A 115,343-nucleotide genomic window follows, 5' to 3' on the forward strand; every position below is an offset into this window, starting at 1 on the left:
CCGCCCCCTCACCGTGAATGGTGTCGGTGAGTTTGCGCAGACCCGGGACCGCCTCCGGGCGCATCCACAACTGCCACCCATCGGTCCGCCCACCCGGGGACACCGCGCAATAGGCCACGGTCGTCATCCCGACCCCACCGGCCGCCGGCAACCGGTGATACCGGATCAGATCTTCGGTGACCAACGCATCCGGGGTCGCCGCCTCGAACGTCGCCGCCTTGATCACCCGGTTCCGCAACGTGATCGGACCGAGCTTGGCCGGCTGGAAGGGATCTGGCGCCATACTTTCAGTAGCCCTTTCGGTAAGTCTTGATACAGCAACGTCTTTCGGCTCGCCTGTCGTGGCGTCTTCCACGAGTCACCTTCAGCACAGCGGTCATCGGCACCCTCCTGGATTAGTGATCCAGTGGTACACTAATTGCCGGTTGACGTCAATGCCACCGCCTCTGCTCGGGTGCTGTGATGATGGACCCGTGAGCAATCAGTCAGGCCCCGGTCGGCCGCGGGACGCGAGCATCGACGATCGCGTCCTCGCGGCGACCAGGGACCTCCTGTCCGAGGGCGGGTTCCAGCAACTGAGCATGCGGCTCGTCGCGCAACGCTCCGGAGTTACCCGGGCCAGCCTGACCCGGCGCTGGCCATCGAAGGCCGCGTTGGTCATCGACGCGGTGATGGGCACGACACCCGACCTGACGCCGTTTGCCGGTACCGATGTCTACGGCTGGATCGATTTCGTGGTCCGGGGCAGCCGTGCGCTGTTCAACCGCCCGGACATGAAAGCTGCGGCGCCTGACCTGTCCCTGGCCCTGCTCGAAGACAAAGAGCAGGGGCGATCGCTGTGGAATCGGTTCACGGGGCCGGCGGTCGACCTGTTCGCCGACGACGTCGGCGCACAGACCGCCGAGGAACGGCGCAGTGCGGAGTTGGACGCGCGCGCAGTGCTGATCATGGCCGCGGGTGCCGCCATGTACGTGTCCACCATCGCCGCCGACGACGATTCCGCCGAACTCGAAGAACGGATCGTCGAACTTCTCATAACCGGATACCGGGCGGCGTCAGCAAACCGCGCGGCAACCGACCGACGGTCGTAGAACAGACGACAGGCCGCACCCTGTACGGGCACGGCCTGTCGCTTGATGCAGGACTGCTGGGTCAGCGGCCGGGCTGGGCCGGGCCAGGCTGACCGGGCTGACCAGGCTGACCGGGGCCTTGCTGACCGGGACCCTGCCCACCGGGGCCGCCGGGGCCCTGCCAACCGGGACCATTGGGGCCTTGCCAGCCCGGACCGCCCGGGAACATCGGGTGCCACATACCGCCCCCGCCACCACCGCCGCGCGGACCGTGGTGACCCTCGCGGAATTCAGAGGTGTCCTGGCCACGGTGGTGCTTGTGCCAGCCGTGGTGGCCGCCGCCGGAATGCGCGCCGAGGATGAAACCGGAGAAGAAGATCGTCGCGACGATGAACACGATGCCGGCGACGATGCCGACCCAAGCCAGCACCTTGTTGAGCTTGCTGGGCTTGTGTTCGGCGGGCGGCGCGGTCACCGCGGTGACCGTTGCTACGGGCGGGAACGAGTCCGTCGGGGTATCCGGCGTCTCGGGCGTTTCTTTAGGCGTTTCGTCACTCATGTCATCGATGATCCGTCCGTCAACCACTGCCGTGGCTAGGTTGCGCGTAAGAATCAGCTATGAGGCGCGCGGCGCGGTAGCGTGGCTGGTGTAGCGGAGCTTCGGCCGGGCTTTGGGGGCCGGCCGACGCTCCGATATCAGAACGCGGCAGAAAAGGTGCGATGTCCAGAACCACCCTGCGCGCCGCGGCCCTCGCCTGCGGCACCGCGGTGCTGCTGACCCTCGCGCCGGGGTGTGCGAAGAATTCCGTCACGCTCACCGGACCGGCTCCGACGGCTGCCTCACATGCGCCCGCCACGACCACCCAGAGCAAGTCCGGGCTGCGAGTCTGCGAGCTTTCGTCGCTGCCGGCGGAAGCCGGCACCACCATCAACCTCATCCACCGCGGCGGGCCGTTCCCTTATTCGCGGGACGGCATCGTGTTCGGGAACTTCGAGCGCCGGTTGCCGAACCAGCAGCGCGGCTACTACCACGAGTACACGGTGCCCACGCCGGGCGCGAAGACCCGGGGCACGCGGCGGGTCATCACCGGCGGTCAGCCACCGACCAACCCACCGGAGTTCTACTACACCGGCGATCACTACGAGACGTTCTGCCAGATCGGAGGAGCGTGAAGACCTTCACCGTTCGGGGTGCGCGGATCCATTCCCGCGCAGACCTTTTCACCGAACTCGGCCATGCCGTGGGCGGCCCCGGCGGCTACTTCGGCAGCAATCTGGACGCACTGGCCGACTGCCTCGGCGGTGGCTTCGGGACGCCGGACGAGCCTTTCCGCTTTGTCCTGACAGACAGCTCGAAAGCCAAGAAGGCCTTGGACTCTCATACCTGGACCGGGCTGCTCGAGGTGTTCGACAGCGCCGGGATCGACCTGGTTCTGCGCTGACAGCGCCTACGGCTTGGCCGGATTCACCGCGAACTGGATGACGCGGTACGGCGCGGTGTCGCGCGGCGTGGTGTTCCACTGGCTGACGAGGATGCGCAGTTCGTCGAGCGTCGAGCCCGGCGAGATGTAGCCGCCGTACGGCTGCGCCAGCTGATTGTCGTACGGGTCAGGCAGTTCGTCGGCCTGCTCCGGCCACCCGCCTGCGACGACGACGGTGGTCACGGGTGCGGTGCCGAGTGCTGTCGGCGTATTCGCGACGCGGACCTCCATGTTGCCGGTACTGCTGTTGAAGTACGACAGCACCGTCTTGCCGTCGACCTGCTTCATGCTCATCTCACCGATCAGGTCGCCCCACAACGGAGTTGGGGGTTTTCCCCAGCCCGCGGCGGCAGACCAGCCCTGCCAACTGGACCGGTCCGTGAACGACTGCGGCGTCGCCCGGTAGAGAAAAGCCGGGCTGCTGCGGTCAAAGTTGTTGGCGACGAGGTACACCCAGCCGCGCGGTGAGTCGGCGGTGGGCACCGGGTCGTAATAGCCCGTGATCTGACTCTGCGCTCCCCCGGCGTAGCCGGCCGGCCGCACCGACCCCGGCACGGTCGGCCACGCTGTGCGCGCCGGGTCGGCCTTGACCAGTCGCGAACTCGCCGGCCGCAGGTCGCGCGTGGTGGTGATCATGAGGTAGTTCTCCCGGTTGATGCTCACCACACCGGCCGGAAGTTGGGACGTCCCAGGCGTTTTGGGGTCGGCCAGCAGCGGCTTGTCGACGCCCATGACGCCGCGGTACCGAAGACCATCCGGCGAGTTGACGGAGTCGGTTTCGACGTGCAGCGCGACGGGTGCGTACCAACCGCCGAATCCGACGCCCTGCCCCGCGAAGCTGTCACCGCAGATCTGCAGGATGCCGCTCGGGAACTCCATGAATTCACAGAGATCGGTTGCACCGATGCCGTAATCGGCTGTCGGCGTACCGGTTCCGGCCACGGGACCGATGCGCGTCACCTCGCCGGGCGCGAGCGGTTTGAGCACCGGCGTGGGCACCGGCGCAGGGGGATCCGCCAGCGCTGCCGGCGCCGCGACAATCAGGGCCGAAAACAACGAAATGGCTGCTGCCACCCGGGTGTCAGCAACCATTTCGTCGATGTGACGGATATCTACTTGGCGGCGAGCAGTTCGGCGATCTGAACAGTGTTGAGCGCCGCGCCCTTTCGCAGGTTGTCGCCCGAGACGAACAGCGCGAGGCCACGACCGTCCGGCACACCCGGGTCCTGGCGGATGCGGCCCACCAGCGAGTCGTCGGCACCGGCGGCGGCCAGCGGCGTCGGCACGTCGACCAGCGACACCCCGGCTGCGCCGGCCAGCAGCTCACGCGCCCGCTCGACCGAAAGCGGCTGGGCGAACTCGGCGTTGATCGACAGCGAGTGTCCGGTGAACACCGGAACCCGCACGCAGGTGCCGCTCACCAAGAGCTCCGGGATACCCAGAATCTTGCGGCTCTCGTTGCGCAGCTTCTGGTCCTCGTCGGTCTCACCTGAGCCGTCGTCGACGAGCGACCCGGCCAGCGGGATGACGTTGAAAGCAATGGGCGCAACGTATTTCACCGGCGCCGGGAACTCCAGTGCGGATCCGTCGTGCACCAGCTGCTCGGCACCGGAGATCACGGCGCGGGCCTGCGAGGCCAATTCGTCGACCCCGGCGAGCCCCGAGCCGGACACCGCCTGGTAGCTCGACACGATGAGGCGGGTCAGGCCGGCCTCCTCGTGCAAGGGCTTCAGCACCGGCATGGCGGCCATGGTGGTGCAGTTCGGGTTGGCGATGATGCCCTTGGCAAGCTGCTTGCCACGGACGTCACGGTCGAAGTTGACCTCCGAAACCACCAGCGGCACATCGGGATCCTTGCGCCACGCCGACGAGTTGTCGACGACGATGGCGCCGGCCGCGGCGAAGCGCGGGGCCTGCACACGCGACATGGTCGCACCGGCGGAGAACAGGGCGATGTCCAGACCCGACGGGTCTGCGGTCTCGCTGTTCTCGACCTCGATCTCCTGGCCGCGGAACGTCAGCTTCTTACCCTCGGACCGCGCCGAGGCGAAGAACCGCACGGAGCTCGCCGGGAAGTCGCGCTCCTCGAGGAGCTTGCGCATGACCTGGCCGACCTGGCCGGTCGCACCTACGACACCGATTGCAACCATGTCTAGCGCCCCGTCCCGCCGTACACGACAGCGGCCTCTTCGCTGGCGAAGCCGAAGGCCTCGTGCAGCGCGGCGACGGCGGTGTCCAGCTCAGTGTCCTTGACCAGCACCGAGATTCGAATCTCGGAGGTGGAGATCAGGTCGATGTTGACGCCGACCTCGGCCAGCGTCTCGCAGAACTTGGCGGTGACGCCGGGGTGGCTGCGCATACCTGCGCCGACCAGCGACACCTTGCCGATGTGATCGTCGTACAGCACCTGCAAGAAACCGATCTCGTCCTTGAGCGAGGTCAGCTTCTCGACGGCGCCCGGGCCGTTCTCGCGCGAACAGGTGAAGGTGATGTCGGTCTTGCCGTCCTCCACCTTCGAGATGTTCTGCAGCACCATGTCGATGTTCACGTCGGCATCAGCGACCGCGCGGAACACCTTGGCGGCGTAGCCCGGGACGTCGGGCACGCCGACGACGGTGACCTTCGCCTCGCTGCGGTCGTGGGCAACTCCGGTGAGGATGGCGTCTTCCATGGGGATGTCCTCGATCGATCCTTTGACGATGGTGCCGGCCTTGTTGGAATACGAGGACCGAACATGAATCGGAACGTTGTAGCGGCGCGCGTATTCCACGCAGCGCAGCATCAACACTTTGGCTCCGCAGGCCGCCATTTCGAGCATCTCCTCGAAAGAGACGGTGTCCAGGTGGCGGGCGTTGGGCACGATGCGCGGGTCGGCGGTGAAGATGCCGTCCACGTCGGTGTAGATCTCGCAGACGTCGGCCTTCAGTGCGGCGGCCAACGCCACGGCGGTGGTGTCCGAGCCGCCGCGGCCCAGTGTGGTGACGTCCTTGCTGTCCTGGCTGACGCCCTGGAAGCCGGCGACCAGCACGATCATCCCCTCGTCGAGGGCATCGCGCAGGCGGCCCGGGGTGACGTCGATGATCTTGGCGTTGCCGTGCGTACCGGTGGTGATGACGCCGGCCTGCGAACCGGTGAACGACCGGGCCTGCGCGCCGAGGGACTCGATGGCCATGGCGACCAGCGCGTTCGAGATGCGCTCACCCGCGGTGAGCAGCATGTCCATCTCACGGGCCGGTGGCGCCGGGGATACCTGGCGGGCCAGATCCAGCAGATCATCGGTGGTGTCGCCCATGGCCGAGACCACGACGACGACGTCATTGCCGGCCTTCTTGGTTTCGACGATCCGCTCGGCGACTCGACGGATTCGCTCGGCGTCCGACACCGAGGATCCGCCGTACTTCTGGACGACGAGCGCCACTGTTCGGGTTTCCTTCTCTGAATTGGCAGCAAGCATTCGCATCAATGCTGCTCCAAGGATAAGGGAGGGACGAACTCGTTTTTGTTGCCCGGTCGCCTGCCGGACCTGCAACGCGCGAGACGTTCGTCACTCTCGCCCGGTTCAGAAGATGTCGGTCAGCTTCCGCTGTGCCGGGCAGGCATCGCTCAGCGCCTTCATCTGCTCCGTGATCTGGGCGTTGATCGCCGACAGCTGGTAGGCCTCGGTCGGCGCCGGGGCGCCGGGCGCCCGGCCCTGGGCGGCGATCCGGTAGGCGTCCAGCGCCGAGGCGAACTGTGAGGCCAGCGTCGCCAGTTGCACCGCGTTGGCCGCGACCTTGTCGCCGGTGACCTTCTGCGCCCGCTCGGCCATGCCGTCGGCCCAGGCCCGGTAGGCGGTCTCCTCGGCGATGGTCGGGACACCGCCCGAGTTCTTGTCGATCTTCGACTCGATCTGCACGGCCTGCGCCTTGTTGTAGTCGAGCATGTCGCGCACCGGCTTGCACTGCGGCGTCGGTCCGCGGAACTGGGTCTGCCACACCACGATGCCGATGACGACGGCGAGCGAGACCGCGATGCCGATCTTCCAGCTGCGGTCCAGGCTCAACAACCATCTCGTCAACACGGTCGAACTGTATCGGCACAGGCAGCGCCGTGCCCATCACACCTGGCCAGGAACTTGGCAAGGGACGGCGTGACCGGGTTTTGGTGAACTACTGGACGGGAGTAAACTGGTCAGTGATGTATAGCGCGCGGGTGCTCCTCCTCGGACGCCGCGACGGGGTCTGATCCGACCGGCCTCCCGTCGCGGGTGTTTGAGATGTGCCGGTCCTGACCTTCTAGGTCCCATCCAGACAGACCGGAGCAAATCACCGTGACCACTTACTCTCCCGATTCTTCTGCCGACTCCTTCTCGTCGGTACGCGCCATCACCACCCCGTCCGGACCGCGCCGTGAGGGCCAGCCCTCGTGGAACACGCAGCGCAATTCGTCGATGCCGGTCAGCCGGTACCGCAGCTTCGCCGACGAGGTGGAGAACGTCGCCCTGCCCGACCGCACGTGGCCCGACAAGGTCGCCACCGTCGCGCCCGGTTGGTGCGCCGTCGACCTGCGTGACGGCAACCAGGCCCTGATCGACCCGATGAGCCCGGAGCGCAAGCGCCGGATGTTCGACCTGCTGGTCCGTATGGGCTACAAGGAGATCGAGGTCGGTTTCCCGTCGGCCAGCCAGACCGACTTCGACTTCGTCCGCGAGATCATCGAGCAGGGCGCCATCCCCGAAGACGTCACCATTCAGGTGCTGACGCAGTGCCGCCCCGAGCTGATCGAGCGCACCTTCGAGGCCTGCAACGGTGCCCCGCGCGTGATCGTGCACTTCTACAACTCGACGTCGATCCTGCAGCGCCGCGTGGTGTTCCGCGCGGACCGCGAGGCCGTCAAGAAGATCGCCACCGACGGCGCCACGCTGTGTGTCGAGGAGGCCAAGAAGTACCCGGGCACGCTGTGGCGGTTCGAGTACTCGCCCGAGTCGTACACCGGGACCGAGCTGGAGTACGCCGTCGAGGTGTGCAACGCGGTCGCCGAAATCGTGCAGCCCACCCCGGACTGGCCGCTGATCGTCAACCTGCCGGCGACCGTCGAGATGGCGACCCCGAACGTCTACGCCGACTCCATCGAGTGGATGAACCGGCACCTGGCGCCGCGGGACTCGATCATCCTGAGCCTGCATCCGCACAACGACCGCGGCGAGGGCGTCGCGGCCGCGGAGCTGGGTTACCTGGCCGGGGCGGACCGCATTGAAGGCTGCCTGTTCGGCAATGGTGAGCGCACCGGCAACGTCTGTCTGGTGACGCTGGGCCTGAACCTGTTCAGCCGTGGTGTCGATCCGCAGATCGACTTCTCCAACATCGACGAGATCCGTCGCACCGTGGAGTACTGCAACCAGCTGCCCGTCGCCGAGCGCCACCCCTACGGCGGTGACCTGGTCTACACGGCGTTCTCCGGCAGCCACCAGGACGCCATCAACAAGGGCCTGGACCAGATGAAGGTGGACGCGGATGCGGCCGACGCCGACGTCGACGACATCCTGTGGCAGGTCCCGTACCTGCCGATCGACCCGAAGGACGTCGGGCGCACGTACGAGGCCGTCATCCGCGTGAACTCGCAGTCCGGCAAGGGCGGCGTCGCCTACATCATGAAGGCCGACCACGGGCTGGTCCTGCCGCGCCGGCTGCAGATGGAGTTCAGCCAGGCCATCCAGAAGATCACCGACGGTGAGGGCGGCGAGGTCTCCCCGAAAGAGATGTGGGACGTCTTCAACGAGGAGTACCTGTCGCCCATCACCCCGCTGGAGCGCATGCGGCAGCGGGTCGACGCGGCCGAAGAGGATGGCGGCACCGACACCATCACCGCGATCGTCAAGATCGACGGTGAGGAGCGCGAGATCGTCGGGGCCGGTAACGGCCCGCTGGCGGCGTTCACCGACGCTCTGGGCGCCGTCGGCTTCCACGTGAACGTGCTGGACTACTCCGAACACGCCATGTCGGCCGGTGAGGAAGCGCAGGCCGCGGCCTACGTCGAGGCATCGATCGGCGGCAAGACCGTGTGGGGCGTCGGCATCGCGCCGTCGATCACCACGGCGTCGCTGCGGGCAGTCGTCTCGGCGGTGAACCGGGCCGCACGCGGCTAGCCGAAGACCGTCAGCTCGGCGCTCCCGGGTCCTCCGACACCCGGAGGACCCGGGCGCACCAGCTGACCGCTTGCTCCGCAAAGTCTTGTGCGGTAACGGTTTTCGCGTTGTCGAGGAGACGCTCATTGATCAGGGTGGCCACGCCGCCGACGCAGAAGAGCGCCGCGTCGAAGGTCTCCTGATCAGCGTCGCGGTCGGGCTGCAGCAGAGCCAGAATCGCGGCGGCGACCCGGTGTTGCGCGATTCGGATGTGCTCGGCCACCGACTCGATGTGCCGGGCGTCGGTCAAAAAGATCCGTACGGCCAGCGGGTCACTCTCGGCGTGTTCGATGAACCCCGCCAGGCCGAGCGTCAGCCGTGTCTGGACCGTCGCCGTCTCGGGCGCGCTCCCGCCGGCCAGCATCGCAGCGAACGGGCCCTCCAGCACATCGTCGATCACCGCGCCGATGAGTGCACCGAGCCCGGCGAACTGCTCGTAGAAGTAGCGGTCGGTCAATTTGGCGCGCGCGGCGATGGCCCGAACGCTCAACGCCGACATCCCACCTTCGCGCCACAGTTCCTCGGCCGCGTCGAGCAGCAGCCGGCGCCGATCGGCGCGCCGCTGCTCCGCTGACCTGCCGGAATACTTGCGCTGCGGCGCAGTGCCCGCACTGGTGCCCGATCCGTCATCAGCCATCTGGCGCAACCCCTCCCTCCGACTGCCACATGATGTCAAAATCCGGGGAGGAAGACGGAGTCCCGTTTCAAACGCGGTCTTCTGGCAATATTACCGACGAGTAGGGTTCAGGGTTCATCTACATAGTGGAGTGGAACATGGCAGCACAGCTCGCCGAGCAGGTCACCGTACTGGCCGCGGCCGGAACTGAAGGTGGTGGCGCTGCCCTCGACCAGGTCATCGGGATGTCCGTGGCAACGGGCATCATCACCGCAGGGCTGCTGTGGATCGGCTATCTGCACCGGCAACGCCGCATCACCTGGCTGAAAGACCTCGCTGACAAGGCCGGCCGCAAGATGAACCGGCCCAGCTGGGTGGCCCTGCCCTCGCTGCTGTTCATCTCGACGATCATCTGCGCGATGTTCGGCTTCATCTGGGACGTCAGCCTGCACATCGGCAAGGGCCGCGACGCCGGCCCGCTGGCCAACCCGGCGCACTACTTCATCCTGGTCGGCCTGTTCCTGCTGTTCATCGCCGGCTCGCTGTCGATCATCCTGCCGTACGACAAGCCCGGTCCGGCCGCCATCAAGATCACCAAAACCTGGTACGCGCCCGTCGGCGGCGTCCTGATGGCCGGTTGCGGCCTGTACGCCCTGATCGGATTTCCACTGGACGACATCTGGCACCGCATCTTCGGCCAGGACGTCACGCTCTGGGGCCCGACCCATTTGATGCTCATCGGCGGCGCCGGCCTGTCCCTGGTCGCAACGCTGCTCCTGGAGCGCGAGGGCGACATCGCGATGGGCGCCGACGCCCCCGCCGCCCGCAACAAGGTCCTGCCGTACCTCGCCTTCGGCGGTCTGGTGATCGGCCTGTCGGTGTTCCCGGTCGAATACGACTTCGGTGTCGAGCAGTTCCGGCTGGTGCTGCACCCGATGCTGATCGCCGCCGCGGCGGCCATGTCACTGGTGGCCACGCGACTAACGCTGGGCCGCTACTCGACCTTCGGCGCCATCGCCTTCGCGTTGTTCATCCGCGGGCTCGTCGCGCTGGCCGTCGGCCCGATTCTGGGCTCCCCGTACAGCTGGTGTGCGCTCTACCTGGGTTCCGCGATCGTCGTCGAACTGATCGGCCTGACTCCCCTCGTCAACCGCCCCATCCTGTTCGGCGCAGTGGCGGGTCTGGGCGTGGGCACCGTCGGCATGTGGCTGGAATCGTTCTGGGTCGACGCCATGTTCCGCACGCCGTGGCCCAGCAGCATGTGGGGTGAGGCGCTGACGATGTCGACGCCGGTCGCCATCGGCATGGGCATGTGCGGCGCACTGCTGGCCATCGTCCTGGCCGGTCAGCGCCTGCCCGCACGTCCCATCGGTATCGGCATCGTGGTGGCCACGGTCCTGGTGATCGGCGGCGCCGTCGCCAACGGCCTGAACGTCACCGTGCCGGAGCACGCCCGCGCGCAGATCGCCCTCACCGACGCGCCCAGCCCGGCCGGAGAACGCCTGGTGAACGCCGACATCCAGATCACGCCGACCAACCTCGTCAGCGACGACCCCGAGTGGGTGACGCTGATGGCGTGGCAGGGCAAGCTCGCGAATGATCGCGGCCTGGTGGTCGATCACCTGAAGCAGGTCGGCCCCGGCCACTACCGGTCCACCCGGCCGATCCCGGTCTGGGGAACGTGGAAGACGGTGTTGCGCGTGCAGGATGGCCGCACCATGGCCGCAGTCCCGGTGTACCTGCCGGCCGACCCGGGCATCGGTGCCGAGGAGACTCCGGCGATCTCGACGACCCGTGACTTCATGGAAGAGATCAAGGTTCTGCAGCGCGAACGCAACCTCGACGTGCCGACGTGGCTGTACCCGGCGGCCTCCCTGATCGTGCTGGTGTGCTCGCTGATCCTGATCGCGTTGCTGAGTTGGGGTGCGGGACGGATCAATTCACGCGAACAGTTCAGCGCCACCGAGACCAGGGAACCCGTCGGACAGCCGTGACCTATCTGGCCGATCACTCGCTATTGTTGGCATTGCCGGCGTTTGCCCCTGCGTTCGTCGTGGCCGGGGTGGTGGCCTGGGTGGCCATGAAGGACCGGCGGGCGCACGACGGCTCCACCTCCGACGGTGACGAAACCGATTCGGAGACACCAGGTTCGACCGATGAGGATGGTTCGACGTGACCTTTGTGAAGACCTTCGCCGTGGCCGGCGTCGTGGCGCTGGCCCTGGCCGGCTGCGGCAAGAACGAGTCGGCGCCGGGTAGCTCGTCGAGCGCCACCGCAACGGGCACAACACAACTGAGCAACCCACAGGCGCCACCGGCGCGCGTCTACATCGATGTGACCATCGCGGGTGGCACCGCGACGCCGCTCAACCAGCAGGTGCAGGCCAAGCTCGGCGAGCCGATCATCCTGCGGGTCAACAGCGACGCCGCCGACCAGCTGCACGTGCACTCGAACCCCGAGCACACCTTCAACGTCAAGCCGGAGAAGGATCAGCAGTTCCAGTTCACGGTGGACGTGCCGGGCCAGGTCGACGTCGAACTGCACCACCTGGACAAGACCGTCGCCACCATCACGGTGCAGTGACCTCAGCGGTTCTGGCACACGGGCTGGGCGGGTCCAGTGATCTTCCGATCCCGCTGACCTACGCGCTGATCGGCGCGGCGTGGGCGTTGACCTTCACCTTCGCCGTGGTCGCTCTGGCCTGGCGTAAACCGCGGTTCGATCCGCAGACGCCCGGCCGGGCATTGCCGCGCTGGGTGACGACGGCGGTGGACGCGCCCGTCACCCGGTGGACGGTCGGGCTGCTGGCCCTGGCGTTCGCGGGTTGGGTCGCGGTGGCGTCGACCACCGGGCCCGCAGGGTCCGGCAACCCGCTGCCAGGCGTGTTCTATGTGCTGCTCTGGGTCGGAATCGTTGCGCTGTCAGTGCTTTTCGGTCCGGTCTGGCGGGTGCTGTCGCCGGTGCGAACCATCTCCCGGCTGCTGCGACTGGGCCGCGATGCGTATCCCGCGCGGCTCGGCTACTGGCCCGCGGCGGCCGGGTTGTTCGCGTTCGTCTGGCTCGAGCTGGCCAGCCCCGACCCGGGTTCCGTTGGCGCTGTGCGCATCTGGCTGTTGATCTACCTCGGCGTGACGCTGGCCGGCGCCGCGGTGTGCGGCACCCGCTGGTGCTCGCATGCCGACCCGTTCGAGGTCTACAGCGTCGTGGCTTCGCGGTGCGCACCGGTGCGGCGCAACGCCGATGGCCAGATCGCCGTCGGCAATCCGTTCAATCACCTGCCCACGTTGCCGATCAGACCCGCCACGGTGACGGTGCTGGCCGTTCTGCTCGGCTCGACAGCCTTCGACAGTTTCTCGGCGACACCCGCGTGGCGCGGCTTCGTGCAGGCGCACGCCGACGGCACCTGGCAGGCCACCGGACTGAAAACCGTTGGGCTGGCGGTGTTTGTCACGACCGTCGCGCTGTCGTTCAGCCTTGCCGCCCGCGCCACCGGCGGGGTGGACCGCGCACGCCGCCGACAACTGCCCGGATTGCTGGCGCACTCCCTCATTCCCATCGTCATCGGCTACGTGTTCGCGCACTACCTGACCTATCTCGTCGAGAAGGGCCAGCAGACCGTCTACCTGCTGCTCGGCCGGCATGACGCGCACGTCTATTACGTGCTGTCCATGCATCCTGCCGTGCTGGCCACGACGAAGGTGCTGTTCGTGGTGGCCGGGCACATCGCCGGCGTCGTCGCCGCACACGATTGCGCGCTCCGCGTGCTGCCCAAGCGGCATCAGCTCACCGGACAACTGGCGATGATGCTCGTGATGGTCGGCTACACGTTCACCGGGTTGTACCTGCTCTTCGGCGGATAGCGCGCCGGCCCTTGACATCGCCGGGCTGTGGATCAAAACTGAGGACACACGTCCTCAGATGGAGGTTGCATGACAGCCACAGTGCCCGCGGAACCGACGCTCAAGCAATTGCACGGCCGCGCATTCGCGTCCCTGTACGACGAAATGGACTACCAGGTCGCGCACATCGACGGCGCCCTGCCGCCCGAGCTGACCGGCACGTTGTTCCGCATCGGCCCCGGCAAGTTCGAGGTCGGCGACACCGTGCTCAAGACCATGTTCGACGCAGACGGCATGGTGTCGCGGTTCATCCTCGACGGCCGGGGCGTCCGGTTCACCAACCGGTATGTCCGCACCAAGCAGTACCGCGGCGGGGACGTCATGAGCCAGCGCGGCATCACCACCAACGCCCCGACCCTGCGCGGCAATCTCCTCCCGCCGGCCAATACCGGCAACACCAACATGGCGACCATCTGCGGCGACCTCCTGGCCATGTGGGAGGGCGGCCCACCGTACAAGATCGACCCCGACTCGCTGGACACATTGGGCTACAAGCGTTTTGACGGTGACCGGCTCGGCTATCTCGGCTCCTTCTCCGCCCATCCCAAGTGGGATCCGCACACCGGGGACGTCTACAACTTCGGCCTCGACTTGCTGCCCACGCCGCGGCTGCGGTGCTTCAGGGTCGACCGGGCCGGCCGCAGCCACCAGATCAGCTCGCTGAAGTTGTGGGACATGGTGTGGAACCACGACTTCGCACTCACCGAGAACCACATGGTGTTCGTCCTGGATCCGTTGCGGCCCAACATCCCCACGCTGTTGCGTACCCGATCACTGGCGAAAGCCCTGGAATACCAGACCCGCAACGGATCGACGCGGTTCGCTCTGGTGCCGCGCGACGGGTCCAAGCCCCGCATCATCGAGCATGAGGCACTGACCCACATCCACGTCACCAACGCCTTCGAAGACGGCTCCGACACCGTGGTGGAGTTCTTCCGCTTCGAAGACTCGGACATCTTCGGCAAGCTCGGCAAGGCCTGGCAGGACCCGGCCGAACCCACCGATCCCCGTGCGCACCTGACCATCGATGAGTGGCCCCGCGGGCACCTGTCGCGATTCCGGATCAGCAAGTCCGGCCGGATCGCCGAGACGGTGTTATCAGCCACGGCGCCAATGGAATTCCCACAGTACGACTGGCGTCGTTCGACGCTGGAGCACAACGTCACGTACGCCTGCAAGGCCACCGAGGACGTGGGCCACTACAACGCGGTGACGCGGATCGATCACCGCACGGGTATCCAGAGCACTTTCGATTTCGGTCTGGCCCAGACCGGAGAACCATTGTTCGTGCCCCGCTCCCGCACCGCCGCCGAGGATGACGGCTGGCTACTGGTGCTCAATCACGATCTGCGGAGCCATCGTTCACAACTGGTGATCTTCGATGCCCGCACCATCGAGGACGGACCGTTGGCCACCGCACATCTCGACCACCATCTGCCGATCGGGTTCCACGGCACATTCACCCGGCGTATCGCCGGCTGACGCCCACTGCCGGCGCTGGGCAGCCGCGCACCGCGCCGCGCTCTGGACGGGCGCTGCGACGCCGGATCAGCTTGCGGAACTGTCTGTTTCACCGTCTTCGCCCTCGGGTGGGTAGAGCGTCGGGTGGTGGTACTGATTGGTCCTGGGTTGGCCGACGTCCAGGAGCGGTGGTGGAGTCCAGTGGGTGCGGCCGTTTTTCATGGTGGTGCTCCAGCCGCCGGTGTCGGCGAGAACGTTGTCGCAGCCACACGCCAGGGTCATTGTGTTGACGTTGGTGAGACCGCCGTCGCGCCAATTGTCGATGTGATGGACCTGCGAGCGCGAGGCGGGAGCGGTGCAATTGGGCTTGGTGCAGCCATGATCGCGGCCGAACAGCGCGAAGCGTTGAGCAACGGTGGCGGTGCGCCGGGCCCGGCCCATGTACAGGGGTTGTTCATTGTGCTGGTCGAACACCCCGAGGTAGTGGTCGGCACCGTTGGTGGCGGCCATCTGCAGCAGATCCTTGATGGGCAGCTTGCTGCCGGTGTGGGTGAGTGCGGTCCCGGTGCGCTGCTCCAGTTCGGTGACGGTGCAGGTGGCGACGACGCTGACCGGGACGCCGTTGTGCTCACCGAGTGTTCCGGAGGACAGCAGCATCTGGAACAGCGTTGTGCAGGCGTCGTGGCGGCGCTGGGCCGGGGTGCGGGTGTCAGCGGCGATCTGCTCGGCTGACGGGGTTCCGGAGATGCAGGGCTGCGGGTCAGCCGGATTGCACACGCCGGGGGCGGCGTACTTGTCCAGCAGGGCGTCGAGGTAGGCGCGGGCTTCGGGGGTCAGGGTGCCCTGCAGATCCGACATCCCGTCCGGTCGTTGTTTCGACACGGTGACACCGCGTTTGCGGGCACGTTCGGCATCATCGGGTAGCGGTCCGTCTTGGTCGAGCAGGTAGAGCAGGGCCTCGGCGGCGGCGCGCAGTTCTTCCGGGGTTTGGTGCCGGGCACCGGCGACCAGGGATTGTTCGAACTGCCGACTGGTGGTGGGGTCGACCCAGCCGGGGAGTTTGTTGATGAACTGGCCGATCACTTTGACGTGTTCGGGGTTGATCGCACCCTCGGCCTGGGCGGCGGCGGCGAACTCCCACACGGGCGACAGCGCCCCTCCGGTCAACCCGGTGCGGGGCGCCAAATGCAGGGCGTCGCGGACCCGACGGTTGGCTTCGGTGGTGTCGATGTGCAATCGGATGCGCAGCACCTCAGCCCAGTTTTTCGCCCCCAGCTCCCGAGCCGTGGCCTGGGACTGTGCCGCGGTAAGAATCCGGTGATCGACGGCCTCGGCCGCGCATTTGAGGGTTTCGCGGCGCGACTGCAACTCCAACAATGTCGGCACGTCCAGGCCGGTGTAGTCCAGGGCTGCGAGCCGGGCCTGCGCCGCCTCGTAGGCGGCGTAGGCCTCCTCGACAGCGGCCGGATCGGCGAATCCCATATATCGAACACTAGTTCGAATCACCGACAAATGGCCGTGACAAGTGTGTCATGTCGCAGGACATAGGTGACAGTTCTGCATCAGGACATCGGTGACAGTTTGGGTGGTCTTGGTGGTGACACTTGGGTCCGCAGGCTCAGGTGGTGGCTGTTCATGAACCGATCGATCCTCGTGTCCGTCTGGCGATCGCACAGTGGCCCGATGACGCGCCTCGTGGGGCGGTCTCGACGTTCTGTGCCGAGCATGGAATCTCGCGGAAGTCGTTCTACGCGTTGCGTAACCGCGCCAAGACTGACGGCTCGGCCGCGGTGCTCGAACCGCGGACCCGACGGCCGAAGTCGAGCCCGTCGACGTTGCGCGATGAGGTCAAGGAACAGGCCGTCGGAGTGCGTGCTGCCCTGGAGTCCTGCGGGTTGGACCATGGGCCGGTCAGCGTGCACGAGAAGATGCACGCGATGGGCCTGGCGCAGGTCCCGTCCACGGCGTCATTGGCCCGCATCTTCCGCGAAGCGGGCGTGGCGCGTCGGGAGCCGAAGAAAAAGCCCCGCTCGGCGTGGCGACGGTTCGTCTACCCGGCCCCGAACGCCTGCTGGCAACTCGATGGCACCGAGTACGTCCTGGCCCGCGGACGCAAATGTGTGATCTTCCAGCTCATCGATGATCACTCCCGCTACGCGGTCGCCTCGCACGTGGCGTGGGGCGAGACCACTGAGGCAGCGATCGCCGTCTTTGACAAGGCCGTCGCCGCTCACGGGGTGCCCCAACGACTGCTGTCGGACAACGGACTCGCGCTCAATCCTTCGCGCCGCGGATTGACCGGAAGATTCGTTAATCATGTTGGGACCCTGGGAGTCCAGGCCATCACCGGCAAGCCCTACAAACCGACCACCCAAGGCAAAAACGAACGCTTCCATCAGACCTTGTTCCGCTACCTGGATAAACAGCCTCTCGCCGAGACCCTTGCCGAACTACAGGCCCAGGTCGACGAGTTCGACCGCATCTACAACACCGAGCGCCCACATCAGGGGCTTCCCGGGCGCATCACCCCGCTGACCGCGTGGGAAGCGACCGCCAAAGCCGACCCGCCCCGACCCCAGCCCGACCCGCCTCTGCTGATCCAGGCCGCCGTCAAACAGCTCCAGCCCCCACCAGAGCTACCCGCGACCACCAGCATCCGGACGCTGACCACCGCCGGCACATTCATGCTCGGCGGGGTCATCTACAAAGTCGGCGGCCGACACGGCCTGCACGAGGTCTTGGTCGCCACCGACGGCGACAAGATCATCGTGGCTGACCTCGACGGCGAAATCCTCATCGAGCACACCCGGCCCGCACCCGGAGTGACCTACGTCGGCAACGGAAAACCCCGCGGCTCACACCCCAAACCAGACGAAACGTCACCGATGTCCTGATACATCAACTGTCACCGATGTCCTGATACAGAACTGTCACCGAAGTCCTGATACATCACATGGCCGTGACAAGTGGGGCGCTAGTTATCTACCGTGACCAGCGCAAACAAAGTGACCAAAGATTTTCAGCAGAGACCGCTAAAACAACATGAACTGGTCGCCGGCCGGCGTCCGGTCGACGAACTCCTCGACGTCCGAGCCGCCGACCACGTGGCCCAGCAGCGTCATGAATTCGGCGTCCGAGACCAACGGGACGCCGAGCTCCCTGGCCTGGTAACCCTTCCCCTGGGCGGGCGCCGGGTCGTTGCAGATGACCAGCGAGGTGTGGACATCGACGCTGTCGGAGTAGGACAGCCCGACATGCACGATGCGCTCGATCACTTCTTCGTGCGTGCGCTGCATCTCACCCGACAGCGCCACCCGCATGCCCTGCACCAACGGCTGGCCCGGGACGAACCGGCCGGGGTTGGCGTAGGCACCCGGCAGCCGCGACGCCAGGACTTTCAGCGGTCGGAGTTCGTCGTGCGTGATGGCGCCGCTCGGCCAGCGCTTGCGGCCTACGTTGCGGATGGGCAGCCAGCGCCGGTGCTCGCGCGCCGCGGCCAGTGCCGGTTTGAGGATCTGGGCCAGCACCATAGCGTCGTCGAGGGCATCGTGCGGACGAATCTGCGTCGCGCCGTAGTGCGTCGCGAGCGTCTCCAGCCGCAGGTTCTCGGTGCCCAGGTTGAGCCGGCGGGTCAGCTCGACGGTGCACATGACGCTGTCGACGGGCAGCACCGCGCCGACGCGCTCGCACTCGGCGGCCAGGAAGGCGTAGTCGAAACCGGCGTTGTGGGCGACCAGCGTGCGGCCCGACAGCACGGCGGCCAGGTCGCCGACGACCTCACCGAAGGTCGGTTGGCCCGCCAGCATCTCGGGGGTCAGCCCGTGCACGTGGGTAGGGCCGGGATCGACGCCGGGATTCAGCAGGCTGCTGAACGAGTGCTCCACATTGCCGTCGTCTCCGAGGGCCAGTGCCGCCACGCTGATGACGCGCGCATGGCCGGGATCGAAGCCCGATGTCTCTACGTCGACGACAGCCCAACCCGCCCCGGCCTCAGTGGCCGGTCGGCCCCAGCCGAGGTTGGTTTCGTCCACGTGGCAAGAATGGCACGCGCCTCCGACAAGTCCGGCCAGATCCCGGCGGTCCCCGCAGCGTGTCGCCGATCGAACGTGAATCAGACCCGGACGCGCAGACCGTCTGCGACCGTGGCCAGGTATGCCGCGACCAATCGGTCGATTTCTTCCGGGCCGGACCGCAGCGCTCCCGGACGCCACGACAAGGCCAGCAGGCCGTTGAAGGTCGCCCAGAACACGGTCGCGAGGTCATCGGGGTCGAGAGCAGGATTCACCAGCCCGGCCTCGATACCTGAGCGCAGCACGGCCGCGAGTTTCGCGTTCTGAGTACGGGTCAACTCCGCGATGCGGTCGACCGCGTCCGGGACGTCCGGCGGTTCGACGAGGATCTGGAATTCGTGCGGACGTTCGCGGGCAAAGCGGGCATACGCGTTGGCCGCCAGCATAATTCGCTCTTCCACCGTCCCGTCTGCCGCGTATGCCGCGTCCATGTAGGCCCGGTTCTCCTCCATCGCCCGCTCGGCGACTGCGGTGAGCAACGCGGCCCGCCCGCCCACGCGGTTGTAGACGGTCTGCAGTGCGACGTCCGCACGCTCGGCGACGGCCTCGAGATTCAGCCCGTGTACACCTTCGGTCGCGATGATCTCGCGGGCAGCGGCGACGACGGAGCGCCGGTTGACCTCGGCCCGTCGCTGCGTTCTGGTCATCCCGGGATCGGCCACGCCCAGAGTGTAACCGGTACCACTTTTAGAAGTACTTACAATTTTGGATTCACTTACATATTCTCGCTCCATGACCCGCACCGATGTGACTTTCCCGTCGGGCGACGCCACCTGCGCCGCCTGGCTGTACACGCCCACAACCCCCGCCCCCGGAAACCGGCCGATCATCGTGATGGCCCACGGTCTCGGCGGCGTCAAAGAAATGCGCCTCGACGCCTTTGCCGAGCGCTTCACCGCCGCCGGGTACGCCTGCCTCGTCTTCGACTACCGGCACTTCGGTGCCAGCTCGGGCGAGCCGCGCCAACTGCTCGACATCGACCGGCAGCTCGAAGACTGGCGCAGCGCCGTCGCGTACGCCCGCACCCTCGGCGGCGTCGATCCCGACCGCGTCGTGGTCTGGGGAACCTCGTTCGGCGGCGGGCACGTGATCGTCACCGCCGCGCAGGACAAGCGGCTTGCCGCGGCGATCGCGCAGTGTCCGTTCACCGACGGCCTCGCGTCGTCGTTCGCCATCCCGCCGTTGACGTCGGCCAAGGTCACTGCCCGCGCGTTGCGGGATCAGATCGGCGCCCTCCTCGGCCACCAACCGGTCATGGTCCCGACGTACGGGCCGCCTGGGTCGACGGCACTGATGACCTCACCCGACTCGGTCGCCGGGATCCAGAACCTCTTGCCGCCGGATGCCGACATCGAACGCGACGTCGCCGCGCGCTTCGCCCTGCAGATCGTGCGTCACTTCCCCGGCCGCCGGGCCCGCAACGTCACCTGCCCGATCTTTTTCGCCATCTGCGAGCAGGACGCCGTCGCCCCGCCAGGGCCCACCCAGAAGTACGCCGCGCAGGCACCCCGGGGCGAGATCAAGCTCTACGACACCGGTCATTTCGACATCTACGTCGGCGAGGAGTTCGAACGCAACGTCACCGACCAGCTCGACTTCCTGTCCCGCCACGTTCCGGCGGCCGCATCGTGACGCGGTATCACCTCGCCGGCCGCACCGTGGTCCTCACCGGTTCGACCGGAGGCCTCGGCTCCGCCGTCGCGCGGCAACTCCGGGCGCGCGGCGCCAACCTCGCCCTGCTCGACCTCGACGGTGACCTGGCGCAGCGACAAGCCGCGGAGCTGGGGCCGGACACTGTCGCCCGTGGCTGGGCCGCGGACGTGCGCGACCTCGGCAGCCTGCAGTCGGCGGTCGACGCCGCGGCCGCACACTTCGGCCGAGTCGACGTCGTGGTCGCCAACGCGGGCATCGCGTCCATGGCGCCGCTGGAAACCCTGGAGCCGGAAGTGTTCGAGCGCGTGATCGACATCAACCTCAGCGGGGTGTGGCGCACCTTCCGGGCTGCGGTCCCACACGTCAAGAAGCAGAGAGGCCATCTGCTCGCGGTGTCTTCGATGGCCGCCTTCGTCCACTCGCCGCTCAATGGTCCGTATGTCGCCAGCAAGGCGGGCGTCTGGGCACTGTGCGACGCCACCCGGCTCGAACTGCGCCACTACGGAGTGACCGTCGGCAGCGTCCACCCGACGTTCTTCAAGACGCCGATGATGGACGACGTCCACGACGACCCGGCCGGCCACACGCTGTGGGGCGGCAACAAATCTGGATTGTGGAAGATGATCCCCCTCGACGAGGTGGTCGAGGCTATCGTCACGGGCATCGAACACCGCGCCCCCTTCATCGTCGCGCCGAGACGTAACTCGGTCGTCGCCCGCGTGCCCGGCTTGGTCCGCCCGCTGGTCGACCGCATCGGATTCCCCGGCCGCACGATCCCTGACGCCATCACGCTGGCAGGAAAGGCCTGAAACCATGACCACGATCGACCCGAACGCACCGGTCCTCGTCACAGGAGCCAGCGGGTATATCGGCAGCTGGATCGTCCGCTACCTACTGGAAGCCGGACATACGGTGCACGGCACGGTACGCAACCCGCAGAAGCCGAAAGGCCTGGAGCACCTGCACAAGCTGTCGGCCGACCATCCCGGCAGGCTCAAGCTCTTCAAGGCCGACCTGCTCGACATCGGCAGCTTCGACGAGGCGATGGCCGGCTGTGAACTCGTCATGCACACCGCGTCGCCGTTCCTACTGCAGGGCGTGACGGACGCGCAGGAGTCGCTCGTGCGCCCCGCGCTGGAAGGCACCCGCAACGTACTGGATTCGGTGAACCGCACCGAGAGCGTCAAGCGCGTGGTGCTGACCAGCAGCGTGGTGGCCATCTACGGTGACGCCCGCGAATCTCGCGACGTCCCCGGCGGCGTCTTCACCGAGGACCAGTGGAACACCACGAGCAGCGTCGATCACCAGCCGTACTCGTATTCCAAGACCGTGGCCGAGCAGGAGGCCTGGCGCTATCAGAAGGCGCAGGACCGCTGGGACCTGGTCACCATCCATCCCGGTCTGGTGCTCGGCCCGTCCCTGACGAGCGCCAGCGACTCGGCGAGCCTGGCCACCATGAAGCAGTTCGCCGACGGCACCATGCTGACCGGTGCACCGGAACTGACGTCGGGCATCGTGGACGTGCGCGACGTCGCCGACGCCCACGTGCGCGCCGGTTACACGCCCGACGCACACGACCGCTACCTGGTCAACGCCGCCTCGCTGAGCTTGCTGGAGATCGGCCAGATCCTGCGCGAGAAGTTCGGCGTGCTGTATCCATTCCCGTGGCTGAACGTGCCCAAGGTGGCCGTCAAGGTCGTCGCGCCGGTCATCGGGCTGACGCGCGAGTTCGTCGACACCAACGTGGGATACCCGCTGGTCTTCGACGCCAGCCGCAGCCAGAGCGAGCTCGGACTGGTGTATCGGCCCATCGAGCAGACTGTCACCGACCACTTCCAGCAGATGCTCGACGACGGCATCGTGCGCAAGCGGCCGAGTATCCGGCTCCCGTAAGTGGGCACGCTCACACGTGTCGTCACATTTGCGGCGGCCCTCCTAGACTTCCGGGGATGATCACCGCACGAGGACGCGTCGCGCTGGGCGCGGGCGCCGCCGCCCGTTGGGCGTCGCGCGTGACGGGCCGCGGTGCCGGCGCCATGATCGGCGGTCTCGTCGCCATGAAGCTGGACCCGTCGATCCTGGGGCAGCTGGGCTCCGGACGACGATCTGTCGTCGTCACCGGCACCAACGGCAAGTCCACGACGACGCGGATGACGGCTGCCGCGCTGGCGACCCTCGGGCCGGTGGCATCCAACAGTGAAGGCGCCAACATGGACGCCGGGCTGATCGCCGCACTGGCCGGCTCGCGCAAGGCAACGCTCGCCGCGCTCGAGGTCGACGAGATGCACGTGCCGCACGTCTCCGACGCGGTCGACCCTTCGGTGATCGTGTTGCTCAACCTGTCCCGCGACCAGCTGGACCGGGTCGGCGAGATCAACCACATCGAGCGGACGCTGCGCGCCGGGCTGGCTCGCCATCCGAAGGCAGTGGTGGTGGCCAACTGCGACGACGTACTCGTGACGTCGGCCGCGTACGACAGCCCCAACGTCGTCTGGGTGGCCGCCGGCGGCGGCTGGTCGGGCGACTCCGTGAGCTGTCCGCGCAGCGGCGAGGTGATCGTCCGCGACGGCGGGCACTGGCATTCGACCGGCACCGACTTTTCCCGGCCCACGCCGCAGTGGTGGTACGACGAGACGAATATCTATGGGCCGGAAGGCTTTACCGCCCCCATGACGCTGTCGTTGCCCGGTACGGTGAACCGCGGCAACGCGACACAGGCCGTGGCCGCGGCGGTGGCGCTGGGCGCCCCGCCCGCCGCTGCGGTGGCCGCGGTATGCACCGTCGACGAGGTCGCGGGCCGTTACCGGACCCTGCAGGTCGGCGAACACTCCGTGCGCATGCTGCTGGCCAAGAACCCGGCGGGCTGGCAAGAGGCGCTGTCGATGGTCTCCAATGATGTTGCGGGAGCGGTCATCTCCGTGAACGGTCAGGTGCCCGACGGCGAGGATCTGTCGTGGCTCTGGGACGTGAACTTCGAGCATTTCGTGGATTTCCCGGCGCCCATCGTGTCGGCCGGCGAGCGCGGCACCGATCTCGCGGTGCGCCTCGGCTACGCGGGCGTCGACCACACCCTGGTGCACGACACTTTGGCCGCCATCAAGTCCTGTCCGCCCGGGCACGTCGAGGTCATCGCGAACTACACGGCGTTCCTGCAGCTCAACCGGGAGCTTGCATGACCGTCCAGATCGGCCTGGTCCTGCCCGATGTCATGGGCACCTACGGTGACAGCGGCAACGCCGTCGTCCTGCGACAGCGCTTGCGCCTCAGGGGAATTGACGCCGAGATCGTCGAGATCACCCTGGATGACCCGGTGCCCGATTCGCTGGACCTCTACACCCTCGGCGGGGCCGAGGACTACGCGCAGCGGCTGGCGACCCGCCACCTGCTGCAGTACCCCGGCCTGCAGCGCGCGGCCGAACGCGGTGCCCCGGTACTGGCCATCTGCGCCGCCATCCAGGTGCTCGGGCACTGGTACGAAACCTCTTCGGGCGAGCGCGTCGACGGCGTCGGCCTGCTGGATGTGACGACCTCGCCGCAGCCTGAACGCACCATCGGTGAGGTGACGTCGGTTCCCGTCATCGACGGCCTCACCCAGAAACTGACCGGTTTCGAAAACCACCGCGGCGGAACCGATCTCGGCCCGCTCGCCAAGCCGTTGGCACGCGTCGAGAAGGGGGCCGGCAACCGCGCGGGCTCCGGCTACGACGGCGTCGTACAGGGCAGCGTGGTCGCGACCTACCTGCACGGTCCGTGCCTGGCCCGGAACCCCGAGTTGGCCGACCATCTACTGTCTCAGGTCGTCGGCGATCTGCCGCCCCTGGAACTGCCCGAGGTCGACCTGCTGCGCACCGAGCGTCTCGCCGCGCCGCGCCGCGCGTGATGATCTCCTGCGGGTCATTTGCTGTGAACTGACTGTCAACGTGTGCAGACACGGTTTCGCCGTTCGGACGGCCGGGTAGAAACGAGCCACCACTGTCCGGCTAGAGAGGCGCGCCCCATGCTTGACTTCTTCTGTCCCTCGTGCGGCGATTTCACCTTCGACACGGTCACCTGCTCCCGGTGCGACTGGTCGGCGGATCAGGAGCTGGCACAATCCGCGTGAAAGATGCTGCTGCAGTGCCGCTTTCACATCGCGATCCGGCACCGCGCGACGGACGGCCAGGTTGGTTAGGCAAACCTTCTGCCCCAGGCAAATTCGCCCGCCGCGGTGAAATTTCCGCGAGTTCACCATGCGCTGCCCACGGTCGTGGAGGATCATGAACCGCACGGTTCGTCGCGTCGCGCGAGCCTGCGGCACGTTGGGTATTGGCGTCTTCGAATAGGAACGGCCATATGACTGAGTGCTTCCTTGCCGGTGAAGAAATTCACCAGCTCAATCGGGACCTGCGGATACTCATTGCAACAAACGGCACCCTCACCCGGATTCTCGGTGTCGTCACTGGAGAAGACATCGTCGTGCACATTGTCGAGCAGCAGATTCACGAGCGCGAAATCGTGTCGAACCAGCTGCCCGACAGCCGAATTCTGCAACGTCGTGTCCTGCTCACCGGCGGCGTGTCGGGGCGTCGCTTCGTCGGGGCGGAGTCACTCATCGGCATCGATCTGCTTCCTCCGACAATCGCGGCAGACCTGACGAGCACCAATGCGCCCATCGGCGAGATCATGGCCGCCAGCCGCCTCGAGACGTTCAAGGAGCCGGCCGACATCTGGGTGGCGGAATCACCCGATTGGCTCACCGCCGCAACGGATCAGGCCCCGCAACCGCGGACCGTCAGCCGGCGGTACCGCATCATCATCGAAGGGCAGCCCGTCATCGTCATCACCGAGTACTTCCTCGATTTCGAGACGACGGCCCCATGACGCTGCCGAATGGAAACCTGGCAGAGCTGTTGGCCAAGCGGGCCGCGGAAGCAGGCTGGCGGGACCGACCCGCCTACCGCGGGCCGCACCCCGTCACCCACGGTCAAATCCACGACGGCGCAGCATGTTTGGGAACCGTGTTGCGGCGCCGGGGCCTGTCCGCCGGCGATCGGGTCCTGTTGTGCCTTCCGGATTCGCCCGAACTCGTACAGCTGATGCTGGCATGCCTCGGCCGTGGCATCGTGGTCTTCCTGGCCAACCCCGAGCTCAACCGCCGCGACCACAGTTTCGCCGAAAACGACACCGAGCCCGCGCTTGTCATCACGACCGGCGCACTCCGCGACCGGTTTGGGGAGGCCACCGTCGCCGACGCCGCAGAGCTGGTTGCCGAAGCCGCCCATGCCGAGCCGGCCGGCTATGCGCAGCTGGCCGCCGACGCTCCTGCCTACGCCACCTATACATCCGGCACGACGGGTGCGCCGAAAGCCGCCATCCACCGGCACTCCGACGTGTGGGCCTACGTCGAAGCGATGTGCGACCGGGCGTTGCAGCTCACTGCCCAGGACACCGGACTGTGCAGCGCGCCCATGTATTTCGCGTACGGGCTGGGTAACTCCGTCTGGTTCCCGCTTGCCACAGGCAGCTCCGCGGTCATCGTCAAACGACCAGTAACCGCCGAAGCGACAGCGGAGCTGAGTGCGACCTTCGGCGCTTCGGTGCTCTACGGCGTGCCAACGCTTTTCGCGCGCATTGCCGAAGCCTGCTCCCCCGACTCGTTCCGTGCGCTTCGCTGCGTGGTCTCGGCGGGCGAGGCTCTCGACGTCCGGCTCGCCGAGCGGATGACGGATTTCTTCGGCGGCATCCCGATACTCGACGGAATCGGTTCAACCGAGGTCGGGCAGACGTTCGTGTCGAACACCGTCGAGGAGTGGCGACCCGGGACCATAGGAAAAGTTCTGCCGCCCTACGAAATTCGTGTCACCACGCCGCAGGGCACGACGGCGGGTCCCGGCGTTGCGGGAAACCTCTGGGTCCGCGGCCCGTCGATATCGCCGGGGTATTGGCGTCGCCCGGCCGACCTGCGAGATGGCGACTGGCTCGACACGCGGGACAGGGTGTCCGTCGACAGCGACGGCTGGGTGACCTACCACTGCCGCGTGGACGACACCGAGATCATCGGCGGCGTCAACGTCAATCCGCGGGACATCGAGCGCCTCCTCACCGAGGACGAGAGAGTCGCCCACGCGGCCGTCGTCGCGGTGACGGAGTCACCCGGCGTCTCGGCGCTGCAGGCATTCCTGGTCCCGGCCGAGCACACGGTCATCGACGAGTCTGTCATGCGAGACCTTCACCAGCGCTTGATTTTTCAGCTGTCCGCCGTCCAGGTGCCGCACCGATTCACCGTGGTCGAGCAGCTCCCACGCACTCCGACCGGCAAGCTCGTCCGTGCTGCGCTTCGCGCCGAAAGCCCGGCGCCGCCGATCTGGGACCGCCCCGCCGAGCCGCCACCGGAGACACCCGAGACGCCGGAGCCCACGCGCGAACGGACCCCGAACAATGTGACGCTCAGCGGGCGGCTCGCCGTCCTGCGGCAGGAACAGCACCGCCTCGTGGCGGACACGGTGTGCGCCGAGGTCGCGAAGATGCTGGGGCTGGCCGACCCACACTCACTGAACCGGGAACTCGCGTTCTCGGAGCTCGGCTTCGATTCGAAGATGACGGTCGAACTCCGCAATCGGCTGACAGCGGTTACCGGACTGCACCTTTCGGACACCGTCGGCTGGGATTACGGCTCCATCGCACAACTGGCCCGACATGTGGAAGCTCAACTGTCTTCCGGCAACAGCACGACCACACCGGCCCCGTCCACGGCGGTTGACGAGCCGATCGCCATCGTCGGCATGGGCTGCCGGTTCCCCGGCGGGGTGGATACGCCGCAAGCGCTGTGGGAGATGGTCGCGGGCGCCCGGGATGTGGTGTCGGAGTTCCCCACCGACCGCGGTTGGGATGTTCGCGGCTTGTTCGACCCGGATCCCGATGCGGCAGGCAAGACCTATACCCGCTGGGGTGGCTTTCTCGCGGATGTGGCCGGCTTCGACGCCGGCTTCTTCGGCATCGGGCCAAGCGAGGCACGGACGATGGACCCGCAACAGCGGTTGCTGCTCGAATGCTCGTGGGAAGCCTTGGAACAGGCCGGGATTGACCCGGTCTCGTTGCAGGGTTCCGCCACCGGGGTGTTCACCGGAATCTTCGCACAGCGCTACGGCGCCGCCGGCACTGACCGGCTGGAAGGCTATGGGCTGACGGGGTCGGCGTTGAGCGTGGCCTCGGGCCGCGTGGCATATGTGTTGGGGCTACAGGGACCCGCGGTGTCGGTGGATACCGCATGCTCGTCGTCGTTGGTGTCCCTGCACTGGGCCGTGCAGTCGCTGCGCTCGGGCGAGTGCGATCTGGCCCTGGCCGGCGGCGTGACGGTGATGACGTCGCCGGAAACCTTCATCGGGTTCAGCAGGCAGCGGGGTCTGGCCCCTGATGGGCGGTGCAAGGCTTTCGCGGGTGCCGCCGACGGGACGGCATGGGGTGAGGGTGCCGGCGTCCTGGCGCTGGAGCGGTTGTCGGATGCCCAGCGATCGGGGCATCCGGTGCTGGCGGTCGTGCGCGGCAGCGCCGTCAACCAGGACGGCGCCTCCAATGGCCTGACCGCGCCCAACGGGCCGTCCCAGCAGCGGGTGATCCGGTCCGCCCTGGCCGCCGCAAGGCTGACGGCGGCCGACGTGGATGTGGTCGAGGGCCACGGGACGGGCACCACGTTGGGCGATCCCATTGAAGCACAAGCACTTTTGGCCGCCTACGGACAGGAGCGGCCGGCCGACCGGCCGTTGTGGATGGGTTCGATCAAGTCGAACATGGGTCATACCCAGGCCGCGGCCGGGGTGGCTGGGGTGATCAAGATGGTGCAGGCGATGCGCCACGGCGTGATGCCGGCGACGCTGCACGTCGACGCCCCCTCCCCGCGCGTCGATTGGGACCGCGGTGCCGTGTCGGTGCTGACGGAGGCCCGGCCCTGGCCAGTCGAGGGGCGCCCACGCCGGGCGGCCGTGTCGTCGTTCGGGATCAGCGGCACCAACGCCCATGTGGTCTTGGAGCAGGGCCCGCAGGACGAACCGGAAAGCGCCCAGCCGGCGAACCCGAACGGCCCGCTGCCGTGGGTCATTTCGGCCAAAACAGGTGAGGCGCTGACCGCACAGGCCGCCCGGTTGTCGGCACACCTGCGCGCCCATCCACGGCTCGAGCCTGTCGACGTGGGATACACGCTGGCACGGCGCTCGACGTTCGAGCACCGTGCGGTGGTGCTGGGCAGCGATCGTCAGACGCTCACCGAGGCACTGGCCGCCTTGGCCGACGGCGAGCCGGACGCGGCAGCCGTGACCGGCCGCGCGGGCCAGGTGGGAAAGTCGGTGGTCGTGTTTCCCGGGCAGGGCTCGCAATGCCTCGGGATGGGCAGGCAGCTGTATGACCGACTGCCGTTGTTCGCCAGGGCTTTTGACGACGTGGCCGACGAGCTTGACCGGCATCTGCGGTTGCCGCTGCGTGAGGTTCTGTGGGGCTCCGACAGCGGTCTGCTCGACAGCACCGAATTCGCGCAGCCGGCGCTGTTCGCGGTGGAAGTGTCGTTGTTCGCGGTGCTGCGCAGCTGGGGCATGACCCCGGACTTCGTGATGGGCCATTCGGTTGGCGAGTTCTCGGCGGCGTACGTCGCGGGCGTGCTCACGCTGCCCGACGCCGCGCTGCTGGTTGCCGCCAGGGGACGCCTGATGCAGGCGCTGCCGCCGGGGGGTGCGATGACCGCGGTGAGTGCCGCCGAAGACACAATGACGCCGCTGCTGGCCGAGGGCGCGGTCATCGCGGCGATCAATGCGCCGGAGTCGGTGGTGCTTTCGGGGCCGCAGAGCGCTGTGCACTCGACCGCTGACCGGCTGGCCGCCCACGGCCACCGGGTACACCCGCTGGCGGTCTCGCATGCCTTCCACTCACCGCTGATGGAGCCGATGCTCGACGAGTTCGCGCAGATCGCAGCTCGGGTCGAGCCGCGGCGGCCCCAGATTCCGCTGATCTCGAACGTGACGGCCCAATCAGTGGACGTAGACGGCGATTTCGGCTCGGCGCGGTACTGGGTCGAGCACATTCGGCGCCCTGTGCGTTTCGCCGACAGCATCCAGACCCTGCAGACACATGGCGCGACCCACTTCATCGAGGTCGGCCCGGGTAGCGGGCTGACAGCCTCCATCGAACAGTCACTGCCGGCGGCCGATCCCGTCACGGTGGCGCTGCTGGGTAAAGGCCGGCCGGAGGTGGCGGCACTGCTGCAGGGGGCGGCTCGGTTGTTCACCACCGGTATGCCGGTGGAGTGGCCGGCGGTGTTCGCCGGATCGGGTGGCCGCCGGATCGAGTTGCCCACGTACGCCTTTCAGCGACGGCGCTTCTGGACGATGCCGACCGCAGCCGGGCCCGACGGCACCGCGGCCCTGGGTCTGAATGCCACACATCATCCGCTGTTGAGCGCAGTGGTCGAGCGGCCCGATTCCGGCGGGGTGGTCTTGACCGGGCGGCTGTCGCCGGCAGATCAACCGTGGCTCGCCGATCACCAGGTCGGTGGCGTGATGTTGTTTCCCGGGACCGGGTTCGTGGAATTGGCGCTCCGCGCCGGCGCGGAGGTGGGTTGCGGCGCCATCGAGGAATTGGTGCTGGCCGCGCCCCTGGTCCTGGACGAGGAGGCCGCGACCCAACTTCAGGTGGTGGTGAGCGCCGCCGCGGAGTCGGGCAGCCGGTCCGTCTCGGTGTACTCACGGAAAGATGAGCCCGAAGCCGAGTGGCTGGTGCACGCCGAGGGCACGCTGACGCCCACCGCCGCAGCGCATTCCGGAGATCTGACGCAGTGGCCGCCGCCCGGTGCGGAAAGCGTGGACCTGTCCGGCGCCTATGCGCGGCTGGCCGACCGCAGCTACGAGTACGGGCCGGCATTCCAGGGTCTGGTCGCGCTCTGGCGCCGCGGTCCGGAGCTCTTCGCCGAGGTGGCGGCGCCCGACGAGGCCGGTGTGGTCGACACGATGGGCATCCATCCGGCTGTGCTGGATGCGGTGCTGCATGCCGCAGGCCTCGCCATCGACACCGCCCAGACGATGTTGCCGTTCTGCTGGCGGGGGGTGGCCCTGCATGCCGGCGGCGCAGCGCGGGTGCGGGCCCGCATCACCGTGCTGGGGCACGACGAGCTGTCGGTGGACGTCGTCGACAACGCCGGTTCGCCGGTGCTGACGGTGCGCTCGCTGACCACCCGTCCGATCACCAACGACGGTGCCGGTCACGGTCCGCTGGAAGTGGTGTGGACGCCGATAACGCTGCACCACAACGCAATCGACCACGATCAGGTGGTCGTCTGGGAATGCGCATCGGCGGATGACGACGTGGTGGGTGCGGTGCACGAGGCCACCCGCGCCGCCCTCGAGGTGTTGCAGGACTGGCTGACCGAGGATCGGGCGGGCCCGCTGGTGGTGTCGACCCGCGGCGCGGTGGGATTGCCCGGCGAGGACGTCCGCGATCTGGCGGCCGCGGCGGTGTGGGGTCTGGTGCGCTCGGCGCAGGCCGAAAACCCCGGCCGGATCCTGCTTCTCGACACGGATGGCACGCTGGACGCGGCGGCGCTGGCCGATACCGGCGAGCCGCAACTGGTGGTGCGAGCCGGCAAGGCGTACGCCGCCCGGCTGGCCTCGGCCCCAGCGCTTTTGGCTCCGCCGGCGGGTGCGTGGCGGTTGGCCGTCGGCGGTGACGGAACGCTGGAGAATCTCGTCATCCGGGGCTGCCCCGAGGTGGAGGCACCGCTGCAGACCGGTCAGGTGCGGGTGGCGGTGACGGCGGTCGGGGTCAACTTCCGCGACGTGATGGCGGCACTCGGCATGTATCCCGGTCAGGCTCCGGTGCTGGGCGCCGAGGGCGCCGGTGTGGTGGTCGAGACCGGCCCGGACGTAACAGGGCTGGCAGTCGGTGATGCCGTGATGGGTCTGCTGGCCGGCACGGGCCCGCTCGCGGTGGCCGACCAGCAGTTGCTGACCACGGTGCCGGAGGGCTGGTCGCTCGAGCAGGCAGCGGGCGTGTCGGTGGCATTCCTGACGGCCCTGTACGCGTTGTCGGATCTGGCCGGGCTCTGCGCCGGGGAATCGGTGCTGGTGCACGCCGGTACCGGCGGGGTGGGCATGGCGGCGGTGCAGCTGGCCCGCCACCTGGGGGCGGACGTCTTCGTCACCGCCAGCCCCGGCAAGTGGAGCACGTTGCGCGCCATGGGTTTTGACGACGACCACATCGGCGATTCCCGAACCCTCGACTTCGAGGGCAAATTCCTGGCCGTCACCGAGGGCCGCGGCGTCGACGTCGTGCTCGACTCGCTGGCCGGTGAGTTCGTGGACGCGTCGCTCAGGTTGCTGGCCCGCGGTGGTCGCTTCATCGAGATGGGCAAGACCGACATTCGCGACGCCGAGTCCGTCGCCGCCCGGTATCCCGGTGTTCGGTATCAGGCCTTCGATCTCTCCGAGGCCGCACCGCAACGGATGCAGGCGATGCTGTGCGAGTTGACCAAGCTCTTCGAAACCGAGCGGCTTCAGCCACTGCCCGTCACCACATGGGACGTCCGCTGCGCCGTGGAGGCCTACCGGTTCATCAGCCAGGCGCGCCACATCGGCAAGGTGGTGCTGACGATGCCGACGGCGCTGCGCGATCGGCTGTCCGACGGCACGCTGTTGATCACCGGCGCCACCGGAATGGTCGGCGCGGAACTGGCCCGCCACCTGGTGAGCGCGTACAGCGTGCGGCACCTGGTGCTGGCCAGCCGGCGTGGGGACCGCGCCGAAGGGGCGGCCGCGCTGGCCGCCGAACTGGAAAGTGCCGGCGCCCGCGTGGAATTGGTGGCCTGCGACGTGGCCGACCCGGACGCTGTCACGACGATGGTGGCGCAATTGGCGCAGCGCTGCCCGCCGCTGCGCGGAGTGATCCACGCCGCCGGGGTGCTCGACGACGCGGTGCTCGGCTCGCTGACCCCCGAGCGGCTGGCAACAGTGTTGCGCGCCAAAGTCGACGCGGCCTGGAACCTGCATGAGGCCACCCGTGATCTGGATTTGTCGATGTTCGTGTTGTGTTCGTCGATCGCCGCCACGATGGGCTCACCGGGCCAGGGCAATTACGCGGCCGCCAACGCTTTCCTGGACGGTTTCGCCGCCTACCGCAGAGCCATGGGCCTGCCCGGCACGTCCCTCGTGTGGGGCCTGTGGGAACAGTCCAGTGGGATGACGGCACATCTGAGCGACCGCGACCTGGCGAGGATCGGCAGCAGCGGGCTGGTGCCGATGACGCCTGAGCAGGCACTGAAACTGTTCGACGACGCCTTGACGATCGGCCACCCCGTCACGGTGGCCGCCCGCCTGGACCGGGCAGCACTGAACACCAAGGCCCGCAACGGAAATCTGCCGGCGTTGTTCAGCGGGCTCATCCGCAGCCCCCGGCGACGCGACCCCGTCAGCCCCACCGGGTCGACGTCGGCACTGACCCAGCGGCTCACCGGATTGGCGCGCGACGAGCAACATGCGCTGCTGGCCGAGACGGTGTGTGCGCAAGCGGCGGCGGTTCTGGGCCATCCCACGCCCGACGACATCGACCGCGATGCCACATTCGAGGATCTCGGCTTCGACTCCCTGACCGCTGTCGAACTGCGCAACCGCCTCAAAACCGTTACCGGCCTGGCTCTGCCACCCACTCTGATCTTCGACCACCCCAGCCCCGGCGCGCTCGCCACCCACCTGGCCGGCTCGCTCACCGACGCCACTGCGCCCGCGGTAACTCCCGTCGACTCGCGTGCCGGAGAACCGGTGGACGACAGGCTGGCCTACCTGGACCAGGCCGCGTTCCTGGCGCTGCGCGCGAGCCACGGCACGAGACTGCAGATGACCTGGATCTACGACCGGGCCGTCAATATCGAGGCGTTGCAGCGGTTTCACCACAACCTCGGACACGGACTGCTGGGCCGCAGGATCGAGCGGTCGTCAGTGCCGTTCGCGCGCGATCGCTGGGTCCTGTCTCCGTCGGCACCGGACATCGACTTCGCCGTGACGGCCCGGCCGCGCGCCGACGTGAGCGCCTGGTCCGACGAACGCGCACGTCTGCCCCTCGATCCCGAGTTGGGTCCGGGCTGGCATCTCGGAGTGCTCCCTCTCGAGGGCGGCGCCACCGCGGTGACCCTCGTGGCGTCGCACCTGATCGTCGACGCCATCGCCTTCGGGCAGGCGGTCGCCGACGCTGTCGAGGGCAGGACGCATAACCTGGGCTATCTGCCCCCGATGTCACGCCCCCGGCGCCGCGCGCTGCGTGAGGACCTGCGGCAGACGGTCCAGGATCTGCCCGACATGGCGCACGCCGTGGCCGCGGTGGCTCGCATGGCGCGGCGCGAACGGGGTGAGCTCCGACCGCCGCCCAAGGCAGCACCCGCGCCGCGACGCAGGGCCGACGCCGATCAGACGGTCGACGTACCCGGTCTCACCGCACAGGTCGACCTGGACGAATGGGATAAGCGCGCGAAACGCCTTGGTGGGGGCAGTAACTCGCTCATGGCCGGCATCGCTTGCCGGCTCGCGGTGGTGGCGGGGCGCGTGCAGGACGACGGCACCGTCACCCTGCGTTTCGTGCTGTCGCGGCGCACCGAGGGCGACACCCGCGCCAATGCGCTGACGAGCGCCGACGTCGTGGTCGACCCCACGCACGTGGCCAAGGACCTCAGCGAGATCCGCGCCAAGATCACGCGCGCCACCCTCGAGACCATCGAGAACCCCGACGACGAGGCCCTGGCACCGACAGCGCTGGCGGCGATAACGCCGAAGTGGGCGGTCAGGAAGTTCGGCGCGCTGGCGGCTGGTGGCGCCATCCTCCCGGTCACCTGCTCCAATGTCGGCGACGCGCCGCCGGCGGTGAACCGGCCCGACGGCACCGACGCCGCTTACCTGTCCATGCGGTCGATCGAACCCGACATCACGAAGGGGCTGCTCGAGGCCATGGGCGGCCAGCTGTTCCTGTCCTCGAGCCGGGTGGCAGGGAAGATGTCGATCCGGCTGTCCGCCTATCTGCCGGGCCACCCCAATACCCGAGAAGCATTGCGCGACATGGTGTCACGCACCCTCACCGAATTCGGGATCGACGCGCAGATCGACTACTGACCGGCCGCCTCGGCCCGTTCCCGGGCCGCGCGCGCCACCGGCGAGTACTCCAGGTAGTCCAGCGCCATCTGCGTGGACGCCTCCGCGCTCGGGTGATAACCGGGCCGGATGTAGCGCAGTGGCACCGTGACCATGAGGAGCCACGGACCCGGCACCCGGTACTCCCGGGAGGCCCGCAACCAGTCCCGCAAGCGCGGCTTGGCCGTGATGGTCGGGTCTTTTTCCATCAGATAGCGAATTCCCCGGTACCACGTGAACAGGAACCCGGGCGCGGTGAGCAGCATGGTCACCGCCCGCATGACGTAGTTGCCGCACAGGTGCTGGTAGATGTCGAACACCAGCGCACGGTGTTCGATTTCCTCGGCGCCGTGCCAGCGGAGCAGATCGAGCATGGTCGGATCGGCGCCGGCGTAGTCGAGGCCACGGTTCTGGATGGTCCACTGTCCCAATGCCGCATTGAACGGTTCCAGCGCCGCGGCGACCGCGAGGCGCTGGTACAGCGACCACCGCTGCAGCACCCGTGGCAGTCGCGACTGCTTGTCGCCCACCGCGGGCAGTTCCTCATGCATGGTGCCGGTGAACGGCGTGCTGTCGATGCCCTGCTCGGCCAGATGCGCAAGCACCATCTGGTGCGCCTGGGCGTGCCAGCCCTCCTGCTGCACAAACGGCTTGATCGCGGCTTTCATCTCCGGGTCGTCGACCAGCGGTTCGGCCTCATTGACGACCTGGATGAACCAGCGCTCGCCTGCCGGCAGCATCAGATGCAGCACGTTCAGCATGTGGGTGGAGAACGGATCTCCGGGCACCCAGTGCAGCGGCGTGTCCGACCAGTCGAAGCGGACCTTTCGGCGATGGGTCGGATATCCGTCGTGGTGGACCTCGTGATCAGTCATCCAGACTCTTTTCCCAGTTGGAGCCGGTTCAACCCTACGCCAACAACCCCGTGCCCTGCGCGACGAACGCCAGTCCGACGAGCGTCACGATCGCCACCACGATCTGCTGCCGGTACCCGCCGACCCAGTCGTGCACTTTCCGCAGTGCCGCTTGGGTTTTCGACGGCGTGATGACGTTGCAGAGCAACACCACCTCGACGACGGCGAGGCTCACCACGATGAATACCAGCGCGACGCCGATCTGTGTCCCGATCGCGGCGCCCGACGCCAAGATCGTCGTCAGGGCGAACAGCACAAGCGACGGGTTCGGACCGGCCCAGAAGCCGATCACTGCCGCGACCCACAGCGCCCCGCTCTCCCAGGCTCTTTGCGCGCGCCCCAGCAATCCACCGCGTGGCGGCGCGTCGGGGTCGCGCTGCAACAACTTCGAGATGGGTGAGACGTCCGGATCCGGTGCGCGCCGGCGCATCACCATCCGCACCGCCGTCACCGCCGCGATGACCAGCAGCAGCACACCGACGAACACCTGCAGGTGCCGCATCGTCGCACTCGCGGTGGTGCGCGGGTTGGCCAGATCGTGCACCCACGCCAGGTCGGTGAAGTGCAGCGCAAGCAGCGGAAGCATCAGCAGCATGATGCTCGCGGTCACGCAGCCGACCCAGTACACCAGCAGGTTCTGCGCCGGGCGCGGGCGGGAGATCAGCAACAGGTTGACGCCGAGGCGCACCGGATCGAACGCGATCGGCAGTGCCAGCACCGCCACAGAACCCCACATTGCCGCCAACTTACCCGGCCCCGCGGGATCGCTAGGAAGGCCGCAGCACCGGGATGAGTGCGTCGATCACCGAACTGTCCTCAATGGTGGACGGGACGACGAAGTCGACGCCTTCGGCGATCTGCCGCATGGTCTTTCGCAGGATCTTGCCCGACCGGGTCTTGGGCAGCGCGCCGACGACGGTGACGTCGCGGAAGGTGGCGACCGCGCCGATCTGGTCGCGGACCATCGCGGCGAGTTCCTGCTGCAGCACTCCGTGGTCCATGTCCTGGCCCGACTTGAGTACGACGTAGCCGCTGGGGCGCTGCCCCTTGAGGTCGTCGTGGATACCGATGACGGCACACTCGGCGACAGCCCGGTGACCGGCGATCACGGCTTCGATACTTCCGGTCGAAAGCCGGTGCCCCGCAACGTTGATCACGTCGTCGGTGCGGCCCAGCACCGTCAGGTAACCGTCGTCGTCGACGTAGCCGAAGTCACCCGTCAGGTAGTGGCCGGGGAACGCGGACAGGTACGACTGCACGAAGCCCTTGTCGTTCTGCCACAACCCGGCGAGGGTGCCGGGTGGCAGTGGCAGCTTGATGACGATGTTGCCTTCGACGCCGGCCGCGACCTGGTTTCCGGAGGCGTCGACGATGCCGACGCGGTAGCCGGGCACCGGCACGGTCGGTGATCCGGCCTTGATGGGCATGGGTTCGAGCCCGCGCAGGTTCGCGCAGATGGCCCAGCCGGTTTCGGTCTGCCACCAGTGGTCGATGACGGGGCAGTGCAACTTCTCCGATGCCCATTCGTAGGTGTCGGGGTCCAGGCGCTCACCGGCGACGAACAGCGTGCGTAGCGTCGAAATGTCATGGCCCGCAAGCATCGACGCATCGGGATCGGCTTTCCGGATGGCGCGCAGCGCAGTCGGCGCGGTGAACAGCGCTTCGACGCCGTGCTGTTCGATGACCCGCCAGAACGCGCCGGCGTCGGGGGTGCCGACGGGCTTGCCTTCGTAGAGCACCGTGGTGGCGCCGGCGATCAGCGGCCCGTAGACGATGTAGGAGCTGCCGACGACCCACCCGATGTCGGAGGCGGTCCACATCACCTGGCCGGCGCTGATGTCGTAGACGTTCTTCATGGACCAGGCCAGCGCGACGGCGTGCCCACCGTTGTCGCGCACGACGCCTTTGGGCCGCCCGGTCGTGCCGGAGGTGTAGAGGATGTAAAGGGGGTCGGTGGCGGCCACCGGCACCGGAGCGACGGGCTCGGCGCCGGCCACCAGTTCGTCCCAGTCGAGGTAGCCCGGGTAGTCGGTGGCGTCGCCGGCGATCTCACCGCGGTTCTTGACGATCACCGTGGCCGGCGCGGCAGCGGTCAGCGCCAGCGCCTTGGCGACGGCAGGCAGGTATTCGACGGTGCGCCCTGGTTCCAGACCGCCGGAGGCGGTCAGCAGCGCCACGGGCTGCGCGTCGTCGATGCGGGCCGCGAGCTCATTGGCGGCGAAGCCGCCGAAGACGACCGAATGCACGGCGCCGATGCGCGCGCAGGCCAGCATCGCGATGACGGCCTCGGGGATCATCGGCATATAGATCACGACGCGGTCGCCCTTGGTGACGCCTTGTGCCGCAAGCACTCCGGCGAACCGGGACACCCGGTCGAGCAGTTCGGCGTAGGTGAAGGACTGTTGTACGCCGACCATCGCCGAGTCGTAGATCAGCGCGGTGCGGTCCCCGTTGCCGGCCTCGACGTGCCGGTCCAGGGCGTTGTAACAGGTGTTGAGCTGCCCGTCGGGAAACCAGCGGTAATGCGGCGCCGCGGACTCGTCGAGTGCCCGGGTCGGTGCGACGGTCCAGTCGATGGCCGCGGCGGCGGCCAGCCAGAAGTCGTCGGGCTGCTCGGCCGCGGCCTCGAACGCCTCGCGATAGGCGCTCACCCGAGCTCCTTGACGACACCGGAGAACACCGTCATGAACCAGTCCAGGTCCGACATCGAGAAGACAAGAGGAGGGCGCACTTTGAGGATGTTGCCATGTCCGCCGCAGACAGAGATCAGAACGCGGTTTTCCCGCATCATGTCCACGACACGCTGCGCCTGGGCCCGGTCGTGCTGCTTGGTCGCCGGATCGGTGACGATCTCGATTCCGGTGTAGAGACCAGCGCCACGGATGTCGCCGAGGAACGGATACTCCGCAGCCAAGGTACGGAGTTCGGATCGCCATTGATCGCCCACGGCGACGGCGTGTTCGGCGAGCCCGTCCCCCTGGATGACGTCGAGGACCGCCTGCGCGGCCGCCATCGACACCGGGTTTCCGCCAAAGGTGTTGAAGTACGGGGTTTCCCGCGCGAAGGCATCGAGAATCTCCGGACGCGCGGCCATCGCCGCAACGGGAATGCCGTTGCCCATGGGCTTGCCCATCGTCACCAGGTCCGGCACGACGCCGTGCCGCTGGAAGCCCCACATCGCCTCGCCGGTCCGCGAGAAGCCGGGCTGCACCTCGTCGGCGATGAACACGCCGCCCGCGCGGTGAACCACCTCGACAGTGGGCCCCAGCACCGACGGATCGACGTAGATGCCATCGGAGGAGAAGATCGAATCCAGCAGCAGCGCACTGAATTTGTGGCCGTGCCGTTCGAGGTCGGCGATCGCCGAGCTGACCTGCTCGGCGAACCAGCGCCCCAGGTCGGCCGGATCGATGCGATACGAGTCCGGAGCCGGCACCGTGCGGACGTTGGTGCCCAGCGGCACACCGACGCCCAGCGAGGGCGACATCGCCGAGATCAGCGCGCTGTTCCCGTGGTACGCCTCCTCGGTGACGATCACCCCGGTGCCGCCGCTGTACTGCTCGGCGACCCGGACGGCCAGATCGTTGGCCTCTGATCCCGTGCAGGTGTACATGATCGACGAGATCTCGGCCGGGAACGTGGCGAGCAGCTGCTCGGAGTAGTCGAGGATGCCGCCGTGCAGATAACGCGTGTGGGTGTTCAGCTCCGACATCTGGCGCGTCACGGCCTCGACGACCCGCGGGTTGCAGTGCCCGACGCTGGCGACGTTGTTGTAGGCGTCGAGGTACTTGTTGCCGTCGGCGTCGTAGAGGTGCGCTCCGGAACCTTTGACCAGATGGACCGGCCGGTTGTAGAACAGCCGGTACGACGGACCCAGCGTCGATCGCCGCTTCTCGACCATGGCATCGGTGGTGGGGTCGAGTTCTCCCCCGCCGGTGTAGCTGTTGGAGTCCATGATTGTGGAGAAAGCCATGTTCGTTGTCCTTGCGATAGAAAGCGATCGGCGTTAGATGACGACGCGCCGGCCAATGCTGGATGGACGCCTCCGGCGTCAACGTTCTTCGTCGAGCACGACGCGCCCCAATCGGTCGTAGCGCTGCGGGGACTTGGCCCGAAGCACCAGGGCGACCACGATTCCCGCGATGGCGGTGCCACCGACCACCCAGGGAATCGACTCGAAGACGATGTCGTCCTTGGCCGTACCCGCCGCGAACGAGGCGTTCTTGATCAGCAGGTAGATGACGTACAGCATGCCGATGCCGCCGAGCCCGGGGGCGACCAAGGTGCGGAACCAGTGGGCGGTCTCCGGATGTTGCTTGCGCACATGGAAATACGAGACGACGGAGAACGCGGCCAGGGCCTGCACGATGAGAATGGCCGCGGTGCCCAGAAGTGCGATCAGGCCGTACAGATCACCGTAGGGATCGCGGCCGGTACCCGCGAACCACAGCACGATCACCAGGGCGACAGCGCTCTGGACGAAACCGGCGATATGCGGCGAGCCGTGGGTACTGTGCGACCGGCCGACCGTTTTGGCGGTGCCGGGCAGGACGTCTTCGCGGCCGATCGCGTAGATGTAGCGGGCTGCGCAGTTGTGGAAGGCCATGCCGCAGGCATACGAACCCGTGGTCAGCAGAATCTGGAACAACGTCACGGCCCAGCCGCCGAGGTGGTCCCGCACGGGGCCGAAGAAGATCTCCCCCGCGGTGTTCGTATTCTGCGCCAGGGCAATCGATTTCGCGGGACCGGTGCCCACGATCGCCAGCCACGACACCACGACGTAGAAGGCGCCGATGCCCAGCACCGACGACATGATGGCGATGGGGATGATCTTCTTCGGGTTCTTGGACTCTTCGCCGTACATGGCACTGGATTCGAATCCGACCCACGACCAGAACGCGAAGAACAGGCCGACGCCGGCCGAGCCCACGGCCACCATGGTGCCGCCACCGTTCAGATTCGGGACGACCGCGTCGAGTCCTTTCAGCCCGTTGATCGGGTTGAGCGATCCGAGCGACCAGCCCTCCGGGCCGCCGCCGGTGACGACGACCGAGCCGGCCATCAACGTCAGCATGATGATCTCGGTGATCAGCAGCACGCCAAGCACTTTCGCGGCCAGATTGACGTCGAAGTAGGTCAGCACGGCGTTGACCAGGATCATGGTCACCGCGAACACCACCCACGGCACGTGCACGTTGAACAGCGACACGAACAGATCTCTGGAGAAGAACGAGAAGATGCCGACCAGCGCGGCCTCGAACACCATGTAGGCCATCGCGGTGAGGAACCCGGCAGACAGTCCGACAATCCGGCCGAGACCGTGGGAGATGTAGCCGTAGAACGCTCCCGTTGCGGTGATGTGCCGAGACATCGCCGCGTAGCCGACGGCGAACAGTCCCAGCACGACGGTGGCGATGAGGTAGCCCGCCGGAGCGGCGGCGCCATTGCCGGCCCCGACCGCGATCGGGACGTTGCCGACCATCGCGGTGATCGGGGCCGCGGTGGCCACCGCCATGAACAGCACGCCGATCAAGCCGACGGCGTTGGGTTTGAGCCGCTGCACTCCGGGGCCGGTGTCCGGCGCGGCAGTCAGCGGGGCGGTTCGTGGGTAATCGTCGATCTCACTCATGCGTGCCAACCGATCCGATCTGATGGGAGACGGGCCCGGCCCCACACTGGGCCGGTTCTTGAATTATTTGGTCTGCTCTATCGAGCGGCAATGCAGCTATCCAGTGGACCAATGGACCCCCACGCCATCGGCACAGGGCTATTGGTACCAGACCGCCTCGTCGTGGTCAATACCCGTACTACCTGCACACTTCCTGTGGACAGGTCCAGGACCGTCGCACATTTCCGTCCCGTAAACCCATCGTTACCAGTTTTCGGTTTTGGTTCACTTTCAACCCAAAGTGCGGTACAACTGACCAGACCAAATAGTGACCGTGCCCACACCGCCAGTTCAGGAGAGCCACAATGAACGACATGGCCGCCACCGACTACGAACGCTTCGCGCACGCTGCGCTCCCCCACTACGGGCTCGATTCGGCAACCGTCACGCTGCTGAGCTACTCGGAGAACGGCACCTTCCTGGTGGAATCAGAGACCGGGCGTCAGGTCCTGCGCGTACACCGGCCGGGCTACCACTCGCTGGCCGCCATCGAATCCGAGCTCGACTGGATGGAAAGCCTCCGCCGCGACTCCGCCATCACGACGCCGCAGGTGATTCCCGCACCCGACGGACGTCGCGTGGTGGAGGCCCGCATCGGCGACGAGAGCCGTCTCGTCGACCTGTTCACCTTCGTGGAAGGCACCATCGCCGAGGACGATGCCTCCGACATCAGCTTCAGCGAACTGGGCGCCATCACCGCGACGCTGCACGAACACGTCCAGCGCTGGGAGCGGCCGGAGTCCTTCACCCGGTTCCGGTGGGATCTCGACGCAATGCTGGGTCCGGATGGCCGGTGGGGTGACTGGCGTGACGCCCCGGCGCTCAGCGCCGCGGACGCCGCCGTCATCGCCGAGGCCGAACGTAAGGTCATCCACCGCCTCACCAATTACGGCATGGGTCCCGAGCGCTTCGGGCTGGTGCATGCCGATCTACGGATGTCGAACCTGATGGTGCACCAGGGCAAGATCACCGTCATCGACTTCGACGACAGCGGCTGGTCGTGGTACCTCGCCGACCTCGGCGCTGTGGTGTCGTTCGTCGAGGACACCCCCGACGCCGCGCGGATCATCGACGAATGGCTCGCCGGCTACCGCACCGTCCGCGACCTCCCCGCCGCCGACCTCGTCGAGATCCCCACGTTCGTCATGCTGCGCCGCCTGATGCTCACGGCCTGGATCGGCAGCCACCCTGAATCCGGACCGGCACAGACCCTGGGCCACCGATATGCCGCCGGCACAGCACAATTGGCACAGGCCTACCTCACCGACCCGTCGTGGTTCCGGATCGATGTTCCCGCCGCCGCTCCGACACTCACCCACTGACAGGACACGCGCACCATGTTCGATCTCACCAACAAGAACGTCATCGTCACCGGCGCCACCAAGGGCATCGGCTACGGCATCGCCGCGGTGTTCGCCACCGCGGGCGCCAATGTCGCCGTCGCCGCGCGCTCCCTGCACGACCTCGACACCGCGGTCGCCGGCCTCGACGGCCTCGGGTCCGGCAAGATCATCGGCGTCTCGGTCGACGTCGCCGATCCCAAGTCCTGCCAGGCGATGGCCGCGGCCGCCGTGGATGCCTTCGGCGGCATCGACGTGCTGTGCGCAAACGCCGGCATCTTCCCCGAGGCACCGCTGGCCACCATGACGCCCGACGATCTCGCCACCGTGCTCGACGTCAACGTCAAGGGCACCGTCTACAGCGTGCAGGCCTGTCTCGACGCGCTCACCCGCAGCGGCGCCGGACGCGTCATCCTCACCTCATCGATCACCGGTCCCGTGACGGGCTTCCCCGGCTGGTCGCACTACGGCGCGTCCAAGGCCGCGCAGCTGGGTTTCATGCGCACCGCCGCAATCGAACTCGCCCCGAAGCGGATCACCGTCAATGCCATCCTGCCCGGCAACATCCTCACCGAGGGACTGCAGGAGATGGGCGAGGAGTACATCGCCGGCATGGCCCGCGCCATCCCCGCCGGGACGTTGGGCACTCCGGAAGACATCGGTCACCTCGCCGCATTCCTCGCCAGCGACGAGGCCCGCTACCTCACCGGCCAGTCCATCGTCGTCGACGGTGGGCAAATTCTGCCGGAATCCCTGGACGCGCTCACCGGCTGAGAGGAGGTCGGTACGGTGAACGACATGGACGAGTCCGAGGGCGGCCCGGTAGCCGAGGATGTGCGGCGCCGCATCGTCAGCATGCTCGATGCCGGCACCCTGCGGCCGGGTGACCGCCTGGGCTCCGAACGCGAGATGGCCGAGCAGTTCGCCGTCTCCCGCGCGACGCTGCGCAGCGCCCTGGTGCCGCTGAGCCGCGCCGGGATCCTGGAACGACGAAGCGGCCGCGCGGGCGGCACGTTCATCAAGACCGTGCTCGTGGAACGCAACGTCGCCGAACTTTCGGGCCTGCCGAATCGCTTGAAGCAGGGCGGTCATTCCACGACCCGCAGCCGGGTGCTGTCGACGGCCCTGCGCGGCGCCACGGCCATCGAGGCGCAACGCCTGGGAGTCGAGCCCGACACCGAACTCGTCGTCGTGCAGCGCCTGCGCTACGCCGACGGTTTCCCGCTGTCGGTCGACTGCGCGCACTTCCCCGCCGATCGGGTGCCGGACCTGCTGGAGCAACCGCTCGGCGGGTCGCTGTACGACATCCTGGCTGTCCGCTACGGCCTGCGGCCGGTGACGTCGGTCGAGAGCATCGAGGTCGTCAGCGCCAACCCCCGCGAGGCGGCCTGGCTCGAAATCCCCACCCGCACTCCCCTGTTGGCGATGACAAGGGTGGCCTCGGACGCCGACGGTCAGCCGTTCGAGTACTCCGAGGACCTGTTCCGCGCGGATCGCGTCCGGTTGGTCGCCAAGACCACCGCGGTGGCCGAACGCGAAACTCTCGGCACCGACGGCCGCGTCGAACTCACCGTCACGGCGTAGCTTCAGGCGAAGAGGTCCACCGCTGCGGCAATACGAGCGGCGGCATCACCGATGATCGCGTCCCCATGGCCGAATCCGGCGATGCGGGCGCCGGTCGCGGCGAGGGTGCTCGCAGCGCGCACCGCCGCGGGCCGGTCGGTGTTGAAGACGCCCACTGCCACTTGACCATTCACCTCCGCGACGGCGTCGCCGGTGAGCACGGCATCGTCGGCAGGCAGATACAGGGCGATGCTGCCCGGGGTGTGCCCCGGCACGGCGATGACGCGGGCGCCGCCACCGAAGTCGAGCACGTCGCCGTCGGCCACCGTGCGGTCGACGCGGCAGGCAGGACCGTGCGGCGCGGTATCGAAATCCGGCCTCAGGGTCCGCTCGGCGTCGGTCAGGATTGGTAGCGGCCCGGCATCGTCACCCCGGATGTACGACGAATCGTGCTCGCCGGCAATCACTTCAGCGTCCGACCCGTCGGCGATCTCGGCGGCGGCGCCGCAGTGGTCCTCGTGAAAGTGCGTCAGCACAATACGTTTCACGTCGGCGGGCCGGCGATCCAGCGCGGTGAGGGCGTCAGCGATCAGCGTGGCACTGTCGGCCCAGCCGGTGTCGATGAGCGTCACGCCGTCGGTGTCGAGGCGGAGGTAGCAGTTGAGCAGGTGTGCCCGCTCACCAGGGATCCGCAGGCGGTACAACGAGGGTGTCAGCGCGAGCAGGTCGGCCATGTCCCCACGCTAGCTCAGGGCGGGCGCTGGGTTCCGCTTGGATCGCGACGGCCACCAGTTGTACTTGCCGACCAGCACGGCCAGCGCCGGCACGGTGACGGTGCGGACGATCAGGGTGTCGATCAGCAGGCCGACACCGATGATGAAGCCGCCCTGCACCATCGAGCCGATGCTGCTGAACAGCATCGCGAACATCGGTGCGGCGAAGATCATTCCGGCCGAGGTGATCACACTACCGGTACTCCGCACGGTGCGGATGACACCCGAGCGGATGCCGTTCGGGGACTCGTCACGAATCCGCGAGATCAGCAGCATGTTGTAGTCCGCGCCGACCGCCACCAGCACGATGAAGGCCATGCCCGGGGTGCTCGCCGCCATCGGTTGGCCGCCGAGGATCTGCAGCACGATGACCCCGATACCGAGCGACGACAGGCACGAGAGGATCACGGTGCCAACGAGATACAGCGGCGCCACGACTGCCCGCAGCAGCAGTACCAGGATCAGGAACACCACGATGACGGTCATCAGCACGATGTATCGCAGGTCCTGGTTGAAGTAGTCGCGCAGTTCCGCGTAATAGGGCGTCATGCCCGACATCGCGATCTTCGCGTCCGCCAGCGACGTATTCACCTGCGCGCCTTGTGCGGCGGCGAGGATCGCCTTGACCTGGTCCATGGCCTTGGTGTCGTAGGGGTTCAGCTTGGACTCGACCAGGTACCGCGCCGAATGTCCGTCGGGCGACATGAAAACCCGTGCCAGGTCTTTGAATTTGTCGTTGTCCAGGATTTCCGGGGAGATGTAGAAGCCCGCCGCGCCCGGCTCGGATGCGTGCAGTTTCATCGCCAGCAGGAACGCCGAGGCGTGCGAAAGCCCTTCGCCGAGTTGCTTGGTCTGGTCGTCGAGGACGCGCAGCCCTTCGGCGATCTTTCGGCTGCCCTCGGCCAGCGCGTTGGCGCCTTCCTGCAGGGCGGCCATGTTCTGCTTCATCCCACCTGAACTACCGCCCGCACCACCCCCGCCTGCCCCACCAAGGGAGCGAAGGGCTTTGGCCGCCGAGTCCAACGAGGGCTGCATCTTGTGCAGGCCGTCGGACAGCCGCTGCAGCTGGTCGCGCTGCCCCGTGCAATCCGGGTCCGCATCGCAGCCGGGATTGTCCTTCCGCTGCTGCAGCAGCGCATCGGCCATGGCGACCATGTCCTGGAAGTTCTGGGTGCCGGACCGCGGCGGGATGTTCGGCACATCACCGGAATTGCGTACGGCATCCATCTGCCGCTGCGCGTCCTGGAACTCTTGCGAGCTCTCCAGCTGGTCCTTGATGTTCGCCATGCTCTTGTTCAGGTTGTCGAGCACGCCCATCGTCTTGGTCAGCTGGGTACGCACGGTCGCCAGGCTGTCGGCGAGCTTGCCGGCCCCGCCGACCAGGGCCTGCCGTTGGTCGACGCTGCCATTGATCTTGTTGGTGGCCTCGGCGAGTTTGTTGCCGATCTCGCCGGCCTGAAAACTCAGCGTGGCCTGTTCCAGCGGGGCGCCGGTGGGTCGGGTGACACCGCGGACGGCGGCGATGTCGGGCAACTGCGCGACGCGCTGCGCCATCTGCTCGAGGTCGGCGAGTCCCTTGGTGGTGCGCAGGTCATGCGGCGACTGGACGAAAAGATATTGCGGTGCAGTCACACTCGCCGGGAAGTGTCGTTCGATGGCGGCCATGCCGATGTTGCTCTCCGCGGAGGCCGGCAGTGCGGTGCGGGCGTCGTAGCTGGTGTGCAGCCAACCGACCCCGGCGGCCAGCGCGATCAGTACCACCAGGCTGCCGACGAGGTGGACCACGGGGCGCCGCACGATGTTGATACCGGACCGGTGCCAGAAGCGGCTGGTCAGTTCCTTGCGAGGACGGGCCCAGCCGCGCCGCCCGACGAGCGTCAAGATCGCCGGCAGCAACGTGATCGACGAGAAGAACGCCACGGCGATCGTGACCGCGAGCGCCGGACCGGTGGTCGAGAACACCTTGAGCGTCGTGAAACTCATGCCCAGGAACGTCACCGCGACGGTGGCCGCGGACGCCGCGATGACCTTGCCGATGGCGGTCAGCGCGCGTGCCACGGCTTCGTCGGAATCCACGCCCTGCCTGAGGTATTCGTGGTAGCGACTGATCAGGAAGACGGCGTAGTCCACGCCTGCGCCGATCATCATGGCGCTCATGAAGACGACGGTCTGTTGCGAGATGGGCAGACCCCACGTCGCCAGGGCCGCGACACCCTGCGTAGCGGCGGCCTGCGAGACCGTGATGGTCGCGAGCGGCACCAGGATCGTGACGATGTTGCGGTACACCACAAAGAGAATCAGCAGGACCATGGCGATCGTCGCGGTCTCGATGACCCGCAGATCGCGCAACCCGAGTTGTTCCCGTTCGGCGACGGTGGCGGTCAAGCCGGTCATGTGGACCGTCAGCGTCGAGCCGGAGACGGTGTGGTCGACGATGCCGACGACGCGCTTGTACGCCTCACTCGATTCCGGGGAACCGAGCTCACCCCGGATACCCACCGGGATGAACCAGGCCTTGTTGTCCTTGCTGGCCAACACCTCTCGCATCGGCGGCGCAGAGATGAAGTCCTGCACCATCACCACGTCGGCGGTGTCGCGGTGCAGGCTGTCGACCAGGGTGCGGTAGACGTCTTCGTCGGCTTTGGTCAGTCCGCTCTCGTCGGTGAGGACCACCAGCGCGATGTTCTGGATACCGGGTTCGTGGAACGCGGTCGTCATGTCCCGCGTCGCCGCCATCACCGCCGAGTTGCTCGGCAGCAACTCCTGGTTTCGGTCGCTCGCCAGCTTCATGAGTGGCGGCACGGCCACCGACAGCGCCACCACGAGCAGCAGCCAGGCGCCGATCACCGCCCACGGACGGCGCAGCACAAGCCGCGCCAGCAGCTCGAAAGCGCCGGCGAACACACCCCCGCCCGACCGAACTTTCACGTTGCCTCACCGCCCAGATACCTGCCGTACTCGGCAAGCGCTTCGACGGTCAGCATCTCATGGTGCGCGCGCTCCACGGCATGCACCGTGACGGCGCCGGCCACATGCGGCCGCCAGCTCTGCGTGAGGAAGGCGCCACGATCAGCGTCGCCCCGGGCAGCCGCGACCACCACGACATCACCGGAGAACAGGGCCGCCTCGTGTTCGCCGTACAGCGCGACGTTGGTGTCGAAGTTGCGTACCAACAGGTCCATCAGCCCGTCGTCCACGACGCCGGCCAGCTGGTCCCGGTCGACCGACTGATTCGCAACGCGCAGGCTCGGCTCGGCGTCGAGCAGCACCAACCGCGCGACAGCGGCGCCGCGCCGCTGCAGCTCGACGGCGACCGCGTGCGCGACCACACCGCCGAACGACCAGCCGAGCAGGTGGTACGGCCCCGACGGCTGCTCGGACTGAATCCGGTCCGCATATGTCGCGGCCATCTCGCTCAGCGATCCCGGCGTGTCTGTGGCCGGTTGCTGAATGCCGATGATCGGACCGTCGACGTGCTCGGCCAGCACCTGGTACGGCCAGCTGACGCCGCTGACGGCGGGCAGGCAGAACAGTGGGACGCCCGTACCGGTCTTCAGTACCTGCACCGGGGCGATGTCCGGTGCGGCCGCACCGGCCGTCGCCAATCGCGCGCCGAGCGCCTGCACTGTGGGCGCCTCGAACACCGTCGTCACCGACAGCTCGATGCCGAGGTCCGCGCGGACGGCTGCGACGAGGCGCATGGCCGAGATGCTGTCGCCGCCGAGGCCGAAGAACGACTCGTCCACTCCGACCCGTTCGACGCCGAGGACCCGGCCGTAGGCAGCGGCCAGCGCCGCCTCGGTGGCCGAGCGCGGAGCCCGGTAGGCGCCGGCCCGGTATTCAGGTGCCGGCAGGGCGCGGACGTCGAGCTTGCCGTTGACCGTGACCGGCAGCGCGGGCAGCGCGACGATGGCGGCCGGGACCGCGTGGGCCGGCAGCAGGTCGGCCAGCTGGTCGCGCAGCGTCGCGGGATCGGCGGTGCCGGTGATGTAGCCGACCAGGCGCTCCTCGCGGGCGATCACCGCCGCCTGGTCGACGCCGTCGAGGCGCGCCAAAACCGTTTGCACTTCCCCGAGTTCGATGCGGAAACCGCGAATCTTGACCTGCTCGTCGGCCCGGCCGACGTAGTGCAGGCGGCCGTCGTCATCCCACCGCACCAGGTCTCCGGTGCGGTACATGCGCTCCCCCGCGCCCCGGTACGGGCAGGCCACGAACCGGTCCGCGGTCAGCCCCGTCCGGCCGGCGTAGCCGACGCTCACGCCGTCACCCGCGACGTACAGCTCTCCGACGACGCCGGCGGGCACCGGCCGCAACCAGCCGTCCAGTACGAACAGCGCCGTACCGGGCACCGGTGTGCCGATCGGCACCGGACCTGTTGCCGCCGTGAGCGGTTCGGTCATCGCCGCGTACACCGTGGTCTCGGTGGGGCCATAGGCGTTGACCATGGTGTGCCCGCACGACGTCCAGCGGTCGACCAGGTCGGCAGGGCATGCCTCGCCGCCGACCAGCAGCGCCAGCGGTGCCAGCTGCTCGGGCACCAATACGGCTGCCGCGGAGGGCGTCTGAGTGAGCACGTTGACGTGTTCGGTTGCGAGCAATCGCTGGAACTGGTCCGCGTTGGCGGTCACCGACTCCGGCACGATCACCAGACGGCCGCCATGCAGCAGCGCGGCCCACAACTCCCACACCGAGAAGTCGAACGCGTACGAGTGGCACTGCGTCCATACCGGGTCGGCGGGCAGGCCTACGAGCGGCGTCCCGAACTGGCGGGCGACGTTGCGGTGTGCCACCGCCACGGCCTTGGGCGTTCCGGTGGTGCCGGAGGTGTAGATCAGGTAGGCAACGCTGTCCGGGTCGGGGTGCGGAAGCCTTGTGGCGGGACGGTTTTCGTCGGCGCCGACGACGACCGGGCCGCGGAAGCCGCCGAGCCGGCCGGCCAGGTCCTCGGTGGTGACCGCGACAATCGGGGCGGCATCGGACAGCAGGAAGGCGAGCCGCTCCGCCGGCAGTGCCGGATCGATCGGCAGGTACGCCGCCCCGGTCTTGAGGATCGCGAGGATCGCCACGACCGCGTCGAGGGACCGGGGGAACAGCACCGCCACGGTCTGTCCCGGACCGGCGCCGTCATCGATCAGTCGGTGCGCCAACCGGTTCGAGGCCTCGTCTAGGTCGCGGTAGGTCAGCTCGCGACCCAATCCGGTGAGCGCGGTGACCGCCGGTGTCCGGTCGACCTGGGCGGCGAACAGCGCCGGGATCGATGCCGGTCCGCCAGCCCTGGCGGCGCGGTTGCCGATCTGGTCCAGCTGCGATCGCTCTTCGGCAACAAGCAGATTCACTGCCGCGAGCCGCCCGTTGGGCGCGGTGATCATCGCGACGAGCACGCGTTCGAACCGCTCGACGAGCCGGTCGATGTCGGCCGCGCCGAAGACCTCGGTGTCGTACTCGAGCCGCAGGCCCAGTTCGTCGCCCGGCATCGCCTGCACTGTCAACGGATAGTGGTTCTGCTCATGGCTGCTGAACTCGGTGATGGTCAGGTCCCCGACGCCGCCGGACGCGGCGGCGCCCAGCGGGTAGTTCTCGTAGGCGAACAGCGTGTCGAAGAGCCTGTCCTGACCGGTGATTCGATGCATCTCGGCAAGCGAGAGGTGCTGGTGATCGAGCGTACGGTTGTGCGCATCCTGCATCTGGTCGAGCAGTTCCGCCACGGTGGTGACGGCGGTCGCGGTGGCCCGCACCGGCACGGTGTTGATCATCAGACCGACCATCGCATCGGCGCCGGGGACGTCGGTCGGACGGCCGGAGACGGCGGTACCGAACACCACATCGTGGCGGCCCGTCAGCTGCATGAGCAACTGCGCGTAGGCGCTCTGCAGGACGACGTTCACGGTGGTGTGGTGCGCCCGCGCCAGCTCGCCGACGGCGTGCGTGGTTTCAGCTGACAGCGCAACGGATTTCAGCCCGCGACCACCGGTCCCGGGTCGTGGTGAGACCAGTGTCGGCGTGTCGACGCCGGCCAGCACCTCCGCCCACGCGGTGCGTGCGGCATCGAGATCGCGCTCGGCCAACCACGTGACGAAGCGGCGGTACGGGACCGCGGCGGACAACCGGTACCCGTGATAGCCGGCGAAGATCTCGCGCAGCAGGATCGGTAGTGACCAGCCGTCCATCACGACGTGATGGTTGGTGAGCACCAGCCGGTGCCGGTGTTCCCCGGTGCGAACCAACGCCACCCGGAACGCCGGCTGGTCGGTGAGGTCGGACACCGCGGCACGTTCCACCGCGCAGATGCGCGTGACCTCGTCGTCCGCGGCGTCCAGCACCTGCCAGGCGACTTCGGGCGCCGCCGGGATGACCTGTACATCGAGTCCGGCGTGGAAGCGGGCCGCGATGTTCGGGTGCCGCTCGACCACCGTCTGCACGGCGTCCCGCAGCCGCGCCGTGTCGAGCGGGCCGGCGAGGGTCAGATCCAGTTGCACCGCATACAGATCGGCGTCGACGCCCGCCTGCGCGGCGTGGAAGAGCAGACCCTGCTGCAGCGGCGTCATCGGCAGGATGTCGGCGACGGGGTGCTCCCGCTCCAGGTCGTCGATCTGCTGCTGGTCCAGGCGCGCCGGCGCGATGTCCGACGGGGTCAGGCCGCCGCCGCCGGAGCGGACCAGGGTGCAGATACCGGTGAGCGCGTCGAACCACAGGCGGCTGAGCCGCTGAACCTGGTTGTCGTCGAGCGCTGACGGTGCCCACGTCCAGTTGGCGTGCAGCTGCGGGCCGGCGTCGGTGTCGACAGTGCCGGCGTTGAGCTCGACGGTGTGCATCAGCGGCATGGGTACCGCGGTCGCCAGGCCGGTGACCTCGGTTGCCGCCGTGCCGTCCCGGCCCACCTGCCACAGTTCGTCGGACAGTTCGGAACCGCCGCCGAGTCGGCCCAGATAGTTGAAACCGATTGCCGGGTCCGGTGTATCGAGGTCGACATCGTCGTTCAGGTAGCGCAGCAACCCGAAGGTCAGGCCCTCCGGCAGTGCGCGCAGTTGCTCCTTGGCGTCCTTGATCACCGCGCCCAGGGCGGCGTCTCCGGATGTCACCTGCGTCCACGAGAGATCGCCGACCGTGACGGCCACGGGGTACTTGGTGGTGAACCAGCCGACGGTGCGCGACAGATCGAGATGCTCGGCGATTTCGTCGTGCCGACCGTGGCCTTCCACGTCGATGCCGATCGGCGTGCCACCGGTGCCCGTGAATTCGGCCACCGCCAAGGCGAATCCGATCAGCAGCATGTCATTGATGCCGGCATGGAACGCCGCCGGCGCCTCGCGCAGCAGCGTCTGCACGGTGTCGACATCGTCCAGCGTGACCGACAACTGTCCCGCGGTGGCGAAGGTATCCCGCTCCGGCTCCACGGCGGGCAACAACGCCGGGGTGGCTGCCACCTGCCGCCAGTGCTCCGCCTGCGCAACCACCTCGGGCGCCGCGGCGTATTCGGCGAGTACCTGCGACCAGCGCTGGAACGACGTGCCGCTCGCCGGTAGTTCAGCGGGCTGCCCGGCGCGGGACTGCAGCCACGCGACGTTCAAGTCCTCCAACAGGATCCGCCATGACACGCCATCCACGGCCAGGTGGTGGATGATCAGCACCAGTTGCCGCACCGGGGCCACCCACAGCGCGCTGAGCAGCATGCCGGCCGCTGGATTCAACCGCGACCGCGCCGCGACCACCGCAGCTTCGGTCAGCTCGTCGACCGTGTGCAGGCACTCCCTGGCGATCGCGCCGGAGGCGGGCACCTGCGGCGACCAACTCGCATCGACCTGCAGCCGCAGCATCGGGTGGCGGTCCACCAAGGCCTGCAACAGCATTGCCACATCGGTCTCGGTGACGCCTGCCGGGGCCTGCACCACCATGGTCTGGTTGAACTGATCGGTCGGGCCGTCCACACCCTGCAGCCACCGCATGATCGGGGTGGCGACCACCGGGCCGACACCCTCGTCGATGACGTCGCTTGTGTCGCTGACGGTTCCGACCACGAGTGCCAGGCGGGCCACCGTCTGCTCGACGAAGACGTCACGCGGCCGGCAGCTCAAACCGGCCGCCCGTGCCCGGGCCACCACCTGCATCGACATGATGCTGTCGCCGCCCAGTTCGAAGAACGAATCGTCGACGCCGACCCGCTCAACGCCGAGCACGTCGGCGTATACCGCGGCCAGCGTCTCTTCTACCGGGGTGGCCGGCGCACGGTACTGATCGGCGCTGCCGTAGGTCGGGGCGGGCAATGCCCGGCGATCCAGCTTGCCGTTGGGCGTCAACGGCAGCGTCGCCATTGCCACCACGGCGGCCGGAACCATGTACGCGGGAAGATGTTTCGCCACCGCGGTCCGCGCCTCGGCCGGGTCCGCCGTGCCGGTGATGTAACCGACGAGTCGCTTGTCACCCGGGCGGTCTTCGCGCACGATCACCGCTGCCTGCCGGACTCCGGCGAGACCGGCCAATGCCGTTTGCACGTCGCCCAATTCGATGCGGTAGCCGCGGATCTTGACCTGCTCGTCGGCGCGGCCCAGGTACTGCAGCTGGCCATCGCCGCCCCACCGCACCAGGTCGCCGGTGCGGTACATCCGTTGTCCCGGCGCGCCGAACGGGCATGCCACGAAGCGCGACGCCGTCAGACCACCACGGCGCACGTATCCGGCTGCGACGCCGGAACCTGCGACGTATAGCTCGCCGACGACACCGATCGGCACCGGGCGCAGCCGCTCGTCCAGGACAAAGGACGCCGCGCCCGACACCGGCGTGCCGATCGGCACCGCGGGCGATCCTGAGGTGAGGGGTGCGCTGACTGCCGCGTAGATGGTGGCCTCGGTCGGGCCGTAGGCGTTGAGCATCACCCGGCCCGCTTCGGTGCGGTCGGACGTCCAGCGGTCGACGAGTTCGGACGGGCAGGCCTCGCCCGCCACCACCAGTGACGTCGACTCCAGGCCATCCGGCGACAACATCATTGCCGCGGAGGGGGTTTGGGTCAGCATCGTGACACCCTCGGCCACCAGCAGTTCGTGCAGTTCTTCCGGCGATCGAGCCACCGTCTCGGACACCACGACGAGGCGTCCGCCGTGCAGCAGGGCCCCGAAGATTTCCCACACCGAGACGTCGAAGGCCAGTGAGTGCCACCCAGACCAGACCTGGGCCGTCGGCAGTTGCGCGTCCAGCCGCCCCAGCAACCCGACGACGTTGCGGTGCGTGATGGCAACGCCCTTGGGGACTCCGGTGGTGCCAGAGGTGTAGATCAGGTACGCGACATCACCCGCATCGGGCGCCGGAGGTGTTGTGGCGGGCCAAGTTTCGACATCGGCGTCGGTCATGTCGATGACCGGCCGCTCGAATCCGCCCAACCGCTCGACCAGATCCCCAGTGGTGACCGCGGCGACCGGCCTGGCGTCCTCGAGCATGAACTCGATGCGCGCCGCCGGCAACGCCGGGTCGATAGGCAGGTACGCCGCCCCGGCCTTGAGCACCGCCAGGATCGCCACGATCGCTTCGGCCGAGCGGTGGAACAGCAATGCCACGGTCTGCCCGGGACCGGCGCCCTCGCCGATCAGCCGGTGCGCCAACTGATTTGCCGCCGCATCCAGTTCCGCGTAGGTCAGGGTCCGGTCTTGCCAGGTGAGCGCCCCCGCATCCGGGGTCCGGGCGACCTGAGCCGCGAACAACTCCGGGATGGAGCCGGCACCGGCGGCCGGAGCGGTCAGCACCGCGCGGTGTCCGAGTTCGTCGAGGCGGGCCTGTTCGGCGTCGTCGACCAGACTCACCGACGACAGCGACCGGTGTGGTTCCGCGGTCATCGCTGTCAGCAGCAGCTCCATCCGGTTGACCAGTGCGGCAACGGTTTCGGCGTCGAACACGTCGGTGCGGAATTCGACCTCACCGCCGATGCCGGCGGGCGCACCTGTCGCGGTCCAGCGTTCGGACAGCGAGAACGTCAGGTCCATCCGGGCGGACTGGGTCCCCAACGGGATCGATGTGACGTCGACGCCCTTCAGCCCGGAACCAGCTGCGGGGTCGGTCAGTCCGGTGAAGTTCTGCCAGGACAGCATCACCTGCACCAGCGGATGGTGGGTGAGACTGCGAGCGGGGTTGAGCCGCTCGACCAACAGCTCGAACGGCACGTCCTGGTGCTCGAAGGCCTCCAGGCTGCGACCGCGGACCTGGTTCAGCAAGTCGGAGAATGTCGGGTCGCCCGAGCCCGTCACGTCGGCGCGCAACACGAGGGTGTTGACGAAGAAGCCGACGAGATCGTCGAGCGCGGGATCGCGTCGTCCGGCGATCGGGAAGCCCACAGCGACATCGGTATTCGCGCTGACCTTGGCGAGCAACGCCAGCAGCGCCGCCTGCACGACCATGAAGGTCGTCGCATTGTGTTCCCGCGCCAGCCGGGCCACCCGCTCCTGCAGGTCGGCAGGCCATTGCACGGCGACGGTCGCACCGGCCATGTCGGCGACCAGTGGGTACGGCCGGTCGGTGGGCAGCTGGACGCGCTCGGGCAGGCCCGCCAGCGCGTCCTCCCAGTACGCCAGCTGGGCGGCCACGCGGCTGCCACCGTCGTCCAGCCGGCCGAATTGTGCACGCTGCCAGAGTGTGTAGTCGATGTACTGCACCGGCAGCGGCGCCCAGTCGGGTGCCTGGCCGGCGCACCGGCCGGCGTAGGCCAGACCCAGATCGGCGACCAGCGGCCGCAGCGACCAACCGTCGGCGGCGATGTGATGCACCACGGCCACCAGGACGTGCTCGTCGTCATCAACACGGAACAGGCGCGCCCGCAACGGGATATCGGTGGCCAGATCGAAGGTGGTGCGCGCGGCGGCCTCGAGGGCATCGTGCAGTCGGCCGGCCGACCACTCGGTCGCGTCGACGACATCCCAACCGAAATCGGCTTGCGCCGCGGGGATCACCACCTGCTGCGGGGTGCCGTCAGGTGCGGTGAGCAGTGTGCGCAGGATCTCGTGCCGACCGACCACGTCGGCCAGGGCGGCGCCGAGAGCACCGACATCCAGGCCGCCGTCGATCCGCAGGGCCGTCGCCATGTTGTAGACCGGTGAGGGTCCCTGCACCTGGTCGACCAGCCAGAGTCGGTTCTGCGCGAACGACAACGGCACCACGTCCGGCCGCTCGGCCACCGTCAGCGGTTGCAGGCCGCGCCCGCCCGCGACGATGCGCGGCACCAGCTGGGCGACGGTGGGCGCCTCGAATACCGCGCGGACCGGAAGGTCCACGTCCAGTGCGGAGTTGATCGCCGCAACGAGCCGCATCGTCGACAGCGAGTCACCGCCGAGGTCGAAGAACGAGTCATCGACACCGACGCGCTCGATGCCGAGCACCTGCGCGAAGACGTCGGCCAGGATCTCCTCGGTCAGGCTGCCGGGCGCCCGGTACACGCCCGCAACGTATTCCGGCTCCGGAAGCGCACGGGTGTCGAGCTTGCCGTTGACCGTGACGGGAAGTTCCGGCAGGCCGACGACCGCCGCCGGGACCATGTAGCCGGGCAGGCGCTGCGCGAGCGCGGCCCGCACCTCGGTCGGATCGACGGCACCGACGATGTAGCCCACGAGACGCTTGCTGCCGGCCTGGTCCTCGCGAGTGATCACGACCGCCTGGTCGACACCGGCCACGGCAGCCAGAGCCGAACGCACTTCACCCAATTCGATGCGATGGCCGCGAATCTTGACCTGCTCGTCGGCGCGGCCGAGGTAGCGGAGCTGGCCGTCGGGCCCCCAGCTCGCCAGGTCGCCGGTCCGGTACATCCGGGTTCCCGGCGCACCGAACGGGCAGGCCATGAAACGTGTTGCGGTCAAATCGGATCGGCCCCAGTAACCGAGGCCGACACCGCGGCCCGCCACATACAGTTCGCCGATCGCGCCCGGCCGTACCGGGCGCAACCACTGGTCGAGCACGAACAGCGCGGCGCCCGGAACCGGCGAACCGATCGGCGGCACACCGGAACCCGCCAGCAGTGGCGTGCTCTTGGACACCCACATGGTCGTCTCGGTCGGACCGTAGACGTTGAGCATCACGCGCCCCGGCGCCCACCGGTCCACCAGTTCCGGCGGGCATGCCTCGGCGCCGATCAGCAGTGCCATCGACTCGAGGCCTTCCGGCGACAGCACGCTGACCGCCGACGGCGTCTGCGCGAGCACCGTGACCCCCTGACGAACGAGCAAGGCGTGGAACTCATCTGCCGACCGGACCACCGCGTCGGGCACGACCACGAGGCGCCCACCGTGCAGCAGGGCAGCCCAGATCTCCCACACCGAGAAGTCGAACGAGTACGAGTGGAACTGCGCCCACACCTGATCCGGACCGAGCGGGAAACCGAGGTCCAGCCCGGCGAACAACTGCGTCACGTTGCGGTGCGTGACGGCGACGCCCTTGGGCTGCCCGGTGGTGCCGGAGGTGTAGATGACATGCGCGACGTCGTCGGGGAGGGGTTCCGGAAGTGCTGTCGCACTGACGTTTTCCTGTTCCGACAGGGTGATGACGTCCAGCACCGGCGTACCCAGTCCGGACATCTCGCCGATCAGTTCCGCGGTGGTGAGCACCGCCACCGGCACTGCGTCCGCGACCATGAACTCGACGCGTTCCGCGGGCAGCGCGGGGTCGATCGGCAGGTACGCGGCCCCGGTCTTGAGCACCGCGAGAATCGCCACGACCGCGTGGGCGGAGCGCGGGAACACCAGCGCCACGGTCTGTCCCGGTCCGGCTCCCCGAGCCGCCAACGCGTGTGCGATCCGGTCAGCGGTCTCGTCGAGTTCGCGGTAGGTCCATGAGGACGCCTGGTAGGTCAGCGCGGTCGCGTCGGGGGTCCGCGCCACCTGCGCGGCGAAGCAGCTCGGAATGGTCTCCCCGGCAGCAGGTTCCGTCAGGACGGCGCGTCCGCTCCACCGGTCCACCGTGGCCTGCTCGTCCGGCTCGAGGGCGCCGATCGCCGACAGCGGCCGGTGCGGGTCGCCGGTCATGGCCGTCAGTACGGTCTGCAGCCGCTCGATCATCGCCTCGATGTCAGGCGCGGCGAACACTGTCGTGTCGTACTCGACGCGGACGGTCAGCTGCCTGCCGGGTTGTGCCTGCACGGTCAGCGGATAGTGCGTGGACTCATGTGTCGCGACATCGGTGACGGCCAGCTCGGCATCGCTCGACAGCGCCGCGGTATCGACCGGGTAGTTCTCGAACGCGAACAACGTGTCGAACAGCTGGTCCTGTCCGGTGAGACGATGAATCTCGCCCAGCGCCAAGTGCTGATGATCGAGGGTGTCGTTGTGGCCACCCTGCAGCTGATCGAGCAGTTCCGCCGCCGTGGTGGTCGCGGTGATGTCGGCGCGCACCGGAACGGTGTTGATGAAGAGGCCGACCATGGATTCGACACCCGCCACCTCCGCCGGCCGGCCCGACACCGTGGTGCCGAACACGACGTCGTGCCGTCCCGTCAGCCAGGACAGCACTTGGGCGTACGCGGCCTGCAGCACGGTGTTGACCGTGGTGTGCCGGGACCGGGCCAAGTCACCCACCGCCGTGGCGATTTCCGTGGGGAGCGTGACGGTCTCGACGCGTCGCGGTCCCGATTCCGTGCGGCCGGCGGGCCCCACCAAGGTGGGCGTATCGAGGCCGCGGAGCAGTTCACCCCAGGCGGCGATGGCCGCGTCGTGATCCCGGTCGGCCAGCCAGCTGACGTAGTTGCGGTACGGCGTGGCCGGTGGCAGCCGGTGGCCGTGATAGCCGGCGAAGATCTCCGCCAACAGGATCGGCATCGACCAGCCGTCGAGGACGATGTGGTGGTTCGTCAGCACGAACCGGTAGCGGTCGGGTGCGACCCGGATCAGCGCTGCGCGGAAGACCGGACCGCCGATGAGGTCGCACACCGCGGCACGCTCGGCCGCGCGGATGTCCGCCAGCCGCGCGTCGCTATCGGAGTCGGCGTCGAGTTCCAGGTAACGCCAAGCAGTTACGGGATCGGCGGGGATCACCTGGACCGGCTGGCCGAACCTCGGGAAGTTCGCCACCAGATGTGGATGGCGGGCGACCACGGCACGCACGGCGTCATGCAGTCGGTCGACATCGAGCCGGCCGCTGACGCCGATGTCCAGCTGGCCGGCGTACAGGTCGTCGCCGCCCTGGGATGTGGTGGCGTGGAAGAGCAGGCCCTCCTGCACCGGGGTGAGTGGCAGCACGTCGGCGACAGCTTGGCGGCGCTCCAGCTCATCGAGCTGCTGCCGGCTGAGACGGGCGGGCGCGATGTCGGAGGGAGTCAGTCCTCCGCCACCGTCGGATACGTGGGCGCAGATACCGGACAGGGCCTCGAACCACAGTCGGCTCAGGCGGGTCACCTGTTCCCGGTCGAGTGCCGACGGCGCCCAGGTCCAATTGGCTTGCAGCCGTGGGCCATCCGGTGTTTCGACGGCAGCGGCGCCCAGTTCCAGGGTGTGCATCAACGGCATGGGGATCGCCATCGCGCTGGTGGGCGTGGTGTCCGCGATGCGCCAGAGCTCTTCGGAGAGTGCGGCGGTACCACCCTGGCGCCCTAGGTAGTTGAAGCCGACGGCCGGATCAGGCGCGGTCACAACGGAATCCGGGCTGGTATCTGGGCTCGGGTACCGCAATAGCCCGTACGTCAGTGGGTCCGGCAGCGCGCGGAGCTGCTCCTTGGCATCTTTGATGACGCCGCCCAGCGCGGCGTCGCCTGCGGTCACCTGCGCCCAGGTGATGTCCCCGAACGCGATCGACACCGGGGACTTGGTGGTGAACCAGCCGACGGTCCGGGTCAGGTCGACGTCGGGACCGAGTTCTTCGTGGCGCCCGTGTCCCTCGACGTCGATGCCGATCGGCGTGCCATGTGCAGTGGCGAATTCCGCCAGTGCCAAGGCGAATCCGATCACCAGGATGTCGTTGATCCCGGCGTGGAACGCCGTGGGGACGGTGCTCAGCAGCATCGCGGTGGTGTCGGGGTCCAGTTCGGCGGCGAGCTGGCCCGCGGTCGCAAAGGTGTCGACGGTGGGTTGCACGGCGGGCAACAGGGCCGGCGTCTGCGCGACGCGCTGCCAGGTCGCGGCGTGAGCGGCGACGTCCGAGTCCTGGGCATGCTCGGCGAGCAGTTCCGCCCAACGCCGGAACGAGGTGCCGCCCGCAGGCAACGCCACGGGCTGCCCGGCCCGGTGCTGCATCCAGGCGATGTTCAGGTCTTCCAGCAGGATTCGCCACGACACCGCGTCGACGGCCAGGTGGTGGACGAGCACCGGGAGTTGCCGGGTGTCCGCCACCCACAGCGCGCTGAGCATCGAACCGGCAGCGGGATTCAGCCGCGCACGGGCCGCCGCCAGCGCCTCGTCGGTCCAGGTGTCCACGGTGTGCAAGCAGCCGTGGGCAGCCACGGTGCCCGGATCGGCCGTGGTCAGCGACCACCCGCCGGCACCGTCGTCCTCGACGCGCATGCGCAGGGTGGCATGGTGATCCAGCAAGGCCTGCAACAGCGTTGCCGCGTCGGCGGCGGTCGCGTGCGCCGGGGCCTGCATCACGACTGTCTGGTTGAACTGGTCGGTCGGACCGTCGACGCTGCGCAGCCACTCGATGATCGGGGTGGCCGGCAGCGATCCGACGCCCGAATCGATTGCCCCGTCGGAGTTCTCGGCGACTTCGACCACCCGGGCCAGCCGGGCGACGGTCTGCTCGACGAAGAGGTCCTTGGTGCGGCAGGTCAGGCCCGCCGCTCGCGCGCGGGTGACGACCTGCATCGACGAAATGCTGTCGCCGCCAAGGTCGAAGAACGAGTCATCCACACCGACCCGCTCGACACCGAGCACCGCGGCGTAGATGCCTGCGAGGATTTCCTCGATCGGGTTGGCGGGCGCCCGGTAGTCGCCCGCGGCATACTCGGGCACCGGCAGAGCGCGGATATCGAGCTTGCCGTTCGCAGTCAGCGGCAGCTCCGGAACCACGATCACCGCGGCCGGAATCATGTACGCCGGCAACCGATCTGCCAGCGCGGCGCGGACAGCCGCCGGGTCGGCCGAGCCGGTGACGTAGCCGACCAGCCGCTTGTCACCGGGGCGGTCTTCGCGGGCGATCACCGCGGCCTGTTCCACGCCGTCGAGGTCTGCCAACGCGGCTTGGATATCTCCCAGCTCGATGCGATAGCCACGGATCTTGACCTGGTCGTCAGCTCGGCCCAGGTAATCCAGCTGCCCGTCGGCGCGCCAGCGCACCAGATCACCGGTGCGGTACATCCGGGCGCCGGGGCCGCCGAACGGGCAGGCCACAAAGCGCGCGGCGGTCAGCCCACCGCGACGTAGGTATCCGGCCGCGACGCCACCGCCGGCGAGGTACAGCTCGCCCACGACACCGATGGGCACCGGACGCAGATGACCGTCCAGTACGAACGTCGACCCGTTCGGTACCGGCGAGCCGATCGGCACCGTCGGCTGCCCCGGCGTGAGCGGTGCGCTGATCGCGGCGTAGATGGTGGCCTCGGTCGGGCCGTAGGCGTTGATCATGACGCGGCTCGACCCCCAGCGGTCGACGAGCTCGGTCGGACACGCCTCGCCCGCCACCACCAGCGTGACATTGTCCAGGCCGTCGGCCGAAAGCGCGCCTGCCGCAGACGGTGTCAGGCTCAGCACGGTGACCCGCTCGGCCGCCACCAGGGCGTGGAGGTCCTCTGGCGCCCGCGCCACCGACTCGGGTACGACGACCAGCCGCCCGCCGTTGAGCAGCGCACCGAAGATCTCCCACACCGACACGTCGAAGGCCAGCGAGTGCCACTGGCTCCAGACGCCCACGGTCGGCAGGCCCGAGTCTGCGGCGCCGATCAACTGCGTCACGTTACGGTGCATCACCGCAACGCCTTTGGGGACGCCGGTGGTGCCGGAGGTGTAGATCAGGTAGGCGATGTCGTCTGCGGCTGGCCCCGCCGGTGTCGTGTCGGGCCGGGCGGCCACGGTCGGGTCGTCCACGTCGATGACCGTGACGTCGAGACCGGAGACGCGGTCCGCCAGGTCATGCGACGTGATCACCGCGACCGGGGTCGCATCCGCGAGCACGAATTCGACGCGGGACGCCGGCAGCGCCGGATCGAGCGGCAGATAGGCCGCCCCGGTCTTGAGCACCGCCAGGATCGCCACAATCGCCTCCGCAGACCGCGGAAGCAGAAGTGCCACAGTCTGTCCCGGCCTGGCACCGTGGGTGGCAAGCAGGTGCGCAAACTGGCCGGCCCGCCGATCGAGTTCCCGGTAGGTCAGGGTGTGGCCCGCGCAGCTGAGGGCGTCCGCGTCGGGATTTCGCGCGACCACCGCGGCGAACAGTTCTGGGATCGAGACGTCGTCCGCCGGCCGGGCCAACGCCGCCCGGTTGCCGAGATCGTCGATCCGTGTGCGCTCGGCGTCGTCGAGCATCTCGACCCGGGAGACCGGCGCGGTCGGATCGGCGCTGACGGCGGTCAGTACACGCCGCAACCGGTCGACCAGTGCCTCGATGGTGGCGGCGTCGAAAACATCGGTGCGATATTCGACGGTGCCCGCGATGCCGGCGGGTGCGCCGTCGTCGGTCCAGCGCTCACCGAGCGAGAACGTCAGGTCCATGCGGGCGGTCTGGGTGTCGACCGGGACCGGGGTCACCTCCAGGTCGCCGAGGGTCAGCCCGGCGCCACGTCCCTGTTGCCCGGGCAGGTTCTGCCAGGCCAGCAGTATCTGCACCAACGGGTGGTGCGTCAGGCTCCGCGTGGGGTTGAGCCGCTCGACCAGCACCTCGAACGGCACGTCCTGGTTCTCGTAGGCCGCGAGACTGCGCTGCTGCACCTGCGCCAGCAGGTCGGCGAACGTCGGATCACCGGACAGTTCGACGCGCAGCACCAGGGTGTTGACGAAGAAGCCGACGAGCTCGTCGAGCGCCGGGTCGGTCCGGCCCGCGATCGGGAAGCCCACGGCGACATCGGAACTCGCGCTGACCTTGGCGAGCAGCAAGGCCAGCGCCGCCTGCACCACCATGAATCCGGTGGCGTGGTGTTCACGCGCCACGTCCGCGATCTGCTGCTGCAACTCGGCCGGCCAGTCGATGGCGACGGTCGCGCCATGCTGATCCGCGACGAGCGGGTAGGGGCGATCGGTCGGCAGTTGCAGCCGTTCGGGCAGCCCGGCCAACGCGTCCTGCCAGTAGCCGAGCTGCGCCGCGATCGGGCTGTCGCCATCGTGCAGATCGCCGAATTGCGCACGCTGCCACAGCGTGTAGTCGACGTACTGCACCGGCAGGTCCGGCCACTGTGGCGTCTGGCCGGCGCACCGGCTCGCGTAGGCCACGCCCAGGTCGCGCGCCAGCGGCGTGATCGACCAGCCGTCGGCCGCGATGTGGTGCACGGCGGCAACCAGGACGTGTTCGTCGGCGGCAACCCGGAACAGGCTGGCCCGCAAGGGAATCTCGGTGGCGATATCGAAGGCGTATCGCGCCGCGGTGTCCACGGCGGCGGTCAGTCGGTCCGCCGCCCAGCCGGTGGCATCGGTGCTCTCCCAACCGATGTCGGCCGCCGACGCCGGCAGCACCACCTGCTGCGGTACGCCGTCGGGCGCGACGAACACCGTCCGCAGCGCCTCGTGCCGGACCACGACGTCGACCAGCGCGGCACGCAGCGCCTCGGCGTCCAGGTTCCCGGTGAGCCGTAGCACCGTGGAGAGGTTGTAGGTCGCGGACGGACCCTGCAGTTGTTCGAGGAACCACAAGCGATTCTGCGCGAACGACAACGGGATGACGTCCGGCCGCTCGCTCGGCACCAGCGGCTCCCGCCGCGTTGCGGATGTCCCGATCCGCGGGGCCAGCTCGGCGATGGTCGGCGCCTCGAAGACCGTGCGTACCGCCAGGTCCGTGTCCAGCGCTGCGTTGATCGCCGCGATCAGCCGCATGGCGGCGATGCTGTCACCGCCGAGATCGAAGAAGGAATCATCCACGCCGACGCGGCTGTGTCCCAACAGATTCGCGAAGATTCCGGCCAGGATGTCCTCGACGGCGGTTGCCGGTGCCCGGTAGTCGCCCGCGACGTAGTCGGGCGCGGGCAGGGCACGCGTATCGAGCTTGCCGTTGGCAGTCAACGGCAAGCGCTCCAGCGTCACGATCGCCGCGGGCACCATGTACCCGGGGAGTCCTTGCGCCAGTTCGGCTCGGGCCGCGGCCGGGTCGAGGGTACCTGTCACATATCCGACCAGACGCCGGTCACCCGGCCGGTCCTCGCGGGCGATCACCACGGCCTGCTGCACACCGTCCAGCGCCGCCAACGCTGTTTGCACGTCGCCGAGTTCGATGCGGTAGCCGCGGATCTTCACCTGCTCGTCGGCACGCCCCAGGTACGTCAGCTGTCCGTCGGCACCCCACCGCACCAGGTCGCCGGTGCGGTACATGCGCTGCCCCGGGGCCCCGAACGGGCAGGCCACGAAGCGCGCCGCACTCAGCCCGGCGCGGCGCAGATAGCCCACACCCAGCCCGGCGCCCGCGACGTACAGTTCACCGATCACCCCGGGCGGCACCGGCTGCAATGAGTCGTCGAGCACGAACAGCGCCGCCCCGCCCACCGGCGAACCGATCGGCACCAGGGCGGACTCCGCCACCGACTCGGTCGTCAGCGGCACGCTGATCGCGACGCACATCGTCGTCTCGGTCGGTCCATAGGCATTGACCATGACGCGGCCGCCGGTCGCCCAGCGCTGCACGACCTCCGGCGGGCAGGCCTCACCGACCGCGACGAGCGTGGCGGACTCCAGACCGGCCGGAGACAAAACCGCTGCCGCCGTTGGGGTCTGAGTCAGGACGGTGACACCTTCGGCCACCAAGGTGCGGTGCAGATCCGCCGACGACCGCGCAACATCGTCGCCGATCACCACGACCCGGCCACCGCGCAGCAGCGGACCGAAGATCTCCCACACCGACACGTCGAATGCCGGCGAGTGCGCATGGCTCCACACCCCGGCGGCGGGCAGACCTGCTTCGAGGGTGCCGAGCAGCTGCGTCACATTGGCGTGGGTGAGCCCGACACCCTTGGGCACACCGGTGGTGCCCGAGGTGTAGATCAGGTACGCAAGCGCATCGGCATCCGGCAGCGGCAGCGCTGAATCCGCTTGTTCCGCAGCATCATCGACGGCGATGACCGCGCCGCCGAAGCCGGCCAACAGATCCGGGTCGGTACTGATCGCCGCCGCCGGTGCCGCGTCGTCGAGGACGAACTCAATGCGCGGCGACGGCCACGACACATCGATCGGCAGGTAGGCCGCACCGGCCTTGAGCACACCCAGCATCGCGACGATGGCGTCGGTCGAGCGGGAAAGCAGCAGCGCCACAACAGAACCCGGACCGACACCGCGCCCGGTCAGCAGGTGGGCCACCCGGTTCGACGCCATATCCAGTTCCGCGTATGTCATCGACGCACCCGCGTCGGTGATCGCCACCGCGTTGGGCCCCGAACGGACGTGGGTGGCGAACAACTCGGGAATCGACGGCTGGTCCGACGGCTGCCTCAGGACGTCACGATGCCCGTTCGCCTCGACCCGCGCCCGCTCGTCGGCGGTCAGCAGGTCGACCGTCGACAGCGCTCGGCTGGGATCGACGGTCATGGCCGCCAGCACACCCTGCATCCGCTGCACCAGCGCTTCGACGCTCGCCGCATCGAACACGTCGGTGCGGAATTCGACGATGCCGCCGATGCCCGCGGGTTCGCCGGTGGCCGTCCAGCGTTCGGACAGCGAGAACGCCAGGTCCATGCGCGCGGCCTGGGTTTCCACCGGCAGCGGAGTGACGGTCAGGTCGCCCAATGCCAGGCCGGCCGCACTGTCGACGTGCTGCCACGGCAGGTTCTGCCAGCCCAGCATGACCTGCACCAGCGGGTGGTGGGACAGCGAGCGTGCGGGATTCAATCGCTCGACCAGCACCTCGAAGGGCACGTCCTGATGTTCGTAGGCAGCGAGGCTGCGGGCCCGCACCTGCGCCAAAAGCTCTTCGACAGTGGGGTTTCCGGCCAGGTCGACGCGCAGCACCAGGGTGTTGACGAAGAAGCCCACCAGGTCGTCGAGAGCGCGGTCACGCCGGCCTGCGATCGGAAAGCCAATGGCGACATCGGAACTGGCGCCGAGCTTGGCCAGCATCACCGCGAGCGCGGCCTGCACGACCATGAAGCTCGTCGCGTTGTGCTCGCGCGCCACCCGCGCGATCTGCTGCTGCAGCTCGGCGGGCCAGTCCACCTCGACCGTGGCACCGCGCAGATCGGCGACCGCCGGATAGGGCCGATCGGTCGGCAGGTCGATCCGGTCGGGCATGCCCGCGAGGGCTTCGGCCCAGAAGTCCAGCTGGGCCGAGATCTCGCTGTCGGGGGCGTCGAGTTCGCCGAGTTGCCTGCGCTGCCACAGGGTGTAGTCGACGTACTGCACGGCCAATGGGGCCCAGCCCGGCGCCGCGCCCGCACAACGGCTGACGTATGCCGTCCCGAGGTCGGTGACCAGCGGCTGCAACGACCAGCCGTCCGCGGCGATGTGATGCACCACCGCGACCAGCAGATGCTCATCCGCGGAGAGCCGGAACAGGCTGGCACGCACCGGGATCTCGGTGGCCAGGTCGAAGGCGTACTGCGCGGCCGCGCGCACCGCCGCGGCCCGCTGCTCGTCGGTCCAGGCGCCGGTATCGACGACGTCCCAGCCGAGCCGCACCTGATCGGCGGGCACGATCACCTGCTGGGGCGTGCCGTCGGTCACCGTGAACACGGTCCGCAGGCTCTCGTGCCGGTCGACCACGTCGGCCAGCGCCGCATGCAGTGCCTCGCCATCGACCTGTCCCTGCAGCCGCAGCAGGACCGGCATGTTGTAAAGCGCTGACGCGCCCTGCAACTGGTCGACGAACCACAACCGATTCTGGGCGAACGACAGTGGGATGACGGCCGGCCTCTCGACCGCTACCAGCGCCTCGCGCCGCGTGGCGCCGTCGCCGATCCGTGCCGCGAGCTGAGCCACGGTGGGTGCTTCGAAGACCGTACGCACCTGTAGCTCGACGTCGAGCGCCGCGTTGATGCCGGCGATCAACCGCATGGTAGACAACGAATCTCCGCCGAGGTCGAAGAACGAGTCGTCCACGCCGACCCGCTCGACGCCGAGGAGTTCGGCGTAGATGGCCGTCAGGGTCTCCTCGACGGCTCCCGACGGCGCCCGGTACCGCGCCGCGTCCTGATAGTCCGGGGCCGGCAACGCGCGCGTGTCCAGCTTGCCGTTGACGGTGACCGGCAGTGCCGGCACGCCGACGACGGCTGCCGGCACCATGTAACCCGGCAGCCGCTGCGCCAGCGCGGTCCGCGCCTCGGCCGGATCTGCCGCGCCGACGATGTAGCCCACCAGCCGCTTGTCGCCCGGACGGTCTTCGCGGGCGATCACCGCGGCCTGTTCCACGCCGGGTAGCTCGGCCAATGCCGAACGGACATCACCCAATTCGATGCGGTAGCCGCGCACCTTGACCTGCTCGTCGGCGCGGCCGAAGTAGTCCAGCTGCCCGTCGGGGCGCCATGACACCAGGTCTCCGGTGCGGTACATGCGGGTGCCCGGTTCACCGAACGGGCAGGCCATGAAACGTGTTGCGGTCAGGGCTGATCGGCGCCAGTAGCCGATACCGACGCCGCGACCGGCCAGGTACAACTCCCCGACCACGCCCGGCGGTACCGGCCGCAGGGACTCGTCGAGGACGAAGAACGCCGCGCCCGCGGTGGGCGAACCGATCGGCGGCGCACCGGAGCCCGCAGCCAGCGGCAAACTCTTGCACAGCCACATGGTCGTTTCGGTCGGGCCGTAGACGTTGACCATCGTCCGGCCAGGTGCCCAGCGGTCGACCATCTCGGGCGGACAGGCCTCGGCACCGATGACCAGGGCGGCCGCGTCCAGCCCCGCGGTGGACAACACCGCTGCGGCCGAAGGCGTTTGGGTGAGCACGGTGACCCGCTCGTGCACCAGAAGATCGTGGAAGTCATCGGCGGAGCGGGCGACCGCGTCGGGGACGACGACCAGCCGTCCACCATGCAGCAGCGCACCCCAGATCTCCCACACCGAGAAGTCGAAGGCATAGGAGTGGAACTGCGTCCACACCTGTTCGGGCGACAGCTCGATGCCGATCTCAAGGCCCTGGAACAGCTGGACGACGTTGTACTGCGTGACCGCAACACCTTTGGGCACGCCGGTGGTGCCCGAGGTGTAGATCAGGTGCGCCATGTCGTCGGGTGCGGGACCTTGCGGCGGAGTGTTCGGCTGCATCGCCAACCGCGGATCGGCCACGTCGATGACGGCGCCGCCGAATCCATCGAACCGGTCGGCCAGGTCGCCGGTGGTCACAACGGCGATCGGCGCGGCATCGCCGAGCATGAACTCGATGCGTGCCGCCGGCAGCGCCGGGTCGAACGGCAGGTACGCCGCGCCGGACTTCTGCACCGCGAGGATCGCCACGATCGCTTCGGCCGAGCGCGAGAACAGCAGCGCGACAACCTGTCCCGGACCAGCGCCCTGCACGGTCAGCAGGTTCGCCAGCCGGTTCGACGCCTCGTCGAGTTCGCGGTATGTCAGGGACTGCTCGCCGCAGACCACCGCGACCGCGTCCGGCGTGCCGGCAACCTGGGCGGCGAACACCTCCGGCACGGTGGTTCCCGCCGCGGGCTGACCGAGCACCGCACGGTTGCCCCACCGGTCCAGCCGGGCCTGCTCGACCTCGTCGAGCAAATCCACCGACGACAACCGCTGCTCCGGATCGGCGCTGAACGCCGACACCATTCGCTCGAATCTGCCGACGAGCGCCTGGATGCTCTCCGCATCGAAGATGTCGGTGCGGAACTCGACCATCACGTCGAGTCCGTCTGGCTCCCCGTCGCCGTCCCAGCGCTCGCCCAGCGAGAACGCCAAATCCATGCGTGCGGTCTGGGTGTCCACCGTCAGCGGCGTCACCTGCAGGTCGCCGAGGGCCAGCCCCGCCGCATCGCCGGCCTGCCAGGAGAAGTTCTGCCAGCCCAGCAGCACCTGGACCACCGGGTGGTGGGTGAGGCTCCGGGTCGGATTCAACCGCTCGACGAGCATCTCGAACGGCACGTCCTGGTGCTCGTACGCTGCCAGGCTCCGCCGGCGGACCTGCGCCAGGAGGTCGACGAACGTGGGATCGCCACCGGGGAACTCGCCAAGTTCGACACGCAGCACCAGCGTGTTGACGAAGAAACCGACCAGATCGTCGAGCGCGGCATCGCGCCGCCCCGCGATCGGAAAGCCCACTGCGACATCGGAAGTCGAGCTGATCCGCGCCAGCAGTGCGGCGAACGCAGCCTGGATCACCATGAAGCTGGTCGCGTTGTGCTCACGGGCGACCCGGCGAATCTGCTGCTGCAGGGCAACCGGCCACTGCACGGTCACCCGGGCGCCGTGGTGGTCGGCCGTCGGCGGGTAGGGCCGGTCGGTCGGCAGGTCGAGGCGCTCGGGCAGGCCGGTCAGAGTGTCCTGCCAGAAGTCGAGCTGCGCGGCGATCGGCCCGTCGGCATCGTCGAGTTCGCCGAATTGCGCACGCTGCCACAGGGTGTAGTCGACGTACTGCACCGGCAGCGGCGCCCAGTCCGGAGCCCGCCCCGCGCACCGGCTGGCGTAGGCCAGCCCTAGATCGCGCACCAGCGGCGTGACCGAAGAGCCGTCCGCCGCGATGTGATGCACCACGACCACCAGGATGTGGTTGTCATCCGTGACACGGAAGAGCTTGGCGTGGAACGGAACCTGCATCGACAGATCGAAGATGTGCCGGGCTGCCGCGCCCACCGCGTCGTCCACCCGATGCGCCGGCCAGCCGCCGGCGTCGATGGTCTCCCACCCGATATCGGCCTGCTGCGGGGAAATGATCACCTGCTCGGGCGTGCCCTCCGGCGCCACGAACAAGGTGCGCAGGCTTTCGTGTCGAGCCACCACGTCGGCCAGGGCCCGGCCGAGCGCGTCGGTGTCGAGGCGGCCGCGCAGTCGCAGGGCCACGGCCAGGTTGTAGATCGCCGACGGCCCCTGCAACTGGTCGAAGAACCACAACCGGTTCTGCGCGAACGACAGCGGCAGCACCTCGGGCCGCTCCCCTGCCGCCAGCGGAGTCAGGCGCGTCGCGTCGCCACCGATCCGCGGTGCCAGTTGTGCCACGGTGGGCGCCTCGAAGAGCGCACGTACCGAAAGGTCAACAGCCAAGCTCGAATTGACGGCCCCGATCAAGCGCATCGCCGACAGCGAGTCGCCACCCAGGTCGAAGAACGAATCATCGACGCCGACGCGCTGCACGCCCAGCACCTGGGCGTAGATGTCCGCCAGGATTTCCTCGACCACGCCGGCCGGTGCCCGGTAGCCGTCGGTGTCGGAGTACTCGGGGGCCGGCAGCGACTTGCGGTCGAGCTTGCCCGACGTCGTCAGCGGCATCTCGTCGAGCACCACGATGTGCTGCGGCACCATGTAGTCGGGCAGCCACGCGCTCAGCCGGCTCCGGACGGCACTGATCTTCGTGCTGCTGTGCGGCTCGTTGGCGTGGACGCCGGGGTGCGCGAGGGGCCGGTAGAGATCGGTCAGCGGGGTGTCGCCCGGGCTGACGAACACGGCGTCGACGCTGCCGGCTGCCGCGCCCCAGGTGACGGCGACCTGGTATCCCGCTTCTTCGCCGACGCGGTACAGCTCTTCCGTTGTGGCCTCGACCGTTTCGGCAGCCACCTGGATCCCGGCGAGTTCCTGTTCCAGCCGCACGTCGACGCGCACTCCCGCGCGCGGAATGTCGGTGACGCGAACCGCCTCCGGCCGCCGGTCGGCCAACCGGTGCTGTAGCCCGGCCAGGTCGGCGCAGTCGCCCCACGTCCAAGTGGGAACGTCGGCCATCGACCGCCCCGCCGCGGGTGCCTTGTGGATGGTGACGTCGTACCGGTAGCGGTTGAGCTCGTTGTCCGCGGTGCCACGTTTGATCCGAATACCCAGTCCGACAGCAGATTCCCGCCGCGCGGCCCAGGTTGTGAAGTATTCCGGCGCCAGGAGCAGCTCGGCTTCACCGAGCACGGCATGCTCGACACGCTGCCGGATCACGGCGGCATCGGTACCGGCGTTCTCACTCCGGCCCAGCACGATGGCGGTCTGGAAAGTGTTCTGCAGAGTGTGATTACGGATGTCACCGAGGAACAGGGTGCCGCCGGGGGCCAGCAGCTCCACCGCATTGTCGATGACCTCGGTCAGGTACGCAGCGTTCGGGAAGTACTGGACCACCGAGTTCACGACGATGGTGTCGAAGTGCCCACGCGGAAGTCCGTCGGTGACGTGCGCCGCCCGGGCCATGAACTCGACCCGGTCGCGCCACGGAATCTGCAACTCCTGCAACGATTGCGCGAGTTTGTTCACCGCCGCAGACGACACGTCGGTGGCGACATACTGCTCGCAGTGCGGTGCGATCTGGGACAGGATCAAGCCGGAGCCGGCACCGATCTCCAGTACCCGCCGCGGACGCAGTTCCATGATCCGGTCGACGGTCGCGGCCCGCCACTGTTCCATCTCCGCCAACGGGATCGGCTCGCCGGTGTAGCTGCTGTTCCAGCCCCGGAAGTCCGAACCGAATTCGGGCGCTTCACCTTCCGCGTCGGCGGCGGCGTACAGCTCGTCGTAGATGTCCTGCCACTCCCCGACGATCTCCGCGTCATGTTCGGTGTCGCGTTTGCCGTCGGTGGCGTGTTCGAAGGTGATGTAGCCGACCAGTTGGGCGCCACCGGTCCCGTGGTGCACGGTGGCGGCGGCCTGGCTGACCTGCGGACAGGCCAGCAGCGCGCTCTCGATCTCGCCCAACTCGATGCGCTGGCCCCGCAGCTTGATCTGAGTGTCGGCCCGGCCCAGGTAGTCCAGCGTGCCATCGGCGTTCCAGCGCGCCAGGTCGCCGGTCCGGTACATGCGGCTACCCGAATCATCCGGCCCGCCATGCGGATTGGCGACGAACCGCTCGGCGCTCAGGGTGGGACGGTCCACATAGCCGAGTGCCACCGCGGGGCCGGCCAGGTACAACTCGCCCGTCACACCCGGTGGCACGGGGTTGAGCTGTGCGTCCAGCACGAGGGTTCGGGTGCCCGCAATGGGCGTCCCGATGTTCACGGGCCGTCCCGGGACCAACAGGGTCCCGGTGGCCCAGATGGTGGACTCGCTGGGCCCGTACGCGTTGAACATGCTGCGGCCGGGCGCCCACGCCTGCACCAGTTCGTCGGGGCACGCCTCACCGCCGGTGATCAGCGTCGTCAGTCCGTCGAGCCGCGTCCGATCGAGTGACGCCACCACAGTCGGGGTCAGCAGCGTCGCGCTGACCCGGTGCTTTTGCATCAGGTCGACGAGCGCCTCGCCGGCGTACACGTCCCGCGGCGCCACGACCAGCGCGGCGGCCACCCCGGTCGCCATCAGCATCTCGAACAGCGACGCGTCGAACGTCGGGGCGGCCACCATGAGCACGCGGTCTGCTGCGGCCAGCCGGTACGAGTCAGCTTGTGCCGCAGCGGCTCCCAGTAAGCCCGCGTGCCTGACGGCCACGCCTTTGGGCTCCCCCGTCGAGCCCGACGTGAAGATGACGTAGGCGGTGTTGTCCACGGTCAGCGACGTCGACCGCTCGGCGTCGGTGATCGGTTCGGCGCGGTAGCCGGACAAGTCGGCGTCCGCCCGGAACACCGGTCGAGTTCCCGCGCCACCGATCTGGTCGGCGTCCCGGGTGAGGACGCACGTGGCGGCGACCGAATCCAGCACCGTGGCAATGCGTTCGACGGGATGGGTGCGGTCCACCGGCACGTAGACGCCGCCGGCCTTGAGCACCGCCCACCACGCCACCACCAGTTCGGCGCACCGGTCCATCGCGACGCCCACGGCGCGTTCGGGACCGACACCGCCCGCGATCAGCAGGCGCGCCAATCGATTCGAGGCCTCGTCGAGTTCGCGGTAGGACATCACGCGGGCGCCGTCGATGACCGCGACGGCATCCGGATCGACCGCGACCGCGGCGGCCAGCAGCTCGGGTCCCAGCCCGGTCGGTGCCGTCACTCCGGCACCCGACCACCGCCGCAGCTCGTCCCGCTCGGCTGCGTCAAGCAGGTTGATGGACAACAGCTTCCGCGCCGGATCGTCGGTCATCGCGACCAACAGCCGGCGGAACCTGCCGATCAGCGACTCGATACCGGCTTCGGTGAACACCTCGGTGTCGTATTCGATGTGGAGCCCGAGCTCGTCGCCCGGGAACGCCTCGACCGTCAGCGGGTAATGGTTGAACTCTCGGTTCGCGAACTCGGCGATGGCGAGGTCATCGACCCCGACGGACATGCCTGCCTCGACCGGATAGTTCTCGTACACGAACAGCGTGTCGAACAGCTGGTCATGGCCGGCGACGCGGTGAATCTCGCCCAGCGCGAGGTGCTGATGATCGAGCGTGTCGTTGTGCGCGGCCTGCAACTGGTCGAGCAGGCCGGTGACCGTGGTGCCCGCCGTCAGGTTGGCGCGGACCGGCACGGTGTTGATCAGCAGGCCCACCATCGATTCGGTGTCGCCCACATCGAGCTGGCCGAGCCGGGACCGCGCGGTACCGAATGCCACGTCGTGTCGGCCCGTCAGGGACGTCAACAGCACGGCCCACGCACCCTGCAGCACGGTGCTGACGGTGGTCTGGCAGGAGCGGGCCAGCTCCCCGAGGGCGCGCGTGGTCTCTGCCGAAACCTCGAACGACGCGAAGCCGCGGTGCCCCCGCCCCAGTCGGTCCTGCAACCGGTCCTGCGGCCCGACGAGCGTCGGTGACTCGAAGTCCGCGAGCACCTCACCCCATGCGGCACGCGCCGCGTCGAGGTCCCGCTCGGCGAGCCAGGTGATGAACTTCCGGTACGACGCCGCGGGCGGCAACCGGTGCCCGGCATAGCCGGCGAAGATCTCGCGCAGCAGGATCGGCAGCGACCAGCCGTCGAGCACGATGTGGTGATTGGTCAGCACGAAGCGGTGCCGGCCCTCGGCGATACGGATCAGCAGGGCCCGGAACGGCGGCTCACCGGCAAGGTCTCCGACGGCGATGCGTTCGGCGGCGCACAGCCGCTGAATCTCGTCTTCCCCGAGGGCGCCCGTCACACCGAAATCGATGAATCGCCAGGCGATTTCCGGCTCGGCCAGGATCACCTGCACCGGCTCGTCGAACTGTTGGCAGAACGTGGCCGCCAGGTGTGGATGCCGATTCACGCTGCGCTGCACCGCTTCGCGGAGTCGCTGCGGGTCGAGAGCACCGGTCAGGGTGAAATCCAATTGCACCGAATACATCTCGGCCGCGACGTCGGCCCGCTCATGCGCAGTGCTGCTGTGGAACAACAGACCCTGCTGCAACGGCGTCAGCGGCAGGATGTCGGCGACCCGGTACTGCTGCTGCAGCTGGTCGATCTGCTGCTGCCCCAGCTGCGCCGGCGCGATGTCCGATGGCGTCAGGCCCCCGCCGCCGGCCCGCACGTGGGCGCAGATGCCGGCCAGCGCCTCGAACCACAACCGGCTCAACCGGTTCAGCTGGACATCGTCGAGAACAGACGTCGCCCACGTCCAGTCGGCCCGCAGTTGCGGTCCCGCGTCGGTGTCGACGGTACCGGCGTTGAGTTCGACGGTGTGGAACAACGGCAGCGGTGCCGCGGCGCCGGCCGGCGACAGCTCGTCGCGGCCGAGCCGCCACAGTTCCTCGACACCGGCGATGTGCGGAAAGCCAAGGCGGCCAAGGTAGTTGAACGCGATGCTCGGTTCGGCGCCGTCCAGATCGACGTCGTCGGTCAGGTACCGCAGCAGCCCGTAGGTCAGTCCCGCGGGCTGCGCGCGCAACTGCTCCTTGGCTGCCTTGACGACTGCGCCCAGCACCTCATCGCCGGCGGCGATCTGTGTCCAGGACAGCTCGCCCAGCGCCAGTGCCACCGGGTATTTGGCGGTGAACCAGCCGACGGTCCGCGACAGATCGACATCGCCGCCCAACTCGGCCGCGAGGTCCTCGTCACGCCCGTGGCCTTCGACGTCGATTCCTACCGGGGATCCTCCGGTGCCCAGGAACTCGGCGACCGCGAGGGCGAACCCGATCAGCAGGATGTCTTGCACCCCAGCGTGAAACGCCGCCGGCACTTCACCGAGGAGCGCCCGGGTGTGGTCGGCGTCCAGGGTGACCGACAACCGGCCCGCGGTCGCGTAGGTGTCCGCCGCCGCGTCCGCAGCGGGTAGCGCCGCGGGTACCGAAGCCACGTGTCGCCAGGCCGCGGCCTGCGCCCGCACGTCCGGATGCTGCGCGTGCTCGGCGAGCAGCTCGGCCCACCGCCGGAACGACGTGCCGGTCGCGGTCAATTCCACAGGTTGGCCGGCGCGATGCTGCGCCCAGGCGATGTTGAGGTCTTCCAACAGGATTCGCCACGACACACCGTCGACCGCGAGGTGGTGGACGATCAGGACCAGCTGCCGGTCGATGTCGACCCACAGGCCGCTGACCATCACCCCGGCACCCGGGTTCAACCGCCCCCGCGCTGCGGCGACTGCGGCTTCTGACAGCTCGTCGACACCGACGACGGCCGCTCGGGCATCGACCGAACCGGCTTCGGGTACCTCCAACACCCCGTCGGCGTCGGCGCGTAGCCGCAGCATCGCGTGCCGATCCATCAAGGCCTGCAACAACATCACCGCGTCGGCCTCGGTGGCGCCCTGCGGTGCCTGCAACACCAGGGTCTGGTTGAACTCGCTGATGGCGCCGTCCGGCCCACCCAGACCCGAGAACCACCGCATGATCGGCGTCGCCCGCACCGGCCCGATACCCTCGTCGACAACGCCGTCGCCATCGTCGGTCACGGTCACCGTCTGCGACAGGCGCGCCACCGTCTGCTCGACGAACACGTCACGCGGCCGGCAGGCCAGACCGGCGGCGCGAGCGCGTGCCGCCACCTGCATCGCGAGAATGCTGTCGCCGCCCAGCTCGAAGAACGAGTCGTCGACGCTGACGGCCGCCGGTTCCAGGCCGAGGATTTCGGCATAGATGGCGGTCAGGATCTCCTCGACCGGGCTGTCCGGTGCACGGTAGTCGTCACCGGTGTACTCCGGGGCCGGCAGGCTACGGGTATCGAGCTTGCCACTGGTGGTCAACGGCAGTTCGGGCAGCGCCACCACCGCGGCCGGAACCAGATACGCGGGCAGGCGATCCGCGAGGGCGGCCCGCACCACGATCGGATCGACGGCGCCGGTGACGTAGCCGACGAGGCGCTTGTCGCCGGGGCGATCCTCCCGGACGATCACAGCTGCCTGCACGACGCCATCGAGCGCGGCCAAAGCTGTTTGCACTTCGCCCAATTCGATGCGGTAGCCGCGAATCTTCACCTGGGCATCAGCGCGGCCGACGTACCGGAGTTGCCCGTCGGCGCCCCAGTACACCAGGTCTCCGGTGCGGTACATCCGCTCGCCCGGCTTGCCGAAGGGGCATGGCACGAAACGTGATCCGGTCAGCGCAGTCCGGTGCAGATAGCCGACCCCCACGCCGGCACCGGCCACATACAGTTCACCGACGACACCGGGCTCCACCGGCTGCATCCAGCCGTCCAACACGAACAATGCCGCGCCGCTCGGTGGCGCCCCGATCGGCGCCGCGCCGCCGCCGGCCGTCAGCGGCGAACTGATCGCCGCATAGATCGTCGTCTCTGTCGGACCGTAGCCGTTGACCATTACCCGGTCCGGCGCCCAGTCGTCGACGACTTCGGCGGGGCACGCCTCGCCGCCCATCACCAGTGCGCACGATTCCAGGCCTGCCATGTCCAACATCCCGATGGCAGAAGGCGTTTGGGTGAGGACAGTGACCTTTTCGGCGATCAGGAAGTCATGGAACTCGGCCGGATCGGCGGACACCGACTCGGGCACGACCACCAGCCGGCCGCCGCGCAGGAGCGCGGAGAAGATCTCCCACACCGAGAAATCGAAGGCGTACGAATGCCAATGCGACCAGGCCTGCTCGGACGGCAGGCCGGCATCCTGCGAGGCGATCAGCTGCGTCAGGTTCTGGTGCGCGATCGCAACGCCTTTCGGCGTTCCGGTGGTGCCCGAGGTGTAGATGACATAGGCAACGTCGTCGGGTTCCGGCCCGGCCGTGGCCGACCAGTCAGCGGGGCCCTCGAACGGCTCCCGCACGTCGATGACGACGCCGTCGAAATCGGAGAACCGGTCGGCCAGCACCGCCGTGGTGACGGCCGCGAACGGTGCGGAATCGCCCAGCATGAAGGCGATTCGGGAAGCCGGCAAAGCCGGGTCGATCGGCAGATAGGCCGCCCCCGTCTTGAGCACGCCCAGAATCGTCACGATGGCCTCGGCGGAGCGCGGCAGCATCACCGCCACGCGCCGACCCGGACCCGCGCCCCGGTCGGCGAGCAATTGGGCCATGCGGTTCGACGCGCGGTCCAGTTCACGGTAGGTCAGCGGCGAGCCGTCACCGCTCAGCGCCACCGCCTGCGGCACGCGAGCCACCTGCTCGGCGAACATCGCCGGAATCGTCACCGGCAGGGCCGTTTCGGTGGCGAGCGTCGCCCAGTTCCCGAGTTCGGCCAGCCGGTCCTGCGCCGGTGGGCTCAGCACCGGCAGCGACGACAGGCGCTGCGCCGGATCGGCCGACATCGCGGTCAGGACACGGTGTAGCTGGTCCGCCAATTCGACGACGTCGAGCTGTCTGGTACCGAACGTGGTGACGGAGAGCTCGTCGCCGGTGCCCGAGAACGCGAGTCCAGAGCCTCGGCCGAGACCGGAGATCAGCTGCGCTGCCGCCGTGGCTTCGCCGAGCGGCACGGTGAACCCGGCCGGGAGAAAGTCCACCACGATGCGGTCGACTCCGGACCCGTGGATCTTGCGCTCCAGGGCCTGCACCGGAAATCGCTGATGGCGCACCGCCTCTCGGGTGCGGGTGTGCACATGCGCGCAGAAGTCGGCGACCGTGGCGTCGGGGGAAACCTGCAGCACCAACGGCACCACCCCGGCGACCATGCCGGGCAGCGTCTTCGACACCGGCAGTACGCGCCGGGTCACCGGCAGGTCGAGCACCACCTCGCGGCCCTCGGCCGCCCGGCCACGCAGGACCAGCGCGCACGCGGCGATGAGCACCGTCGACCGGCGCACGTCCCAGGCCTCACACAGCTGTTCGACCTGCGCCAGCAGTGCGGGGTCGAGCTGAATCGGCTCCGATGAGCCGTCGTCTCCGGCCGCGGCATCATCGGACGACAGCTCACGCGTCGTCGCCGCCGGCAGGTTCGCCGTCCAGTAGGCCTCGTCCTCGGCGTAGTCCGCGGAGGCTTCGTACGATTCTTCGCAGTCCAGGAGATCTTGCAGCGAACCGAAGTAGGAAGGTTGAATCGCCACGCCTGCAACGGATTCCGAATAGACGGATGCGATTCGTTGCAGGACGAGCGCGAGTCCGATGCCGTCGGCCACGATGTGGTGGCAGCACGCGAAGAAATAGGATTCGCCGGCGCCGGCCCGGAAGTAGGCGAAGCGCAGCAATGGACCGTCGAGCGGCATGGGGGTGCGCTGCAGCGCCGCGGCCATCTCGCGCGCCTCGGCCATCCGCTGGTCGGCATGAGTCGGCTCGGCACGGGTCAGATCGTGAAAGGCCACCTCGATCTCCGCGACATCGAGCCGCCGCTGGCGTACCTGACCGTCGGACTCCGAGAACGTCGCCAGCACCGGATCGGCTTCGCCGACAACGCGACGGATCGCCTGCTCGAAGACTTCAAAATCGACTGGACCGTCAATTTTTACGAAGATGCCGAGCTGCCACTCCGCAGCCGATTGACCTGTTTCCTGCGCGAGCCAGATATCCAACTGCCCACGCGTGACAGGCATCGACGAATCGCCGAGATCCATCCCAAACCCAGAAATGCCGAATTACCGCCGAACCAACCGAACGCTCAGAGCCGCTGTCCTACCGAGAGTCGGTCACGCAAGGTCTTCGGCCGGATGTCGGTCCATTCCCGCTCGATGTACTCCAGGCACGCGGCGCGGTCCGCCTCGCCGAACACCACTCGCCAGCCCGCCGGAACGTCAGCAAACGTCGGCCACAGGCTGTGCTGTTCTTCGTCATTGATCAGCACGAAGAAGGTTCCATTGTCGTCATCGAACGGGTTGGTACTCATGGCGCTCCCAAAAGAATTGACGCTCAGGATAATTGGGCGTCACGATTTCCGCTCGGCCCGTGGGCGAATGCTACATGCCCACACTATGTCCACAAATGAGCGTCAATAAACCAACCCCCGCGCGCCGCGGTCGAGCAATCCGTCCGAAATCACCGATGCCGTAACGATTTTCGCCACACCATTTGCCTGATACCGACGGCAGTGCCGACTTTGCTGGACATGCCACACAATTGGCATCAGCGATAGTTAGCTGAAGCCGCCGAAGCGGTGATTCCGGTACGAAAGTACGCGGAGGCGCCTGCCGGAATGCCGTTTCGGCGCAAGGAGAAATCAAGCCGCAGAATCAGACCACCGCGGCCGAGCCGCGAATCAGACCACCGCGGCCGAGCCGCGAATCAGACCATGGCGCGGCGGCCCGCCAGGGCCCGGCCAAGCGTCAGCTCATCGGCGAACTCGAGGTCGCCGCCCATCGGCAGACCTGACGCGATGCGCGTCACCGACAGCCCCGGGATGTCCCGCAGCATGCGTACCAGGTACGTGGCAGTGGCCTCGCCCTCGGTGTTGGGGTCGGTCGCGATGATCACCTCGACGATGTCCACGCCGTCGACTCGCTGCCCAATCCTGTTGAGCAGCTCGCGAATTCGCAGTTGCTCGGGACCCACCCCGGACAGCGGATCCAGGGCTCCACCGAGGACGTGGTAGCGCCCGCGGAATTCACGGGTGCGCTCCACCGCCTGGACGTCCTTGGGCTCCTCGACGACACACACCAGTGAGCCGTCGCGCCGTGGGTCGCTGCAGATGCGGCATCGGTCGTCGTCGGACACATTGCCGCACACCGCGCAGAACTTGACGCCGTCACGCACCCGGTTCAACACCGCGGTCAGCCGGTCGATTTCCGGCGGCTCCACCGACAACAGGTGGAACGCGATGCGCTGGGCACTCTTCGGCCCGATACCCGGCAGCTTGCCGAGCTCGTCGATCAAATCCTGTACGGGTCCTTCAAACACATCAGAGCCCGGGCAGATCCATGCCCTGCATGCCGCCGGCCAGCGGGCCGAGGCGCTGCTGCGCCATCAGCGTCACCTGTTCGGAGGCGTCACCCAGGGCACCCACGATGAGGTCCTGCAGCGTCTCGATGTCATCGGGGTCGACGACCTTCGGGTCGATGGTGAGCGCGGTGATCTCACCGGTGCCCATCATGGTGACTTTGACCAGACCGCCACCGGCCTGACCGACCACCGACGAGGTGGCCAGGGACTCCTGCGCAGCCATCAGCTGCTGCTGCATCTGCTGCGCCTGTGCGAGCAGTGCGGACATATCGGGCTGGCCACCGGGTTGCATGACGATCCCCTCAAGATTCGATGATCGGGTGTGCGCGCCAGCCTAGTCGCCCGACGGGAGGTCGGGCGACCGACTGGCCGCGAAACAACTAGCCTTCGACGTCCGATTGAAGGCTCAGCCTTCGACGTCCGATTGAAGGCTCAGCCTTCGACAACCTTCTTCAGGTTCCCCAACACCTCATCCTGAATCTTGCGCAGACCCAGCGGGGCGAAGGTCTTCTCGAAGAAGCCGCCGATACCGCCGGCGCCCTGCCACGCGGTCTTGACGGTCACGGTCGAGCCGGTGCCCGCGGGGGCGACGGTCCAGGTGGTCACCATCGACGAGTTGGCGTCCTTCTCGATGACGCTCTTGCCGGCGACGTCGACCGTGGCCTTGACCTCACGCGAGCGCTTCTTGGTGGCCTGCAGCTTCCAGGTGGCGACGGTGCCGGCGCCCTGTCCGCCTTCGAGCACCTGGTAGCCGCTGTAGTTCGACGAGAGGATCTTCGGGCGCACCGTCTGGTAGTCGGCGACCGCCGTCAGTACCTTCTCCGGCTCGGCGAGAATCAACACGGTGCTGGACGCACTGACCTGTCCCATCAGGTAAAACTCCTGTTCATCTGGCTTCCCTTGCGGTCGCGAGGACCGCCGTCTCGGTTTAGCGTATATGTGTGACTGCTGTCACGACCGACGCGACGGCCGCCCACGAGGCGGCCGTTCAACGACTCCTGGACAGCTATCGCGCCATCCCGCGGGGTGCGACGGTGCGGCTGGCGAAACCGACGTCGAACCTGTTCCGGGCGCGCACGCGCACCAAGACCAAGGGCCTGGACGTCTCCGGGCTCGACGGCGTGCTGACCGTCGACACCGAGTCCCGCACCGCGGACGTCCAGGGCATGTGCACCTACGAAACGCTCGTCGCGGCGACGCTGCCATTCGGCTTGGCGCCGCTGGTCGTGCCGCAGCTCAAGACCATCACCGTCGGGGGCGCGGTCACCGGGCTGGGCATCGAGTCGACGTCATTCCGTAACGGCCTGCCGCATGAGTCCGTACTGGAACTCGACATCCTCACCGGCGCCGGCGAGTTGGTCACCGCAAGCCGCGATCAGCACTCCGACCTCTTCCACGCTTTCCCCAATTCCTATGGGACGCTGGGCTATTCGGTGCGGCTGCGCATCGAACTCGAACCCGTGCGGCCATTCGTCAAGCTGCGGCACCTGCGCTTCCACCGCGTGGCCGACCTGGTCGACACGCTGCAGCGCATCCTCGACACCGGCGGCTACTTCGATGGATACGCCGCCGTCCCTGTCGACTATCTCGACGGTGTCGTGTTCGGCCCTGACGAGAGCTATCTGTGCCTGGGGATGAAGACCGGGACCGACGGCCCGGTCAGCGATTACACCGGGCAGCACATCTTCTACCGGTCCATCCAGCACGACTCCGGCGAGCAGCACGACCGGCTGACCACCCAGGACTATCTCTGGCGCTGGGATACCGACTGGTTCTGGTGCTCCGAGGCGTTCGGCGCGCAGCGCCCGCTGATCCGGCGGTTGTGGCCCCGCCGGTACCGGCGCAGCAGCGTCTACTGGAAGCTGGTCGGCCTGGACCAGCGCTTCCACATCGCCGACCGCATCGAGCGCCGCAGCCTCCTGGCCCCGCGCCAGCCGTTGCGCGAGCGGGTGGTGCAGGACGTCGAGGTGCCGGTCGAGCGCGTCACAGACTTTGTCGAGTGGTTCCTGGCGCGCGTGCCGATCACGCCGATCTGGCTGTGCCCGTTGCGCTTACGTGGTGACACCCGCTGGCCGCTGTATCCGATCCAGCCCCACCGCAGTTACGTCAACCTCGGGTTCTGGTCGTCGGTGCCGGCCGGGCGGGTGGCCGGCGAGACCAACCGGCTGATCGAGCACAAGGTCGACGAGTGCGGCGGCCACAAATCCCTGTACTCCGAGTCGTTCTATTCGCCCGAGGATTTCGACCGGCGGTACGGCGGCGCGGAGTACCGGAAGGTCAAGGAAGTTTACGACCCCGAATCGCGGCTACTAGGTCTCTATGCGAAGGCGGTACAACGGCAATGACGACAACTGACGACCGCAGTACGACCGACGGCAAGCTCACCTTGGCCGAGGTCCTGGAGAGCTTCTCGAGTGGTCGGCTGCCCCTGAAATTCGAGGCGTACGACGGCAGTTCGGCCGGTCCGGAGGACGCCGAGCTGGGGCTGAGTCTGCTCACCCCGCGCGGCACCACCTACCTGGCGACCGCACCCGGCGACCTGGGCCTCGCGCGCGCCTACGTGGCGGGTGACCTCGCGGCCCTCGGGGTGCATCCGGGCGACCCGTACGAGCTGATCAAAGCTCTGGCCGACAAGGTGGAATTCAAGCGGCCGCCGATCCGGGTGCTCGCGAACATCGTGCGGTCCATCGGGTTCGAGCATCTGCTGCCCATCGCGCCGCCGCCGCAGGAGGCGTTGCCGAAATGGCGTCGGATGGCAGAAGGACTGCGGCACAGCCGAATTCGGGATGCCGAAGCCATCCACCATCACTACGACGTGTCGAACGCATTCTACGAGCGGGTGCTCGGCCCGTCGATGACCTACACCTGCGCGTGCTACCCGCGGCCGGACGCCACGCTCGAGGAAGCCCAGGAGAACAAGTACCGACTGGTGTTCGACAAGTTGCGGCTACAGGCCGGTGACCGGCTGCTCGATGTCGGTTGTGGCTGGGGCGGCATGGTCCGGTACGCCGCGCGCCGCGGGGTGCGGGCCACCGGTGTGACATTGTCGGCCGAGCAGGCCGACTGGGCCCAGCGCGCCATCGCCGATGAGGGGCTGACCGACGTCGCCCGGGTCCTGCACGGCGACTACCGCGACGTGCGGGAGGGGAATTTCGACGCGGTGTCCTCGATCGGCTTGACCGAGCACATCGGCGTGGCCAACTACCCGGCGTACTTCCGGTTCCTGCGCGACCGGTTGCGCCCCGGCGGCCTGCTGCTCAACCACTGCATCACCCGGCCGCACAACCACGCGGGCAGCATCGGCGGCTTCATCGACCGCTACGTCTTTCCCGATGGGGAACTGACCGGCTCGGGCCACATCATCGCCACCGCCCAGGATGCCGGGCTGGAAGTGCTGCACGAGGAGAACTTGCGGCACCACTACGCCCTGACGCTGCGTGACTGGTGCGCCAACCTGGTGCGGAACTGGGACGAGGCGGTCGCCGAGGTCGGCCTGGCCACAGCGAAGGTCTGGGGCATGTACATGGCCGGTTCCCGTGCGGGATTCGAGACCAATGTGGTTCAGCTGCACCAGGTTCTGGCGGTCAAGCTCGACGAGCACGGCGCCGACGGCGGCTTGCCGCTGCGTCCGTGGTGGACGCCCTGACTACTCCCCGATCGGCCGGGCGCCCAGCTCGGTCTTGAGCAGTTCCAGCGCCACCTCTTCGGGATCGCGTCGCGGCACGTCCGTGCCGCGGTCGTTGGCGGCATCGGCCAGCATGTCCTCTTCTTCAGCGCGCTCCACGGCAGCCTGCTGCTCAGGCGTCGGGGCCGCGGCACGTGGTGCCGACGCTGCCGGACCAACAGCGGCCGGTGCGGCGCCGGCCGCCCCAGCAGGAGCGGCACCGGCGTCGCACCGCACCCGCCAGTTCACCCCGAGCGCGTCTTTGAGCGCCTCGCGGATGACATCGGCGTTGTGCTGCTCGCTGAGTCGTCTCGCCAGCGGCGGGGCCGGGTGCGCCAGCACCAGGGTGTCGGCCTCGATGCCGCGGACCGTCGCCTCCATGAGCATGGCCTCCAGCGAGCGGCTACGGGCCCGGACCTTCTCACGCACCGTCGTCCACATGGCCCGCACCGCGGCGGCATCGGGCTCACCGGGCGTCGTGGCGGCCGGCTGCACGGGTGCCGGAGCCGGCGGCTCGGGCGCCGGCGGGGCGACGGGTTCCGGCGATGTTTCACGTTGAACCGGTGCGGGTTCGGGAGCCGGACGCGGCTCGGGCCGCGAAACCGGCGGTGCGGGCGGGGCCGGGGGCGCCGGAACAGGCTCCGACTCCTGCCCTGAAACCGACTGCGATGCTTGGCTTCTCCGCATGAATCGCTGGGCACCCAGGCCTGCGTCCGCGGCCGGCATCGATGGGCCGGGCGGGGTCTCCGCCAACGACTCCGGAACCGAACCTGGCGTCACCACCGCCGCCGGAGCGGGACGCGGCGCCGCAGCAACCCCACCCTCAGAGGCCGGGATCGACACGTTCATCCGCGTCTCGATGCGCTCGATCCGTTGCAGCAGAGCAGCTTCGGTGTCACTGGCCGACGGCAGCAGCAGCCGGGCGCACACCACTTCGAGCAGCAGTCGCGGAGCCGTCGCGCCGCGCATCTCCCCCAGCCCGGCGTGCATCACCTCGGCGTAGCGGGTCAGCGTCGCCGTACCGATCTGCGCGGCCTGGTCCCGCATACGCTCCATGACGTCGTCCGGTGCGTCGACCACACCGCGCGTCGCCGCGTCCGGAACTATCTGCAGCACAATCAGATCCCGGAAACGTTCCAGCAGGTCGGTGCCGAAGCGGCGCGGATCGTGCCCGGCATCGATCACCGACTCGACGGTACCGAAGAGCGCCGCGCCGTCACCGGCAGCCAGCGCGTCCACGGCCCGGTCGATCAGGGCCAGGTCGGTCGCGCCGAGCAGCGACAGCGCCCGCTGGTAGACGACGCGGTTCTGCTCGGCCCCGGCCAGCAGCTGGTCGAGCACCGAGAGCGTGTCACGGGGTGAGCCGCCGCCGGCCCGGATGACCAAGGGGTACACCGCGTCGTCGACGCTGACGTCCTCCTGGGCGCAGATCTTTTCCAGTAGACCGCGCATGGTCTTGGGCGGCAGCAGCCGGAACGGGTAATGGTGGGTACGCGACCGGATGGTCGGCAGCACCTTCTCGGGCTCGGTGGTGGCGAACACGAAGATCAGGTGCTCCGGCGGTTCCTCGACGATCTTGAGCAGCGCGTTGAAGCCGGCGTTGGTCACCATGTGCGCTTCGTCGATGATGAAGATGCGGTAGCGCGACTGCGCGGGCGCGTAGAAGGCGCGGTCGCGGAGTTCGCGGGTGTCGTCGACGCCACCGTGGCTGGCCGCGTCGAGCTCGACGACATCTATGTTGCCCGGCCCGTTCGGCGCCAGCGCCACGCACGAATGGCACTCGCCGCACGGGTTGGCCGTCGGCCCCTGCTCGCAGTTCAGTGAGCGGGCCAGGATGCGCGCCGACGACGTCTTGCCGCAGCCACGCGGCCCGGAGAACAGGTAGGCGTGGTTGATCCGGCCAGATTCCAGCGCGTTGCACAGCGGCTCGGTGACATGCTCCTGCCCGACAACCTCAGCGAAACTTGCCGGTCGGTACTTGCGGTAGAGAGCCACGGGAGAAGGCTACCGAGCGGGTCTGACTCGTGCTCTGGTGCCCGTTGACTGCGAATCCACCACACTGGCACGCATGGCATTGTTCGGACGCTCAGGCGACCTTTCGTACGACGATCTACTGAACCGGCTCACCGAACTCGAGCGCCGGGTCGCGATCTTGGAGCGGGCCGGCCACGGTGGCAGCGTGAGCCCACCCCCGCCGGCCAGGCCGCAACCGTCCGCAGGTGCGGGCGTCAGCCCCGAAGTCATGCGACTGGCCGCGGCCGGCCAGAAGATCCAGGCCATCAAACGCCTGCGCGAGGAAACCGGCCTCGGCCTGAAAGAAGCGAAGGACATCGTCGACCGGCTCTAGCCCCCGGCGTCAGTCCTCGAGCAGCACCTCGGTCGCGGCCAACAGCGCGCACGTCGCCAGGCCGTCGATGGCGACGCGTAGATCGGGCAGCGACGGGAAGGTCGGCGCGACCCGGATGTTCTTGTCCTCCGGGTCCTTCTTGTACGGGAACGACGCGCCCGCCGCGGTCACCGCGATGCCGGCGTCCTTGGCCAGCGCCACGGTCCGCTTGGCGGTGCCCGGCCACACATCGAGGCTGACGAAGTACCCGCCCTTGGGGTCGGTCCACGACGCGATCTTCGAAGCGCTGAGCCGCTCGTCGAGAATCTCCGCGACCGCCGCGAACTTGGGCGCCATCAGCGCCTGGTGCCGCTGCATGTGCAGGCGCACGCCGTCGGCGTCACCGAAGAACCGGACGTGGCGCAACTGGTTGACCTTGTCCGGGCCGATGGTCTTCTTCTCGGCGTGCTGCAGGTACCACGCGATGTTGCCGAGCGAACCGCCGAAGAAGCTGACGCCGGCCCCGGCAAAGGTGATCTTGGACGTCGAGGCGAACACATACGGCCGGTTCGGGTTGCCCGCGGTGGCGGCCAGGCCGACGACGTCGACGTTCTGCACCGATTCGTGCGTCAGCGTGTGCACGGCATAGGCGTTGTCCCAAAACAACCGGAAATCCGGTGCCGCCGTTTGCATCTGCACCAGGCGCCGGGTGGCCTCCCACGAGTACGTGACGCCGGTCGGGTTGCCGAAGACCGGCACGCACCACATGCCCTTGATCGCCGGGTCGGCGGCGACCAGTTCCTCGATGAGGTCGACGTCGGGGCCGTCCTCGAGCATCGGGACCGGGATCATCTCGATACCGAAGCTCTCGGTGATCGCGAAGTGCCGGTCGTAGCCGGGCGCCGGGCACAGAAACTTCAGCACGGGCTCTTGGACCCAAGGCCGCGGCGAATCGACGCCACCATGCAGGAGCGAGAACACGATGACGTCGTGCATCAGCTCCAGGCTGGCGTTGTTGCCGGCGATCAGGTTCTGCACGGGCAGGCCGAGGAGTTCACCGAAGATCGCCCGCAGCTCCGGCAGCCCGTGCAGGCCGCCGTAGTTGCGGGTGTCGGTGCCGTTGCCATCCAGGTAAGAGCCCGGGGTATCCCCCGGCAGGCCGAGCATGGCGTTGGACAGGTCGAGCTGCTCTGCCGACGGCTTGCCCCGGGTCAGATCGAGGGTCAGGTTGCGGGCCTGCAGTTCAGCGTAATTGCGCTGTTGCAGATCATGCTGGGCCTGCAATTCGTCACGGCCGAGGGACAGAAACGACACGGCGCGCCTTTCGCATCAGATCGCGAAAACATAGGGGACCCCGCGCACCCGCCAGAGCCCATTGACCCTTGCTGCCTTCCGGCCCTGGGGGAGTTCACAGGATGGACGCCGCGCGGGGTCCGGCCATGAGTGTAGTACCCACCCAGTGGCACGCGAGTAGGGCGTCGGATCCGGGTCGGGTACCCTTGTCGACGGAGGATTCGCCTAGTGGCCTATGGCGCTCGCCTGGAACGCGGGTTGGGTTAACAGCCCTCAGGGGTTCAAATCCCCTATCCTCCGCACTCGGTCCGGGGTGCGACCAGCTGATGAGCCGGTCGCACCCCGGACCACTATCAAAGCGAAAACCCTCAAGGAGCAGTATGCGGCGGCCGGTAGCGATCATTTGGCACGCGTCGTTCCTCATCCTCGCCGGACTGCTGTACTTCTTCTTCGTACTGCCGCGGTGGAACGAGCTGACCGGCGACTGGTCGCACACCCTCGGCACCTCGATGCGCATCGTCTGCGGCCTGCTCATCGCGTTGTCGGCGCTGCCGGTTCTGTTCACCCGCCAGCGCACCGCCCTGCCGGAATACGGCACCCCGCAGTTGGCGCTGACCCTGCGCACCTGGTCGATCGTCCTGCACGTCGCGGCCGGCGTCCTGATCATCGGCGCCGCGATCAGCGAAATCTGGCTGACCCTGGATCAGGCCGGCACCTGGCTGTTCGGCATCTACGGCGGCGCGGCCGGCCTGGCCCTCCTCGCTGCCCTGGCGTTCTACCTGGCCTTCGTCGCGGAACTGCCGCCGCCGCCTCCCGCTCCGCTGAAGGTCACCGACGCCAAGCGCCGCGGCCGCAAGGACGACGAGGCCGGCGCGGAGGCCCCGGCCGTCACCGCAGACGCTGTCGAAGAGAGCGCCACCGAGGCGGAGACCGCGGCCGACGAAGACGCGGCCGAGACCGCCGAAGCCGACGAAGCCGACGACGCCGTCGATGCCGGTAACGCCGACGATGCCGAGTCCGATGAAGCCCCCAAGACGTCCGGCGAAGAGACCGCCGACACCAACGAGGACGAGGCTGAAGAAAAAGCCACTGATGACGCCCCCGCCGGTAAGCTGCGCAACCGCCGCTCCGGCAAGGGTTCCGGGTTGTTCGGGCGCGGAGCCTAAGGGCCTACTCTCAGGGCCATCACCTCGCAGTCCGGAGGACAGCACATGGGCGGGTTCCGCTTCTGCGGTCGGCTCGGTACCGCGGTCACCGCGGCAGCCGTTGCCATGGCCACCATCAGCCTCGCCCCGGCGACCCATGCTGACCCGCCCGAGGCCGGAGCAGCCGTCGAGCCCGCCACCGCGCGCGTCGACACCGTCATCAACTACCAGCACGCCATCGGCGCCGGTACCGGCTTCGTCCTCGACGCGGGCGGCGCGCTGCTGACCAACTTCCACGTGGTTCAGGGCGCCGACAAGGTGACCGCGACCGTCGCCGGGCGGCCGTACCGCGCCGATCTGGTCGGCTACGACCGGCACCGCGACATCGCGGTGCTGCAGCTGCGCGGCGCCGCCGACCTACCGGTTGCACCGATCGGCGACTCCTCCCAGCTGGCGGTCGGCGACGAGGTCGTGGCACTGGGCAACGCCGACGGCAGCGGCAGCTCGCTGACCCATGAGGCCGGCCACGTCATCGGGCTGAACCGCACCATCACCGCCAAGGACGAGTTGACGGGCAGTTCTGAGCAGGTGACGGGACTGATCCAGTTCGCGGCCCCGGTGCGCGCCGGCGATTCGGGCGGCCCCCTGGTTTCCGCCGACGGCCGGGTGGTCGGAATGACGACAGCGGCGACCCTGAACTACCGCATGGGCCCGGGCGGCGAAGGTTTCGCGATCCCGATCAACGAGGCGATGGCGACGGCCGCGCAGATCCGGGCGGGCACGGCGTCGACCAACATTCACATCGGGCAACCGACGCTGCTCGGCGTCGGCGTGGGCGGCCCCGACGAGCACTCGCAGCTGCCCGGGGTGCTGATCCGCGACGTGATCAGCGGTGGGCCCGCGCAAATCGCCGGGATGGTCCCCGGCGACGTGCTGGTGAGCATCGACGCCGTCACGGTGAGCTCGGCCGCCGCACTGACCAGCGTGCTGGACCGGCACTATCCGGGCGACGTCGTCGAGCTGTTCTGGATCGACCGCGCGGGCCAGCAGCACACCGCCAAGACCGCGCTCACGTCCTGACACGCAACTTTCTGGCAAAAATTTCGACTAGCCCGTCAAAGTAGCTGGATACCAGCACTAACCGGGTACTCACCGTTATGACAATTTGCCACCGCGCCCTGGCGTACCCAAATGGGGTTTTGCAGCACAACAGGGCCCTTGGCGGGGGCTTGATCGCGAGTTAGATTGGCGACATCAGACGCGCATTGAGCCTTCGGTCACAGCTGTTCACGCGGCGGTTACCCGGTCAAAGGGAGTAGCCCAGTGGTTCACCTCTACGTGGAGGCGTACACAGCGATTTGGGCTGTCGTGACCTTGGCGACCTACGTCCTCGGCCGCCGGTTCAGCAACGACGAGCAGCCGGACCACCAGATGCTCACCAGCGTGCTGGCCGGAGCGATGTGGCCTGTCGTCATGGTCGGCCTCCTGGAGGCGTTCGCCGTCGCGCTGATGTCCGGCAGCCACGCCTGGCGCGATCCGGCCCCCGTGGAGCCGGGCTACCTCGCCACTGTCGCGCCGCTGCCGTAGGACTCGAGCCGGAGTACTCAGGCCACCCCGCGCAGATGCGACGCGGAGGCCCCGATGGTCGCCTCATCCCCGCCGATCATGGTGCGCAGCAGAGCTTTCTGCTCACGAAAACCGCGGTCGGCCGCACGTTCCGAACCACCCGGCAGGACCAGTGCCGCGATGCTGCGGACGCCGTTGACGGGAATGCGGAGCACCGGATACCACGGCGGCATGTAGGCCGGCAGCCCCAGCGTGCGCATCACGCGCGGCCCCAGGAACGCCGTCGTGACCGACAGGTGCTGCGCCCAGGCCACCCGCCGGCGAATACCTGCCGCGGTGGGGTAATGCCAGGTCAGCGGGTCACGCGCCATCGGCACCGACAGCTGTCTGGTGGTCTCGTCGGAGACGGCCAGCGCCGTGGACGTGTGATAGAGGATGCGGACGCTGTCGCGGAACGACCGCGGCAGCCACTCGTCCTGCACCCCCATCAGCCAACCCACGTACCGGGTGAGGTGGGCGACGCTGCTCAACTCCGCGGGCGTGGCCACGATGCCCATCGCCAGGCCGGCGAGCACCGGGGCGATCAGGGCACCGACGAGCGTGGCCGCCATGTCGGTCTGATTGACCGGCAGGCCCCACTGCTCGGGACGCCAATCCGGGAGCGCCTGCACGTGCCTGCGCACCATGGCGTGGACGAACCGGACGCGGAGCGTGGACCGGTAGCCGGAACCGAACGTGTCGAGCCCGCCGTCGTCGATCACATCGAGGGCCCACTGCATGGTTTCGGCGAACCGCTGGTTGGAACCTTTTTCCAGGGCCCCGGTCCGCAGCAGGGTCTGGTTGAACCCGGCGAACTGGTAGCCGCCCAGCAGGGCCACGTCCCGCGCGATGTACATGCCGTCGGCGCCGCCACGACGCAGTGTCCGCTGCCCGACGCGCAGCGCTTCGTGGTTGACCCAGTCGGGGGTGGCCTCGACATTTTCGAAGAACCGGCGCAGTGGCTCCGGGGCCTCCGGGACACTGGCGATGCCGTCGGCCAGGGCGCGGTCGAAAAGCGGCCGCAGCTGCTTCGTCCCCGTCTCCGACATCCACGCGACGAGGGCATCCATGGGTTCGTCGCCGGCATTGAGGCGCTCACCCAGCCGCTGCCACTGCGCCGAATCGGGTTTTCCGATGGCCAGCATGGTGGCGAACGAACTGATCGCCGCGGGTACCGGCTGTGGCCGGTCGGGATGGCGTGCCGGGATCGGCAGAGACATCGTGCTTGCTCCTTGTCACCGTTGACAACGTGTGTAGTCAAAACTAGGCGGTACCCGGGGTCTCGTCAATGGCAAAACGGACCCGACCGCATAGGCTGGCCCTCATGTGGCGGGGAGAACAGTCCAAGCATCAGGGTCGGAACACGCTGACGGCCGCGCTCGCGGCGCTCGGGATCGGCGCCGGTGTCGCCCTCGGCGCCGCACCGGCCGCCTCGGCGGCCGACGCTCCCGACCAGGTGGCGATGACGACCATCGACGACATCGCGGCGGGCAACTACGCCGCCGTCACCGCCCGGTTCGATCCGGAACTGCAGAAGCGGTTGCCCCCCAAGTCATTACAGCAGGTATGGGACGGCTACCAGCGCACGTTCGGGGCCTACCAGTCGCACGGTGACCCCGAGGACAACCCCCGCGGCGACCTGATCGTGGTGAATGTCCCGTTGCAGATGGACCGCATGCCCGGCCAGTTCCGGGTGAAGATTCACCCCGATGGCACCATCGCGGGCGTGTACTTCCTCAGGGAAGGCGTGCCGGTCCCCTGACCGTCACGACAGCCGGGGGTCGATCAGCGTGACGCCCACGGGGCTGGCGGCACCGAACTCCGGCAGCAGGCGCGCGCCTTCGCTCAGCCCGACCACCCGCTCGACCAACGCCTGCGGGCGCAGCTTGCCCGCGGCGACCTGGTCCAGCATCTCGGGATAGTCCGCGCTGGCCATGCCGTGTGAGCCCAAAACATCCAATTCCCAGGCGATTACGCGGTCCATCGGCACCGGCGGATGCCCGTCGACGTTGGGCAGCAGGCCCACCTGCACGTGGCGTCCCTGCCTGCGCAGACTGTGGATCGCATCGGCACACGTCCCCGCGGTGCCCACGGCATCGACCGCGACATGGCTGCCGCCACCGGTGATCTCGTGCACGGCGGCGGGTACGCCACCGCCATTGGCGAGCACCGTCTCGGTGGCGCCGAGGCTGCGCGCGAGTTCCAGTGCCGCCGGGGTGCGGTCGACGGCGATGACGTTGGCGCCGACGGCGGCCGCGACCTGGACGGCGCTGAGGCCCACACCGCCGACGCCGATCACCGTGACCCACTCACCGGGCCGGACGTCGGCTCGGGCCCGCAGCGCACGGTAGGCGGTGGCGAACCGGCAGCCCAGCGCCGCCGCCGCGGCATCGTCGATATCCTCCGACACCGCAACAAGATTCGTGTCCGCCGCGTGCAGCGCGACGTACTCACCGAACGAGCCCCAGTGGGTGAAGCCTGGCTGGGTCTGCTCGGGGCACACCTGCGCTTGCCCGGCAGCGCACCACTCGCAGGTGCCACACCCACACACGAACGGTGTGGTGACGCGATCACCGACCTGCCACCGCCGGACGTCGGCGCCCACCGCGACGACTTCCCCGACCAGCTCATGCCCGGGCACGTGCGGGAGCGCGACGCCGTCGTCGTGCCCGGCCCAGGCGTGCCAGTCGCTGCGGCACAACCCGGTCGCGTGCACCTGCACGACGACGCCGCCGGGCGACGGCGTCGGGTCGGCAACCGACCGGACGTCCACCGGCCCACCGAACTGCTCGAAGATCACGGCACGCATCAGGCCATCGTTGCACGCCCTGGACGCGCAGGCGGCACCGCAGCGAGCAACGCCCGGGTGTACTCGTGTTCCGGATGGGCGAACAGTTCGGCGGCAGAACGGTATTCCACCGACTCACCGCCGCGCAGCACCAGGACGTCGTGGCTCATCCGCTCGATGACGGCGAGGTCGTGGCCGATGAACAGGTAGGTCAGGCCACGTTCCTGCTGCAACCGGGTCAGCAGGTCGAGCACCTTGGCCTGCACCGACACGTCGAGTGACGCCGTGGCTTCGTCGAGGATCAACAGCTCGGGTTGCACCGCAAGGGCCCGGGCGATGTTGACGCGCTGCCGCTCGCCGCCGGACAGTTGGTGCGGATACCGCGTCGCGTAGTCGGCCGGGAGCTCGACGGAGTCCAGCAGCTCGCGCACCCGCGCCTGCCGGCCCGGGGCCCGCGCCGGCATGGGCTCGGCGATCGAAACCCCCACCGGGATACGCGGATTCAGCGACGAGAACGAATCCTGGAACACGAGGCCGACGCGGCGGCGCACGGCCTTGCGATCGCGGCGCTTGACCGTGAGCAGATCGGTGCCGTCCAGCGTCGCCCGGCCGCCGTCGGGTTCGACCAGACCTGTCAGCGCGGCTGCCACGGTCGACTTCCCCGAGCCCGACTCCCCCACCAGACCAAGCGTCGTCCCCCGCCGGATGCGGAACGACACGTCTTTGACCGCGTGCACGACCATCGGGCCTGTCGGCGTGCTCACCGAAAACCTGACATCCAGCTCCGAGACGTCGAGCAGCGTTTCGGTATCCGGCACCTCAGGCATGGGATGCCCCAAAACCGGCCGGGCATCGAGCAATTCGCGGGTGTACGCCGTCTCGGGCGCATCGAAGATCGCATCGACCGCGGCCTGTTCGACGGCCTCACCACCGCGCAGCACGGTGACGGTGTCGGCGACCTCGCCGATCACTCCCAGGTCGTGGCTGATCCACACCACCGCGGTGCCGAACTCGCGCTGCAATTCGCGCACCAGCGCGATGATCTGCGCCTGCGTCGTGACGTCGAGGGCCGTCGTCGGCTCATCGGCGATCAGCAACTCGGGGTCGCAGGCCAGGGCGATCGCGATCATCACCCGCTGGCGCTGCCCTCCGGAGAGTTGATGCGGATAGCTGTGCAACCGACGCTGCGGGTCGGGTAGGCCCACGGCCTCCAGCAGCTCCAGGGCCCGCGCCTGAGCGTGCCGGCGGGTCAGATGTTTGTGTGTTTCAAGCGATTCGGTGATCTGCCGTTCAATGGTCAGCAGCGGATTCAGCGAGGTCCCCGGATCCTGGAAGACGAAACCGATCCGTCCGCCGTGCACGCGACGCAACGTCCGTGCCGGGGCGCCGACGAGTTCCTGTTGTCCGGCAAGAACACTCGAGCCGGTGACGACCGCACCCGGCGCGTCGAGCAGCCCCGTCGCGGCCAGCACGGTCGTCGACTTTCCGGAGCCGGATTCACCGACGATGCCGAGTGTCTGCTCGGGCTCCACCGCCAGAGAGACGCCGCGCACGATGTCCCGCCGCCCGATCCGGACGGCGAGGTTGTCGACCGACAGCACGCTCATGACCGCCGCCGCGCCTCGATCATGGTGCGCTGCTTGGGATCCAGGACGTCACGCAGCCCGTCACCGAGCAGGTTGCAGGCCAGCACGATGACGACGATGGCCACGCCGGGGAACACCGGCATCCACCAGGCCAGCGTGACGAAGCCCTGAGAATCGAAGATCATCCGGCCGAGTGAGGGCTGCGGCGGCTGGATGCCCAGCCCCAGGAAGGACAGCGCGGCCTCGGACAGGATGGCGAACGCGAGCGACAACGACGTCTGGACGATGAGCGGTCCGGTGATGTTCGGCAGCACGTGCCGGGCCACGATGTAGGCCGTTCCGGTGCCCAGGGTGCGCGATACCGCCACGTACGGCTCCTCCCGCACCGCCAGCGTGCTTGCCCGCGCAACCCGCGCGAAGATCGGCACGTAGACGATGCTGATCGCGGCGATCGTCGTGCCCAGGCCGGGGCCCAGCACCGCGACGATCGCCATGGCCAGCAGCAGCACGGGGAACGCGAACATCACGTCGACGACCCGCATCACCACGGTGTCCAGCCAGCCGCCCCGGTAGCCGGCAGTGACCCCCAGCGCCGTGCCGACCACGGCCGCGCACACCACGCTGACCACTGCGACCGTCATCGACGCCTGCAGCCCCGTCAGGACGCGGGACAGCACATCGCGTCCCAGTTCGTCGGTGCCGAACCAGTGCGCACCGCTCGGCGGACGCAGCGCCTGCGGCACGTCGACGTCGTTGATGCCGTACGGCACCAGCCAGCCGGCTCCCACCGCGACGACGACGGCGGCAACCACGACGGCGGCGCTGAGCACTGTGACGGGATTGGCGGGACGTTTCATGACAGCCGAATCCGCGGATCGACAAGGGCGTACAGCACATCCACGACCAGATTCACCGCCAGGAACAGGACCGCGATGAGCAGCACCGCGCCCTGGATCACCGGATAGTCGCGCGCAGCCACCGACAGGTAGACCAGCCGGCCCAAGCCCGGCCAGGCGAACACGACCTCGACGACGATGACGCCGCCGAGGATGGTCGCCAGCTGGATACCGGTGATGGTGAGGATCGGCACCAGGGCATTGCGCACGACGTGCCGCAGCGTGACCACCCGCGGCGGTAGGCCTTTCGAGCGTGCGGTCCGGACATAGCCCATCGCGGACACCTCCAGTACCGCCGAGCGGACGTAGCGGGTCATGATCGCGGCGGCCACCAGCCCCACGGTTAGGCCCGGCAGGATCACGTGCCGCAACCAGCCCGCCGGATCGTCGAACAACGGCCGGTAGCCCGATGTCGGCAACCAACCCAACGTCGTGGAGAACAGCGAGATGAGCAGGATGCCCAGCCAGAAGTCCGGGATGGACACCCCGAATTGGCTGGTGACCCGGACGATCAGGTCGCTGAGCCGGCCCTCGTGCGAGGCGGCGTAGATGCCGGCGGGCAGCGCGACCACCAGGGCGAGCACGATGCCCACGACGGCCAGCGAAACGGTGGCAGGCAGCCGCTCGGCCAGCACCTGCGCCACGGGGTCACCGTTGCGGAAGCTGACACCGAGATTCCCCGTCGCGGCATGCCCGAGGTAGCTGACGAATTGGGCGGGCAGCGGCCGGTCCAGACCGCTCGCGTGACGCAGCGCGTCGTACGCCTCGGGGGTGTACCGCGTACCCAACGCGATGCGGACGGGGTCGCCGGGAACCAGATGCGCCAGTGCGAACACCAATATCAGCACGCCCACCAGAACCACCAGTGAGTAGAGGAGCCGGCGGGCCAGGAATCGCAGGATGGTCATGGCCGGGCACCGCCGAGTACCGCGTCCCGGAACCGAATCGCCTTGTCGCGCCTGGCCTCATAGCCGGTGAGCCGCGGCGACCAGGCCTGCACCACCGCGGGGTTGTACAGGTAGAGGTAGCTGACCTGGTCGGCGATGAGGGTGGCGGCCTGCGCGTAAACCTGTTGCCGCACTTGCCGATCGGTCTCGGAGCGGCCGGCGTCCAGCAAGGCGTCGACGCGCGGGTCGGAGAATTTCTGCGCATTGCTGGCGCCGCCGGTGTGATGCTGCGCGTAGTAGAAATCGTCGGGATCGATGTTGCCGAGCCAGCCCATCATCAGCATGTCGAAATGGCCGCTGTGCTGTTCGTCGAGCCATGTCCCGAAATCGACGGTGCGGATGGTGACCCGGATGCCCAGTGGCGCAAGATTGTCGGCGATCACCTGGGCGGCGGTGACCGTCTGCGGGTACTCGCTGGTGACCAACAGGTCCATGGCCGTCGGGGCCGCGCCGGCCTCCCGCAGCAGCTGCTTGGCATGGTCGATGTCGTGGCGATACCGGTCATACGGGGTGTACCACGGGTTGCCTTGGGGGATCGCCAGCTGATTGGCCTGCGCCGCACCGTAACTGGTGGCCTGCACGATGGACGCCCGGTCGATGGCGTATGCGACGGCCTGCCGTACCCGGACGTCCTGCCACGGCGGCCGGGCCTCGTTGAGTGCCAGGTACCAGTAGTCGTTGCTCGGCGTCACCGCGAGGTGGATCGAATCGTCGCCCCGCAGCTGGCCGATCCGCTGCGGGGGCACCGCGTCGGTCCAGTCGATTTCGCCGGCCTGCAGCGCCGCCAGCGCCGTGGACGGCTCGTTGATGAAGCGGAACGTCACGCCCGGGATCCGGGGAGCGCCGCCCCAATAGTGCGGATTTGCGCGCAGCGTGATCGCATCGCCGCTGCGCTGGTTCACGAAGGCGAACGGCCCGGTGCCGACCGGGTGGCTCGCGATCTGCCCGTCCTCGACGTTGCGGCGCTGCACGATCGCCACGCCCTTGAACCCACCGAGATTGGTCAGCAGGTTCGGCGCGGGGTGCGCCACGGTGATCCGCACCGTGTGGTCGTCGATGGCGGTGACCGCGGTGACGGCGCTGAGCTTGTCGGCGTTCGCGAGCTTGCCGTCGATGATCCGGCGGTAGGAATACACGACGTCGGCCGCTGTGCAGGGGCTGCCGTCGTGGAACGTCACTCCGGGCCGCAGATGGAACGTCCATGCCAGCTGATCGGGCGCGACGTCCCACGACTGTGCGAGGGCGGGCCGCATGGTCAGATCCGCGTCCGGCTCCACGAGCGTGTCGAAGACGTTCTCGAGCACTTCGAAGGAGAAGTACGCGCTGGTCTTCTGCGGGTCGAGTTGGTCGGGTTCGCCCGAGATCGCAGCAATCAGATAGCCCGCGTCGCGGCCCAGGTCAACGCGCTGCGCGGGCGCACAGGCCACCGCAAACAGGGCGGAAACGGCAGCGAGCACGGCCGCAACCAGTCGCATGTCCGTCTCTTCCGGGCCAGGGCCGGCATGCACCGGAGGCCGGCGCACTCCTGCGCTCCTCGTACCCAGCCGCCCGCCTGTTGACACCTCACATCGATATGCGCTGTTCAGCGTGCGCACATGCGCCGAACTGAGCTAAGATGCCGGGCGGACGTTTCTTCCTAACGTCCGCTCTACATGAGAGAAGTTGGTATATGCCACAGGGAACTGTGAAATGGTTCAACAGTGAGAAGGGCTTCGGCTTCATCACTCCCGACGACGGGTCCAAGGATCTGTTCGTCCATTACTCGGAGATCAAGAGCAACGGTTTCCGCACCCTCGACGAAGGCCAGCGGGTCGAGTTCGAGGTCGGTCAGGGCAGCAAGGGCCCGGCCGCGACCGGAGTCACCGCGGTCTAACTGAGCTTGTAAAAGCTCAGTCGGCTGGTGCGGAGTGCTTCGCACCAGCCCCAATTCTTTCTTCGCACTGTCGCGCGGATGTTCAGGCCTGTGACCTGGGCATCCGCGCGACGGCGTAGCTGCCGGAGTTCTGCGGGCACGTGCAGCTGCTTGGTCTGTGCGCTGCCGCGGGCACCGCGGCCATTGTCCGCGTCGGTCTAGAGCCACCCGAGCGCACGCGCGCCGTTGTGGAGCACCATCGCGCCGATGACGACCATGATCACCGCCATCAACGCCGCGTTGTTCTTCTCCATCCAATCCTTGAGGCGGCGCATCGTGTCGTCGAGCCGAGCCCCGGCGATCGCGTAGGCCAGTGTCGGTATCGCCACCGTCGACGCGGCGACGATCACGAAGAACGCCGCGGCCAGCCAGTCGCCCTTGAGCCCGAGTCCCGCGGTGCCGATCGCCAATCCGGCCGGCACACAGATCAATACGACGTCCGGGCGCACGACCACGAGCGCCACACCCATCGCGGCCGCACGCGCCGGCGTGACGGTCGCGATCTTCTTCATCCAGCCCGGCGAATCGGTGCTGTTGTGCCGGGTGAACCAGCGGTAGATACCGAAGACGATCAACGCAGCACCCAGCGCCACGCGTAGCCACGACGCCCATTCCGGCGGCGATTTGTGCACGCCGCTGAGCGAGTGCGACAACTGAACGCACACCGCGGTCACCGCCGCCAGACCCACCGCCCAGCCGACGAGGAACGCCAGTCCTGTCGGCCGGGGGCGCGGCGCCTGCAGGACCAACACCGCAGGGATGACGGTGATGGGCGATAGTGCCACCACCAGTCCGAGCGGAACGAGCCCGGTCAACACGGTGCCCCAGCTTCCAGTCATGGGCAGCAATCTACCGAGTGGATCGTCCCCGAGTCGCCGCGATCGTCAATATGCTCCGATCTGCCATTTCAGCGAACTCATTCGCGCATTTATGGCTACCAAATGCCATTCACCGGTAAGTTGCCGTTTACTAGGTGATATTCGCATTAAGGAGGTGGCATCGTGCGACGACAGCAAAATATTTCAGGCGACGTCAGCGACTCATCGGGATGGCAGCTGAATATCCGCTCGTCGCGTGCAAAGCCCCTCCGGTACCTCGCTGTGCTGGCACTCCTGATATCGGCAACAGCGCTCGGCTGCGGCACCGACGATCTCCGGGCGTTGCCCAGCCCGCAGGGCGCCGCGCACACCTGCTCGCCATAGCGGGGCTAGCGGGGCAACCCGGTTCTAGTGCTCCTTGAGGTCCCGGTCCTTGCTCGGCTGCACCCGCTTCGGCTCCCCCGGCATCTTGGGGTAGTTGGGCGGGTACGGCAGGTCCCCCAGCCCCCGGTCCTCATCGGCCTGCACCATCTCCAACAGCGGATCCAGGGCATGCGCCACGTCGTCGATGCCGGCCCACGGATCGTCGCGCTGCGCAAGCAGTTTCGGCACCGTGGCCATGGTGTAGTCGTCGGGGTCTGCGTCGGCGAGTTCCGCCCAGGACAGTGGTGTCGACACGGTGGCGATCGGCGTCTTGCGCACGGAGTACGCCGAGGCGAAGGTTCGATCGCGGGCGTTCTGGTTGTAGTCGATGAACAGCCGCTCGCCGCGTTCCTCCTTCCACCATGACGTCGTCACGGCATCGGGCGCGCGCCGCTCCACTTCGCGGGCCAGCGCGATGCCCGCGCGGCGCACGGCGATGAAGTCCCACTCCGGTTTGATCCGGACGAACACGTGGACGCCCCGACCACCCGACGTCTTGGGATAGCCGGTCAGGCCGAGCTCGTCAAGGATCGGTTTGAGTACCCCGGTCGCGATCTCCCTGGCCTCGTTGAATCCGGTGCCCGGTTGCGGGTCCAGGTCGATGCGCAACTCGTCAGGGTGCTCGACGTCCGGGCAGCGCACCTGCCACGGATGCAGCGTGATGGTGCCCATCTGCGCGGCCCAGATGATGGCCGACGGGTGCGTCACCTTGAGCGCGTCGGCCGTGCGGCCAGACGGGAACGTCACGGTACAGGTCTTCAGATATTCGGGATGCTTTACCGGGACCCGCTTTTGGTAGATCTCCTCACCCTCGATGCCGTCCGGGAACCGCTGCAGGTGCGTGGGCCGGTCCCGCAGGAGCGTCACCATCCGGTCGGCGACGGCAAGGTAATAGTCGACCATCGTCCGCTTGGTGCCCTTGCTCCCCAGCTGCGGGAAGTACACCTTGTCGGGGCTCGTCAACCGGACGGCGACGCCGTCTACATCGAGTTCCTCTGCGGCGCTTGCCATCAGTGCTCCACCCCGTCGCTTCGCTCGCCCCGGCCGTTCTCCAGCACGTCGTAGAGGTCGTAGTTCAGCGGCACGTCGAGTTGGTCGAAGGTGCAGCTTTCCGGGTCCCGGTCGGGGCGCCAGCGCCGGAACTTCACGGTGTGCCGGAATCGTCGGCCATGCACACTGTTTCCTTCCATCTGGTCGTAGGCCACCTCACATACCCGCTCCGGGCGAATCGGAATCCAGGTCTTGTCGGCCGCCGAGTTCCAGCGGCTCGGTTCACCGTCCTGGGCGTCGCCGGTGCGCAGCGGCTCCAGTTCCGCCAACAGCGCGACGCGGTCCTTGACGCTGAAAGACGCTGCGCCACCGACCATGTGGAGGTTGCCGTCGCTGTAGAGCCCGAGCAGGATGGATCCGATGCCCTCGCCGCTCTTGTGGATGCGATAGCCGATGGCCACACAGTCGGCATCACGGGCGTGCTTGACCTTGACCATCTCCCGCTTGCCCGGCAGGTAGGCGCCGTCGAGCCGTTTGGCGATCACACCGTCGAGCCCCGCGCCCTCGAACGTCGTCAGCCAGTGCGCACCTTGCTCGGGGTCCTCGGTGGTCCGCGTGACGTGGCACCACTGCTTCTCACTCACCAGGTCCTGCAACGCGGCCCGGCGAACGCGGAAGGGCTCGGCCAGCAGACTGTGGTCGCCGTCGGCCAGTGCGTCGAATCCGATGAAATGCGCCGGCGTCTGCTCTGCCAGCATCTGCACCCGGCTGGCCGCGGGGTGGATGCGCTGGCTCAGCGATTCCCAATCGAGCCGGATGCGGCCGTTGATCTCCCGCGGCACCACCACCTCGCCGTCGAGTACACAACGTGGCGCGATCTCGTCCCGCAGCGCGGCGAGCAGTTCAGGGAAGTACCTGCCCAGTTCTTTTCCGTTGCGCGACTGCAGCACCACCTCGTCGCCGTCCCGGAACACGAGAGCCCGGAACCCGTCCCATTTGGGCTCGTACGACCACAGTCCGGCCTCGTCCGGCACCTTCACGGCGGCTTTGGCCAGCATGGGGTCGATCGGTGGCTGCACGGGTAGGTCCACAGTTTCCATACTCGGGTAGACCGGCAGGGGTGGGCAATCTCATCGAGCGGCGCGTTACATTGCGGTCGTGTCCCAATCCCCAGCCGGCCGCTTCGCGCCGAGCCCGTCGGCCGACCTGCACATCGGCAACGCGCGCACCGCGGTGCTGGCGTGGTTGTTCGCGCGTTCCACGGGCCGGCGGTTCCTGGTACGGGTCGAGGATCTGGATGACCGCACGTTCCCGGAGGTGGCGCAGCGGCAACTGGACGATCTGGCGGCCGTCGGGCTGACGTGGGACGAGCCGCCCCAATACCAGGCCGCACACGAGAACCGCTATCTCGCCGTCGTCGACGATCTCACCGAACGCGGCCTGACCTTCGAATGCTTCTGCAGCAGAAAAGACATCCTGCAGGCGCCGCGGGCCCCCCATGCGCCCGAAGGCGCGTACCCCGGCACCTGCCGGAATCTCAGCGACGACGAACGTGCCCGGCGCCGCGCCGAGGGCCGGCCCCCGGCGATCCGATTACGTTCGGACACAAATGAATACACCGTCACCGATCTGCTGCACGGCACCTACACGGGCGTCGTCGACGACTTCGTCCTGCGCCGCGGCGACAACGTCCCTGCCTACAACCTGGCCGTCGTGGTGGACGACGCCGCCCAGGGTATCGACCAGGTGGTCCGCGGCGACGACCTGCTACCCTCGTCGCCGCGACAGGCGTATCTGGCTGCGCTGCTGGGCTATTCGCAGCCCGTCTACGCCCACGTGCCGCTGGTGCTCAACGCCGACGGTAAGCGGCTGGCCAAACGCGATGGCGCGGTGACGGTTTCGGAGATCGGCGCCGACGCCGCCATGGCGCAGATCGCGGCGTCGCTGGGCTACACCGCCACCACACTCGACGGCATGCTGGCCGAGTTCGATCCGGCCAGGCTGCCGCGCGGGCCGTGGACCTTCACAACTACTCGCCGAGAATGAGCTTGTGTGTCAATCTCGCAACGGATTTGACACACAAGCTCAGTATCAACTGGACCGGCCTACACCCGGCGCGGCACTCCGAAGACCTTGGCCAGCAAGAACCCCCGCACCGATGCGGGGATGTTCGTCATGAGCGCCGCCTGAATCTTGGGTCCGAGCCCCACGATGTACCGCGCCCTGGGTCGCCGCGCGGTGAGCGCTTCCTCCACCACCGCAACGACTTTCGCCGGATCGACCGCCATCTTCTGCGACAGCGGCACCATCTTCTTCATCCCGGCGATGTGCCGGCCGTACAGCGCGTGCTGCGTGGGTGACACACCGGCCTCCAGCTCGGCGACCATGTCGTCGGCCTTGCGCCACATGTCCGTATCGGTCTGCGCGGGCTCCACGACCACCACGGGAACACCCCAGGGCCGCAGTTCGATTCGCAGCGCCTCGGCGCCGGCTTCCAGCGCGAACTTCGATGCCGCATAGGCGCCCAGCATCGGCGTCGACAGCTGGCCGTTGACGCTGGAGATGAACACCACCCGGCCCCGCGATGCCCGCAGCTTCGGCAGCAGCGCTGCCGTCACGGCGAACTGGCCCACCACATTGACGTCAAACTGCCTGCGCCAGTCCCCGGGTGTCAGCGTCTCGACCGGGCCGGCGACCACGATGCCGGCGTTGTTCACCACGGCATCGAGTCGGTCCGGCAGCGCCGCCGCCAGCGCCTCGACATCATGTTCAGAGGTGATGTCAAGGATCACCGCCGAAATCCGCTGCGGGGCCAGCGCCACGACCGCGGCGGCGTCGGCTTCGCTGCGCACGCCGGCGATGACGTCCCAGCCGGTCGCGGCGAGGTGCTGCGTGATGGCCATTCCGATGCCGCGGCCGGCACCGGTGACGAGAACTGAAGGCATGTTCGCGAGGGTAATGGGCCGGGTCAGACAGTGACCGGCAGGGTCGCCAGGCCCCGCAGGGTCAGGTTGGGCTTGTAGACGGGCTCACCCGCCAACTGCGCTTTCGGGAACCGCGCCGCCAGCGCCGACAGCGCGACCGACGCCTCCAACCGGGCCAGCGGCGCGCCCAGGCAGAAATGCGGACCCTTGCCGAACGCCAGATGCTTGATCACCCCGCGGTCCGGGTCGAAGTCGCCGGGCCGGTCGTACGTGCGCGGATCCCGTTGCGCGGCAGCGAGAAGCAGCATCATGATGTCGCCCTTCGGGACCGCGACACCGCCGATCTGAATGTCCTCGACGGCGACGCGGCTCGTCAGCTGCACCGGTGGATCGAAGCGCAATGTCTCCTCGACAATCGACGACGCCCGCGACGGATCCGCCGCCAGCGCCGCCCAGTGCTGCGGGTGCCGCAGCATGGCCAGCGCCCCGTTGGCGATGAGGTTGACCGTCGTCTCGTGCCCGGCGATCAGCAGCAGATTGCAGGTCGCGACAATCTCCTCGGAGGTCAGCTGGTCGCCGTCCTCTTCGGCGGCGATCAGCGCGGAGATCAGGTCCTCGCCCGGCGAGCTACGCCGCTCCTCGATGAGGTCCCGCAGATACCCGCGCAGCCAGAGTCCGGCTTCCATCAGGTCGGCGGTGTCATCGGCCGTCTCGTCGTTGACCGCAACGAAGGGGTCCAGCCCGCCTGCCAGCAGCGCCGACGCCCGGCTGAACAGCGGCTCGTCCGCCATCGGCACCCCGAGCAGCCGGCAGATCACCGCGACCGGCAGCGGGTAGGCCAGGTCGGCCACCACATCCATGGTGCCCGTCACACCCTCGAGCAGCCCGTCCACCATGGCCACGATGTCGGCCTCGAGCGCCTTGATCACCTTGGGCGCGAACGCCTTCTGCGCCAGCCCGCGCAGCCTGGTGTGGTCCGGCGGATCGAGGAACAGGAACCCTGGTTCGCCGAAGGGCCGGGCCTGCCGCTGGCCCGCGGCGATCTGCTTCTGCGTCAACGTCGACTTCAACCGGTCGTTGGCCGATGCCGGGTGCCGCAGCACCTCGTCGCACTCGGCGAAGCCGGGGAACACAACGAGATTCGCGTCGGGCAGCGCCAGCGGCCCCAAGTCCAGAAATCGTTCGTACAGCGGGTACGGGTCGGCCCGGTTGCCCGGATCCATCAACCCGAGAAGCAATGTTTGCGGGTCGATCACTCCAGGTGCACCAGTCATACAAGCAATTGTGCACAGCCGGGGATCGGCGCAGGTGGCTCGCTATCCGGACCCGTAGTAACGCCCCAGTACATGGTCGCGCAGCTCGTCGAATTCCCCCGCGCCGATCGCGGCGCGAATCTGGTCGACGAGCCGGATGATGAACCGCTCGTTGTGGATCGTGCCCAGCGTGGACGCCAGAATCTCCTTGGCTTTGAACAGATGGTGCAGATACGCCCGGGTGTAGTTGGCGCAGGTGTAGCAATCGCATTCGGCGTCAATGGGATTGAAGTCGCGTTTGAACCGGGCGTTGGTGACGTTGAAGCGGCCGGTCGCCGAGTACATCGCGGCGTTGCGGGCGACCCGCGACGGCGACACGCAGTCGAAGGTGTCGGCGCCGGCCTCGATGGCGGCAAACAGATCATCCGGCTCGCTGATGCCGAGCAGATGCCGCGGCTTGTCGTCGGGCAGTTCGTCGGTGACCCAGCCGACGATGGTCGCCAGGTTCTGCTTCTCGAGCGCGCCACCGATGCCGTAACCGTCGAAGCCGTGCCCGTCTTCGTCGACGATCCCGACGAGCCCCTTGGTGGCCTGCCGGCGCAGGTCCTCGTACTGCGCTCCCTGCACCACCCCGAACAGCGCCTGCGCCGGTTTGCCCGCGCGTTCGATGGTCAGTCGACGGTGTTCGGCCAGACAGCGCACCGCCCACCGGTGGGTCCGTTCCACCGAACGTTCTTGATAAGCACGGGTGTTCACCAAGGTGGTCAACTCGTCGAAGGCGAAAATGACGTCCGCACCCAGCTGGTGCTGAATGCCGATCGACACCTCGGGCGTGAAGCGGTGTTTGTCGCCGTTGAGGTGCGAGCGGAACGTCACCCCGTCTTCGTCGACATGGGCCAGCCGCTCTTTGCCCTCGGCGATGATGTCGTCGGCCTGCAGGCGGGCCGTGTCCATTGCCAGCACCTTCTTGAAGCCCACGCCGAGCGACATCACCTGGAAGCCGCCGCTGTCGGTGAACGTCGGCCCGGGCCAGTTCATGAAGGCACCCAGGCCGCCCGCCGCGTCGACGACATCGGGACCGGGCTGCAGGTACAGATGGTAGGCATTGGCCAGAAGTGCCTGTGCCCCAAGTTCTTTCATGGTCTCGGGCAGGACACCTTTGACCGTCGCCGCGGTGCCGACGGCGATGAACGCCGGGGTCTGGATATCACCGTGCGGGGTGTGTATCACCCCGGCCCGGCCGCGCCGGTCCGGCAGCTGTGCGGTGACCTCGAAGAACTGCTGACTCACCGCTGTATTCAACCAATTCCGGGCCCCGAGCCGTGAATGCCGGCCAACCACGTGGAAACAAACAGGTCAGGCAGGTTATGGGTATTTTCTGTGAATACCGTCAACAGTCGCTGGGCGCACCCCATAATGCACTGGATGACCGGCCGACCGGACGGTTCGCACTGCAAGGAGCACAAGTTATGAAACGTGGTTTGGTTGTCGCGGTCGCAGGTGCCGCGGTTCTGGCCGCCGGCCTGACCGGCTGTTCCAAGGATGACAAGAAGTCGACGGGTTCGTCGGCCACCGCGTCGGCCTCGGCCTCGTCGGCTGCGGGCAACTCCAGTGCGGGCTCCGGCACCGCCAAGGTCAGCATCGACGGCAAGGCCCAGGACGTGCAGGGCCAGATCGGCTGCACCACGGCGGCCGGCAACGTGGTCATCGCCATCGGCAACGCCTCGGGCGGCCTGGGCGTCACCCTGACCGACGCCGACCCGCCGGTCGTCAAGACCGTGGGCCTGGGCGCCATCAACGGCGTCACCCTCGGCTACACGGACGGCGTCCCGGGCGGCGAAGCCAAGGCCACCAAGGACGGCAAGACCTACAAGGTCAGCGGCACCGCGACCGGAGTGGACATGGCCAACCCGATGGAGCCGACCAAGAAGCCTTTCGAGATCGAGGTGACCTGCCCCTAGCAGGCCCCGCACAGACACAGATACGGGTGGTGTTCCGGATGCCGGAACACCACCCGTTCTGCGTTCCGGGAAAGTTGCAAATTCCCATCTAAAGGCCTGGTCGCGGGAGTAGCGTCCGGTTCACGCCTAGCCGGGGGAGCGTCGATGTCAGTGCAGATATTGCCGACCACCAGTCCAACCGTTCGCGGAGTGCCGCGCGCCCTCCTGTTGGTCGCGCTGTGCTGTGCACTCCTCGTGAGCCCGGCCGCCACCAACATCACCTCGAGCTTCGTCGTCGGGCTGATGAACACGGTGATCGGCATCGGCGGGCGCGGAGACCCGACCTCCGCCAACATTCCGGCCAAGCTCAACGGCACCGTGGTGCCCCCGGGCTACACCTACCTGCCCATCAACTACCCGGCGTCCATCCAGCTGTCGGCGAGCACGACCATCTCCGGGCCCAAGGTGTACGACGCCGTCACTTCGCGGCCGGGAGAGCAGCTGATCGTCGCCGGCTATTCCGAGGGCAGTCTGGGCGCCGAGTGGGCCAAACGTCGACTGCTGGCCAACGGCACCGGCCCCGCGCCGTCGCAACTGTCGTTCGTGATGATCGGCTCGCCCTTCGCCGGCAACGGCGGCATCTTCGAACGCTTCCCCGGCATGAACGTGCCGTTCATCGTCAACAACCAGGGCCCGGCCGCACCGTCGCCCTACGACACCACGTTCTACACCCGCGAGTACGACCCCTACGCCGACTTCCCGGCATATTTCAATCCACTCTCGCTGGCCAACAGCCTGCTCGGCGTCATGTACGCACACCCCGACACGTACTACGACTCGTACGTCCCCGGCACCACCCCCGCCATCATCACCGTCGTACCCGACAATGGTGCGGGCGGGACGGACACCTACGTGTTCATCAAGACTCCCGATCTGCCCCTGCTGGTGCCGCTACGCATCGGTGCCGGCGCCATCGGTTTGACGCCGTTGGTCAAACCGCTGCTTGACGCCGTCGAGCCGCTGCTGCGGGTGTTGGTCGACATGGGCTACACCGACCGAGAGAACCTGAACCCGGCGAAGAAGACGCCGTTCTCGTTGTTCACTCCGCTGTCGAAGATCATCGAGACGCTGGGCGCGATCCCGGGGGCGCTGCAGGAAGGCGCCGACAACTTCGTCGAAGACATCCGGTCCGAACTGCACCTGCCGCCCTTGGCGGCCGCACCGGCGGTGTCGCCGCCGGTCACTCCGCTGGACGCCGCCGCCAAGAAGCCCGCGGCCCTGGCGCCGGTGGCCGCCACCTTCAATGACAAGCCGGCGACCACGGACCAGAAGACGACGACGGTCGAGCCCCCGGCGGTCACGAAGGCCGACGAGAAGACGGACCCGAAGACCGACGCACCGGTGGACGTGAAGACCGACACGAAGGCCGAGCAACCGCAGTCACCGACAGCCACGAACACCGACACCGGCCAGAAGCCGGCGGGCTCCGACGAGCCGAAGGTGAAATCACCCACGCCACAACCCGATCCGGATACGCCGCCGGTGAAGACGACCAAACCCAAGACCGACCCCGACAGTCCGCCGGTCAAGGTGACCAAGCCCAAGAAAAAGAAGAACGCGCCCGCCGCGGACGCCGACACCCCGAAGCCGGGACCGCAGACCGGGTCCGCCAAGCCCGGATCGAAGGTCGGCGCCCAACAGGAGTCCACTCAGGCCGCAGCTTGACCTGCGATCAGCGTGCAGTGACCGAAATTGCCGGAGGTTACTTCGGCGTGGGTGGGTTGAACACGTTCTGCGTCTCCGGGTGAATGCGCTGCATGCCGCTGACCAATCCCATGCCGGGCGGGAATCCTGAACTCTGCGGGTACAGAGTCAGTTGCCAGACCGTACTCAGGTCGTTCGGCGTGAAGCAGGTCTTGTCCAAGCAGGGCACGCAACGCTGACCTGGCCGGCAGCCGGCCTGAACCGGAATTCCGAGGGTGTTCATGATCCGGTAGATGTTCTCGGTATTGCCGCCGACCAGTGCCACCGAACCGGCGGGCAGCTTCGAGACCGCGTCAGCGAGCGGCGCGGCCGCGTCCGCCGACGGCGTCTTGGGATCGGCATTGGGCAACTGCTGGACAGCCATTCCGCGCGCATCGGCGGCGTACGAGACGGTCTGCTTGGACCGCAGCGCGGGCGACGAATAGATGTTGGTGAACGTGACGTCCTTCAACACCGCCGCTACCGCCTTCGCGTAGCGGATACCGTTGTCCGACAATGGCATCGCCGGATCGGTGAAAACGGGTTCGCCGTGTTCGACGAGATAGACGACTGTCGGTGCCCGGTCCGGCGGCGCGGCCTGGGCGACCTCGTCTCCGGTCGCGACGGTGAGGCTGCACAGCAGCGCGCTTGCGGCCGCGAACAGCGCGGACCGTCTGGTCCGGGTCAGGCGGGTGAACATCGTTGTCTCCTTGATCGTTTCGCGGGATATCGGCGCCGAACGGTACTGACTCCGTTCGGGCCACCCGGTGGCGTCGTCTCACTGGCCGGGATCACATGGTCGCAACAGGCCGGCCGCGTTTCGGTCAACGTCACTGCTCGGGACGAGCGATGCGCCAGCCGAGTTCTGCCCGCGACCGAATAGCCAGCTTCCGGTAGATCCGGGACAGGTGGACCTCCACCGTCTTGGCGCTGACGAACAACTTCGCGGCCACTTCACGGTTGCTCATCCCCGCGGCCACCAGTTCGGCGATCCGGCGTTCCGCGTCCGTCAATGTGTCGCCACGGTCCGCACGTCGATCCACCCGGCCGGCAGCACGGCGAGCCTGCCCGGCCCACAATGGCGTGCCGAGCTTCTCGAACTCTTCCAACGACTTCTGCAACGTGACCGCCGCGATGGAGCGGTGTCGTTGACGACGCTGCAACTGTCCCAGCACCAGCAGAGTGCGCGCCCGTTCGAAAGGCATTGACAGCCGGTCATGTTCGGCCAGCGCAAGCTCGGCAACCTCAGCCGCTTGATCGACGTGGCCCTGGGCGCCCAACAACAGCGCCCGGCACCGACCACCGACCGCCAGCATCCACGCGCGATCCAGCCGGCGGCCATTGGCCTCCAAGGCCTCGACCAATGGCTCCGCCTCGGCCACCCGGCCCAACCCGACCAATGCCTCGACGGCATCGGGCAGCCATGCCGCGACGGGGATCTCCGTCGCCTGGTTCACCTTGTCGAACCTCGACAACAGCGGCGCGAGCGCCTGCAGAGCAGCTTCGTAGTTGCCCAGCGACACTTCGAGGAAGCCCCGCACCGTGAGCGCCCAGGCGGTCAAGAAGCTGGACTCGCATCGCGACACCGTCACCATGGCCTCGCCTGAATCTTCACGGGCCTCGACCTCATTGCCGGCGTACGCGGCACAGTGGGCCCGCATGATCAGCGCCACGACGCCGTGGGTACCGCCGAGTTGCGGAGCCCTCTCCACGATGTCGTCGGCCAAGAGCGCCGCAGCGCTGAAGTCGCCTCGCCAGATGTCGTTGAGCACGCAGTGGAATGCGACGAAGGTGTGGTCACTCTCCGCCCCGCGCTCGAGACATTGTCGCCGGAGGGCGCCGAACTCATCGCGCGCGGTCTCCACCCGTCCCGTGCAGGCCAGCAGCATCGCATTGTGCATCCGCGGCTGATACACCACCGAAACCGCCGGGTTCTGGTCATCCAGATCCGTTGCGCGCCGCAGACTTTCCTCGTCGACACCACTCCCCAGCCAGAATTTGACCAGCGTCCGCATGCTCAGTGCCTGACTCAGGAGATCGGACCGTCCCAGCTGTGTCGCGCAGGCGACGGCATCATCGAACCCCGCTACCGCGGCCGGGTAATCGTCCGAGTGGTAGAGCGCGAACGACAGCGGGACCAGGATCTGGGCCCGCAACGCGGGATCGTCGTCGGCCTCGTCCAGCGCGCGCTGCAACAGCGCAGCGGCACCCCGGTGGCTTCGATCGAGAATCTCGATGGCGCCCAGCAAGCGCAACGCTTGCGCGCGAACAGGTCGGGCAGCTCCCTCATCGAGGGTCCGATTCAGCAGGACCCGCGCCCGCTCCACGTCGCCGGCGCTGAAGAGATGACTCGCCTGACGTATCCGGCGCTCGGGGGTATCGCCACCGAGTCCGCCTGCCAGCTCGAGCAATTCGGCCGCGGCAGCCGGCGCACCCCGCATGCGCGCGCTCTCCGCGGCGACGTCGAGCGCCTGCAACGTCTTCGCGTCACCCCGAGTCACGGAGAGCGCGAGGTGCCGGGCCCGCAGTTCGGGTTCCTCGACAACTTCCGCCAGCCGGCGATGCATCGCGCGCCGCTGCGCCGGAGTCGCGGCAGCATAGACACCCGCCGCCAACAGCGGGTGGGTGAACCGGAGTCGCTGACCGTCGAATCCGACGATCTCATCGTTTTCGGCATCCCTCAACAGTTCGACGACCCTGTCGGCTTCCGAATTCGTCACCCGTGCAATGAGTTCCACTGTCGATGACGCGACGCACGCAATCGCCAGCAAGATCTCGCGCGCGCCGGCGTCGGTATTGCGGATGCGTACATGGACCAGGTCCGCGAGAGTGCCCGGCCACGGCATCTCGACGGCGGCGGCGCGCACGTCGATCGTTCGGGCCAATTCCAGCGCGTAGAACGGGTTGCCGCCAGAAATCTCGTGGATTCGCACCATCGTCGGCCGCGGCAGAGTCCTCCCCAGCCGCTGAGCTATCACGCCGGCCAATTTGCCCAGGCTCAAGGGAGCCAACGAAATGCGCGCCACCGCGTCGGCCCTCGACAGCTGCAGCCACGACGCGGCAGCTTTGCTCTCCTGATCCGTGCGGACGGTGCCGAGTAGCGCGACCCGGCCGGTGAGTCGACGCGCGGCGAAGGCCACCACCTGCCGGCTCGAGCTGTCCAGCCACTGCAGGTCGTCGATCGCGATCAGCACCAGCGACTCGTCGGCCAGCTGCTCGACAGCGGACAAGAAAGCTGCCGCCACGGCCCGCGGATCCGTGGCCTCGCCATCGCCTCCGACTCCGCGCAGCAGCACGTGGTCCACCGCGATCCGCTGGGGGCCTGGCAAATCTGCGAGCACCCGCGCGTCGACACCGCCCAGCAGATCCGCGAGCGACGCATACGCCAGTGACGACTCGGCCGCGGCTGTTCGCGCCGACAACACCCGGATGCCATAGGTTCGTGCCTGATCGATTGCCGACAACCACTGCGTCGTCTTTCCGATCCCCGCCTCGCCCTCCAAGAGCAGGGCTGCGGGCCAACGCGCCGAGGTCAGGAATTCGCTGATCACCTGCGACTCATCCGGGCGATTTCCCAGCACACCGCGATTATGCGCTGTGCACTTCCTTGGGGAAACCCCAACGGAAACTATGCGTCAGCAGGGAACTCGATGTCACTCGCGACGCTGACACGCTGTACGGGGAACCCGGCTTGGTCGCATGTTCGCGTGACGATGTCCGCCGAGTCGGCCACGAAGATGCCGAAGGCCACCTCGTCGTTGGGTACCGAGATCACACTGGCCACCCGCACGGTGGCGTCGCCGGTCGACAGCGATGCCGCGACCGCGTCGAGCATCGCGGCCGCTTCAGCAAGCGTCGCGCCGAAGAATTTCGGGTGGTACCACTCGACGAGGTAGCACGGTTCCACCGGAAGCATGAACGCAACGTATGGCATCGACGGCACCGGCGATATAAGGGTTCTCCCTAGCGCTTTGCCCGTGCCCGATCAGGTCTGCGGTCGCGCGATGCGCCAGCCCAGCTCCGACCGCGACCGGATACCGAGTTTCCGGTAGATGCGCGACAAGTGGACCTCGACCGTCTTGGCACTCACGAACAGTGCGGCGCCCACCTCGCGGTTGCTCATGCCCGAGGCCACCAACTCGGCGATCTCATATTCCGAGGCGGTCAGGAGTTCATCGGGATGCGAACGCGGATCGATGCGGCCCGCCGCTCGACGGGCCTGCTCGGCCCACAAGGCGGCACCGATCGTCTCGAATTCCGCCGCCGCCAGCTGCACCGTCTCCAGGGCCGAGGCCCGATGCCGCTGACGCCGCTGCAACTGCCCGAGGACGAGCAGGGTGCGCGCACGCTCGAACGGCATCGGCAGCCGGTCATGTTCGGCGAGCGCCCGCCCCACCGCTTCGGTCGCACCGGCCAGATCGCCGCGCTCGGCCAGCAGCAGCGCCCGGCAACGCCCGCCGCAGGCCAGCATCCACGGCCGGTCCAGCCGGCGCCCATTGCTCTCCAGTGCCTCGATCAGCGGTTCGGCCTCGCGGTGCCGCCCCAGTTGGATCAACGCCTCGACGGCATCCGGCAGGAACGGCGTGACATAGATTTCCGTGGCCTGCGGCGCGGCCGCCACCGACGACAACAGTGGTGCGAGGGCGGCAACCGCATTCTCGTAGTTGCCCAGCGAGACCTCGAGAAAGCCGAGCGTGGTCCGTGGCCACACCGCGACCAGAGCGGAGTCACAGCCCAGAGCCAGGTCGAGCGCCGCGGCGGCGTCGGCGCGCGCGCGGTGATCCTTGCCGGTGTACGCGGCGACCGCCGCACGCAACATCAGCCCGACAGCGTGTGGCATGTCGCGGTCGAGTTCGTGGGCACGCTGTGTCGCCTCATCGGCGATCTGGGCCGCCGCGGCGAAGCGGCCCTGCCAGATCGCGTTGAGTCCGCGATGAAAGTCGACGAATGTCAGTCGGCCTTCCTGCCCGCGGTCCAGGTAGTCGCGCCGGATACTGGTGAGCCGTTCCCCGGCCGCATGCAGCCGGCCGGACCCGGCCAACAGCTGGGCCTGCAACACATCGGGATTCATCAATGAGGTGAGCGCGAGCTCCCGGTCCGCCAACTCCAACGCCCGAGTCATCGCCGCGTCGTCGATGCCGTGTCCGGACAGGAAGCCCACCAGAACTTTCATGGCGAGGGCAATGCTGCGCAACGGTGAGCCATCCAGCCGATCGGCAGCGGCAACTGCCTCCGCAGCCCACGTCGCGGCAGTCTCGACCCGGCCGAGGTTGAGTTCGGCAAATGCCAGTGGCACCAGTATTTCGACGCGCAACGACTGATCGTTCTCGATCGAGTCGAGCGCTTGCCGGAGAAAGTCCGCGGCGTGCCGCGTGCTGCCGTCCTGCAGCGTGAACAGTCCCAGCAGGAACATGACCCGGGCTCCGACATCGCCGGGCGGCTGCGAAGCAGCGACCTCCCCCAGGACATTCCGCGCCCGGGCCGCATCGCCGGCACTGAAATGCAAGGCCCCCAGCATGATTCGCCGCTGCAGGGTGTCGCCGCCGAGGCTGACCGCCAGCTCGACGAACTCTGCCGCTGCTGCCGGTGCACCCCGCCGGTGCGCCGTCGCCGCGGCCACGTCCAGCGCTCTCAGCATCTCGGCGTCACCGGGTGAGCCGGACAGCGCCAGATGCTTGGCCTTCAGTTCGTCGTGATCGACGAGAGTCGCTAGGCGACAATGCATCTCGCGTCGCGCCGCCGGGGCGGCGGCGCTGTACACCCCGTGTGCCAGCAGCGGATGACTGAATCGCAGGCGAGCGCCGTCCACCGCGACGATGCCGCGATCCTCGGCATCGGCAAGTCTGGCGAAGACGTCCTCCGCGTCGACTCCGATCGCCCGCCCCACCAGTTCCGCGGTCGGAACGCCCAAGCACGAGACCGCCAGGAGCGCCTCGCGAACGTCGCGCTCGAGCCCGTCGATCCGCTGCCGCACCAACTCGGCCAAGGTCGGCGGCAGCGCACCGGACTTGAGGTTGTCGGCAGGACCGCGGGCGAATTCGATGGCGTAGAACGGATTTCCACCGGACACTTCATGAATCCACATCATCGTCGGCCGAGAGAACGAGCGCTGCAGCCGATGTGACAGCACCGCATGCAGTGCGCCGACACTCAACGGCCTCAACCGCATCCGCTGCAGCGCCTCAGGCCGGCTCAGCTGTAGCCACAGTGCCGGGTCCTCGCCGATGGCCGTCCGCACCGTGCCGATCACCTTGACGGGCCCACCGAGTCGGCGCGCGGCGAAGGCGATCGCATGGACGCTCGAGGTGTCCAACCACTGCGCATCGTCCAGCGCGACCAGGACCGGCGACCGTTCGGAAAGCCGCGTGACAACCGCGAGCAGAGCGGCCGCCACGGCACGCGGATCGGTACCGGCACCATCGTCGGGCGCGCGCAGCAGGACGCGATCGAGCGCGCGGCGTTGCGGAACCGGCAAGAAGTCGAGGGTGGCCGGTTCGATACCGCCGAGCAGATCTGCCAGCGCCGCATACGCGAGGGTCGACTCGGTGACCGCGGCGCGGGCGAACAACACCGTGAATCCCAGTTCGCGGGCCTGATCGACTGCCGATAACAGCACCGTCGTCTTGCCGATCCCGGCTTCGCCGTCCAACAGCAGCGCCGCAGGCTCCGCGCCCCCGAGAAAGCTACCGACGAACTCGGCCTCGGCCGAACGGCCCAACAGTTCAGACGGCATCAACTCGGCCTATCTGCCGCCATCCCGGCGGCAAACCCATCAATCGGTGTGACCACGTATTTCATCCATCACAGTAACGATTGATGCCGGGTTTCTGGCACAAATCAGCGGATGTGCTGTGAGGTCGCTACCGGGTAGCCCTGAATTGGCCCGGATCTCATCGGCGGTGCGCACAGATCGCGATCCCCCGCCAATCGCGATCTGTCCGCACGGTCGGCGCCGCTGATCCGACTCTCAGCGGCCACCAAGGAAACACTTTACATACCATTGGTCTTGAATTACGATTTCCGCAGCACCTGCACGTTCGTGGGTGCATCACGTCGCGAAAGGCCTCAGACGTGAGCACAGC

The 115,343-nt window shown here is 68.0% G+C and carries 71 protein-coding genes, 1 tRNA gene and 1 other RNA gene (1 of these 73 cut by a window edge); 32 read left to right on the plus strand and 41 right to left on the minus strand.

Annotated elements, in window-relative coordinates:
• Positions 1 to 283, minus strand: partial view of an NADH:flavin oxidoreductase gene (locus tag ACWW1C_RS26870; protein ID WP_455981088.1) — the start only. The gene continues 896 nt to the left of window position 1, outside the view; the window shows 283 of its 1,179 coding nt (coding positions 1–283); its start codon is at positions 281 to 283; the stop codon falls past the left edge of the window.
• A gap of 190 nt (positions 284 to 473) precedes the next feature.
• Here ACWW1C_RS26870 and ACWW1C_RS26875 point away from each other — a divergent pair, with 190 nt between their 5' ends.
• A complete protein-coding gene (locus ACWW1C_RS26875; protein WP_455981089.1) occupies positions 474 to 1,091 on the plus strand; it encodes a TetR/AcrR family transcriptional regulator in 618 nt (205 codons plus the stop codon).
• Between the two features lie 61 nt (positions 1,092 to 1,152).
• Here ACWW1C_RS26875 and ACWW1C_RS26880 read toward each other — a convergent pair whose 3' ends face one another.
• Positions 1,153 to 1,629: a hypothetical protein gene (locus tag ACWW1C_RS26880; RefSeq protein WP_455981090.1), complete on the minus strand. Its 477-nt coding sequence runs from the start codon at positions 1,627 to 1,629 to the stop codon at positions 1,153 to 1,155.
• Between the two features lie 161 nt (positions 1,630 to 1,790).
• Here ACWW1C_RS26880 and ACWW1C_RS26885 point away from each other — a divergent pair, with 161 nt between their 5' ends.
• Entirely contained in the window at positions 1,791 to 2,243 is a 453-nt protein-coding gene (locus ACWW1C_RS26885) for a ribonuclease domain-containing protein (RefSeq protein ID WP_455981091.1), read from the plus strand.
• On the plus strand, positions 2,240 to 2,512 hold the full coding sequence (locus ACWW1C_RS26890) for a barstar family protein (protein WP_455981092.1): 273 nt from the start codon (positions 2,240 to 2,242) through the stop codon (positions 2,510 to 2,512). The genes ACWW1C_RS26885 and ACWW1C_RS26890 overlap by 4 nt, the downstream gene beginning before the upstream one ends.
• 6 nt (positions 2,513 to 2,518) lie before the next feature.
• Here ACWW1C_RS26890 and ACWW1C_RS26895 read toward each other — a convergent pair whose 3' ends face one another.
• The 4 genes from ACWW1C_RS26895 to ACWW1C_RS26910 form a co-directional block, all read right to left on the minus strand.
• Complete coding sequence (locus ACWW1C_RS26895) at positions 2,519 to 3,643, minus strand: DUF4185 domain-containing protein (protein ID WP_455981093.1); 1,125 nt, start codon at positions 3,641 to 3,643, stop codon at positions 2,519 to 2,521.
• Between the two features lie 20 nt (positions 3,644 to 3,663).
• A complete protein-coding gene (locus tag ACWW1C_RS26900) occupies positions 3,664 to 4,701 on the minus strand; it encodes an aspartate-semialdehyde dehydrogenase (protein WP_455981094.1) in 1,038 nt (345 codons plus the stop codon).
• Positions 4,702 to 4,703: 2 nt separating this feature from the next.
• Positions 4,704 to 5,969, minus strand: coding sequence for an aspartate kinase (locus ACWW1C_RS26905; protein ID WP_455984455.1), 1,266 nt, complete (start codon positions 5,967 to 5,969; stop codon positions 4,704 to 4,706).
• Between the two features lie 141 nt (positions 5,970 to 6,110).
• The gene (locus ACWW1C_RS26910) at positions 6,111 to 6,611 is read right to left on the minus strand and encodes a hypothetical protein (protein WP_455981095.1); all 501 of its coding nucleotides are present in this window, start codon (positions 6,609 to 6,611) and stop codon (positions 6,111 to 6,113) included.
• A gap of 249 nt (positions 6,612 to 6,860) precedes the next feature.
• Here ACWW1C_RS26910 and leuA point away from each other — a divergent pair, with 249 nt between their 5' ends.
• A complete protein-coding gene (gene leuA / locus ACWW1C_RS26915) occupies positions 6,861 to 8,675 on the plus strand; it encodes a 2-isopropylmalate synthase (protein ID WP_455981096.1) in 1,815 nt (604 codons plus the stop codon).
• A 10-nt stretch (positions 8,676 to 8,685) separates the two neighbouring features.
• Here the strand turns inward: leuA and ACWW1C_RS26920 are convergent, their stop codons facing one another.
• Positions 8,686 to 9,351 (minus strand): TetR/AcrR family transcriptional regulator, encoded by a 666-nt coding sequence (locus tag ACWW1C_RS26920; protein ID WP_455981097.1) that lies wholly within the window; start codon positions 9,349 to 9,351, stop codon positions 8,686 to 8,688.
• A gap of 137 nt (positions 9,352 to 9,488) precedes the next feature.
• Between ACWW1C_RS26920 and ACWW1C_RS26925 the strand changes: the two genes are divergently transcribed.
• From ACWW1C_RS26925 to ACWW1C_RS26945, 5 genes are all read left to right on the plus strand, one after another.
• On the plus strand, positions 9,489 to 11,324 hold the full coding sequence (locus ACWW1C_RS26925) for a hypothetical protein (RefSeq protein WP_455981098.1): 1,836 nt from the start codon (positions 9,489 to 9,491) through the stop codon (positions 11,322 to 11,324).
• Complete coding sequence (locus tag ACWW1C_RS26930; RefSeq protein ID WP_455981099.1) at positions 11,321 to 11,506, plus strand: hypothetical protein; 186 nt, start codon at positions 11,321 to 11,323, stop codon at positions 11,504 to 11,506. Before ACWW1C_RS26925 ends, ACWW1C_RS26930 begins: the two co-directional genes overlap by 4 nt.
• The gene (locus ACWW1C_RS26935) at positions 11,503 to 11,913 is read left to right on the plus strand and encodes a hypothetical protein (protein ID WP_455981100.1); all 411 of its coding nucleotides are present in this window, start codon (positions 11,503 to 11,505) and stop codon (positions 11,911 to 11,913) included. Before ACWW1C_RS26930 ends, ACWW1C_RS26935 begins: the two co-directional genes overlap by 4 nt.
• Complete coding sequence (locus ACWW1C_RS26940; RefSeq protein WP_455981101.1) at positions 11,910 to 13,190, plus strand: hypothetical protein; 1,281 nt, start codon at positions 11,910 to 11,912, stop codon at positions 13,188 to 13,190. The genes ACWW1C_RS26935 and ACWW1C_RS26940 overlap by 4 nt, the downstream gene beginning before the upstream one ends.
• Positions 13,191 to 13,259: 69 nt before the next feature.
• The gene (locus ACWW1C_RS26945; RefSeq protein WP_455981102.1) at positions 13,260 to 14,711 is read left to right on the plus strand and encodes a carotenoid oxygenase family protein; all 1,452 of its coding nucleotides are present in this window, start codon (positions 13,260 to 13,262) and stop codon (positions 14,709 to 14,711) included.
• A 66-nt stretch (positions 14,712 to 14,777) separates the two neighbouring features.
• On the opposite strand, the gene ACWW1C_RS26950 is transcribed toward ACWW1C_RS26945, so the two are convergent.
• Complete coding sequence (locus ACWW1C_RS26950; RefSeq protein ID WP_455981103.1) at positions 14,778 to 16,172, minus strand: DUF222 domain-containing protein; 1,395 nt, start codon at positions 16,170 to 16,172, stop codon at positions 14,778 to 14,780.
• Positions 16,173 to 16,312: 140 nt separating this feature from the next.
• Between ACWW1C_RS26950 and ACWW1C_RS26955 the strand changes: the two genes are divergently transcribed.
• Entirely contained in the window at positions 16,313 to 17,584 is a 1,272-nt protein-coding gene (locus ACWW1C_RS26955) for an integrase core domain-containing protein (RefSeq protein ID WP_455981104.1), read from the plus strand.
• Between the two features lie 138 nt (positions 17,585 to 17,722).
• On the opposite strand, the gene ACWW1C_RS26960 is transcribed toward ACWW1C_RS26955, so the two are convergent.
• Complete coding sequence (locus ACWW1C_RS26960; protein ID WP_455981105.1) at positions 17,723 to 18,721, minus strand: DEDDh family exonuclease; 999 nt, start codon at positions 18,719 to 18,721, stop codon at positions 17,723 to 17,725.
• 80 nt (positions 18,722 to 18,801) lie between these two features.
• Positions 18,802 to 19,407 carry a TetR/AcrR family transcriptional regulator gene (locus ACWW1C_RS26965; RefSeq protein WP_455984456.1) on the minus strand — a complete coding sequence of 202 codons (606 nt, stop codon included), beginning with the start codon at positions 19,405 to 19,407 and terminating at the stop codon, positions 18,802 to 18,804.
• 85 nt (positions 19,408 to 19,492) lie between these two features.
• Here ACWW1C_RS26965 and ACWW1C_RS26970 point away from each other — a divergent pair, with 85 nt between their 5' ends.
• The 7 genes from ACWW1C_RS26970 to ACWW1C_RS27000 all read left to right on the plus strand — a co-directional run bounded on the left by ACWW1C_RS26970 (position 19,493) and on the right by ACWW1C_RS27000 (position 34,521).
• Positions 19,493 to 20,392, plus strand: a complete 900-nt coding sequence (locus tag ACWW1C_RS26970) for an alpha/beta hydrolase (RefSeq protein WP_455981106.1) — start codon at positions 19,493 to 19,495, stop codon at positions 20,390 to 20,392.
• Entirely contained in the window at positions 20,389 to 21,222 is an 834-nt protein-coding gene (locus tag ACWW1C_RS26975) for an SDR family NAD(P)-dependent oxidoreductase (RefSeq protein ID WP_455981107.1), read from the plus strand. Before ACWW1C_RS26970 ends, ACWW1C_RS26975 begins: the two co-directional genes overlap by 4 nt.
• Before the next feature lie 4 nt (positions 21,223 to 21,226).
• Positions 21,227 to 22,306, plus strand: coding sequence for an SDR family oxidoreductase (locus tag ACWW1C_RS26980; RefSeq protein ID WP_455981108.1), 1,080 nt, complete (start codon positions 21,227 to 21,229; stop codon positions 22,304 to 22,306).
• 56 nt (positions 22,307 to 22,362) lie between these two features.
• Positions 22,363 to 23,589: a MurT ligase domain-containing protein gene (locus ACWW1C_RS26985; protein WP_455981109.1), complete on the plus strand. Its 1,227-nt coding sequence runs from the start codon at positions 22,363 to 22,365 to the stop codon at positions 23,587 to 23,589.
• On the plus strand, positions 23,586 to 24,293 hold the full coding sequence (locus ACWW1C_RS26990) for a type 1 glutamine amidotransferase (RefSeq protein ID WP_455981110.1): 708 nt from the start codon (positions 23,586 to 23,588) through the stop codon (positions 24,291 to 24,293). Before ACWW1C_RS26985 ends, ACWW1C_RS26990 begins: the two co-directional genes overlap by 4 nt.
• Positions 24,294 to 24,745: 452 nt before the next feature.
• Positions 24,746 to 25,273, plus strand: a complete 528-nt coding sequence (locus ACWW1C_RS26995; RefSeq protein WP_455981111.1) for a chorismate--pyruvate lyase family protein — start codon at positions 24,746 to 24,748, stop codon at positions 25,271 to 25,273.
• Positions 25,270 to 34,521, plus strand: coding sequence for an SDR family NAD(P)-dependent oxidoreductase (locus tag ACWW1C_RS27000; protein ID WP_455981112.1), 9,252 nt, complete (start codon positions 25,270 to 25,272; stop codon positions 34,519 to 34,521). Before ACWW1C_RS26995 ends, ACWW1C_RS27000 begins: the two co-directional genes overlap by 4 nt.
• On the opposite strand, the gene ACWW1C_RS27005 is transcribed toward ACWW1C_RS27000, so the two are convergent.
• The 5 genes from ACWW1C_RS27005 to ACWW1C_RS27025 form a co-directional block, all read right to left on the minus strand.
• On the minus strand, positions 34,515 to 35,414 hold the full coding sequence (locus ACWW1C_RS27005; protein ID WP_455981113.1) for a metal-dependent hydrolase: 900 nt from the start codon (positions 35,412 to 35,414) through the stop codon (positions 34,515 to 34,517). The genes ACWW1C_RS27000 and ACWW1C_RS27005 overlap by 7 nt on opposite strands.
• A gap of 34 nt (positions 35,415 to 35,448) precedes the next feature.
• Positions 35,449 to 36,189 (minus strand): GAP family protein, encoded by a 741-nt coding sequence (locus ACWW1C_RS27010; protein WP_455981114.1) that lies wholly within the window; start codon positions 36,187 to 36,189, stop codon positions 35,449 to 35,451.
• 31 nt (positions 36,190 to 36,220) lie between these two features.
• A complete protein-coding gene (locus tag ACWW1C_RS27015; protein WP_455981115.1) occupies positions 36,221 to 38,104 on the minus strand; it encodes a propionyl-CoA synthetase in 1,884 nt (627 codons plus the stop codon).
• Positions 38,101 to 39,426: an aspartate aminotransferase family protein gene (locus ACWW1C_RS27020; RefSeq protein WP_455981116.1), complete on the minus strand. Its 1,326-nt coding sequence runs from the start codon at positions 39,424 to 39,426 to the stop codon at positions 38,101 to 38,103. The genes ACWW1C_RS27015 and ACWW1C_RS27020 overlap by 4 nt, the downstream gene beginning before the upstream one ends.
• Positions 39,427 to 39,504: 78 nt before the next feature.
• On the minus strand, positions 39,505 to 41,082 hold the full coding sequence (locus ACWW1C_RS27025) for an APC family permease (protein ID WP_455981117.1): 1,578 nt from the start codon (positions 41,080 to 41,082) through the stop codon (positions 39,505 to 39,507).
• 353 nt (positions 41,083 to 41,435) lie between these two features.
• Here ACWW1C_RS27025 and ACWW1C_RS27030 point away from each other — a divergent pair, with 353 nt between their 5' ends.
• The 3 genes from ACWW1C_RS27030 to ACWW1C_RS27040 are packed head-to-tail and all read left to right on the plus strand — an operon-like array spanning position 41,436 to position 44,045.
• A complete protein-coding gene (locus tag ACWW1C_RS27030; protein ID WP_455981118.1) occupies positions 41,436 to 42,443 on the plus strand; it encodes a phosphotransferase enzyme family protein in 1,008 nt (335 codons plus the stop codon).
• A 15-nt stretch (positions 42,444 to 42,458) separates the two neighbouring features.
• Positions 42,459 to 43,235 carry a 3-oxoacyl-ACP reductase FabG gene (gene fabG, locus ACWW1C_RS27035; RefSeq protein WP_455981119.1) on the plus strand — a complete coding sequence of 259 codons (777 nt, stop codon included), beginning with the start codon at positions 42,459 to 42,461 and terminating at the stop codon, positions 43,233 to 43,235.
• A gap of 24 nt (positions 43,236 to 43,259) precedes the next feature.
• Positions 43,260 to 44,045, plus strand: a complete 786-nt coding sequence (locus tag ACWW1C_RS27040) for a GntR family transcriptional regulator (protein WP_455981120.1) — start codon at positions 43,260 to 43,262, stop codon at positions 44,043 to 44,045.
• Between the two features lie 2 nt (positions 44,046 to 44,047).
• On the opposite strand, the gene ACWW1C_RS27045 is transcribed toward ACWW1C_RS27040, so the two are convergent.
• From ACWW1C_RS27045 to ACWW1C_RS27075, 7 genes are all read right to left on the minus strand, one after another.
• Complete coding sequence (locus ACWW1C_RS27045; RefSeq protein WP_455981121.1) at positions 44,048 to 44,758, minus strand: MBL fold metallo-hydrolase; 711 nt, start codon at positions 44,756 to 44,758, stop codon at positions 44,048 to 44,050.
• Between the two features lie 9 nt (positions 44,759 to 44,767).
• Positions 44,768 to 47,725 (minus strand): MMPL/RND family transporter, encoded by a 2,958-nt coding sequence (locus ACWW1C_RS27050; protein ID WP_455981122.1) that lies wholly within the window; start codon positions 47,723 to 47,725, stop codon positions 44,768 to 44,770.
• Positions 47,722 to 78,690: a non-ribosomal peptide synthase/polyketide synthase gene (locus ACWW1C_RS27055; protein ID WP_455981123.1), complete on the minus strand. Its 30,969-nt coding sequence runs from the start codon at positions 78,688 to 78,690 to the stop codon at positions 47,722 to 47,724. The genes ACWW1C_RS27050 and ACWW1C_RS27055 overlap by 4 nt, the downstream gene beginning before the upstream one ends.
• Before the next feature lie 44 nt (positions 78,691 to 78,734).
• Positions 78,735 to 78,959 carry an MbtH family protein gene (locus ACWW1C_RS27060; RefSeq protein ID WP_455981124.1) on the minus strand — a complete coding sequence of 75 codons (225 nt, stop codon included), beginning with the start codon at positions 78,957 to 78,959 and terminating at the stop codon, positions 78,735 to 78,737.
• Positions 78,960 to 79,354: 395 nt separating this feature from the next.
• The gene (recR, locus tag ACWW1C_RS27065; RefSeq protein WP_455981125.1) at positions 79,355 to 79,966 is read right to left on the minus strand and encodes a recombination mediator RecR; all 612 of its coding nucleotides are present in this window, start codon (positions 79,964 to 79,966) and stop codon (positions 79,355 to 79,357) included.
• Position 79,967: 1 nt separating this feature from the next.
• On the minus strand, positions 79,968 to 80,300 hold the full coding sequence (locus ACWW1C_RS27070; protein WP_455981126.1) for a YbaB/EbfC family nucleoid-associated protein: 333 nt from the start codon (positions 80,298 to 80,300) through the stop codon (positions 79,968 to 79,970).
• A gap of 140 nt (positions 80,301 to 80,440) precedes the next feature.
• The gene (locus ACWW1C_RS27075; RefSeq protein ID WP_073695487.1) at positions 80,441 to 80,878 is read right to left on the minus strand and encodes an SRPBCC family protein; all 438 of its coding nucleotides are present in this window, start codon (positions 80,876 to 80,878) and stop codon (positions 80,441 to 80,443) included.
• A 71-nt stretch (positions 80,879 to 80,949) separates the two neighbouring features.
• Between ACWW1C_RS27075 and ACWW1C_RS27080 the strand changes: the two genes are divergently transcribed.
• On the plus strand, positions 80,950 to 82,353 hold the full coding sequence (locus ACWW1C_RS27080) for an FAD-binding oxidoreductase (protein WP_455981127.1): 1,404 nt from the start codon (positions 80,950 to 80,952) through the stop codon (positions 82,351 to 82,353).
• Positions 82,350 to 83,654 (plus strand): class I SAM-dependent methyltransferase, encoded by a 1,305-nt coding sequence (locus ACWW1C_RS27085; protein ID WP_455981128.1) that lies wholly within the window; start codon positions 82,350 to 82,352, stop codon positions 83,652 to 83,654. The genes ACWW1C_RS27080 and ACWW1C_RS27085 overlap by 4 nt, the downstream gene beginning before the upstream one ends.
• Here the strand turns inward: ACWW1C_RS27085 and ACWW1C_RS27090 are convergent, their stop codons facing one another.
• A complete protein-coding gene (locus ACWW1C_RS27090) occupies positions 83,655 to 85,667 on the minus strand; it encodes a DNA polymerase III subunits gamma/tau (RefSeq protein WP_455981129.1) in 2,013 nt (670 codons plus the stop codon).
• Between the two features lie 73 nt (positions 85,668 to 85,740).
• Here ACWW1C_RS27090 and ACWW1C_RS27095 point away from each other — a divergent pair, with 73 nt between their 5' ends.
• Entirely contained in the window at positions 85,741 to 86,019 is a 279-nt protein-coding gene (locus tag ACWW1C_RS27095) for a ribosomal protein L7/L12 (RefSeq protein ID WP_455981130.1), read from the plus strand.
• 9 nt (positions 86,020 to 86,028) lie between these two features.
• On the opposite strand, the gene ACWW1C_RS27100 is transcribed toward ACWW1C_RS27095, so the two are convergent.
• On the minus strand, positions 86,029 to 87,312 hold the full coding sequence (locus ACWW1C_RS27100; RefSeq protein WP_455981131.1) for an aminotransferase class I/II-fold pyridoxal phosphate-dependent enzyme: 1,284 nt from the start codon (positions 87,310 to 87,312) through the stop codon (positions 86,029 to 86,031).
• A 28-nt stretch (positions 87,313 to 87,340) separates the two neighbouring features.
• An RNA gene (gene ffs / locus ACWW1C_RS27105) (signal recognition particle sRNA small type) lies at positions 87,341 to 87,437 on the minus strand.
• A 68-nt stretch (positions 87,438 to 87,505) separates the two neighbouring features.
• Between ffs and ACWW1C_RS27110 the strand changes: the two genes are divergently transcribed.
• The 4 genes from ACWW1C_RS27110 to ACWW1C_RS27125 all read left to right on the plus strand — a co-directional run bounded on the left by ACWW1C_RS27110 (position 87,506) and on the right by ACWW1C_RS27125 (position 90,023).
• Positions 87,506 to 87,591, plus strand: a tRNA-Ser gene (locus ACWW1C_RS27110).
• Positions 87,592 to 87,671: 80 nt separating this feature from the next.
• Positions 87,672 to 88,457, plus strand: coding sequence for a hypothetical protein (locus tag ACWW1C_RS27115; RefSeq protein ID WP_455981132.1), 786 nt, complete (start codon positions 87,672 to 87,674; stop codon positions 88,455 to 88,457).
• A gap of 45 nt (positions 88,458 to 88,502) precedes the next feature.
• Complete coding sequence (locus tag ACWW1C_RS27120) at positions 88,503 to 89,516, plus strand: S1C family serine protease (RefSeq protein ID WP_455981133.1); 1,014 nt, start codon at positions 88,503 to 88,505, stop codon at positions 89,514 to 89,516.
• Positions 89,517 to 89,759: 243 nt separating this feature from the next.
• The gene (locus ACWW1C_RS27125) at positions 89,760 to 90,023 is read left to right on the plus strand and encodes a hypothetical protein (RefSeq protein ID WP_455981134.1); all 264 of its coding nucleotides are present in this window, start codon (positions 89,760 to 89,762) and stop codon (positions 90,021 to 90,023) included.
• 17 nt (positions 90,024 to 90,040) lie between these two features.
• On the opposite strand, the gene ACWW1C_RS27130 is transcribed toward ACWW1C_RS27125, so the two are convergent.
• On the minus strand, positions 90,041 to 91,261 hold the full coding sequence (locus tag ACWW1C_RS27130; RefSeq protein ID WP_455981135.1) for an oxygenase MpaB family protein: 1,221 nt from the start codon (positions 91,259 to 91,261) through the stop codon (positions 90,041 to 90,043).
• A gap of 104 nt (positions 91,262 to 91,365) precedes the next feature.
• Here ACWW1C_RS27130 and ACWW1C_RS27135 point away from each other — a divergent pair, with 104 nt between their 5' ends.
• A complete protein-coding gene (locus tag ACWW1C_RS27135; RefSeq protein WP_455981136.1) occupies positions 91,366 to 91,803 on the plus strand; it encodes a DUF3887 domain-containing protein in 438 nt (145 codons plus the stop codon).
• A 3-nt stretch (positions 91,804 to 91,806) separates the two neighbouring features.
• Here ACWW1C_RS27135 and ACWW1C_RS27140 read toward each other — a convergent pair whose 3' ends face one another.
• From ACWW1C_RS27140 to ACWW1C_RS27160, 5 genes are read right to left on the minus strand one after another with little or no spacing between them, the layout of a single operon-like run.
• Positions 91,807 to 92,850, minus strand: a complete 1,044-nt coding sequence (locus tag ACWW1C_RS27140; protein ID WP_455981137.1) for a zinc-binding dehydrogenase — start codon at positions 92,848 to 92,850, stop codon at positions 91,807 to 91,809.
• Positions 92,850 to 94,436: a dipeptide ABC transporter ATP-binding protein gene (locus tag ACWW1C_RS27145; protein WP_455981138.1), complete on the minus strand. Its 1,587-nt coding sequence runs from the start codon at positions 94,434 to 94,436 to the stop codon at positions 92,850 to 92,852. Before ACWW1C_RS27145 ends, ACWW1C_RS27140 begins: the two co-directional genes overlap by 1 nt.
• Positions 94,433 to 95,272: an ABC transporter permease gene (locus tag ACWW1C_RS27150; protein ID WP_455981139.1), complete on the minus strand. Its 840-nt coding sequence runs from the start codon at positions 95,270 to 95,272 to the stop codon at positions 94,433 to 94,435. The genes ACWW1C_RS27145 and ACWW1C_RS27150 overlap by 4 nt, the downstream gene beginning before the upstream one ends.
• On the minus strand, positions 95,269 to 96,219 hold the full coding sequence (locus ACWW1C_RS27155) for an ABC transporter permease (protein ID WP_455981140.1): 951 nt from the start codon (positions 96,217 to 96,219) through the stop codon (positions 95,269 to 95,271). Before ACWW1C_RS27155 ends, ACWW1C_RS27150 begins: the two co-directional genes overlap by 4 nt.
• Positions 96,216 to 97,733 carry an ABC transporter substrate-binding protein gene (locus ACWW1C_RS27160; RefSeq protein WP_455981141.1) on the minus strand — a complete coding sequence of 506 codons (1,518 nt, stop codon included), beginning with the start codon at positions 97,731 to 97,733 and terminating at the stop codon, positions 96,216 to 96,218. Before ACWW1C_RS27160 ends, ACWW1C_RS27155 begins: the two co-directional genes overlap by 4 nt.
• A gap of 194 nt (positions 97,734 to 97,927) precedes the next feature.
• Here ACWW1C_RS27160 and cspE point away from each other — a divergent pair, with 194 nt between their 5' ends.
• Entirely contained in the window at positions 97,928 to 98,131 is a 204-nt protein-coding gene (cspE, locus tag ACWW1C_RS27165) for a transcription antiterminator/RNA stability regulator CspE (protein WP_043402873.1), read from the plus strand.
• Positions 98,132 to 98,328: 197 nt separating this feature from the next.
• Here cspE and ACWW1C_RS27170 read toward each other — a convergent pair whose 3' ends face one another.
• The 3 genes from ACWW1C_RS27170 to ACWW1C_RS27180 all read right to left on the minus strand — a co-directional run bounded on the left by ACWW1C_RS27170 (position 98,329) and on the right by ACWW1C_RS27180 (position 101,501).
• Positions 98,329 to 99,009, minus strand: a complete 681-nt coding sequence (locus ACWW1C_RS27170; RefSeq protein WP_455981142.1) for a GAP family protein — start codon at positions 99,007 to 99,009, stop codon at positions 98,329 to 98,331.
• Between the two features lie 387 nt (positions 99,010 to 99,396).
• Positions 99,397 to 100,422, minus strand: coding sequence for a non-homologous end-joining DNA ligase (gene ligD, locus ACWW1C_RS27175; protein ID WP_455981143.1), 1,026 nt, complete (start codon positions 100,420 to 100,422; stop codon positions 99,397 to 99,399).
• A complete protein-coding gene (locus ACWW1C_RS27180) occupies positions 100,422 to 101,501 on the minus strand; it encodes an ATP-dependent DNA ligase (RefSeq protein ID WP_455981144.1) in 1,080 nt (359 codons plus the stop codon). The genes ligD and ACWW1C_RS27180 overlap by 1 nt, the downstream gene beginning before the upstream one ends.
• 58 nt (positions 101,502 to 101,559) lie before the next feature.
• On the opposite strand from ACWW1C_RS27180, the gene gluQRS reads away from it, so the two are divergent.
• Positions 101,560 to 102,447: a tRNA glutamyl-Q(34) synthetase GluQRS gene (gene gluQRS, locus ACWW1C_RS27185; protein ID WP_455981145.1), complete on the plus strand. Its 888-nt coding sequence runs from the start codon at positions 101,560 to 101,562 to the stop codon at positions 102,445 to 102,447.
• A gap of 59 nt (positions 102,448 to 102,506) precedes the next feature.
• Here the strand turns inward: gluQRS and ACWW1C_RS27190 are convergent, their stop codons facing one another.
• From ACWW1C_RS27190 to tgt, 3 genes are read right to left on the minus strand one after another with little or no spacing between them, the layout of a single operon-like run.
• Positions 102,507 to 103,346: an SDR family NAD(P)-dependent oxidoreductase gene (locus ACWW1C_RS27190; RefSeq protein ID WP_455981146.1), complete on the minus strand. Its 840-nt coding sequence runs from the start codon at positions 103,344 to 103,346 to the stop codon at positions 102,507 to 102,509.
• A 23-nt stretch (positions 103,347 to 103,369) separates the two neighbouring features.
• Complete coding sequence (locus ACWW1C_RS27195; RefSeq protein ID WP_455981147.1) at positions 103,370 to 104,599, minus strand: cytochrome P450; 1,230 nt, start codon at positions 104,597 to 104,599, stop codon at positions 103,370 to 103,372.
• Between the two features lie 42 nt (positions 104,600 to 104,641).
• Complete coding sequence (tgt, locus tag ACWW1C_RS27200; protein WP_455981148.1) at positions 104,642 to 105,868, minus strand: tRNA guanosine(34) transglycosylase Tgt; 1,227 nt, start codon at positions 105,866 to 105,868, stop codon at positions 104,642 to 104,644.
• A 179-nt stretch (positions 105,869 to 106,047) separates the two neighbouring features.
• Between tgt and ACWW1C_RS27205 the strand changes: the two genes are divergently transcribed.
• Positions 106,048 to 106,539, plus strand: coding sequence for a lipoprotein LpqH (locus ACWW1C_RS27205; protein WP_455981149.1), 492 nt, complete (start codon positions 106,048 to 106,050; stop codon positions 106,537 to 106,539).
• A gap of 189 nt (positions 106,540 to 106,728) precedes the next feature.
• Positions 106,729 to 108,243: a PE-PPE domain-containing protein gene (locus tag ACWW1C_RS27210; RefSeq protein ID WP_455981150.1), complete on the plus strand. Its 1,515-nt coding sequence runs from the start codon at positions 106,729 to 106,731 to the stop codon at positions 108,241 to 108,243.
• A 37-nt stretch (positions 108,244 to 108,280) separates the two neighbouring features.
• On the opposite strand, the gene ACWW1C_RS27215 is transcribed toward ACWW1C_RS27210, so the two are convergent.
• The 4 genes from ACWW1C_RS27215 to ACWW1C_RS27230 form a co-directional block, all read right to left on the minus strand.
• Positions 108,281 to 108,961, minus strand: a complete 681-nt coding sequence (locus tag ACWW1C_RS27215; protein WP_455981151.1) for a histidine phosphatase family protein — start codon at positions 108,959 to 108,961, stop codon at positions 108,281 to 108,283.
• A gap of 130 nt (positions 108,962 to 109,091) precedes the next feature.
• Positions 109,092 to 111,842, minus strand: a complete 2,751-nt coding sequence (locus ACWW1C_RS27220; protein ID WP_455981152.1) for a LuxR C-terminal-related transcriptional regulator — start codon at positions 111,840 to 111,842, stop codon at positions 109,092 to 109,094.
• Positions 111,843 to 111,889: 47 nt separating this feature from the next.
• Positions 111,890 to 112,177 (minus strand): hypothetical protein, encoded by a 288-nt coding sequence (locus ACWW1C_RS27225; protein WP_455981153.1) that lies wholly within the window; start codon positions 112,175 to 112,177, stop codon positions 111,890 to 111,892.
• A 69-nt stretch (positions 112,178 to 112,246) separates the two neighbouring features.
• Positions 112,247 to 114,994: a LuxR C-terminal-related transcriptional regulator gene (locus tag ACWW1C_RS27230; protein WP_455981154.1), complete on the minus strand. Its 2,748-nt coding sequence runs from the start codon at positions 114,992 to 114,994 to the stop codon at positions 112,247 to 112,249.
• Positions 114,995 to 115,343 lie beyond the last annotated feature (349 nt).

It is taken from the genome of Mycobacterium sp. HM-7 (assembly GCF_053852335.1).

Bases quoted from the DNA above. Each gene is read 5' to 3' on its own strand.
- ACWW1C_RS26990 (WP_455981110.1), top strand. From the start codon at position 23,586: ATGACCGTCCAGATCGGCCTGGTCCTGCCCGATGTCATGGGCACCTAC.
- ACWW1C_RS26965 (WP_455984456.1), bottom strand. From the start codon at position 19,407: ATGACCAGAACGCAGCGACGGGCCGAGGTCAACCGGCGCTCCGTCGTC.
- cspE (WP_043402873.1), top strand. From the start codon at position 97,928: ATGCCACAGGGAACTGTGAAATGGTTCAACAGTGAGAAGGGCTTCGGC.
- ACWW1C_RS27135 (WP_455981136.1), top strand. From the start codon at position 91,366: ATGTGGCGGGGAGAACAGTCCAAGCATCAGGGTCGGAACACGCTGACG.
- fabG (WP_455981119.1), top strand. From the start codon at position 42,459: ATGTTCGATCTCACCAACAAGAACGTCATCGTCACCGGCGCCACCAAG.
- ACWW1C_RS27040 (WP_455981120.1), top strand. From the start codon at position 43,260: ATGGACGAGTCCGAGGGCGGCCCGGTAGCCGAGGATGTGCGGCGCCGC.
- ACWW1C_RS27045 (WP_455981121.1), bottom strand. From the start codon at position 44,758: ATGGCCGACCTGCTCGCGCTGACACCCTCGTTGTACCGCCTGCGGATC.
- ACWW1C_RS27095 (WP_455981130.1), top strand. From the start codon at position 85,741: ATGGCATTGTTCGGACGCTCAGGCGACCTTTCGTACGACGATCTACTG.
- ACWW1C_RS27140 (WP_455981137.1), bottom strand. From the start codon at position 92,850: ATGCGTGCCGTGATCTTCGAGCAGTTCGGTGGGCCGGTGGACGTCCGG.
- ACWW1C_RS27180 (WP_455981144.1), bottom strand. From the start codon at position 101,501: ATGGAAACTGTGGACCTACCCGTGCAGCCACCGATCGACCCCATGCTG.
- ACWW1C_RS27160 (WP_455981141.1), bottom strand. From the start codon at position 97,733: ATGCGACTGGTTGCGGCCGTGCTCGCTGCCGTTTCCGCCCTGTTTGCG.
- ACWW1C_RS26885 (WP_455981091.1), top strand. From the start codon at position 1,791: ATGTCCAGAACCACCCTGCGCGCCGCGGCCCTCGCCTGCGGCACCGCG.
- ACWW1C_RS26900 (WP_455981094.1), bottom strand. From the start codon at position 4,701: ATGGTTGCAATCGGTGTCGTAGGTGCGACCGGCCAGGTCGGCCAGGTC.
- ACWW1C_RS27070 (WP_455981126.1), bottom strand. From the start codon at position 80,300: ATGCAACCCGGTGGCCAGCCCGATATGTCCGCACTGCTCGCACAGGCG.
- ACWW1C_RS26880 (WP_455981090.1), bottom strand. From the start codon at position 1,629: ATGAGTGACGAAACGCCTAAAGAAACGCCCGAGACGCCGGATACCCCG.
- ACWW1C_RS27150 (WP_455981139.1), bottom strand. From the start codon at position 95,272: ATGAAACGTCCCGCCAATCCCGTCACAGTGCTCAGCGCCGCCGTCGTG.
- ACWW1C_RS27000 (WP_455981112.1), top strand. From the start codon at position 25,270: ATGACGCTGCCGAATGGAAACCTGGCAGAGCTGTTGGCCAAGCGGGCC.
- ACWW1C_RS26950 (WP_455981103.1), bottom strand. From the start codon at position 16,172: ATGGGATTCGCCGATCCGGCCGCTGTCGAGGAGGCCTACGCCGCCTAC.
- ACWW1C_RS27130 (WP_455981135.1), bottom strand. From the start codon at position 91,261: ATGTCTCTGCCGATCCCGGCACGCCATCCCGACCGGCCACAGCCGGTA.
- ACWW1C_RS27030 (WP_455981118.1), top strand. From the start codon at position 41,436: ATGGCCGCCACCGACTACGAACGCTTCGCGCACGCTGCGCTCCCCCAC.
- ACWW1C_RS27025 (WP_455981117.1), bottom strand. From the start codon at position 41,082: ATGAGTGAGATCGACGATTACCCACGAACCGCCCCGCTGACTGCCGCG.
- ACWW1C_RS27205 (WP_455981149.1), top strand. From the start codon at position 106,048: ATGAAACGTGGTTTGGTTGTCGCGGTCGCAGGTGCCGCGGTTCTGGCC.
- ACWW1C_RS27225 (WP_455981153.1), bottom strand. From the start codon at position 112,177: ATGCTTCCGGTGGAACCGTGCTACCTCGTCGAGTGGTACCACCCGAAA.
- ACWW1C_RS27060 (WP_455981124.1), bottom strand. From the start codon at position 78,959: ATGAGTACCAACCCGTTCGATGACGACAATGGAACCTTCTTCGTGCTG.
- ACWW1C_RS27005 (WP_455981113.1), bottom strand. From the start codon at position 35,414: ATGACTGATCACGAGGTCCACCACGACGGATATCCGACCCATCGCCGA.
- ACWW1C_RS27115 (WP_455981132.1), top strand. From the start codon at position 87,672: ATGCGGCGGCCGGTAGCGATCATTTGGCACGCGTCGTTCCTCATCCTC.
- ACWW1C_RS26980 (WP_455981108.1), top strand. From the start codon at position 21,227: ATGACCACGATCGACCCGAACGCACCGGTCCTCGTCACAGGAGCCAGC.
- ACWW1C_RS27170 (WP_455981142.1), bottom strand. From the start codon at position 99,009: ATGACTGGAAGCTGGGGCACCGTGTTGACCGGGCTCGTTCCGCTCGGA.
- ACWW1C_RS27145 (WP_455981138.1), bottom strand. From the start codon at position 94,436: ATGAGCGTGCTGTCGGTCGACAACCTCGCCGTCCGGATCGGGCGGCGG.
- ACWW1C_RS26925 (WP_455981098.1), top strand. From the start codon at position 9,489: ATGGCAGCACAGCTCGCCGAGCAGGTCACCGTACTGGCCGCGGCCGGA.
- ACWW1C_RS27120 (WP_455981133.1), top strand. From the start codon at position 88,503: ATGGGCGGGTTCCGCTTCTGCGGTCGGCTCGGTACCGCGGTCACCGCG.
- ACWW1C_RS26920 (WP_455981097.1), bottom strand. From the start codon at position 9,351: ATGGCTGATGACGGATCGGGCACCAGTGCGGGCACTGCGCCGCAGCGC.
- ACWW1C_RS27155 (WP_455981140.1), bottom strand. From the start codon at position 96,219: ATGACCATCCTGCGATTCCTGGCCCGCCGGCTCCTCTACTCACTGGTG.
- ACWW1C_RS27085 (WP_455981128.1), top strand. From the start codon at position 82,350: ATGACGACAACTGACGACCGCAGTACGACCGACGGCAAGCTCACCTTG.
- ACWW1C_RS27020 (WP_455981116.1), bottom strand. From the start codon at position 39,426: ATGGCTTTCTCCACAATCATGGACTCCAACAGCTACACCGGCGGGGGA.
- ACWW1C_RS26945 (WP_455981102.1), top strand. From the start codon at position 13,260: ATGACAGCCACAGTGCCCGCGGAACCGACGCTCAAGCAATTGCACGGC.
- ACWW1C_RS26970 (WP_455981106.1), top strand. From the start codon at position 19,493: ATGACCCGCACCGATGTGACTTTCCCGTCGGGCGACGCCACCTGCGCC.
- ACWW1C_RS27195 (WP_455981147.1), bottom strand. From the start codon at position 104,599: ATGACTGGTGCACCTGGAGTGATCGACCCGCAAACATTGCTTCTCGGG.
- ACWW1C_RS27010 (WP_455981114.1), bottom strand. From the start codon at position 36,189: ATGTGGGGTTCTGTGGCGGTGCTGGCACTGCCGATCGCGTTCGATCCG.
- ACWW1C_RS27075 (WP_073695487.1), bottom strand. From the start codon at position 80,878: ATGGGACAGGTCAGTGCGTCCAGCACCGTGTTGATTCTCGCCGAGCCG.
- ACWW1C_RS27230 (WP_455981154.1), bottom strand. From the start codon at position 114,994: ATGCCGTCTGAACTGTTGGGCCGTTCGGCCGAGGCCGAGTTCGTCGGT.
- ACWW1C_RS26895 (WP_455981093.1), bottom strand. From the start codon at position 3,643: ATGGTTGCTGACACCCGGGTGGCAGCAGCCATTTCGTTGTTTTCGGCC.
- ACWW1C_RS27055 (WP_455981123.1), bottom strand. From the start codon at position 78,690: ATGGATCTCGGCGATTCGTCGATGCCTGTCACGCGTGGGCAGTTGGAT.
- ACWW1C_RS27190 (WP_455981146.1), bottom strand. From the start codon at position 103,346: ATGCCTTCAGTTCTCGTCACCGGTGCCGGCCGCGGCATCGGAATGGCC.
- ACWW1C_RS27215 (WP_455981151.1), bottom strand. From the start codon at position 108,961: ATGTTCACCCGCCTGACCCGGACCAGACGGTCCGCGCTGTTCGCGGCC.
- ligD (WP_455981143.1), bottom strand. From the start codon at position 100,422: ATGGCAAGCGCCGCAGAGGAACTCGATGTAGACGGCGTCGCCGTCCGG.
- ACWW1C_RS26995 (WP_455981111.1), top strand. From the start codon at position 24,746: ATGACTGAGTGCTTCCTTGCCGGTGAAGAAATTCACCAGCTCAATCGG.
- ACWW1C_RS26985 (WP_455981109.1), top strand. From the start codon at position 22,363: ATGATCACCGCACGAGGACGCGTCGCGCTGGGCGCGGGCGCCGCCGCC.